The organism is Methylolobus aquaticus, from assembly GCF_054172105.1.
In genome coordinates this window covers 115,344-229,680 of the sequence record NZ_JBSYXP010000006.1, presented here as the reverse complement: position 1 = coordinate 229,680, position 114,337 = coordinate 115,344, and the positions used below count along the sequence as shown (strand labels likewise).

The following is a 114,337-nucleotide window of genomic DNA, read 5'->3' as shown; positions in this document are numbered from 1 at the left end:
AAAAGGAATTGCGGCTGGGACGGCAGGACGGCCTGCTGGCCGGTGGGTACCGCTGGACGGTTCAGGTAGCGCCGCTACCGGTGGATACGGAGCAGATCAGCGCCATGAACTTTGCCTTCATGCCGTACTGGGTCGAGGTCACGGTGACTTGGGGTGAGGAGGATTCTCGTTCGGTCAAGCTCAACACCGTGCGGCTCATGGCGAACGACACTTCGACGCCCGGCCAGGGTCCGCGCGGGCCAGGACGCGCGGGCGGGCCGGGTGGTGCCGGAGGACAGGGCGCCGGTGGCGGTCCAGGCGGCGGCTCAGGGGGCGGTGGGCAAGGCGAGGAGGGAGCAGAATGAGATCGAATGGCTTCACGCTGCTCGAAGTGCTGATTGCGACCACCTTGTTGTCGATCATGATGGTGCTGCTGATGGGCAGTTTGCGACTCGGCGCCAGGAGTTGGGACCGGGGTGAGGAACAGATCGATCAGACCAGCCAGATGCTGGTCGTTAGCTCCTTTTTCCGTCGCCACCTGACGAATGCGATCCCGTGGCGGATGATGGAGCAGCAGCGGCCGGAGCCGATGTTCAGCGGCTCGCGTGATGCCATCGAGTACATAGGGCTGTTGCCCGCGCAGATCAAGTCGGGTCTGTATCGCTTCCGGTTCTTCGTGGATCGACGGCGCGACCGAACCGGACTCAAATTGTCGGTCCGGTCGGTGGATACGTCCGGTGAGGCGGAGCCGATCGAGGATCTGGAGGTGTTGCGGGACGTCGAGGAGGTGCGCTTTGCGTTCCTGGCTCCGCGGGCGCCGGGAGATCCACCGGTCTGGGTCGAGGAGTGGACCGACGAGATGATGCCCACGGCGATATCTATCCGCGTACGGGTCCGCGGCCAGGAAGCCTGGCCGGCTATCGTCATCGCGCCTCGCATCGAGCCACTCGCGTGATGTGCCCTAGGCGCCGCCGACAGGGTGGCATCGCCATGATGATGGTCCTGTGGGTGCTTTCGGTGCTGACGATCATGGCTGGAGGCTTCGCCGTGTCGACGCGACGCGCCCTGGATCAGTCCCAGTCGGCGCTCGCGGCGTCGGAGGGGCAGGCGCTGGCAGATGGGGCCATCAACTACGCGATGTACATGCTGAGTCATCCCGATCCCAAACAGCGCTGGGAAGGCGACGGAAGACCCTATACGGTGCGCTTTCCCACCGGTGAGGTGCGGGTGCGGGTCAGCGACGAAAGTGGCAGGCTGGACCTCAATGTTATACAGGAGGCGACTTTGCGGTCGTTTCTGACGCGTGCGCTCCGTGACTTGGAGTTGGCGACCCGCCTGACCGATGCGATTCTGGACTGGCGCGATCAGGACGGAATCAAGCGGCTGCACGGGGCCGAAATCGAGGATTATCGGGCCGCGGGTAAGAACCCGCGACCGCAGAATCGACCCTTTGCCGCTCCCGAGGAGTTGGCGGGAGTGTTGGGCATCACGCCAGCTATCGCGAAGCGGCTCGCCCCCTATTTCACGATCTGGTCGGGACAGGACGGATTGAACCCCTACCGGGCGACCGAGGAGATGCTGCGTCTGGTGTTTGCGGACAACGAGAATCAGGTCGTGCAGTTGATGCAGTTGAGGAGTCTGCCGCCGGGTGAGCAGCGCCCGCAACTGAGCCTCACGCCGCCTCCGGACATTAAGTTTACGCAGACTCAGGACGCGGCCTATCGCATCACCGCGGAAGTGGTCAGCGCCGGAGAACAAACGGCTGCGGTCGAGGCCGTCATCCGGCGCGGCGGCAGCCGTGGGGGTGGTCCGTTTGCGTTCGCGGTCTGGCGTCCGATCATGGCCGCCAAGCAGCCTGACGAAGAGAGCCTCGGGATGCGGCCCGAACGTCGGCGGTTGCCGTGAACGTCTGGCTGGAACAGCCCGAACTGATTGGACGCCAGCATCTCCGAAGGCCGGCAGGTGATGCGGTTCAGCGACATGGCGGGCCCAGCGCGAATGCGGGCTTGGCTTCTTACCCGGTGGTGAATTCATGAGCTTCCTGACCCAACCGATCAAACTGGATGTCGCCGCTTTCTTCCAGTGGTGGGGTGACGAACTGGCTGCGTTGATTCCGACTTGGCTGAAGAAGCTGTTCGGAGGGTCCCGGCCTATTCTGATCCTCAAAAGAGCGCCCGCAGGGCTGCATGCATCACTATGGACCGCAGGCCAGATCGAGGATTTGGGGTGTTTTCCGCTGACGGAAGAGGGAAATGCACGTCGGCAGGAATTGATGCGTCAGCGCAGTGACGTGCAAAACGCCGCAGTGCTGCTGGACCTAACCCCCGAGGATTCTCTGGTGCGGCGTTTTCGGCTTCCGGCAGCTACAGCGGAAAACCTTTTCCAGGTTGCCGGTTTCGAATTGGATCGCTTGACGCCTTTCACTGCCGCCCAAGTGTATTATCATGTGCGGGTGATCGAGCGGTTGCCCGACAGCAAACAGATTCTGGTCGAGTTGGTGTTGACACCGCGTAACCGGCTGGATCCTCTGCTGGAGGAATTGAGCGCGAGCGGGTGGTTTCCGGATCGCGTCGAGATTGCTGCGGACCCCGCGCGGCGGGCGCATCAGCTCTTGCCGGAACGGTTTCAGAAGCCGCGTAAACGGCTTCCCAAGATACTGAATTCTGGCCTCGCTGTGCTGCTCCTAAGTCTGGCTTTGCTCATCGGGATACTGCCCATTTGGAGGGATTACCAGCGATCCTCCGAGCTGGAGCAGGAGGTTCGCAAAGTCAGCAAAGTCGCCAAGGAGGTGGAAACGCTGCGCCAGGATGCCGAGAAACTGTCGCGGGAGGCGAGTTTCCTCACGAAACGGAAGCGCTCTGAGCCCGCGATGGTCGATGTGATAAACGAACTGAGCCGGGTCATTCCGAACAACACCTGGTTGTATGGCCTTCAGTATAAAGACCGGCGGCTGGTGATGCAGGGACAGTCCCCGTCGGCGTCGAGCCTGATCGCGGTGATGGAGGCTTCTCCTTACCTCCATAACACCAGCTTCGTATCTCCCGTTACCAAAGACGTATCCAGTGGCTTCGAACGGTTCCAAATTGCCAGTCAGGTTCTCAATGGCCGGTTTGCGGGTTCCAAACCTGAAGAATCGGGTGGTCGAACTCAAGAGTCTGAGTAGGGAGCGGTTGCTGGCGGTTGGTTTGCTGCTGTTCGCAATATTGCTGATATACATGCTGGTATTTTCGCCGCTGCTAGCGCTCCGCAAGGAATATTCCGAGTCGGTCGACGAGTTGGAGTTCCGCCTGGAGCGTTATCGCAAGATCGCGGCCGAGCGACCGCTTTGGAGTCGGCGGGTAGAGGAAATAAAACAACATGGGCGCGTTTCCGAACAATACATTGCGAAGGAAACTCCGGCACTGGCCTCGGCAGACTTGCAGACTTTGATCAAGGAAATCGTGACGACGTCCGGCGGTGAACTGATCAGCACGCAGGTCGTGCCGGAGCAGCAGGAGGAGCAGTTGACGCGCATCGCGGTACGAATTCGCATGAATGGCAGCACAAGGGTATTGCGGGACGTGTTGCATGCCGTCGAGACCTCACAACCCATTCTGTGGGTGGACAACCTGAATCTCCGGCCTATCCGGATGCCGATGCGTCCCGGATCCAAGGTTGCGCCGGATCGCCTGAGCATCGACTTCGAAGTCGTCGGCTATATGCGTGCTGGCTGATCGCCTCTATGAAGTGGCTTGCGAAATACCCCGATTACTCGCTGACCTTCCCGCTCGCAATCGTTTGTCTCGCGCTCGGTGTCGGGCTCGCGGTGGAACTGGTGCTGTTGCAGCGGCCGGACAGGGGGCAACCGGCCCCGGAGGTAGGCTCTTCGATTTCGGAGCCAGATCCCGCAGCCAATGACGACGAGGCGTTCGAACTCCCGTCCGTAGAGGAATTCAGCGACTTTGTCGAGAGGCCGCTGTTCATCGAGGGACGCAAGCCCCCCCCGGAAGACGAGCAGAAGCAGGCGGCGCAGGCGCAGGATACAACGCCGCTCAATCTGAAGCTCATGGGCGTCATGTTCAGCCCCAGCGGCGAGATGGCCATTCTGGCGGAGGCGTCAGGCAAGAATCGCCGGGTCAGAAAGGGAGGTTCGATCAGCGGCTGGCGTCTGGTCGACCTGAAGACGGATCGCGTGACGGTACAACGCGGTGATGAGCGGCAGGACCTTCCGCTCCTTAAGCCAAAACCCAAGACCGCGAGCGCAGCAACGCCCCCCGGACGCCCGCGGGGCCCGGTTCCGGGAGGACCGCTCGGCCGGGGGGCGCAGCCACCGCCGGATGTTCCCGAGCCGGACCCGGAAGATCTCGATGCGTCCGGCGACGGTGGGGACCCAGCGGCGGAAGAGGATATGAATGAGGCCGGCGACGAAATGCCTGAGGGCGAGGAATAGGCCGTAACACGAACATGTTGTCGAAACACACACGAAAGACTGCTGTTGCAACGCTGGCGCTGCTATTGGAGAGCGCGGGCTGCAAGTACCTGGGGCCGAGCATGAGCGAGGGACAGGACTTACCCAGGAACCTGATGATCGAGGGCGTAAAGGCGCCTGTGCCGCGTCCCGTGAAGGAAACCATCGAAGGGACCGACACTCTCAAGCAGGCTGAATACTTTCCAGCGACGGGGCCGGCCGTCGGCCGGCCCGAAGAGCGCGTGCGACGTACTGCGAAGGAGGGGCGATTCACGCTGAATTTTGATGACGCCGATGTCAGCGAGGTGGCCAAGGCGGTGCTAGGCGACATTCTCAAGGCCAACTATGTGATCAGCCCGAAGGTGACGGGTAAGGTCAGTTTGCAGACGGCGCGGCCGCTGGCCGAAGATGAGCTGATTCCAACCCTCGAGATGGTGCTGCGGACCAACGGTGCTGTGCTCATTGGCAGCCGCGGCTTCTATCGAATCGAACCGGACGCGAACGCGGTCATCAATGCGCCCGGGGGCGGTGTCGGCGCGCATGGCGCGATGGTGCCAGCGGGATTCCAACTGCAGATCGTGCCGCTGCGGTACGTCAGCGCGCTGGATATGCAGAAGGTTCTCGAACCGTTGATGCCGCCCAAGGCGATCATCCGTGTCGACAATCTCCGTAACTTGCTGCTGCTGGCCGGAACCTCGGACGAACTGGAGGCGGTCATGGACACGGTCCGCCTGTTCGACGTCGACATCATGCGCGGCATGACAGTGGGATTGTATCCTCTGAAGAACGTCGAGGCTGACGTGGTCTCCGAGGAATTGAGCAAGCTGTTTGGCGATGAAGGCAAAGGCGCGGTCGGGGGCATGCTGCGCATGCTGCCGATACAGCGCCTTAATGCCATCCTCGCCGTATCGCCGCAGCCACAGTATCTGCGCGAAGTGGAAAACTGGGTGGAACGTCTCGATCGCTACAACACGAACAAGGCCGGCGGTGTGCACGTCTACCGTGTGGAAAACGTGGATGCCGTCCAGTTGGCCGAAACGCTGAGCAACATTTTCGGACAGGCTGGCGGCGCGGGCTCACGAGGGTCGGTGGCACCCGGTTTTTCCGGTTCCGAACTCGGCGGCGGGCGCTCCGGCAGTCTGTTCGGCGGGCGTTCCGGAAGCAGCGGCTTCGGCAGCAGTTCCGGCAGCAGCGGCTTCGGCAGCAGTGGCTTTGGCAGCAGCTCCGGCGGCAGCGGCTTCGGCGGCAGTTCAGGCAGCGGCTTAGGTTCCGCGTCAGGGAGCGGGTCAAGCGGTTTCGGCGGCAGTGGTACGAGCGGCTTCGGATCCTCGTCCGGGTCGAGCGGTTTCGGTAGTGCGAGCGGCAGCTCAGGCGGTCTTGGTGGATCGTCAGGGACGGGTGGCGGCGGCTTCGGTTCAGGTTCCGGCAGTTCGACGAGCGGCTTCGGCACGGGATCGGGTGGCGGTGCTGCCGGCACGTCGGGGAGGCGAGCAGGACAGGGCTCCCAGGCAGCGGACCTGGGCACGATGCGGATCGTTGCGGACTCCTCGAACAATTCGCTGATCATCGTGGCGAAGGCGCAGGAATACCGCCAGATCATGGAGGTCATCAAGGAACTGGATCGGATGCCGCGGCAGGTGCTGATCGACGCCACCGTCGCGGAGGTCCGGCTGATCGGGCAACTGCAGTATGGTCTGCAATGGTTCGTCAACGGTGGCTCACAGGGGGCGTCATTATTGCAGAACAGCGGAGGTAACGCGCTGCAACCGCTGCTGACGGCGATGAACGCCGCACAAGCCACTCCCGCGGGCCTGACCTACTACTCGATCGTCAACAATTCGCAGAACATTCGCGTCCTGCTGAAGGCGCTCGCGGAGCAGAGCAAGCTCAACGTGCTGTCGACGCCCTCGCTGATGGTGCTGAACAATCAGGAAGCGCAGATCGTGGTCGGCGACCAGGTGCCGATCCAGACCTCTGCGACGACCAACACCAGCGGTGGATCGAGTCCGCTGATTACCAACAACATCCAGTACCAGCAGACCGGCGTCATCTTGAATGTCAGGCCCCGCGTGAATGCCGGTGGATTGGTGGTACTGGAGGTGAACCAAACAGTCTCGCAACCGTCGACCAATACGATCTCGAACATCGATTCGCCACAGATTTCCAACCGCACGATCAAGAGCACGGTGGCCGTGAAGGATCGGGACACGCTCGCACTCGGCGGGTTGATCCAGGACAACCGTCGCGAAGCCCAGCAGGGAATTCCGTGGCTATATCAGTTGCCAATCATCGGCGCTCTGTTCAGTCAGACGAGCCGCAGTACCGAGCGCACGGAACTCGTCGTGCTGTTGACACCGCATGTCGTCGGCGACGAAACCGACTCACGCAATATCACGAATGAGTTCCGTCGGAAGCTGAAGGGTCTCAACAAGCCCCCCGTCGAGAACGGCAACGCTGACGACGCACCCGACCAAGAGGGCCGGAAAGGACCGCAAGCGCTCAACTGACGCTAGCGCCTGTCGCGCGGTGGCTGTTCGGGAATGGCGCGCGCACAGGCCCAAACCTCTATGGTTTCGACACCGGCCTGACGCAGGGTGCGCGCGATCTCGCCTGCGGTCGCGCCGGTGGTCATGACATCGTCGATGATCGCCACATGCCGGCGCTGAATATCTTTTTTGGCGGAGAACGCACCACGGACATTGCGCGCCCGCTGGCTGGCGGGAAGACCAGCCTGTGAGGCCGTAGGACGGGTACGCGTCACGACCTCCGTCCCGATGTCCACACCCAGGTGGCGACCGACTTCGCGCGCGATTTCGAGACTTGGGTTGAAGCCTCGTTCGCGCAGTCGGCGCGGATGCAGAGGCACCGGTACCAGCAACTCCGGGACCGGCCTCGTCCCCTCTATGCCCGCGGCCAGCAAGCCTCCCAGCAAACGAGCCATGGGGTACTGCCGACGGAACTTCAGCTCGTGGATCAGGTAACGCACCGGGTCCCGATAAACCAACAAAGCAAACGCGCTGTCGAAATCCGGTGGGTGCCGCAGGCAGTGACCGCAGACGGCCTGCTCCGACAGTGTTAGCGGCAGGGCACAGCACACGCAACTCGACCGGATGAACGGCAGCGTCCGCTCGCAGCCGGCGCACAGATCCTGCCCGGTGGTCGCGTGTGCCCCACACAGCAGACAGGTGGGCGGGAACAGCCACTGCTGTATAATCCCTGGCCAGTTGTAAACCAAAAGATGCTCGTTGGGTTGACGAAGGTTCGACCCGGCGCGGCGTCCCGGCACCGAAGAGAGAGAAGTATGCGCCCAGAATCAAACGCCGTGGGGGCCGCCGAGCGGGCCCCAGACCAACTTCGTCATGACTGGTGCATCGACGAGGTCGAACGGCTTCTGGAGCAACCGTTCAGCGATTTGCTCTACCGCGCGCAGCAAACGCATCGTGCCTACTTCGATCCGAACGAAGTGCAGATCAGTAGTCTGCTAAGCATCAAGACGGGGGCTTGCTCCGAAGACTGCGCCTATTGCCCGCAAAGCGTTCATCACGACACCGGTCTGGAGCGCGAGGCCCTGATGCCGCTGCAGGAGGTGCTGAAGGCCGCGGACGAAGCCCGTCGCCAGGGGGCCACGCGCTTTTGTATGGGCGCGGCCTGGCGCGGTCCGAAAGATAGGGATGTCGAGCGTGTTGCGGCGATGATCGAGGGTGTCAAGGCGCTTGGCATGGAAACCTGCGTGACCCTGGGCATGCTGACCGACAGCCAGACCTCGCGCTTGAAGGACGCTGGCCTCGACTACTACAACCACAATCTCGATACCTCCGAAGCGTATTACTCGCAGATCATCACGACGCGGACCTATCAGGACCGGCTTGAGACCTTACGCCGCGTTCGCGAGGCCGGCATCAACGTGTGTTGTGGCGGCATACTCGGCATGGGTGAAAGCGCGCGGGACCGGGCCGGCTTGCTGGTGGAACTGGCCAATTTACCCCAACACCCGGAGAGCGTTCCGATCAATCTGCTGGTTCAGGTCGAGGGCACCCCGCTGGCTGGTACCGAAACGCTGGATCCGTTCATCTTCGTACGCACCATCGCCGCTGCGAGACTCCTGATGCCGGCGTCACGGGTACGCCTGTCCGCCGGGCGAACCGAGATGAGTGACGAGTTGCAAGCTTTGTGTTTTCTTGCCGGTGCCAACTCGATCTTCTACGGGGAGCGGCTGTTGACGACGGAAAACCCGCAAGTCGAACGTGATCGCGCGCTGTTTGCCCGACTCGGGCTGCGCATGTCCGGCGTGGGGGCTTGACGTCGCTGCATCCCGAGTGGGCCCGAGTGCTGGACCGGCAGCGCTCGGCGGGTCTGTGCCGCGATCGCTACGCGGTGGAGGGCTCGCAGGGCGCGGTGGTCCGCTGCGACGGACAACGGCTGATCAACTTCAGTTCGAACGATTACCTCGCTCTGGCGAGCCATCCTGAGGTCGTGGACGCCTTGATCCGGGGTGTCGAGCGGTACGGTGTCGGCGCTGGAGCCTCACACCTGATCTGCGGGCACGCTGAGGCGCATGAGCTTCTCGAACAGGAACTCGCCGCGTTCGTCGGTCGTGAGCGCGCCCTTTTGTTTTCCACCGGCTACATGGCCAATCTCGGTGTGATCGCGGCGCTGGCCGGTCGCAGCGCGGACGTGTTCGAGGATCGCGAAAACCACGCGTCGCTGCTCGACGGCGGCCTGTTGTCGCAGGGGCGGCTGCGCCGCTATCCGCACGCGAACATCGGTGTACTCTCGGAGTTGCTGGCACAGAGCCGGGCCGGCGTGAAACTCGTCGTCAGCGATGGTGTCTTCAGCATGGGTGGGGACATTGCGCCCCTGCCGGAGTTGGTCGCGGCGTGTACGCCAGCCGGCGCTTTTCTCGTCATCGATGATGCGCATGGTTTGGGCGTGCTCGGACCGCAGGGCGCGGGCACGCTCGCACACTGCGGTGCGACGGTGGACGCCGTGCCGGTGTTGGTCGGAACGCTTGGCAAGGCGCTCGGTACCTTCGGCGCGTTCGTGGCCGGCGGCGAGGAACTGATCGAATACTTGCTGCAGACTGCACGCACCTATCGGTACACGACTGCGTTGCCCCCTGCTCTGGCCGAAGCCACGCGCGCGGCCTTGCGTTTGGCGCGTTCGGAACAGTGGCGCCGTGATCGCCTGGCCGCCTTGATCGCACAGTTCCGCGCCGGTGCCGCTGCGCTGGGGTTACGTGTCGTGGCGTCAACCACGCCGATCCAGGCGGTCCTGATCGGTGGCAACAGTCAGACTATGGTTGCCGGAGAGTTCCTGCGGCGGGAAGGCTTCTGGGTCGGCTCCATACGCCCGCCCACCGTGCCGGTCGGCTCCGCCCGGTTGCGCATCACCTTGTCTGCCGGACATGATGAACAGCAGGTTCACGACCTGCTCGGTGCCCTGGCCCGCCTGCCAGCGGAGTGTCGAGCGTGGTGACCCGTGAGCCCCTGTTTCGGGAGATTCTGGGGTGCGGCGAAGACCTCGTCCTGTTGCATGGCTGGGGTATGAGCAGCCGCTTCATGCAGCCCTTTGCGGAGCGCCTGTCGGAGCGCTTTCGGGTCACCCTGATCGATCTCCCAGGTCATGGTCGAAGCGGACTGCTCGCGGACGACGGCATCGCGTCTGTTGCCACGGCCGTGCTTGCGCGGGGACCGGCGAGGGCGCACTGGGTGGGCTGGTCGCTGGGAGGCCTCATTGCCTTGCAGGTCGCTGTCCTCGCGCCTACGGCGGTGCGCTCGCTGTGCCTGCTGGCCGGTTCGCCGCGTTTCGTTGCGGCGCCCGATTGGCCCGGCGTCGACGAAACGGTACTAAACCGCTTTGCGAGCGATCTGCACCGCGATTACGACCGCACCATCGAGCGCTTTCTCGCACTCCAGTTGCATGGCATGAAGGATGAGCGGCCACTGCTCAAGGCGCTGCGGGAGACCCTCGCAGGGCAGGCGAGGCCAGCCGAGGCAGGACTGGCCGCGGGCCTTGCCATGCTGAGCGCGACTGATCTGCGCCGGGCGGTGAGCGCGTTGCACTGCCCTTTGCTGATGCTGTTGGGACGCCGGGATCGCCTGATTCCAGCCGCCGTTGGTTCGGCCGTTCTGGCGCTCAATCACGGCGCTGCGGTTGCCACGCTGGAGGACGCGGCGCACATTCCTTTCTGGACCCATCCCGACGCCACGCTATCGGCCGTAACCGCCTTTCTCGAACGCGGGGTCAGCACCGGCGGATGAGCAACGTGCGTTACGGCGGCGACCCCGAAAAGCATCAGGTGCGGCGCGCGTTCAGCCGCGCTGCCGCCCGTTATGATGGTCTGGCAAGCTTACAGCGGCGGATAGCGGAACGCTTACTGAGCCATCTCGGAGACCCGGCTCTGCAACCCTTGAGGGTGCTGGACCTCGGGACGGGAACCGGATACTGCTTGCCGCGGCTCGGGCTGCGCTTCCCGCAAGCCCAGCTCATTGCGGTCGACCTTGCCGAGGGCATGCTTCACCAACTGAGGAAGTCGCGGGTGGTTGGCCGAGACCCCTGGCTGGTGAACGGCGATGCGGAACGCCTGCCTCTGGCCGGTGACTCGGTCGATCTGTTACTGTCGAATCTGGCCTTGCAGTGGTGTCCGGATCTACCCCAGGCGCTCGGCGAATGCGCTCGAGTCCTCGTTCCGGGAGGCGTGATGGTTTTCTCGACCTTCTGCACCGGCACGCTCGGTGAACTTCGGCGAGCCTGGGCCGGTGTGGATCACTATAGCCATGTGAACCGCTTTCGGAGTGCCGCCGAGGTGTGCGCCGCGCTGGCTGCCGCGGGTTTGTTGTGCGTTCGGGTCGAGCAGGACTTGAGCGTCGTCACGTACCCGGACGTCTTCGCGCTGATGCAGGAACTCAGGGGGCTCGGCGCCAGCAACAGGACCGCGAATCGGTCCCGAACCCTGACGGGCAAGCAACGTTTGATGGAGATGACCGGCCGCTATCAGGCCCAGTACCCCGGCGCCGAGGGAGGGATTCAGGCAAGCTTCGAGATCCTGACCGCCGTGGCGACCCGGCCGTACTGATGAAACGGACACTCTGTCGTGCGGTCAGCCGTTGCCCTTCGGGAATTCCTCCCTCGCTGTGCACCATCCTGGGAAATGGCCTCTTTTCGATACGCATGCCAATGGCTTGCTGGCGGTTGACTCTTGCGGGCTGTTGCGGGCCACGAGTGACTCATCGGGGCCGCCAACGGCTATTGGCCGTGGTGTGATCCAAAGGGGATCGGTCTTGCGCAGGCATCGGCGTTACGGTATTTTCACTCGGTTTTTGCTCGTGCGGTACGAACGTTCGGCGGTGAATTCACTTACTGTTTGGGGGTCTTTCGGGAAGTCGACCGGATTTACCCTCCGTGTCGCATGATTGCGCGTGAAGTCGACCCTGCGACGGGTGCCATCCGGCTGGTCCTGACACCGAATTCATCGCTAACCCAGCATCAAGCACGTTTGCTGCTGGCGGCGATGGCCATCGCCATGGGCACAATTGCACTGTTCTTTACGGCCCTCGGAGCCTGGATGGTGCTGCCGTTTTCGGGGGGCGAGTGGTTGATGCTGGCTTTGGCACTGTGGTGGGTTCAGCGGAAACTGTCGGTCATCGAGATCATCACGATTCACAACAGCACGGTGCGTGTGGACGTTAAGCGACTGGCGTCGGAGCAGTCCCACTGTTTTGAGAAGACCTGGCTTCGGGTGGAACGGGTGGCTCCTGTCCGCGGCGGGTATCCGAGCCGGCTGTATCTGCGCCGCCAACGCGCCTCGCTCGAGATCGGCGGCTTTCTGATCGAGTCCGAGCGCGAAATGCTTGCTCAGGAATTACGACAGTTCCTGTGACCGAAGAATAAATAAGTATTCGTTTTTGTCTTACGCATTGAGTCCCTAAAGCATTGAAGAGAGAGGCATCTGTGGAGAGAACAAAGCTATTGCTGGGCGCGGCTGCGCTCGGACTGGTTGGCAACGCGCATGCCGAGTATGCGTTGAACTTAACGCGCGGAGTCACGCAACTTAGCCGCGATATCTACGATCTTCACATGTACATCCTGTGGGTCTGCGTAGCGATCGGAGTGATCGTCTATGGCTTGCTGACTTACTCGGTCTTGCATCATCGGAAGTCGAAAGGCGTCGTTCCGGCGACCTTCCATGAAAACACGAAACTGGAAGTGGTCTGGACCGTCATTCCATTCCTGATTCTGTTAGCCATGGCGGTGCCGGCTACCAAGGTGATGATCGAGGCCTACGACACCAGCGCCTCCGACATGACCGTCAAGGTCACCGGCTATCAGTGGAAGTGGCGCTATACCTATCTCGACGACGGCATCGACTTTTTCAGTACCCTCGATGCGAAGAGCAACGAAGCGCGGCAATTGGGGTCGAAGATCAATCCGGAGACGGTCGAGCATTATCTGCTCAACGTGGATCACCCACTGGTCGTGCCCGTCAACAAAAAGATCCGATTTGTGTTTACCGCGGCGGACGTCATTCACTCCTGGTGGGTGCCGGCACTGGGCTGGAAGAAGGACACGATCCCGGGTTTCGTAACCGAGGCGTGGGCGCGCATCGACGAGCCCGGTGTCTACCGGGGTCAGTGCGCTGAGCTGTGCGGTCGCGACCATGGGTTCATGCCCATCGTCGTGGAAGCCAAGACGGAAGCCGACTACCAGGCGTGGCTGGCGACGCAAAAAGCACAAACCACTGCCAAGGTCGATGAGGCCGCTGCTGCGGCGTCGAAAAGCTTCACCCTCCCGGAGCTCATGGCGAAGGGGGAGGCCGTGTACAATGCGAATTGCGCTGCGTGCCATCAGGCCAACGGAGAGGGTATTCCCGGCAACTTCCCGGCCATCAAGGGCAGCCCGGTTGCCCTGGGTCCGATCGACGAGCACCTCTCAATCGTCGCGAAGGGTAAGGGAGCGATGATGCCGGGTTTCAGCAAGACTCTGGACAAAGTCGACATCGCTGCTGTCGTGACGTATCAAAGGAACGGTTTTGGCAACGACAAGGGTGACCTGCTGCAGCCGTCGCAAGTCCCATCTGAAAATTAACAGTTATTCAGCTTCCTAAAGAGGTGAAACGGGTATGTCAGCGGTAACTCATGAGGACCTGCACGACCACCACGACCATGGGCCGGCCAAGGGCTTTTTGCGTTGGGTGTTCACGACCAATCACAAGGACATCGGAACCTTGTATCTGACCACGGCGCTGATCATGTTCTTCGTCGGTGGCGCCATGTCATTGGTCATCCGCGCCGAATTGTTTCAGCCGGGTCTGCAATTCGTCGACCCGGGATTCTTCAACCAGATGACGACGCTGCATGCCCTGATCATGGTGTTCGGGGCGGTCATGCCCGCATTCGCCGGTTTGGCGAACTGGATGATTCCCATCATGATCGGTGCCCCCGACATGGCGCTGCCGCGGCTGAACAACTGGAGTTTCTGGTTGCTTCCGTTCGCCTTCGCGCTGCTCGCGAGCACGCTTTTCATGGATGGTGGTGCGCCGGCCGCCGGTTGGACGCTTTATCCTCCGCTGGTCCTGCAGGGTGGCAACAACCTGCCGTTCGCGATCTTCTCGATCCATCTGCTCGGCATTTCGTCGATCATGGCGGCCATCAACATCATCGTCACGATCTTCAACATGCGCGCTCCCGGCATGACGATGATGAAATTGCCGATGTTCGTCTGGACCTGGCTGATCACGGCCTTCCTGCTGATTCTCGTCATGCCGGTGTTTGCCGGTGCGGTCACGATGTTGCTGACCGACAAGTTTTTCGGTACCAGCTTCTTCAATGCGGCGGGTGGCGGTGACCCGGTACTCTATCAGCACTTGTTCTGGTTCTTCGGGCATCCGGAGGTCTACATTCTGATCCTGCCATCCTTCGGTGTGGTCTCGCAGATCATTCCGACCTTCGCGCGTAAGCCGCTTTTCGGTTACAGCTCCATGGTCTACGCCACCGCGTCGATCGGTTTGCTGTCGTTCGTGGTCTGGGCTCACCATCAGTACACCGTCGGCATGCCGCTGGCCGGGGAGCTCTATTTCACCTATGCGACGATGCTGATCGCCGTGCCCACGGGTGTGAAGGTGTTCAACTGGGTGGCCACAATGTGGAAGGGGGCGATGACGTTCGAAACGCCCATGTTGTTCGCGATCGCTTTCGTCGTGCTGTTCACTTTCGGCGGTTTCACGGGCTTGATGATGTCCATCTCGCCGGCGGACCTCCAGTACCACGATACCTACTTCATCGTCGCGCACTTCCACTATGTGCTCGTACCAGGAGCGGTTTTTGCGCTGATCGCGGCCACCTATTTCTGGTTGCCCAAGTGGACCGGCCACATGTACGACGAGACGCTCGGCAAGTTGCACTTCTGGTTGACGGCGATCTCGGTCAACGTGTTGTTCTTCCCTCAGCATTTCTCCGGTCTCGCCGGCATGCCGCGGCGAATTCCGGACTATGCCGTGCAATTCGCCGAGTTCAACGCAATGTCCAGCATCGGCGCGTTCATCTTCGGATTCTCGCAACTGATCTTCGTCTACGTGATCATCAAGGCCGTTCGCGGCGGCCAACCGGCTACCGATGAGGTCTGGGAAGGCGCCGCAGAACATGGCCTGGAGTGGCAGTTGCCGTCTCCGCCGCCTTACCACTCGTGGGAAGTCGCGCCGCTGGTCAAGTAACGCGGGTCGTCGAGCCAGGTCGCCTGCCGGGAACGGGTGACCTCGTTTGGATGACGATCGGAACACTTGGTTCCGATCGCACTTCCTGCAGTCGCTGGGGAAGGGGAGCGCCTCGGCCCCAGCGGCACTGAACGAGGCCTGAAGGCCCGCCGTTCATGGAATTCCTTGCAAGGCCTTAGTGAAGCATGGATCAACGCAAAAAGAATCTGCTGTTGGCGGGTGCCTTGGCGCTGTTCGCTCTGGCGCTGTTCGGCTACTCGATCGTCAGCATCATTAACCGGGCTTCGCACTCGTGACTCCTGCGAATAGAAGCCGGGACAACATGCGCCTGGTCAGGCGCATCGCCTTCGTCGCCATCGCGATGTTCGGTTTCGGATTCGCCATGGTTCCGTTTTACAACGTGTTCTGCGAATGGACCGGGCTAAACGGTAAAGTGAAGGGGGAAGCAACCGCGACTGGGGAGTACCGCGTCGACACGAGTCGCGAGATTACGCTTGAGTTCATAACGTCGCTGAATGAGGGCATGCCCCTCGCGTTCCGCGCCGAGAAGAGCAAGCTGAAGGTTCATCCCGGACAGTACTACACCGTAAATTTCTACGCAGAAAACCTGACCGATCGTCAGTTGACTGGACAAGCGATCCCGAGTATCGCTCCGGGCTTATTTGCCGAGTACCTGAAGAAAGCGGAGTGTTTCTGTTTTTCGGAGCAGAAGTTCGAACCACACAAGGAGCGCACCATGCCGGTTCGTTTTGTTGTTGATCCGAAACTTCCCAAGGAAGTCAGGGACATGACGCTTTCCTATACATTTTTTGACATTACGGACCGCAAGCCGAATTAGCGACACCATTCGCGGCAATATTCCGAACATCATCGAAGCAGAGGCACAACATGGCATCCCACGATTCGTATTTCCTTCCGCATAAGGCAACCTGGCCGATTGTCGGATCGATTGGCCTGACCACTCTACTGGCCGGGTTCGCGAACTTTCTGAACGGCGCGGCGATCGGCCCCCTGATGATGTGGCTCGGTGCTGCGATCATGATCACGATGCTCGTGGGTTGGTTTGGTACCGTAATCAAGGAAAGCGTCGCCGGTTGGTACAGTCATCAGGTCGAGATCTCATTCCGCTGGGGCATGATCTGGTTCATCATTTCCGAAGTTTTCTTCTTCGCCGCGTTCTTCGGGGCCTTGTACTACACCCGCGTGTTGGCGATCCCGTGGATGGGGGATGATGATTCGATCACCAACGAGTTCCTATGGAAGAGCTTTGAATCCGCGTGGCCAACCAATGGTCCGGGGGCGATCGGCGGTCATTTCGAGCCGATGGGCGCCTGGGGTATCCCCGCACTCAATACACTGATCCTCTTGTCGAGCGGCGTGACCGTGACGTGGGCGCACTGGGGGCTCCTGGCCAACAAACGGAGTCAGTTGATTCAGGGCCTGATTGCGACAGTGGCGCTCGGCTTCCTGTTCGTCGTGCTGCAGGCGTTCGAGTACCACGAAGCCTACACCGAAATGGGTCTGACGCTGGGTTCGGGTATTTACGGTTCGACCTTTTTCATGCTGACGGGGTTTCACGGCCTGCACGTCACCATCGGCGCGATCATGCTCACTGTGGTGTTGCTGCGCAGCGCCCGTGGGCATTTCAGCCCGGAACATCACTTCGCGTTCGAAGCCGCCGCCTGGTACTGGCACTTTGTCGACGTCGTCTGGCTGGGGCTTTTCATCTTCGTCTACTGGTTGTAGAGGCCACTCCGCAGCAGTCGAGAAATGGGCCCGGTCAATTACGGGCCCTAACTCCTTGACTGAACAAAACAATCCAACTTCGCCACCGGATCGGGCGGTGGGTCGTATGTGCCCGACCGCGCGCTGCGCTTGAGTTGCACAAGCAGGCCGTCATAGAAGCCCCGATGCGGGGTCGGTCGCTACGGGAATCGCGGTAAAGGCGTGTCTATCAGCCACTGTCCTGAGGTGTCGTCGTAATGCCAGAGTTGCGGATCAAGGACCTTTTTTTCGACGAGATCTCCCTGGCGGTAGTAGTGCACCTCGACGGTTTGCTCCAGCGTCATGCGCTCTTTGTCGGCTGACTGAGACAGCACGTGGTAGCCGGAAACTTTTACGTCTCCCAGGTTGTCAGCTAAGGGACGACGGTAGGCAGGGGAACCTCGGTAACGGTTCGCCGCATCGAATGCACCCCAGCGTATCGCGGCGGCATAGGCGTGCAATGTTTCATCCCGCTTCATCAGGGCCAGGTCGTGCGCGCACGCACTGAGCAGCAGGGTCGCAGCAAGGGGGAGAAACTTCATCGGCGGTCGTCACACGTCGTATCGGCCCTGCAGACTGTTGGCCTCATTATATAATGTGCTCACTTAGGACGACCGGAGACTAGAACATGAGATATCTCGCCGCATTGATGGCTTTGCTCGCTGTGATTTACTTCTTCCCGGCATTTATGTCGCGCACGGAGTCCATCAACGGCTCAACCCGGGAGACTGCTTATCGCTCGGCCCTGGCGGCAAAAAAACGACTGCCGACTGACGAAAGGTTGATGTTCGATACGGCGCTCGTCCTGCTCGATAAACTCAAGGGCCCCGACGAATTCCCGAAAGCGGTGGATGGCCTCAAGCCCGAGGAAGTCATCGAACTCGCCAAGCGGGAAGTCAACATCAAGATCGCGACGGGCGATCCGGCGTTCAAGAATTACTCTTCATGGGAAGACTGGCTGAGGAAGCAGGCCACGGATCCCGACCTCGAGGGCAAGAAGGCCGGCAAGCCCGAGGCGCCCCCGTTGCGGCAGTCGGAGCGCACTGGCAGGCCGCAATGAGCATCGGATTCGTTGGATGAGTCCCGCCATCCGTGAATCTTGCGCACACGGGTCCCCGAGTACGCCTTCGGAGTCCACTGGTACTCGGTCCGCGGTATCGCACGAGGGGGATGTGCCGAATGAGAGACCCCATCGGAGGCCGGCACCTGCGTCGGGTCATGATCATCACGATTGCATACACCGGGCGCTTGCGAGCGCGGAAAAGCGCTGTGCCGAACGTGGTGTGCGATTTACACCGGTACGGCGCCAGGTTCTTGAGCTGATCTGGCGCAGTCATGAGGCGGTGAAGGCATACGACCTCCTCGAAGATCTCAAGGTTTTCGATCCCGGCGCGAAGCCCACGACGGTTTATCGGGCACTGGATTTCCTGCGGGAGCAGGGGTTGATTCACCGTGTCGAGAGTTTGAATGCCTTCATCGGTTGCACTGACGTCGAACATCAGCATGAATTGTTCTTGCTGATTTGCGACCGGTGCAACTGGGTAGAGGAGCGACAGGCGAAGGGCGTAACGGATGCAGTCGCAGGCGAGATACGCGACGCCAACTTTCTTCCGCGGCATAAGGCCCTGGAAGTCCACGGCCTTTGTGCCCGCTGCGCGGCGAAGGAACCAGACGCGGTTTCGGAGCTGGCGTAACCTCTTCTAACGGTCGTGGCGACGTTGCGAGAACATCGCATGCGCCATTTCGTCAGCCTGCACGATCGCAGGAGCCGGACGCGGAAGTAGCCTTTCTCCCAACGCGTGTTCCTGCACCCCTTGTCGCCGGGCAAGGCGGATGTTATGTTATATTGTAACATCCAAACTGGAACATCATGCCGTGCGTCTCGAAAAGTCACCATTCCTCGCCCTGAGGCTCTGTTCTGCGCTTGGCGTCGCGGCGGCGTCTGCGGAGGAAAGGGATGCGGAACAGGCTCAGGCGCTGGCGCCTATCATGGTCACTGCGCCGTTGCAGCGCTCGGAGGTCCCGCTAGTCGATCCGGTCAACGAAATGTCCGGTGAAGATCTTCGAACCCACGTCACCGGTACGATCGGCACGACGATTCAGCAGCAGATGGGCGTCAACAGCGCCTCCTTCGGTCCCGGGGTCGGTCAGCCGGTCCTGCGCGGCCAGACCGGTCCGCGAGTCAGAGTAATGCAGGATGCTACGGGGGCATCGGACGCTTCTTACCTGAGCCCGGATCACCGTGTGACGGTCGAGCCCCTGCTTGCCGACAAGATCGAAGTGATGCGGGGGCCGGCCACGCTGATGTATAGCGGCAACGCGATCGGCGGTGCAGTCAACGTGATCGACAACCGCGTGCCGAGCATGCTGCCGAAAGATCTGCTCAATGGCGTGTTCGAGCAGCGCTACGATACGGCGCTCGACGAGACGACGACCCTCATGAAGCTCGATGCCGGGAAGGATATCCTCGCGGTCCATTTCGACGGCTACTATCGGGACAGCGCCGATGTATTGATTCCCGGGCGGCCCATCGATGTCCAGGCGGCGGAAGCCGAAGGCATCGTCGCGCCAGGTGAGGCCATCTTTAATCCGATAGGCTACATCCCCAACACCCAAACCCGCTCGTATGGTGGTACCGCGGGTTTTTCGCTGATAGGCGACAAAGGATTTGCCGGTTTCGCCGTGAACTACATGGAGAACGACTATGGCATTCCTGGCGCAGCTCACAGTCACTTAGGGCATGATCACGGTCACGAAGACGAGCACGAGGAAGATCATGAAGAGGGACATGAGGACGAACGTGCCGCTGACGATCATGACCATGAGCACGAGCACGAGCACGAGCACGAGGAAGAATTGGCCTTGGCGCTACCCCTCGATCGGGTAAACATCAAGCAGCGCAGTACCCGCTACGACTTCAAGAGCGAATGGTACGATCCGGCCGAGTTCGCGGAGTTGCTGAAACTGCGGATGACCTACACCGACTATTACCATGTCGAACTCGAAAACGACCTGACCGGCACCGTGTTCACGAACCAGGGCTGGGAGGGCCGGGCCGAGTTGAAGCACAAGCCGCTGGGGCCGATGCAGGGTATCGTCGGGTTCCAGGGCATCAGTTCAGTATTCGAAGCCGTGGGCGAGGAGGCGGTGGTGCCGAAGTCGGACATTCAGAACTTCGGCGGCTTTGTGGTCGAAAACATCGAGACCGCTCTCTTCAGCTATCAGGCAGGCGCGCGCGTAGAACATCAGACCATCATACCGATCAATCAGGGTGGCTCCTCGCATACGCCCGTCAGCTTCTCCGGCTCGGCAGCCTGGAACGCGGACGAGTCGAACCGCGTCGCCCTGGCCCTGAGCCGTGCGCAACGTGCGCCTCAGGTCCAGGAACTCTATTCGGACGGGTTTCACGCGGCGACCCGGAGTTACGAGATTGGCGATCCACGGCTCAGCGAGGAGACGACCTACAACCTGGAGTTGTCTTATCGGCTCAATACAAAGCCCGTCAGGGCCAATGTGAACGTCTTCCAGAACTGGTCGGCAGACTATATCTATGCCCAGCGCTCGGGACAGTTGTTCGACGCCGAGAGTGAGTCTTTCGTAAACACATGCCCGGAGGTTGATACCTGCGTGCCGGTGTTCCAGTTCTCCCAGGCGGATGCGACCTTCATCGGCTACGAGGCCGATGTCGGCATCCCGCTGGCCGACGCGTCTTGGGGCGCGATGGACCTAGTGCTTTTCAGCGATTATGTTCGGGGACAATTCAGCCACGAAGGTGCGGTGCCGCGCCAGCCGCCCCTGCGCTTCGGTTTCCAGCTCGACTACCACAAGGACGAGTGGTCGGCCAACTGGCGGGTGATGCGTGCGGAAGCGCAGGACCGTCCGGGCCAGGGAGAGACGCCCACTCCTGGTTATGTGTTGATGAACATCACGGTCGAGTACAAGATCAGTGCGAGCCCTTATGCGGATGTGCTGTTGTTCGCCAAGGGCAATAATTTGCTGGACCAGGAGGTCCGGAACTCGACTTCCTACCTGCGGAATATTGCGCCCGAACCGGGGATCGGCGGTGCGATCGGGCTCCGGGCGACTTTTTGATCCGTCCCCTGGCGCTTCGGGCTCGCTTCGACTAGCATCCGTGCTCTGTCCTTGCCGCGATAATCCTCCATGCGCTCCGATCGACTCTGTTTAGCGTCTCGTCCCCTGATCATGGGGATCCTGAATGTAACCCCGGACAGTTTCTCTGACGGCGGGCTTTTCCTTGACCCGGAAGTGGCCACGCAAGAAGCCTTGCGTATGGTCGCGGAGGGTGCAGACCTGATCGATGTCGGCGGGGAGTCCACCCGACCTGGGGCCGACCCCGTTGACGCCGAGGAACAGATCCGGCGTGTTGTGCCCACGCTTCAGCGGCTGCGGACTGTGCTGCCGGACGGTTTTTCGATCAGCATCGACACCACGCGCGGCGCAGTGGCAGAGGCGGCGCTGGCGGCTGGAGCCGATCTGGTGAACGATGTTTCGGCGGGGCGTGACGATCCGGCGATGTTCGAGCGGGTGGCCGATCGTGGGGTGCCGATCGTGTTGATGCACATGCAGGGCACGCCGAAGACCATGCAGGATCGACCGTACTACGACAATGTCGTCGACGAGGTGATCGCGTTTTTACTGGAACGCGCCGACTTGGCTATGCGTGCCGGTATCTCCCATGACCGGATATGGCTCGATCCGGGGATCGGCTTCGGTAAGCGGAAGGACGATAATCTGGCGCTGATCGCGCATCTCGATCGGTTGGTCGCGACCGGTTATCCGGTCCTCCTCGGCGCGAGCCGGAAGCGCTTCATGGGGGCTGTCTGCGGCGAGCAGCGCCCGAACGGGCTGACAGCAGCGACGGTGGCCACGACCGCCCTCGGTGTGATGAGTGGAGTGCGCATGTTCCGCGTGCACGACGTACGGCAGAACCGGCAGGCGGCCGATGTGGCCGCCGCGATCAGAACTGTGCGGGAGAGCTCGTGCCCGTAGACGAAGGGAAAAAGGGGAACGCTCAGGCGGCTTGAACCGGGATGGTGTGGCCCACCCGCGCGATCTGGTTGTTTTCGTTCATGTAGAGCAGTGTCGGCTGATAGTTGAGCATCTCGCTCTGACTTAGACCGACGTAGGCACAGATGATGAGGATGTCTCCGACGGCGGCGCGACGCGCGGCGGCGCCGTTGACGGAGATCACACCCGATCCGTCCTTGGCCCGAATCGCGTAGGTCGTGAAGCGGTCGCCGTTGTTGACGTTGTAGATCTGAATCTGTTCGTACTCCCGTATTCCTGATCGATCGAGCAACTCGCCGTCGATCGCGCAGGATCCTTCGTACTCCAATTCCGAGTGCGTTACACGAGCCCTGTGTAACTTTGCTTTGAGCATCGTTGTCTGCATTCGAATGACTCGCTGGTGCGCAGGACCGAAAATTATCCCCTATCGGCCGCCGGCCTTACAAGTTGGGATGCTACGGTGGCGGGAAATGAGCTATTGCTGGCAGACTGACGCCGCCAAGTCGACCCGACGATTATCGATCAGTCGCGTCCTGCCCAGCCAAGCGGCGGCCAGTATGACGAGGGAACGATCCGTGGGGGTCGGAAGGGAGAGGTCGGTGGACCGGCGGACACTGACATAGTCGACCCTAAAGCCCGAGCGGCTCAGGCGTGCCGCGCACTCTGCCTCGATTCGAGAGAAATCCCCGACGCCGCGCAGCAGGGCGGCCGAGCCGTCCGTCAGCGCGCGGGACAATTCGGTCGCTTGCAGGCGCTCATCGGGCGTCAGATAAGCATTGCGGGAGCTGAGAGCCAGGCCGGAGGGTTCCCTTACGGTCGCCCCGCCGATCACGGTCACCGGTATCGCCAGATCGGCCACCATGCGCCGGATGATTACCAGTTGCTGATAATCTTTCTCGCCCAGAATCAAAACGTCCGGCTGCACCCAGTTCAGCAGCTTGCATACGATCGTGGTGACACCCCTGAAGTGTCCGGGACGGTGGCGGCCGCACAGGTCGTCGGACAGTCCAGGGACTTCCACGAACGCATGTCGCTCGGCGCCGTCCGGGTAGATGTCGGTCGTGCGCGGCGCGATCAGCAGATCAGCGGCCGCCGCGATCAATTTGCCCTGGTCCGCGTCGAGGGTTCGCGGATAGGCTTCGAAGTCTTCGCCCGGCCCGAACTGCAAGGGATTCACATAAATGCTGACCACCACCCGGTCGGCCTGCCGTCGCGCCAGTTCGACCAGTGCCAGATGGCCCTCATGCAGATTGCCCATCGTCGGTACGAACGCGATCCTTAGACCGGTTCGGCGCCAGTTGGTGACATGTTCGCGTAGCTCGGATGGACCTTCCGCTACGATCATGGACGGTCGACCCTTTCTGGTGGGGCGGGGAACGCGCCGCCGCGAACGGCATCCCGGTAGCGGACCAGTGCCTGCTGGATGCTGCTCGCCCCGTCGAGGAAATTTCGGGAAAAGCCAGGCTGTTTCGGTGTAAGGCCCAGCATGTCATGCAGTACGAGCACTTGCCCATCGCAGGCTGCGCCCGCGCCGATGCCGATGGTCGGCACCGGTACTCGCGCTGTCACTTCTGCGGCCAGTTCGGGCGGGATGCATTCCAGGACCAGCAACGTCGCACCGGCTGCGACCAGCGCCTCTGCATCCGTCAGCAACTGCTGTGCGGATGCTGCATCGCGGCCTTGCACCCGATAGCCTCCCAGTTTGTGGATGGCCTGCGGCAGGAGGCCCAAATGCCCGCAGACGGGCACGTGGCGCTCGCTGAGAAAGCGGGTGATCTGGATTTGTGGTCCGGCCCCCTCGATCTTTACGGCGTGAGCCCCGGCACGCATCAGGCGCGCCGCGTTCTCGGCCGCTTCGGCAGGTGTCGCGCAGGACATGAACGGCAAATCCGCGAGTACGAAGCCGCGGCGCACGGCGCCCGCCACGCAGCGCGTGTGGTAGACGACATCATCGATCGTGACCGAAAGCGTGGTCGCCGAGCCTTGAATCACCATGCCGAGCGAGTCGCCGACCAGAAGCATGTCGATCTCGGCCGCGTCGACGGCCTGCGCAAACGTCGCGTCGTAGGCGGTCAGACAGGTGATCTTCTCGCGGCGCGCCTTCATCGCGATCAATCCCGGCAATGTCACGCGCGAATCAGGCACGGGTCTCCTCGATGCGGATCAATGGGGACTCCCGCCGCGAACAGGTCAGGATCAAGTCGCTGAGGGGCTGCCCGTCGGGAAGCGTCAGGCTGGGCGCGATTTCGAGCAGGGGTACCAGCACGAACTCGCGCTCACCCAGTCCCGGATGAGGGACCCGCAGCGTTGGCGTGGCGACTGTCTCGTTGCCGTAGAGCAGCAGATCGAGGTCCAGTGTGCGCGGTCCCCATTGCTCACCGATGCGGGTGCGCCCATGCGCGTTCTCTACCTCATGCAGCACCGCCAGCAAGGACTCCGGTGCCAGCCGAGTCTCCACGGCAATAACGGCATTGACATAGTCAGGCTGGTCTTGCGGCCCCATCGGCGCACTGCGGTAGAGGCTCGAAAAGGCCACTTCCCTCAGTTGAGGGTTCTGGCTCAATTCCTGCCTTGCTCTCAGCAGTTGAGATATGGGATCGTTCAGATTCGCCCCGAGGCCGATATAGGCGACGACGGGGCGGTGCTCCGCTCCAGCAGTCATGGGTTCAGGCAACGGCCTTGCGTGGCCGATGACGTCGCCGCCTTGGCTTGCTCCGACCGTTACCGCGGTCCGCCTCGCGCAGCATGGCTTTCTTCTCGGGTTCGTCCGCGTCCTGAAAGCGTGTCCACCAATCCGCGAGCGCTGCCTCGGCTTCGCCCGATTCCGCGCGCAGGACCAGGAAATCGTAAGCCGCCCGGAAGCGTGGATGGGTCAAGAGACGGAACGGTCGTCCACCCTGCAGCCGGGCGAATCGAGGCTGTAAGGCCCAGATGTCCCGCATGGGTTGTGACACGCTGCGGGGAATCGCGATTTGGTGGATCTGCTTCGTGACGATGTCGGCTCCGGCCTCCTGATAGGCAACGATGTCGTTGGCACCGTCGCGGATCTGGTTTTCGGCGTGCTCACGCACCGGTTCCCATAGCAATGCTGCGAACAGGAAATGGGGGGCTACGTCCTTTCCTTCCTGGACGCGACGGTCGGTTCGATCCAGCGCCTGGGCGACGAAGGTCAGAGGGAAACCCTGCTCCTCACGCGACAGGCTGAACTCCGTGTCGGGGAACAGGGCGCCGAAAAGACGGTAGTGCCGCAGCGCCTCGAAGGTCTGAACGGCATAGCCGCCGAGGAACAGCTTCATAACTTCGTCGTACAGGCGAGGGGCCGGTATTTGGCGGAGCAGAGGTGCCATCTGGGGGATGGGACCGGCGCAACTCGGGTGAAGCGTAAAGCCCAGCCGAACGGCAAAACGGATGGCACGGAGCATACGCACCGGGTCTTCACGATAGCGGGCCTCGGGTTCCCCGATCAACTTCAGGGTCGATGCTTTATGGTCTTCCATCCCCCCCAGGTAATCGACAACCGAGAAGTCGGCAATGTTGTAGTACAGCGCGTTGACCGTGAAGTCCCGCCGGAAGGCGTCTTCCTCGATGGTTCCATAGACGTTGTCGCGCAGAATGCGCCCGTTCTCGAGCACGCGGTCTCCGGTCTCGTCGTCCTGGGCGAGTCCGCGAAACGTTGCGACCTCGACAATCTGGCTTCCGAAATGGACGTGCGCGAGCCGAAAGCGTCGGCCGATCAGGCGACAGTTGCGGAACGTTGCGCGGATTTCCTCCGGGCGGGCGTTCGTGACGACATCGAAGTCCTTGGGCTCCCGCCCGAGCAGCAGATCCCGGACGCAGCCGCCGACCAGATACGCTTGGTACCCCTCCTTTTTCAGGCGATAGAGAACCTTGAGCGCGGGATCACTGATCAGGGCCCGTGAGATGCAATGTTCGGAACGAGCGTAGATCCGCGGACCGGGGGGATCGGCCGGCGGTCTGGGAGCCAGTGGCTTGAACAGTCCCTTGAAGAAGTCGAAGATAGCGATCTTAGTATGCCACGTCAGATTGAGTCATCGCGAAATGGTACCTTAGGCGCGGGGTAGGCTCAATCGGCATCCTGTGTAGCAGGGTGGGCATACCGCATCACTGTATTGTCGATGCTTTTTGCCGTATACTCCGCGCCTCTAGCTTGTCCCCATCGTCTAGAGGCCCAGGACACCGCCCTCTCACGGCGGCGACGGGGGTTCGAATCCCCCTGGGGACGCCATACACTTCCTGCCGACGGACCAGACCCGATTACCATTGGCGCGAGCCCGTCGAGCGACCGTTCGGATTCGTCCTATTCCCCTTCCGTTGGACCCGGCACACTCGGTGCAGCACCCCGAAACGTCACGCGCAGGCAATCGTGACCACCGCATGGGCGCGCGATCACCAGTCATTGCGAACCCTGACGGCCCGGACCGTTGTCCCGTGGGTCAGTGCAGCAGTCCGCCCCCCGGGGTTTCAAGACGCCGGCCGGCTTCTTCTGCGATTAATACGGTCTTCTTTATAAGGATTGCCCACGTGGCCTTCTCATCTTGTGCGCGATGAAAAGAGTGCTGGTTACCGGGGGAGCAGGCTTTCTCGGCTCACATCTTTGCGCGGCGCTGTTGGCCAGGGGGGATGACGTCCTCTGCGCGGACAACCTGTTCACCGGGAGAAAAAACCACATCGAGCCGCTGTTTCGGAATCCGTATTTCGAGTTCCTGCGGCACGACATCACCTTCCCGCTCTATGTCGAGGTCGATCAGATTTTCAATCTGGCCTGCCCGGCATCGCCGATCCACTACCAGTTCGACCCGGTGCAGACCACCAAGACCAGCGTGCATGGCGCGATCAACATGCTGGGTCTTGCGAAGCGGGTCAAGGCCCGAATCCTTCAAGCCTCCACCAGTGAAGTGTACGGTGACCCGGAGATTCACCCTCAGCCGGAAGGCTATTGGGGCCGGGTGAACCCCACCGGGTTGCGGGCGTGTTATGACGAGGGCAAGCGCTGTGCCGAGACCCTGTTCTTCGACTATTACCGCCAGCATCAGGTCGACATCAAGGTCGTCCGCATCTTCAATACGTACGGGCCGCACATGCACCCGAACGATGGCCGCGTCGTCAGCAACTTCATCGTGCAGGCGCTGAGCGGAGCGCCGATCACCTTGTATGGCGACGGGATGCAGACGCGCAGCTTTTGCTATGTTGACGACCTGATCGATGGTTTCCTCCGGATGATGGAGAGCCAGCCAGACTTCATCGGACCAGTGAACCTGGGAAACCCGGCTGAGTTCAGCATGCGTGAGTTGGCCGAGAAGGTGCTCGCGTTGACGGGTAGCCGCTCCAAGCTGGAGTTTCGTCAACTCCCGCCTGATGATCCGCGTCAGCGACAGCCGGATATCGCCCTCGCCCAAGAAAAGCTCGGCTGGGCGCCGACCGTCAGCCTCGACGACGGGCTCCGAGAAACGATTGCCTATTTCAGGAGATTGCTGGCCTCATGAAGCTCAGCGTAGTCATTCCCTGCTACAACGAACGCAACACGCTGCGGACCGTGATCGACGCCGTTCGGGCCGCCCCCTACGAAAACAAGGAAATCATCGTCGTCGATGACTGCTCCACCGACGGCACGCGTGACATCCTCCGTGAGCAGATTGCGCCGCTGGTGGATCATGTCCTGTATCACGAGACCAATCGCGGCAAGGGGGCCGCGCTGCGCACCGGTATTCAGGCCGCCACCGGGGACATCGTGATCATTCAGGATGCGGATCTCGAATATGACCCGAACGAATACCCGCAGCTGGTCGAACCGATCCTGCGGGACCGGGCCGACGTGGTTTTCGGGTCCCGCTTCATGGGCGGCATGCCGCACCGGGTACTGTATTTCTGGCATCGCGTGGGGAACGGCTTCCTCACCCTGGTCTCGAACATGCTGACGAACCTGAACCTGACGGACATGGAGACCTGCTACAAGGTCTTCCGCCGGGAAATCATCCAGGGCATTCCGATAGAGGAGGAGCGTTTCGGTTTCGAACCCGAGATTACCGCCAAGGTTGCCAAGACTCGCTGCCGGATCTATGAGGTCGGCATTTCCTACTACGGCCGAACGTATGCCGAGGGCAAGAAGATCGGCTGGAAGGACGGTGTCAGGGCGTTGTACTGCATCGTCAAATACAACGTGTTTCGATGAAGCTGGTCCGCTATTTCTTTGTCGGCGGGGCAGCCGCGCTCGTCGACTTCAGTCTGTTCGCGCTGCTGGCTCGCGTGGCCGGATTGCCATGGTTTCCTGTCGCCCTGTTCAGCTTCACCGTGGCGACGCTGGTGAACTATGTTCTGTCGGTCCGCCATGTCTTCGAAAGCGGCATTCGCTTTTCCCGGCGACACGAGTTGATGTTGGTGTACCTGGTCAGCGCCGTCGGGCTGGCCATCAACCAGGGCGCACTGTGGTTCGGCATCGAAGCAGCCCATCTCGACATGTTGGTCGCCAAACTGGGTGCAACCGGCGCCGTTTTTTTCTGGAATTACGGAGCGCGCCGGTACTTCATCTTCAGCGAGCGCGTCTCGCAGGTTGCGTTCGATGATCCGGATCTGGACTGTTCTTCCACGGGTACGGGCCGTGACGCGTGACTCCGTATGCTGGCGGGGCCCCGGCTTGGATGCTGGTCAGCCTCGACCGCTCGGTGTGAGCGGCCAGGGCGGTCGCCTGCAATCCAATGGCCCCTAAGGCGCACCCTGTCCGGGCGCTGTAGCGCTATCCTGGAGCGCAGGCAATCGCCGTTCAACCCGGCCGGCAAGCGCGGAAAGCGTGTGAGTTTGGTCCGCCGAAACGACCCAGTGCGGATTTGATGCTTCTGCTCCAGACGGTCGATGAACCCGTCGATCTGGTGTTGACACCGTTCCTTCCTTTGCCGCTTGTGAAGGGGCACGCGGGCCCGTTCCGAATTTGCGTTACCCGCCTTCGAGTTCTCCCCCTGGTGAGCCCGTCTTCAGAGCCCTGAACGGGGTCTGCCGGGGGGGCTAGTTCCCCTCAAGTTGGCTGCACCGCTCCACTACCCAAGCGGCGCTGGAGCGAACACTGAATCGGGATCAGGGAATTTTCGGTACTGCCCGGGGTCGTACAGCGGTAACATGCGGAACCTGCGCGTGGCAACGGCGCTGCCCGGGCATCACCGAGCCGTACCCTAGGAGAATCGATGGCCTTTTTGCCCTTTTATCTGCCGCGGTCCAATCCGCTGAACATCGTCATCATTGGCGGCGGCTATGCCGGAATGGCCGCGCTGGTGTCATTACACCGATTTGCGCCCACGGCGCGAGTCACTGTTGTCGACCCCGGCTTGGAGCACCTTAAGGTCACGCATCTACACGAAACCTTTCGGCGACCACTGGCGCCTTTGCGAATTCCCTTCGCAACTCTGGCGCGACGTTTTGGGTGTCGACACATCCAGGCCGATGTCGAAGCTTCCGAGTCCAATCTCTTGGAGTGGTGGGGCAATCGCGGTCTAGTATTAGGCGAGGAATACTTGGGTTTCGATGCGTTACTGGTGACCTGTGGTATCAGCTCGTCGCGAAGAGAGCCTCCCGCAGATGTTTTCGACCTCGGCAGCTTTGCCACGAAAGAGGGTTCAGCTATCGCGGAGGGAGTGGCGTCGAAGGGTCCTGGATGGCTGACGGTAGTCGGCGGCGGGGCCACGGGTATCCAGTTCCTGTTCGAGCTCGCGAGCTATGTGCATCAGCGTCAGTTCCCTTTGAGGCTGCGACTGGTCGACGGCGAAGACGCGGTGTTGAAACAGTTCGCGCCCCCCCTCGGGCAATATGTGCAGGCGCGCATGGCTGATCTGGGAATCGAGTATCTGCCGGAGACCTTTTTTCAGAGCCAGGAAGGTGGCGAGGTCACTTTGCAGAAGGTGGCCAGTTCGGAATTGTTTTCGCTTCCTTCGACGGCTTCATTTCTATTCTTGGGAAAAAATCCTCCGCACCGCCTTACCACCAATATCTTCGGTCAGGTGATTGTAGGCAACGCCACCCTGGAGGGCGTCTTTGCCGCAGGCGATTGCGCTCGTTATCGAGGTCCTGGGTCGAATACCTACACCGCCCAGGCAGCGGTTCGAAAAGGCAAGCTTGCTGCGCGGAACATCCTACGTTCCACCGGGCGCTTGAGAGTCCTGGAGCCCTATCTGCATCGCGACATGGGTTATGTAATCAGCCTGGGTCCGGATGACGCGGTAGGATGGCTTGCGATGGAACGTAATATCGTCGCCGGTTATCCAGCGTTGGTAGTCAAGGAGTTGGTCGAGGCTCAATACGACTTGTTGATGGCAGGCATCGACACTTACATCTTGTAATCGGCGTGGTGAGCGTAACTCCCGGCAGCCCCCGTTTGAGCACGGCTGATACTTAGGTCAAATCACATTTGTCATCGCGCAAAATTATTAATAGTCAAGGGTCTTCAGAAAGCCTGCGTTCAATGTGCGAGGAGGGGTTGGTATGTTTGGTTTTGATAATGCGCCGCTTGTCTCGAAAGCCAGTATCGTGATCGCGCGCTCTCCCGAAGAAGTCTTTCGATTTATCGGGGACGACTTCTTCAAGAACTACTGCCGCTGGTCACCGGAAGTTCAGGAACTGAAACAACTCAGTCCCGGTGCCGTGGGGGTAGGCACGAAGGCGAGGCAGGTGCGAGTCGATCAGGGACACCGGACGGAGTCCATCTTCGGCGTGACAGTATTCCAGCCATACACCAGGGTTTGCTTTGAAGGCATTTCGAATCCCTATAGGTGCGACTACGAGCTCAGAAAGAATGAGGCTGACGGTTCGACGCGCGTCACCTTCGTCTTTGAGCTGCCAAAGCTGGAAATGTACATGCGGCCGTTCGAGAAATTGATCCGTGTCGTTCTTCAGGATGGCGCCGAACGGACGGTGCGCAACCTGAAGAGACTCATTGAAGCCGAGAGCACAGCCTGTGTCGAGTGATACTTGTAGCCAAACTACGGTCCCTTTTTCAAAACACTGATCAAATATTCTTGAGGACAAAAGCCATGAGTTTTGTTGCTGAAAAAGATCCAGGACTTATTCCGCAAGTCTTGTCCGTGATTCTTGACTCCTGCGTCAATGGCGTAACGCTGGCCGATCCCGATATCGAGGATATGCCCATTGTATACGCCAATAAAGCCTTTGAGAGAATGACTGGATACAGTCAGGCAGACATTATTGGGAAAAACTGTCGATTCCTGCAAGGTGAAGATCGAGACCAGGAGGCGCGCAAGCAACTCCGGCAAGCCATCGACAACAGCCAGCCATTGGAGGTCACCATCAGGAATTATCGTAAAGATGGTACGTTATTCTATAACCATTTGATGATCAGTCCGCTGTTCGACGCCAACGGTAAGGTGATTTATTATCTTGGGGTTCAGTATGACGTTACAAATCAAGTCAAAGCAGCGGAGGAAATCAAGCGGCTGAGCGAGAGTCTCGAAGGTCTGTCGCGCAGGACAGCCGCGGATGTCAAGTCCTGAGGCGGCGCTCCGGCCACCGTTACGAATAACAGAGTTGAGGACCTTATGACAACGGTTAGCACCAGCGTTTGCGTCGACTTTACGCCGCAGCAGATGTACGAGCTTGTCAACGATGTGCAGTCCTATCCGCAGTATCTTCCGCTGTGTAGCGATGTCAAGGTACAGTTTCGGTCGCCAACGAATCTACGCGCGACGTTGACGTTGGCCAAAGGTAAGATCAAGTTCTCGTTCACTACCGCGAACAGCATGGTCGAGGGCAAGCGTATCCAGATGAATCTCGTTGACGGGCCTTTCAAATTTTTCCGGGGATCATGGGTATTCGAGCCCACTTCCAAGGGCGGGTGTGAGACGACCTACCAATGTGACTTTGAGTTTTCCAACGGCCTTTTGGGGCTCGCGTTCGGTGGTTTCTTCAAGGACGTCATGGAATCTTTGGTGGATGCCTTCTGTCGGCAGGCTGCCGTGAGATATCCGGCGCGATCCGCCGCGGTAGCCTCGGCAGCCGTTGCGTCCGCGGAAGGCGCCTCGAATTGAAGCGGCACGCATGCCCTTGCGGGGCGTCTTGAGAATGAGTCGTGCCACATAGCCCTGTTTTTCGCTTTCTCGGTGCGTTTGTTCAAGGGGCGGAAAGCCTGCGGCGGCCCTGCCGTGGGTCCCGCGATCGGGTCCCAGCCCTATGCCCATAGGCAAACCACCACCGAAACGACTCGAGCGCCCTGGGTGGATGCGGGGCGCGGACACCTCATTGCGGCGCCGCACGAGTCCGCCGCGGGCGACGGCCGCGATGACGCCGAAAAGGGCAAGATGGCGTTTGGTCGTGTGGATCTTCTTGCTGGGCATTGCCGCCATAGCTTGGCAGGGTCGGGATGAAGGCCGGCCGACTACCCCGACGGCCGTCGCGAAGGAACAGCCCGAGACACTGCCACAGCCTACGGACCTCCGGGCAGCGGACACGTCCGCCACGGAGTCGGGTCCGATGAGTACGACGGAATTTCGCGATCTGCATACCGGAGATGGGAGTCCGGCCCGGGGGGATGTCGATGCGGCACCACGCCAGGAATCGCGCGGTGGGCAGCCCGTCGAGCGCAAGGAAACCGTCGAACAGACTACGCAGTTGATCCTGGACGCTGACGACAGCGGTAGCTATTACGTCAAGGGGACAATCAATGGCGAAAGTGTGCTGTTTCTGCTCGATACAGGTGCGACTTGGATTTCGATACCCGAACGTCTGCGCTGGCGGCTGGATCTGCAGCGCGGGCGATATGTCAAGGTCGCTACGGCCGGCGGCGTCGTCGGTAATTACGAGACTCGGGTGGGGTCATTGGATGTGGGGCCGTTTCATTTCCAGGACGTTGCGGCGGCGTTGAATCCCTACGCACCGAACGATGTTGTGTTGCTGGGCATGAGTGCGCTCAAGGATGTCCGGTTCACCCAGACAGGGGGACAACTCATTCTAAGCCGGCAGCACGCGGACGAGGCGAAGGTCGTGGCGCCACGGCTCTCGCCTGAGACGCCGGAACTGGTGATTCGGCGCTCGGTTCGCGACTGCATGGGGCCCTCGAATGTTCTCAATAGCGAAGCGCTCAAGTGCATCGAGGGTCGGTGATCGCGCCCGCGTCAGCGCGGAACGGCTATGGTCGCGCTCGAGCTGGGCGGAACCGGATTTGTTGTGTTGTCCCCAGTCGGCTGGTGCCGAAAAGGCTTCGGAGCAATAATGGCGCATTGAGGCGTGCGTGAGTGATGCGGGAATGTGGCTGCAGAAGACGATCCGGTTAAGGCCGCGGGCGCGCGGCTTCCACCTTGTTACGGAAGAGTTGTGGGAGGCTCTGCCTGAAGTCAGGCAGATCGAAATCGGGATTGCGAGCTACTTCATCCAACATACCTCGGCTTCGCTGTCGATCAACGAAAATGCGGACCCAACGGTGCGACACGATTTGGAGGAATACCTCAGTCGCGTCGTTCCCGATGGTGCTTCCTTCTTTCGCCACACCTTGGAAGGCGCGGACGATATGCCAGCGCATATCAAGTGCGGTTTGATCGGCACGAGCGTGATGGTGCCGATTGGCTCGGGCCGACTTCTGCTCGGCACATGGCAGGGCATTTACTTGGGAGAGCATCGGGACGACGGCGGCGCACGAACAGTGGTAGCAACAGTACATGGGCAGCCCCAGCGGGCGCGTTGAAGGAAGAGGGTGCATATGGCCGCTATTTTGAGAAGCTTGTCGACAGCCGTTGGACTGTCCTTGTTCGCCGTGTTCTCCGTGGTCGCCGCTGAGGGAGGGGCGTGGGATGCGCCGACCGAGGCACTGTCTGCCCCGGTTGAAATCACCGTCTACCGGAGTCCGAGCTGCGGCTGCTGCGGCAAATGGATCGAGCATGTCAAACGCCACGGATTCGTGGTCAAGGATATCAAGGATGACGACATGGACGCGGTGAAGCAGCGCCTGGGTTTACCGGAGAAGCTGAAATCCTGCCACACCGCAGTCGTAGGCGCTTATCTGATCGAAGGTCATGTGCCGGCGGGGGACATTAAGCGACTACTGAAGAGCAAGCCGAAACTGGATGGTCTGGCCGTTCCCGGCATGCCCGTGGGGACACCGGGTATGGAGATGGGTGCCCGTAAAGACCCGCTCAGTGTCCTGGGCTTTACAAAGGACGGCCGCACAACCGTATTTTCAGAATACCGCTCGTATTGATCTCGCTAGACCACTTTCCTTGGGGTTGCGGTTCGCGGAACCCGCTCCATCGTAAATGCTTTCGGGACCTGGGCGCGTTTTGGCCAGGTAGCGTCACGGCGCCCGCGTTGCTTGATGCGCGGGATCTCAGCATCCCAACACCTATGGCGACTTGAAGCCTCGGAATTTCCGCGTCGTCGTAATGATGCATACTCCTTCGCCAATCCAAACTGACATTGCCCAAAAATTGATGAAGCAACTAACGGTTTCCGAGTGCGGCGCGGCCCCCGTCGGCACGCCCGGTGCGCCGGTGTTTGCCCTGTCCGCACCGGCCCATACTGCTCGATGCCGACTGGCGCTGCTGGTTGCGATGGTCCTCGTTGGCCCGTCCTGCGCGACCCGGCCCTCAACAGTTCGCAATGTCACGATCGTCGAGCAGCCGACCGGCGACTCCTCCGAGGCTACGGCAGCGGCTGCGGTGCGTCGGCGTTCGGCCGACGAGTTCGAGCGGCACACCTTCACGGTGGCCGAGAACCAGTCGGTCGTCGGCACCCTGCTGAGCATGCCGATCGGCCCCAACGAGACCCTCTCCGACGTCGCGCGCCACTTCGGCCTGGGTTACGAGGAAATGGCCCAGGCCAATCCGGATATCGACCCGTGGGTTCCGGCCGCGAACAGCGAGGTATTGATCCCGCAACTGTTCGTGCTACCTCGGGCAGCGCGGCGCGGCATCGTGATCAATCTCGCCGCGATGCGCCTGTTCCGGTTCAAATCGAGCGACGGGGCGACCCAAGTCACGACCTATCCCGTGGGCATCGGACGTGAAGGCAAGTCGACCCCCACTGGTACCATGGCGATCGCGCGGAAGACCAAGAATCCCGCCTGGTATCCGACGAAGAACATCCTTGCCGATCATGCGAAGCGTGGCGATCCACTGCCCGCGATGGTGCCGCCGGGGCCGGACAATCCGCTTGGTGCCTATGCGATGTACCTCACCCGGCCGAGTTACCTGATCCATGGGACGAACAAGCCCTTCAGCGTCGGACTGCGGGCCAGTAATGGCTGCATTCGCATGTATCCCGAGAACATCGAGCCGCTGTTCGGTGCCTCGGCCCTCCGGGATCCGGTGCAGATTGTCAACCAACCCTACCTGTATGGATGGCGTGGCGACGTGCTTTATCTTCAGGCCTACCCGCCGCACGAGGAACTGAACCCAGGGCCGCTAAGGGCCGCTGTCGAGGCCGACCTCCGCGCCGTACAAGACAGTAAGAGCCATCCGCTCGACTGGGACCGCGTCAAGCAGGTGCTGCGGGAGGCGCGCGGTATACCCATTCCGATTTCGCAGGGATCGCCGGCGCCTGAAGCGTTCATCGCATCCGCGGTGCGTGTCGCGCATCCTCAGGTGCTTTACGGCAAGCCGGAGCTGCCGAGTCAGGAGGGCGAGGGTTGGCATGTGTTGGCTACCGACACCGCCAGCGAGATTACCGCCCGCCGCGTCACGGCCGTCCTGATGCATCAAGGGCCGCCGATACCGGCCAAGCCGGTTGAGGTGGGAGAACGCTATCAGGTCATCGCGGGTCCCTTCCCGGATTCCAAGGCAGCGAAACTCGCGGCCCATCGCATCCGGGCCGACCTCGAACTGGAACCACGCATCCTGGCCCCGGACGAACAGGTCGCCGGCCAAGCGCTTCCGGCGGCGATGAAGAGCGCTCCCGCGCCTCAGTCCGCGGGCAATAGCGCGGAGCGTTCGGTTCCGAAGTCTGACGGAAATGCTGGCGCTGCGATGAAGGAAGAGCCGGCATGGCGCGAGTCCATCGATAACGGTCCCAGTAAGAGCGATGCGGCAGCCGAAGACGGCTCATACGGTACGAGCGGTCTTTCCGCACCATCGGCAGTCGCGACTCCGACCGAGGAAGCGCGTCCAGTCGGTGAGCCAACGGCGCCCGTCACCGATGAGCCCATCTGGACCGAGGCCCCGCCTGCCGACCGGGCCGCCCCGGCGGCAGCAGAGGAACCCGTCGATCCCGTGGGATCGTCGCCGCCGCCGGCGGCACCGGAGACAGGTTACACGACGGATGACGCCCGCCAGTCCACACCGGGACCGGATCCTTACGATGCCCGGACGTGGCCGGAGGCGGAGCCGACGACCACGGATAGCGACGCTTCTTCCGAACAGGAAGATGAGAAAGAGAAAAGACGAAAAGAGGCGGAAGCCGAGCGTGATCCGCTGAATCTGGTTCCGCTGGAGTATCCTCCAGTGATCTACGCCCCCGGCAACAGCGCCGACCCGATCCACTTCATCGAGCCGGGCAATCCCTGACGAAGTCCCGAGCGGTGCCGCAAAGCAGGCGGACCCATAAGATGGCGCTGCGCGCCCTCCGAACTCTGGATCGCTAACGACTCCTGGAATCCGCGGACACGGGATCGGATGATCCCGGCGCACTCTTTGCACCGACGTGGAGGGTCTGCACCGTTTTCCGCGACGCTGGGCTTCGTGTCGTCCCATTCGCGCCCGCATCCGCCCGTCATCTGGCGAATCGCGGGCACCTCCTCGAGTCGGAACGAAATCACTACGACATTAAGCCCTATCGTCAGCTTACGGGCCATTGGCAGGATGCATGTCATGCCCGCTCGGCCGCAATCGATATCCCGTATACCGGTACCGCATCGCTGCCCATGGGCATCGGGAGCATCGCGAACTTCGACGCGATTACGATTAGATCGCCTCTTACGCTTGCCTGAGGTTCCACCATGCGTGGTGCACGGGCCGCCAAATAACTGCCCCGTAATGATTAGGCCACCTCTCTAGATTGAATGGCATGTAATGGTGGTATTCCCTAAGGATTAAACCTCTAAAGCGCTACCTATTTTGTGTCAGGACGAGCAAGGTGGTCCGTCGTATTTTCCTATTTGGCTATAGGAAATCGTACGCATTGCTCAGAAAACGCGCCTTATCGCCTAATGTAATCGCAAACGGAGGTGCGAGTTGTCGTGCTGCGCGGTGACTCATGTAATGGGATTGCATGTGAAACGTTATTATCGCGTCATTAGGTTTTGAAGGAATATCGAGAGCGGCGATGAGCTGTCATGCTGGCAAGCTGGAAACCAATAATAATTGGACTTTGAGTTTTCAGTGAAAGCCATGTTGTCGATGGGCCGGACTTTCTAATGAAGTGACCTTTTGCGAGGTGGTGCCGCACAGTGCGCACCCTTGTATCAGTGCCTTCTTTGAGTGGGGAGAGAATACGGTGAAAAGTATATTAGTTCGACGCGTGGCGAGTGCCATGGCGCTGGGGCCGGTCGGGCTCGGCGCCGTCCTTGCTATTTCGGTTGGGGAGGCGCAGGCCGCGGATGTCAGGGCACTGGAGGAACTTGGAAAAAGAGTGTTTTTTGATCCTATCTCGCGACCAAGAGGAAGGCAGGCCTGTGCCAGCTGTCATGATCCAAGTACCGGCTGGACGGGCCCAAATTCCCGAGTTAACTCGTCTATCGTGGCAAACCCCGGGGCCGCGTTTCACGTTTTTGCGAGTTTTCGTGGTCGTTTTAAACGGTTCGATGCGATCGGCAGTCTTAAACCTCCGAGTTCAGCTTATGCGGCCGGTGGAACCGACCTAGTCGACTACGACGGCACGACGCGGCTTGAATTCAAAGGTGTCCCCGTATTCCAAAAGGACTGTGGTGGACCAGCGTTCGTTCCTGAAGGGTGCGGGGGCGTGTTTTGGAACGGCCGAGCAGAGGGTGCAGGTGTGGATGGGAATACTGAACCGCTCTACAAGTATGATGCGGACGAACAAGGTAGGCAGCGCGGCGGGACCGCCACCATCACGCCGGATGATGTGTTCATCAGTGGTACGGAGGACCCTGATATAAAACGCTTTCTAGGTCCGGTCGCTGAACAGGCCCTGAATCCCTTCCTGAATCCGAAGGAGCAAAATACCGATCAGAAAGCGGTTTGTGAGCACGTGCAGAGGGCTAGGTATGCCGAACTATTTGAGATTGCTTGGGGCGAGCCTATTTCATGCACCGAGGCTGTCGTTCATTCCTACACAGACAAAAACAACCCCGCCAAGACGGTGGATGTGACTGCTCTTGTTCGAAGCTATAAGCGTATCGGTGTCGCGCTCGCCGCCTACCAGGCATCGAAAGAGGTCAACCAGTTTAGCTCCCGTAGGGACAAAGCCCTGAGGAGTGATCCGGATCATCAGTTTCCGGTGCGCGACTTTAACGACATGGAGAATTGGGGACACGATCTCTTTTACAGAACGTTCTTTCCACCTGTTGGGCCATTTCCAGTGGGGACTCCATCGCCATGCGAACCCACGAGAGTCACTGTAGAACCCAAAGCGGGGAATTGTGTAGCTTGTCATGACTCTCATAACGAGGCAGGCGTTTCGTCCGATCCAACAGGGGTGGCGGTGGATCAATTTTACGCAGACCCCTTCTACCACAACATCGGGGCCCCCTTGAATCGAGAGATTCCGAACAATCCGGGCGCTGATCAGGGGCTCTTCGCACACACGCTTATCGAAAGAGACCTTGGGCACGTTCGAACACCTCCCCTGCGGAATGTCGATAAGCGGCCAAGCACAGTGTTTGTGAAGGCTTACGGGCACAACGGTTGGTGGAAGAGTCTGGAGAGCATCGTGCATTTTTACAACACGAGCTTGGTTTACCGGGAGGTGTGTCCGGACATAGACAACAACGACCGATGTGACGATGACCCAGCCTCAACTGACAATCCAAACAGTACGGCTGCCATATGGGAAGGTGGCGCCATTAAGCGTTGTCCGCCTGGTCCAAGGAATCAGCCGATGACGGAAAGAGAGGCAAAGGCGGCTAACTGCTGGCCCGAGCCGGAGGAGAAAAATGGGGTGGCGATCGGCGCGGTGGTCGGCGATCTGCATCTGAATTCCTGCGACGAAAAGGCGATCGTTTCGTATCTGAAGACCCTGTCGGATACGATACCGGTCCGTAAGCCCGGGATCTATCAGCCGGGTCGCCGCTAAATTACACGCGGGGGGGGCGGAAGACTCACAGTAACGCTGCTTTACTCAACGTAGGGCGCCTTCGGCTCAGCTCTGATCTAGCCGAAGGCGTTCAACGTGTCAGTTCCTTAATTTTTCCTTCATCGGTGACTGTTGACCGCAGGTGGCAAAGAGCTTACCGAACCTCGTCAGTGATGCTCCTTAAACCTTCAAAACGAGCGTGAGATACCTGGGGTGAGGGAGTCCCAGGGAATCTATTGGTTTACCGATAGCTCAGCTCAAAACGGAATATCATCATCGAAGTCATCACCACCCATCGGGGGTGGTGCAGTCGCCGGGGCGCTCGCACGCCTCGGGGCTTGCTGGCGGGGCGCCGCGGCACCGTAGCGGTCATCGCCACCACCCCACGAGCCGCCTGAATCTTCTCCGACACCCATCCCGCCGCCTCCGCCGGCACGGTCCAGCATCTGCATTTCGTTAGCGACGATTTCGGTCGTGTAGCGATCCTGGCCGGTCGTCTTGTCCTGCCATTTGCGCGTACGCAAGCTGCCTTCGATGTAGACCTTGGCGCCCTTGCGAAGGTATTGGCTGGCGATCTCCGCGAGCTTCCCGAAGATCGCTACGGAGTGCCATTCGGTGCGTTCCTGCTGCTGCCCGGAATCCTTGTCTCGCCAGGTCTCGCTGGTGGCGATACGCAAGTTGGTGACCGCCGACCCGCTCGGCATGTAACGGGTTTCAGGGTCTGCACCCAGGTTGCCGATCAGTATGACTTTGTTGACACCGCGACTGGCCATCAGCGTTCTCTCCTCAGCTGGTATGCGTTTCAAGGGTCCCTGGACGCTGCGTTGGCCATCGGTGGCCTTGATGCTTGGCGGCGCTCGGGGACGGAAAAAGGAACTTTCGGGGGCGCCGTCAGGCCTCGGGCGCCGGCACAGGTAAGAGGTCGATCAGCATGTCGCGATCGAGGCGGTCGCGCTCGACCTTCAGATAGGCGACGCCGTCATCGCTCAACACGACGGCTTCGGTGACGCCGGGCACGCCGAGCAGCTTCCGACTCAGTTGTGAGGCTTCACCGTTCGGCATGTTGCCGACGCGGACGAGGAGACTGCTGACCTGCTTCGGCGGTTTCATCGTCAAGGCCAGCAACGCCCACAGCAGCGCAATCAGCGCACACGCCAGGAATACATATACAGCGCCGAAGCGTCCGTAGATCAGTCCGCCGCCGATGCCACCGACGAATGATCCGAGGAACTGCGCGGTGGAATAGACGCCCATCGCGGTGCCCTTCATTGCCGCAGGGGCGGCCTTGGACACCATCGACGGAAGGGTGGCTTCAAGCAGGTTGAAGGCGGTGAAGAACAACGCCAGCACGGCGCCGATCACGAGCGCCTGATCGTTCGTCAGGAACAAGGCCAATTCCGCCGCGCCGAGCAGTGCCACGAAACTGACGAACACGGGTTTCATCAGCCGCTTCTTTTCCGCTAGGATGATGAACGGCACCATCGCGAACAACGAGATGCCGAACACGGGCAGATAGATCTTCCAGTGCTCGCTGGTTTCCAACTGGGCGTGATCGCGCAGGATCAGCGGCAGCGCAATGAAGGTCGCGGTCAGGATCAGATGCAGCGCGAAGATACCGAAATCGAGGCGTACCAGTTCAGGGTCGAACAGAACCCGGCCGAAGTAATCGGACTGCGCCTGTGTGTCGCGGTGGAAGCGCGACACCGTCGGTGTCGGCACCGCGGTGTACAGCAACAGCAGGCTCAGGCCGGCGAGTCCCGCAATGATCCAGAACAAACCCGGTACGCCGACCCAGCCCGAGAGCACGGGTCCCGTCACCATCGATAGCGCGAACGACAAACCGATACTGATGCCGATCAGCGCCATGGCCTTGGTGCGGTGCTCTTCCCGGGTCAGGTCCGCGGCCAGCGCCATCACGACGCCCGCCACCGCTCCCGCGCCCTGCAGCGCTCGGCCGGCAACGATGCCATAGATCGAGTCGCTGAGCGCGGCCAGTACGCTGCCGGCCGCGAACAGTAGCAGGCCAATGGTAATCAGCGGCTTACGTCCGTACCGATCGGACCAGCGGCCAAAGGGGATTTGCAGGATGGCCTGCGTGAGTCCGTAGGCGCTGATCGCGAGGCCGATCAGAAAGGGACTCGAATCGGGCAGATCCCGCGCATAGATCGAGAAGACCGGAAGAATCATGAACAGGCCGAGCATGCGACACATGTAGATGCCGGCCAGCGAGATGCTGGCGCGCATTTCGGTCGGCGTCATCGGGGAATCGAGTTCGAGCTGGGCCTTCACGCGCGGGAATTTTGCTTCGCAGTCAGTTGTCTGCGTATAGTATCAGGTTATCCTCCGAGCTTGAATTTGACATGGACACGATTCAGATCCGCGGCGCACGCACTCACAATCTGAAGAACATCGATCTGGATCTTCCACGCAACAAGCTGATCGTCATCACGGGTTTATCCGGTTCCGGCAAATCCTCGCTCGCCTTCGACACGATCTACGCCGAAGGACAGCGGCGCTACGTGGAATCCCTGTCCGCCTATGCCCGGCAGTTTCTGTCGATCATGGAGAAGCCCGACGTCGATCACATCGAAGGGCTGTCGCCGGCGATCTCCATCGAGCAGAAGTCGACCTCGCATAATCCCCGGTCCACGGTCGGCACGATCACCGAGATCTACGACTACCTCCGCCTGCTGTTCGCGCGCGTCGGCACGCCCCGGTGTCCCGAGCACGGCATCTCGCTCGAAGCCCAGACGATCAGCCAGATGGTTGATCACCTGCTGTCGCAGCCGGAGGACAGCCGCTGGATGCTACTGGCGCCGGTGGTGACCGGACGTAAGGGTGAGCATGCGCAGGTGTTGGAAGGCTTGCGGGGTCAGGGTTTCATCCGGGCCCGCATCGACGGCGAAGTCTTCGAACTGGACGATCCGCCGAAGCTGGATTTGAAGCGCAAGCATACGATCGAAGTCATCGTCGATCGCTTCAAGGTCCGCGCCGGTCTGACCCAGCGCCTCGCCGAATCCTTCGAAACCGCGCTGCGGCTGGCCGACGGCATCGCGCTGGCGGTTGCGCTCGATGAGCCCGTCACTGAACTCGTCTACTCGGACAAATACGCCTGCCCGCACTGCGGCTATTCCCTGAGTGAACTGGAACCGCGGATCTTCTCGTTCAACAACCCGAACGGCGCCTGCTCGCACTGCGACGGGCTCGGCGTCATGCAGTTCTTCGATCCGCAGCGCGTCGTGCATGACGAGCAACTCAGCCTGGCCGGCGGCGCGGTGCGCGGTTGGGACCGGCGCAATGCCTATTACTACCAGATGCTGCGTTCGCTCGGGGAGCATTACGGCTTCGATCCGGAGCAGCCTTTCGGCAGTCTTCCCGACGCCATCAAGGACGTCGTGCTGCATGGCAGCGGCGGCGAGGTGATCGCCTTCCATGTGCCGGGCGCGCGCGGCCAGACCCTGACTCATCGGCATCCCTTCGAAGGTATCCTGCCGAATATGGAACGCCGTTACCGTGAAACAGACTCGGTGCTGGTGCGCGAAGAACTGGCAAAATACCTTTCGAGCCGCCCGTGTCCGGAATGCGAGGGCACCCGGTTGAATCGGGCGGCACGCCATGTCTTCATTGGCGATACGACGCTGCCCGCCGTGACCGAGTGGCCGATTCGCCGGACCAGCGCGTTCTTCGACGACCTGACGCTGACCGGGCGACGGGGGGACGTCGCGGCGAAGATCGTCAAGGAAATTCGTGCGCGGCTGCAGTTTCTGGTCAACGTGGGGCTGGACTACCTGAGTCTGAACCGTAGCGCCGAGACCCTGTCCGGTGGCGAAGCCCAGCGGATTCGCCTCGCGAGTCAGGTGGGAGCCGGCCTGGTCGGTGTGATGTATGTGCTGGATGAGCCGTCGATCGGTCTCCACCAGCGCGACAATGCGCGTTTGCTCGACACGCTGGTCCGCCTGCGGGACATCGGCAACACCGTGATCGTCGTCGAACACGACGAGGATGCGATCCGCCTCGCAGATCACGTCGTCGACATCGGTCCGGGCGCCGGCGCGCACGGGGGGCGCATCGTCGCCTCCGGCACCCCGCACGAGATCATGGCGAACCCCGATTCGCTGACCGGCCAGTACATGTCCGGCGCTCTGCGTATCGAACTGCCCGAGCGGCGTGCCGCGGCGCAGACCGACCAACGGCTGCGTATCCGGAATGCCCGCGGCAATAACCTGCATGGCATCGACGTGGAGATTCCGGCCGGCTTGCTGGTCTGCGTCACCGGGGTGTCCGGTTCCGGCAAGTCGACGCTGATTAACGACACGCTCTATCGTTGGGTGGCGCGGGAGCTGAACGGCGCCGCAGTGTCACCGGCGCCTTGCGATGGCATCGACGGCCTCGAGTTGTTCGACAAGGTCGTGGACATCGATCAGAGCCCGATCGGCCGCACGCCGCGGTCGAATCCGGCGACTTATACCGGTCTGTTCACACCGATCCGGGAACTGTTTGCCTCGACGCCGGAGTCGCGGGCACGAGGTTATTCGCCGGGCCGTTTCAGCTTCAACGTCAAGGGCGGCCGTTGTGAGTCCTGCGCTGGCGATGGTCTGATCAAGGTCGAAATGCATTTCCTGCCCGATGTCTACGTCCATTGCGACGTCTGCAAAGGCCAGCGCTATAACCGCGAGACGCTGGACATCCGCTATCGGGGCAAGACCATCCATGAAGTGCTGACGATGACGGTGGAAGAGGCCAATCACTTCTTCTCGGCGATCCCAACCGTGTCGCGGAAGCTGCAGACGCTCGTCGACGTCGGCCTGTCCTATGTGACCCTCGGGCAGAACGCGGTTACGCTGTCCGGGGGGGAAGCCCAGCGCGTCAAGCTGGCGCGTGAGCTGTCGAAGCGCGACACAGGGAAGACGCTGTATATCCTGGACGAGCCGACCACCGGTCTGCATTTCCACGACATTCAACAACTCCTGCGGGTGTTGCACCAGTTGCGCAATCACGGGAACACCGTGGTAGTGATCGAGCACAATCTCGATGTCATCAAGACCGCCGACTGGATCATCGATCTCGGGCCCGAGGGGGGCGACGGGGGAGGGCGCGTCGTTGCGGCGGGCACGCCCGAGGACATCGCGAATGATCCTTCGTCCCATACCGGGCGCTTTCTGTTGCCGGTGCTGATGCGCGAGCGCGCCTCCCCGGTAAACGGGGCCTCTGCCCCCCACCCGGTCATGGCCGGCGCCGATGCCGATTGATTGGTCGCCGGCGTTCCGTCCGGCGCGCTGGCTGCAGGGAGCACACCGCCAGACGATTTGGCCAGCGCTGTTCCGGCGCATCCCACCATTTGATCGGCAGCGCGAACGGCTGGTAACGCCGGATGGCGATTTTCTGCACCTGGACTGGTTCGGCACCGGGACAGGGCCCCTGATCCTACTGTTGCATGGCCTGTCGGGCTCGTCCGAATCAGGCTATTTACGAGGCCTGCAACTCCGGCTCGCGCAGTGCGGGTTTCGCACGGTCGCTATGAATTTTCGGGGGTGTAGCGGTGTCATGAACGACACCGCCCGCTGCTATCACTCGGGTGAAACCACCGATCTCGACTTCGTAATCGGCATTCTCCGCTCGCGGGAGCGGGACACGCCCATTGGTGCGGTCGGTTTCTCTCTGGGCGGTAACGTGTTGCTCAAATGGTTGGGGGAGCGGGGCGATCAAGCGGCAATGTTCGGCGCAGTCGCCGTCTCGGTTCCCCTGCGACTGGACCTCTGCGCGACGCGCATGGATCAAGGTGCCTCCCGGTTGTACCGCGACCGCCTGCTGCGCGAATTGAAGGACTACTTGTCGGTGAAACGCGCTCACCTGAAACGCATCGGGCGCGCGGATGAGGCCCGGAGCATCGAGGCGCTTGGCGACTGGCGCGCCATCCGCTCTTTCTGGGAATACGACCAGCAGGTCGTGGCCGGTCTCTACGGTTTCCGTGATGCCGCGGACTACTACGAACGCTCAAGCGCGCGGCAGTACCTGCGTGGGGTTCGTGTTCCGACCCTGGTCATCCAGGCGCTGGATGACCCCTTCATGACCCCGGCCGTGTTGCCGGAAGCGGACGAACTCTCCGCCTCCGTACTGATCGAAGTGACGCGGGCGGGCGGGCACGTGGGCTTCGTCGAAGGATACGGACCGGCCCAAGCCGGGTATTGGCTTGACGGCCGCATCCCGGACTTTTTCGACGAGCAGCTCGCCTCGCTCAGACATGCGGCGGCGAGACCCGACCGTTAAACTATGCGCCCTGCGCTCCGCCCTCGAGGCGCTCCCATTCTCGTAAGACCATGAGCCGATACGACCCCGAACACGATTTGACGTTGAGTGAAGTTGGCAGGCGACTGTGGAACCCCATCATTCGTCTTGTGGTGTCCGCCTGCCAGCGGTTTTACTTTCGCGCGGTCGAGTCAGTGGGCCAGCACAAGCGCGATATCCTCATCGCGCGCGTCGAAAACGCGCGTGACAGCCTGGAAGAGGCGAAAGACCAGTTCCAGAGCGCGCTCGACAAATTCTCGGCGTTGACCCATTTCGACGGCGGCGAGTTGGACGACGTTTATCGCCAGTTGAAGATCGAGTTCGATTACAGCGCCGCCAAGGCCTTGGCCGTGAAGGATCGCATCGATGCGGTGCAGGACGTAGCGGAAGCGCTGTTTCAGGAGTGGGAGAGCGAGCTGGATCAGTACAGCAATCGCAGCCTGCGCGCTGCCAGCCGCCAGAAGCTCAAACAAACCCAACAACATTACGGTCAGCTGATCACCGCAATGCGCCGCGCCGAAAGCAAGATCGGACCCGTGCTGGGCGTGTTCCAGGATCAGGTCCTTTATCTGAAACACAACCTGAATGCGCAGGCCATCGTGTATCTGGAGGATGAATTAGTCGGCATGACCAACAATGTTGCCGGCTTGATCGGTGCGATGGAACGGTCGATCGGCCGCGCGAATGACTTCGTGCGCACGCTCAATGGGCCGCGCGCGCTGTCGGTCGACGGGTGATCGCCGTCAGTGTCGGACCGGGCGGAGGGGCGCCGACGCAGGGTGCTCAGGGCAGGTGGACGGGGGTCGTGAAGACCCAGTCGCTGTCCTTCGCTCCGGCATGGCAGCCAAAACACTCCTGCGCGAAATTCGCATCCGTGCCGTAGGGCCGCTGTTCCGTTCCCAGCCAGCGCCCGAACCCCCAGCCGCCGGTTGTGGCGTACCGAGCCGAGTCCTTCACCATGAACTCGGTGTGAACGAGTGCGTCGGGCACGATCGCGGTGGCGAATTTCGGGTGGCTGCGTTCCTTCCACACGATCTTGGCAAGGACGGCGCCTTCAGGCCAAGGTTTGGTCTGTCCCTCGCGCGCTGCAGCGATGGCGACATCGTTTCCGAGGATGGCGCGCAGAGTCCCGTTCTCGGTGCGATGCGATACGCCGATCAAGCGCCAGTCCTGGTAGCCCTCCGGGCGCTGGAGCCCGTTCGGCGCGGGCTTCAGCTCAGCGGCGGCTGTCAGACTCGTCAGGGTGGCCAACACGGCGGCCGCAATCAGCTGGGCGTAGCATCTCATCGCGTGGATCCTTCGTAAGTTATGGGCTGCCAGGCGGCGACGCGCTAGCAGAAAGGCGGGGCAGCAGCAAAACGCGCGAGTGTCTCTTGACGTACCCGGTGTGGAAAGGCCTATCCGAGGCGCCAGATCGTCATTCCTGATCGGGCGAAGCGGCGGCGCCGAGTGCCAGCGCGTGGGCGAGGGTCTCGATCATGCGTTCGGCCGCGTCTCGGACGGTAGCCCCGCAACTGATCACGCCATCGCGATGTCCCGCCATGGCGACGACGGGAAAGCTCTCGCGTTTCGCAGCGGCCGCAATCGCATAGGCCATTTCGGGTGTGCCGTAGGCGACTTCCGGGGGCACGGTCGTCAGTTTCAACTCGGACCGGAGTTGCCATATTTCCGGCGAATGGACGTGAATCACACAGCTAACCCGCGGGTCGGCGCTATAGAGGGCAGCGTGGGTCAGGGCTTCAGATGACGGGGGCAGGGGGCCCGTTGCGGAAATCCAGTTCCGGCTCAGGTTGTAACTGGTCACGCAGCTGTAATGTTGTGAATCGAGGACTGGCAGCCCACCGGTTTGGGTGCCGCTGATCAGGAAGGCCGAAGCGGATTCGGCACCCGTGGCGGGCGAGAGACGCTGGCTGACGTTGCCATAGGCGAGTCCGCCATACCGCAGGGGATCGCGTGCGGTAAGGCCGAGTCGGTGCAGCACCGTGCGCCAGGCGTTGAGCGTTACGATCAAGCCGGGCTCTACCGGCGGCGTCACGACGAAATCCAGGGCGAATTTCGTGACGCCTTCGGTTTCCGCCGAGTCCGCGCCCGGTGTGCAGCCGCTCATGAATGCATGGCTCGGGCCGGTCGTCTTCGCCATGCGACATAGGCCGTCAATGCGAGCACTAGGATGATCCAGCCAGCGGCCCCGTAGCCGATGACCTGATCATAGGGACTGACAAGAAACGACAGCGGTTTGTGGGGGTCCGGGTTCGTGTAACGCCGGGCTAGCTTGATCACCAGCACCCAGCCGGCGTGAATGCCGATGCAGAGCATCAGGCCATCGCGGCGAATCCACCGCACGACGGCCAGGAAAAGGCCCGCGCAAAACAGAGCCAGCAGTGCATCGAGGCGCGTCTCGGTCATCAGGTAATCAAGGCCGTCGGAAAGGATTGAGAAGCCGGAGTACCACTTGACCTCGTCGCCAGCGGGGCGCAGGTCGTTCTTGACGAAATGCAGGATTGCGTAATACGCGGCCGTTACTCCCGCCGCGCCGAGCCAGCCGCCGAGTCGAACCAATGCGGCCAACATGACTCCGCGGAAAATGAGTTCTTCCATCGTTGCCACGAGCAACCCGCTGGCGAGTGCCGCAGGCACCGCTGAAGTAAAGTCAGCGAGGGTAGGTCTGATCGCCGGGTTTGGTTTGAATATCTGGAGTTGGATCATGACCGTTACGTGGACCGATAAAATCGCGATGCCGATTCCGAGACCCCACAGCAACTGCTTCCAGCCTAGCCTGGAGTTGCCGGGCAGGCCGATGTCGGCCCGCTGCAGTCCCAGCGCCCGCCCCAAAGGGATCAGGCTCAGTAGCAACACGATTTGGGCGCCCCGTGACACGACCAGGCTGAAGTTCAGTGCTCCCAGCGTCATGAGATGGACGCCATAGGCCACCAAAGCGGCCACGGTGACCACGATCGAGAGGTAGATCAGTGGGGCAAGCAGCAGCGCTGCAAAGCGGGAGATTGGCATGCGTGAGAGCGGTTGTTCCGTGTGTTTGGAGAGGGGCGGCGAGGGGCGGGGAAGCCCGGGCGCAGCCGATGGAGAAAGCCCGGGCTCGGCAAGCGCCAAGACAAACGAGTATAATTCAGGACCATAGACCTTGCGAATGTGGCGAAACTGGTAGACGCGCTGGATTTAGGTTCCAGTGGGGTAACCCTTGAGAGTTCGAGTCTCTCCATTCGCACCAGCATTTCCCTTGCGCGCGCTCTGTGGTCGTCTCTCCTGTCGGGACGCTGCGGCAGCCGCTCTCGCTGGACCCGCCGTCAGTCATACCGGGTCAGTTCTGGCGACACCCCCTGCAACATTTTCGTGAATTGTTTTTGAGCCGAGGATTAAGTCGATGCAAATTTCCGTCGAAAGGATTGATGAGTTGAATCGGAAGCTGACTGTTCAGGTCCCGGAAGCGACCATCCGCGAACGGGTGAATTCCCGGCTTCAGTCGCTGGCCAGGGAAGCCAAGTTCGACGGGTTTCGCCCCGGGAAAGTCCCTGCGACCCTGATCAAAAAGCGCTTTGGCGCGAAGGTGCGCGAGGAGGTCCTCGGCGATCTGATCGAGTCCACCTTTGCGCAGGCGGTGCGCGACGAAAAACTGCGCCCGGCCGGCATGCCCCACATCAGCACCAAGGCGGCGGACGAGGGCAGTGGTCTCGAGTATGAGGCGGCGTTCGAGGTCTTCCCCGAGTTCGTCCTGATGCCGGTGGAGACGCTCGACGTGAAGCGCTACACCTCGTCAATTGCCGAGCAGGATGTCGACAGCATGATTGAGCGCCTCAGGGATCAGCGCCGGAGTTGGCGCGCGGTGGAGCGTCCCGCCGCCACCGGTGACCGGGTCACGGTGCATTTCTCCGGGAACGTCGATGGGGAAAGCCTGTCGGAGGAGAGAATTCAGAATTTCCCGGTCGTGCTCGGTGGCAACCAGACGATTCCCGGTTTCGAGGGCCAATTGGAGGGTGCCGTCGCCGGCGCATCGCTCGTCTTCGATCTGGAGTTCCCGACCGACTACCACAACAGCAAATGGGCGGGAAAGTCGGGCCATTTCGATGTCGAGGTAGCCAGCGTTGAGGAAACTGTTCTGCCCGATCTGGACGCCGAGTTTGCCAAGTCGCTGGGCATCGAGGATGGCGATCTGGAAGCCTTGCGGCGGGACGTTCGCGAGAACATGGAGCGGGAGATGCAGCGCGGTCTCAAGTCCCGGACCAAGACGGCGCTGATGGATATGCTTTACCAGCGGAATCCGATCGTGCTGCCCAGCACGCTGGTCGAATCGGAGATCAAGGACCTGATATCGCCGCAAGTCGAGCGCGCGGGGAAGACCGGACAGTCGGTCGATGAGGCGGCACTGCGCGAGAAGTATGAACCGCTGGCTCGGCGCCGCGTGGCTCTGGCCCTGATCCTGAATCAGTTGATCGAAGTGAATCAGCTCAAGGCCAATCCGAAAAAAGTGCGTGAAACGGTCGAGGAGATGGCGGCGAGCTACGAGCAACCGGATCAGGTGATTCACTGGTATTATTCAAATGCCGACCACTTGCGTGAGATCGAAAATCTCGTGCTGGAAGATGAAGTCGTTGCGTGGGTTCTGGAACGGGCCCGCGTCACCGATGAGACCATCGGCTTCCAGGAGTTGATGCAGCCCGCCGTGTCCGGCCAGTGAATCTCTTAATCGACTTTGCAGCAGGCGAATGAAGGCATGATGCGCGACTTTCCGAACGAACACGCAACGCGGGCAAGCGGGCTGGTCCCGATCGTGATCGAACAGTCTGCCCGGGGCGAGCGGGCCTTCGACATCTACTCGCGACTCCTCAAGGAAAGGGTGATATTCTTGGTCGGGCCTGTCGAAGATTACAGCGCCAACCTGATCATCGCCCAGTTATTGTTCCTGGAGTCCGAAAACCCGGACAAGGATGTACACCTTTATATCAACTCACCGGGCGGACTGGTGACTGCCGGTTTGGCGATCTACGACACGATGCAGTTCATCAAGCCAGATGTGAGCACGTTATGCGTTGGTCAAGCCGCGAGCATGGGTGCACTGCTGCTGGCCGGTGGGGCTGCAGGCAAGCGCTACGCGCTACCGCATTCGCGCGTAATGATCCATCAGCCGCTGGGTGGATTTCAGGGTCAGGCCAGTGATATCGACATTCATGCGCGCGAGATCCTCGCGACGCGGGATCGCTTGAATCGTATTCTTGCAAACCATACCGGTCAGCCGATGGAGAAAATCCAGGTCGATACGGATCGCGACAACTTCATGAGTGGTGACGAGGCAGTGGAGTACGGTCTCATTGACCGCGTGCTGTCCAACCGTTGACGGAGTGCGGTGCGGCCGATGATGTTGTCGGGCCTATCGTTCGACAGGGGTGTGCGTGAGCGCCCTTCTGCTCTTAATCAACCACCTTCGCGGTCCGAGAAACGAGGAGTGATCGATGAGTGATGAGAAGCATGGCAAAGACGGAGGCGGACGGCTGCTGTACTGTTCGTTTTGCGGCAAGAGCCAGCACGAAGTCCGCAAACTGATCGCCGGGCCTGCTGTCTTCGTCTGCGATGAATGCGTGGAACTGTGCAACGACATCATCCGGGAAGAACTCCAGGAAAATGTTGCCGCCAGCGTCGACAAACTGCCCAAGCCCAAGGAAATCAAGGCGGTCCTCGACGAATACGTGATCGGGCAGGAGAAGGCCAAGCGGATCCTTGCCGTTGCGGTCTACAACCACTACAAGCGATTGCGGATCCATTCGAATTCGAAGAAGAGTGACGTCGAACTGGCCAAGAGCAATATCTTGCTGATCGGCCCGACCGGTTCCGGCAAGACCTTGCTCGCCGAGACCCTCGCGCGCTTGCTGGATGTCCCTTTTACGATCGCCGATGCCACGACCCTTACAGAGGCGGGCTATGTCGGCGAGGACGTTGAAAACATCATCCAGAAGATCCTGCAGAAATGCGATTACGATGTCGAAAAGGCCGAGCAGGGGATCGTTTATATTGACGAGATCGACAAGATTTCGCGGAAGTCCGACAACCCGTCGATCACGCGCGACGTATCCGGCGAGGGGGTCCAGCAGGCGCTGTTGAAATTGATCGAGGGCACCGTTGCCTCGGTGCCGCCGCAGGGCGGGCGCAAGCACCCTCAGCAGGAATTCCTTCAGGTCAACACGGCCAACATCCTTTTCATCTGTGGCGGGGCGTTTGCCGGACTCGACAAGATCATCCGCGCGCGATCGGAGCGGGGTGGAATCGGCTTCTCGGCCGATGTAAAGAGCAAGGACGACCAGCGGAATGTGGGCGAAATCCTGTCGGATGTCGAGGCTGAGGATCTGATCCGGTATGGTTTGATCCCCGAGTTCGTGGGTCGCCTGCCCGTGGTTGCGACCCTCGAGGAACTCGATGAGTCGGCCTTGGTGCGGATTCTGACCGAACCGAAAAACTCGCTGCTGCGCCAGTATCGCAAGCTGTTCGAAATGGAAGGGTGCGAACTGGAGATCCGGGATGACGCTCTGAGCGCCATCGCCCGCAAGGCTATGGAGAGGAAGACGGGCGCCCGTGGCTTACGGACCATCCTCGAGCATGTTCTGCTCGACACGATGTACGAGTTGCCCTCGGCCCAGCACATCGCCAAAGTCGCGATCGATGAGAAAGTCATCAAGGGCGAGTCAGAGCCGTATACCATTTATAAAAGCACCGAGCGGCAGTGTGCCGGCGCGGATTGAACTTTAGGGCGCTTTTTCTGCCCATCGTCCTCTTTCAGCCCGGCGGGTGTCGGGCTGCTCCTCTCCAAGCGGAAATTTAAACGGTCTCTTCCGCTTGTTTGTGCGGGCCCTCGTCCCCATGTCCATGCAGAGCAACTAAAACCAGACATCGGCACGCCTATCCATGGAAAATTCCAATCCCCAGTTGCCCGGTTCATCCGCCATCGTCGTTCCGGTTCTCCCGCTACGCGATGTCGTCGTCTACCCCCACATGGTCATTCCGCTCTTCGTGGGGCGCGAGAAGTCGATCGTCGCACTCGATGTCGCGATGAAGGACAACAAGCAGATTCTGCTGGTCGCACAGAAAGATGCGGAGATCGACGATCCCGCGTTCGAGGACCTGTACGCGGTGGGCACCCTGTCGAACATCTTGCAACTCTTGAAGTTGCCCGATGGCACGGTGAAGGTCCTGGTCGAGGGCGAGCAACGAAGCCGCGTCGAGCGCTACGTCGCACAGGATCGCCACTACGTGGCCGAGGTATCGCGGATGGCTGAGGAAGTCAGCCTGACGGAACAGGAAGTCGACGTGCTGATGCGGACCGCTGTTACCACGTTCGATCAATACGTCAAGCTGAACAAGCGGATACCCCCCGAAGTCGTCAACTCACTTTCCGGGATCGACGACGCGAGTCGGCTGTCGGACACGATCGCGGCCCACATGACGATCAAGATCGAGGAGAAGCAGAGCATCCTCGAGACGATGGATATCGTGATCCGGCTGGAGAAGTTGATCACCCTCATGGAGGGTGAGAACGACATGCTGGAGCTTGAGCGAAGAGTCCGCGGACGCGTCAAGCAGCAGATGGAGAAGAACCAGCGCGAGTACTATCTGAACGAGCAGATGAAGGCCATTCAGAAAGAACTTGGTGAAATGGAGGACGCGCCGAACGAGTTCGAGGAACTGGCGAGGAAGATTCAGAAATCCGGAATGTCACCGGCCGCGCGCCAGAAGGCAGAGGCGGAGTTGAACAAGCTCAAGCTGATGTCGCCGATGTCGGCGGAGGCGACGGTCGTGCGGAACTATATCGACTGGATGGTCGGTATGCCGTGGAAGAAGCGGACGAAGGTCAGCAATGACCTGGCCAAGGCCGAGGAAGTTCTGGAACGCGAGCACTATGGCCTGGATAAGGTCAAGGAGCGTATCGTCGAGTACTTGGCGGTGCAACAGCGCGTCAAGAAGATGAAGGGTCCCATTCTCTGTCTGGTCGGGCCGCCTGGCGTGGGAAAGACCTCCTTGGGCCAATCGATTGCACGCGCGACGAATCGGAAATACGTGCGTATGGCCTTGGGCGGCGTTCGGGACGAGGCTGAGATCCGCGGCCATCGGCGGACCTATATCGGGTCGATGCCCGGCAAGATCCTGCAAAATTTGTCCAAGGTGAAGACCTGCAATCCGGTCTTCATGCTTGATGAGATCGACAAGATGTCGATGGATTTCCGTGGTGATCCGGCCTCTGCTTTGCTCGAGGTACTGGATCCGGAGCAGAATCACACCTTCGGCGATCACTACCTCGAGGTCGATTTCGACCTCTCGGAGGTGATGTTCATCGCGACAGCCAACACCCTGAACATCCCGGCACCCTTGTTGGACCGCATGGAGGTCATCCGGATCGCCGGCTATACCGAGGCCGAAAAGATCAACATCGCAATTCGTTATCTGGTGCCCAAGCAGTTGAAGAACAACGGTTTGAAGGCTCAGGAGATTCAAATCAGCGAAAGCGCGATACGCGATATCGTCCGGTTTTACACCCGTGAGGCAGGGGTACGTAATCTCGAGCGCGAGATAGCGAAAATCTGTCGTAAGGTCGTAAAGAATCTGGTTTTGAAGCCGAGCACGAAGCGCGTCACGGTGACGCACCGCAATTTGTCGGATTTCCTTGGGGTCTCGCGCTTTCGGTACGGACGAGCCGAGGAGCAGGATCAGGTGGGGCAGGTCACGGGCCTTGCCTGGACTGAGGTCGGCGGCGAACTGTTGACCATCGAGGCCGTGGTGATCCCGGGCACGGGAAAGCAGACCTACACTGGCAAACTCGGGGAGGTCATGCAGGAGTCGATTCAGACGGCCATTACCGTGGCTCGGTCGCGCACGGATCATCTGGGTATAGAAGCGAGCTTCTACCAGAAGCATGACATGCATGTGCACGTTCCGGAAGGGGCCACCCCGAAGGATGGGCCGAGTGCGGGCATCGGCATGTGCACTGCGTTGATCTCGGCTCTGACGAAGATCCCGGTTCGATCGGATGTGGCGATGACCGGGGAGATCACACTGCGGGGCGAGGTTCTGCCGATCGGTGGCCTGAAGGAAAAGCTGCTGGCTGCTCACCGCGGAGGCATCACAACGGTCGTAATCCCGCAGGAAAACGAAAAGGATCTGGTCGACATACCCAAGAACATCAAGCAAGACCTGAAGATCGTTACCGTCAAATGGATTGATGAGGTATTGCGTACGGCGCTGCAGCACATGCCGGAGCCGCTCCAGTCTGAAGGGGTGTCAGCCGAGGTTGACGCGGGTGCGAAGCAGAATGGCAGCGCAGGGATGGTCACCGCGCACTGATCGCAACCCACCTCGAAGGCAACTCGCAAGCGCCTGGAACGCGCGCGGGACAAGGACTTCTTGCTTGACACGCGTTTTTTGCAGTTGCTAAAGTCTGCGTCGGGCTGGCGATGCTTGGCTGTAAACGCGCAAAAGGAACAAAGACTCATGACCAAGACACTGGACGGGGGACGTAACTAGATGAATAAAGCGGAATTGATTCAGGCGGTCGCGGATGCCACCGACCTGAATAAAGCGGAGGCCGGTCGCGCGGTCGATGCGGTTATCGACGCTATCACCGCAGCGCTGAAGCAGGAGGACACGGTCTCCCTGGTCGGTTTTGGTACGTTTGCCGTAAAGTCGCGCGCAGAGCGGCAGGGCCGGAATCCTCAAACGGGTGACACGATCACGATCCAGGCAGCAAAGATTCCTTCTTTCAAGCCTGGAAAAGCACTGAAAGATGCTGTAAGCTAGGCATTCTTTGGGTGCTTAGCTCAGCTGGGAGAGCATCGCCCTTACAAGGCGAGGGTCGTAGGTTCGATCCCTACAGCACCCACCACCCAGCCAGTTTTGGAGCGGTAGTTCAGTTGGTCAGAATACCGGCCTGTCACGCCGGGGGTCGCGGGTTCGAGCCCCGTCCGCTCCGCCAATAGTTGAATAAACCCCGAACATTCGTTTCGGGGTTTTTCTTATCCAGATTCCGATTCGAATCCGCAGGTTTGCCCCATGCTGCAGGCAATACGTGACCGTGCCCATGGAATTTTTTCCTGGGTGTTGCTCATCATCATTGGTGTTCCTTTCGCCCTCTGGGGGATTCAAAACTACCTGGACACCGGGCAGGAAAGCCCGTTGGCTGTAGTCGGAAAGCGCAAGCTGTATGAGCGGGACGTAAATCGAGCCTACGAACAGAGTCTCCAGAGCATGCCAAGTCTGGCGCAGTTCGACGAGAAGGAGATCAAGCGGCAGTCGCTGGAGCGGCTCATTCGTGAGGAGTTGATCGCCGAAGCCACCGATGCGCACCAGTTGCGGGTCAGCGATGACGGCGTCCGTGATTTTCTGCAGGCGTTGCCCTATTTTCAGACCGATGGTGCGTTCGACAGGGAGAAGTATCGTCAGCTTCTGGCATCGCAGAATCTTTCTCCCGCCGAGTATGCCGAGCAAGTGCGACGCGCAATGGCAATGGAGCAATACCAGCGCGGTATCACGGACAGTGCGCTGGTGCCTGAGGTTCAGGTCGAGTCCCTTTATCGGCTCCGGAACCAGCAGCGCTCCATTAATTATGTCGTGATCCCATCTCTGAAATCAGAGCAGCCGGTGACCGAGTCGGATATAAGTGCTTATTACGAAACGCATCGGGCGGATTTCCGTGAACCGGAAACCGTTAGCATAGATTATCTGTTGCTGACCTTGGACGAACTGGCCGGTAGCGTAAATCCCAACGAGTCAGAACTCCGCAGCTTCTACGAGGAGCAGAAGGGCGCCTTTACGACCGAGGAGCGGCGGCGTGTGAGCCACATACTGATCGCTGCCGAGGAAGGCAATGCGGATGCTGACAAGGCGGCTCTGGCGAAGATTCAGGCGATACGAGAACGGCTGGCAAACGGAGAAGCCTTTGCGAAGCTGGCGAAGGAGCAATCGGAGGACACCGTATCTGCGGCCAAGGGTGGAGACCTGGGCGTTCTGGCCAAAGGAACCATCGACCCCGCCCTGGAGAAAGCGGTGAAGGTATTGGGGCAGGGGCAGGTCTCGGATCCGGTGCGCACCCCTTTCGGTTACCACTTGATCCAGACGACGGAACTGGAGCCCGGAAGCACCAAAAGCTTCGAACAGGCCAAGCCGGAACTCGTCAAAATGTTTCAGCGAAACGCAGCCGACAACCGGTTTTACGAGCTCGGCCAGAAGCTGACTGAGCTTTCGTTCGAACACCCGGATACCCTGGAGCCGGCCGCCAAGATGCTCGGGAAGTCCGTGCAAAGCAGCACGCCCTTCACGCGTGACACGGGCGAGGGATTCGCCGCCAAACCTGCGGTCCGGGACGCTGCTTTCAGCGAAGACGTTCTGAACGGTAAGAACAGCGATCTGATCGAGCTGAGCCCCGAAGAGGTCGCAGTCATCCGGGTTCGCGAACATCGCCCGGCGGCAGACCGTGCCTTGGACGCCGTTCGGGCCCAGGTCATCGAGCGCATTCGGCATGAGCGCTCTGTCGCCCTGACGCAGCAGCGTGCGATGGACACGGTAAAGGCGCTGGATGGCGGTGCGACACTGGCGGATCAAGCCAAGGCCTTGCGCGTGCAGGTGCAGTCACCCGCTCCATTCCGTCGTGACTCCGACGCCCTCCCGGAGCCTTTGGTCACCGCAGTGTTCGGCGCAGGCCGACCCAAGGAAGCGCAGCACATCAACGGGTTGGTAGCGATCGACGATGGTTCGCAAGCCGTCTATCAGTTGAAGTCCGTGGTTGACGATAAACCGGGAGAGGGAGATCAGGAACTCGCGCGTCTGAGAGAGTATCTGAACAACTATGTAGGCCAGCGGCAGTTTACCGCCTGGGTCGATCAGTTGCGGCGAGAGTCTGACGTCGAAATCAAACGCTCGGAACAGCCTTGAACCGCAAAGATACAGTGGTCGCCCGTCGCGACCCGACGCTGCGTCTGCCGGTGCCACATACCCCCGCTGCATACGGGAGCTCTTCTGGGTAGCCTCGTCGAACAAACGGTCCCATCAAGGGTCAGCGGCTAGGGCTCGGGGCTCAGCCGCAACTGTGCTGCAGGGGCGTCGGTGACCGCGCATCCGCTCGGTCTGGATTCCGCTTCATGGTCTCCGCTGTTGGCTGAAGCTGAACCCGCGTTTTCGTGGGTAAGTTCGTGCTCAGCGCTGTGGTGCAGTTCCGATAGCGCCCGACCTGGGTGATCCCGAACATTGGATTATCGGCGTGGGCTAGGGCATTGTGCGCTAGATTTTCCGCGAGACTAAGACGTTAGTCGGACGTCCGATGCAGAAATGCGCTCGCATGATACTCGGCATTTACGCGGTCGGAGACCGATCTTGCGGTCCGTCGCCTGATATCCCGTACGCGCTTTGTAGAATCGTCGATGAGTGGCGGAGAGGGCGGGATTCGAACCCGCGTGCCGGATCTCTCCGACCATCCGATTTCGAGTCGGCGCCGTTATGACCGCTTCGGTACCTCTCCTGTATCGAGCTTCGTATCATAACGGAATTCGCGCGAAAGTTGAATCGGTGTGGCGGTCCAAGGGCCCCCGGGTGTGGTCGAGGGGGCTGATCGGGCGGCTGGCAGCGCTGGCTCCTTGTCCGTCGGACGGAGCGCTCGGGTAAGGAGCCCTCGTGGGCCAGTGACCCCCTTGCCGGACAGCAGGGCCCACCGGTGCTGCGTTTCGGCGAAGCCCGCATTAAACTGCGCGCAGTCATGATCCGACTCGTCGCTTGCTGCCCCAGTAATAAGATGACTTTTTGCGCTGTACGCCTTTGCGCTTGCAGCATCGCGTCCCCGTCCCCGTCCGCGTGCCCTTGATCAATTGACCGACCCGAGGATCGTCGCTGCGATGACCCTGCCGAACGTCTTGAAGGCCCTCATCATCGATTTGGATGGTGTGCTCTTCGTTGACCAAGAGCCCGTTGAGGGGGCTGCGGAGGCGCTTGCGCGCCTTAAGACGGCAGGCCTGAACTGCCGTTTCGCGACCAACACCAGTACGCTCAGCTCGCAGGCGCTCCATCGCAAGCTGCTCGACATGGGCCTGCCGGTCGAACGGCATGAGATCCTCAGTGCCCCGGCGGCAGTGCATCGGTATTTGCGGGAACGCCCGGGGTCAAGCTGCTGTCTCTTGCTGGCCGAAGATATTCGGGCAGACTTTAACGACATTCCTCAGGTGGGACTCGATCAGGCCGACTTTGTGGTGCTCGGCGACATTGGAGACGCGCTGACACGGGGGGTGCTGGACGGAGTCTTCAATCGACTGATGAATGGCGGTCAGTTACTCGCGGTGCACAAGAATCGGTTCTGGCAAACGCGCACCGGACTACGTATGGATATCGGTGGGTTCGTTGCGGCGCTGGAGTATGCGACAGGGCGTGCAGCGCTGGTCATGGGTAAGCCATCGGCGGATTTTTTCCGCATTGCGCTCGCAGACCTTGGGGCAGATTCGAGCGAGGTGATCATGGTTGGCGACGACATTGACGCCGACATCGGAGGCGCACAGCGGCTTGGCATCCGCGGAGTACTCACCCGAACGGGAAAATTTCGACAGACCTATGTAGATGCCAGCGAAATCCATCCCGATGCGATCATCGCCTCATTCCGAGAACTCCCAGCCCTTCTCGGACTTGTTTAGGCATTGCGCTCCCGCTAAGCAGATGACAATACAAGTGTCTTCGGAGGTGTCGCGTGACCCCATGACATGGCGGGCGGGCGTGATGATGATTCGTCAGCGCGACGCTGCGATCCGGCCGAGTGAGACGAAGGAGTCGATTTGGATTCGATAGAGGAGGGGGTATTGACGACGCTCCCCGGCGTTACCATTGCAGCTTGGCTCATGACGGGCCTGATCCGACAGTATGCGCTGAGGCGGCTCATCGATGTGCCGAACGACAGGAGCTCTCACCGTGTGCCAACCCCGCGGGGTGGTGGTTTGGCCGTGGTCCTGGCCTTTTTCGCCGGGTGTTTCGCAGCGGTTATGAGCGGCGCCATGTCGCCCGCCTTCCTGGGCCTGCTGGGCAGCGGGCTGATTGTTGCCGGTGCCGGCTTTTGGGATGACCACGGACACGTTCCCGCCGGCGTGAGGCTCGCGGCGCACACCGCGGCCGGGACCGTCGCGATCGGGCTGATCGGAGGATTTCCTGAACTGCCCCTGGGTTCGTGGACGCTGTCTCTGGGTTGGTTCGGCACGGGCTTCGCGCTGTTGTGGCTGCTCTGGTCCCTGAACCTGTTCAATTTCATGGATGGCATCGATGCGATTGCCGGAACCGAGGCGATCTTCGTGGCCGGCGGTGCTCTGGCCCTAATGGCCATGCAGCCCGAGGGACTCGGTGCGACCAGCGCCGCACTGGCTGTGTTGACGGCCGCCAGCGCGGGCTTTCTGTGGTGGAACTGGCCGCCCGCAAAGATCTTCCTGGGTGATGTCGGGAGCGGCTTCATCGGCTATTCCCTGGCGCTGATCGCGCTGGCCGACATGAGGAGCCCAGGCGGCGGGCTCGGATTACCGGTATGGGTAATCTTGAACGGCCTGTTCGTTGTCGACGCCACCTATACCCTCGCGCGGCGGTTCATAACCGGTCAGCGGTGGTACTCGCCGCATCGTCTCCACGCCTATCAGAAGGCCGCGACGATATTGGGTGGGCATCGGCCCGTGGTAATCTACGCGCTCTGCATCAACACCTTGTGGCTTTTACCTTGCGCGTTCGCCGCGCAGCGCTGGCCAAACTGGGCGGTCCCGTTACTCGGCATCGCCCTCCTGCCGCTGCTCACTTTGGTCGTGCGGCTTAAGGCTGGCGATCCGTAACCCTTCCTGCCGTCCCGTCCCGATGAACATGTTGTCGAAGCTCCGGGCCAGAGCGGCCATCTTCATTCACGACCTGACGATGGTCGTGATGGCCTGGTTGGGGGCCTACTGGCTCCGCTTCAATCTCGGTGAGATCCCGCAGGCCTACTGGGATGCGGCCTTCAAATGGTTGCCGGTAGTCGTTGTCGTACAGGGCATCTCGTTGCGGATCTTCGGGCTTTACCGTGGCGTTTGGCGCTTCGCATCGGTGCCGGACCTGCTGCGCATCGTGAAGGCCGTCGCAACGGGAGCCCTGGTCATCGCCAGCGTTACTTTCGTGACGAACCGGCTCGAGGGCGTGCCGCGCTCCGTGCTGCCCCTCTACGTCGTGTTGCTGACCTTGATGCTCAGCTCCCCACGATTGCTGTATCGAATTTGGAAGGATCGATCGGCGTCATTACGCGACGGTCAGCGGGCGCTGGTCGTCGGAGCCGGCAACGCGGGCGAGGCACTCGTGCGCGACCTGCGGCGGGATCGCGGGAGCCCGTACGTCCCGATCGCCTTCGTCGACGACGACGCGAGTAAGCGCGGGCGTGAGATTCATGGCCTCCGGGTACGCGCTGGCTGCGACCACATACCGAATCTGGTCGTCCGTCTCGACATCGACGTGATCCTGATTGCCGTCCCGTCGGCGAGCGACCGCGAAATGCGCCGGATCGTGGAGATCTGCGAAGGGACGAAGCTGCCGTTCATGACGCTGCCGTCGGTTCAGGATATCTTGACGGAGCAGCTGGGTTCGGCGCTGCGCGATGTGTCTATCGAAGATCTTCTGGGACGCGCCCCGGTCCGTCTCGAACGCTCCAACGTGGAGGCGCATCTGGCGGGCAAGCGCGTGTTCGTCACCGGTGGCGGTGGGTCGATCGGCAGCGAATTGTGCAAGCAAATCGCACGCTTTCCGGTGGCCGAGTTGACGATATTCGAACGGTGCGAGTTCAACCTCTACCGAATTTCACAGGAACTGGGGCGGCGTTTCCCGAACCTTCGACTCCGCGCGCTGCTGGGCGATGTCGCAGATCGGCGCGCGGTCGAACGTGCCATTGCCGAAGCGCATCCGGACATCCTGTTCCACGCGGCCGCCTACAAGCATGTCCCGCTGCTGGAGTATCAGCTGCGTCAGGCCGTCCTGAACAACGTGCTCGGTACGAGAACTGTGGCCGAGGTTGCCGTGGCAAGTCGGGTCGCAGAGTTCGTGCTGATCTCCACCGACAAGGCCGTTAAACCCACGAACGTCATGGGTGCCACGAAGCGGGCTGCGGAAATGATGGTTCAGGAATTGAACCAGCGCGCCACGACGCGCTTCGTGACCGTCCGTTTCGGAAATGTACTCGATTCGGCCGGGAGCGTAGTGCCCTTGTTTCGCGAACAGATCCAGTCGGGCGGGCCGGTCACGGTCACGCACCCTGATGTGACCCGGTATTTCATGACCATACCGGAAGCCTGCCAGCTGATCATGCAGGCCTCGGCCGTTGGACAGGGCGGCGAGGTATTTGTGCTGGATATGGGTGAGCCGATCGCTATCAGCTATCTGGCCGAGCAAATGATACGCCTGAGCGGCAAACGTCTCGGCGACGATATCGAAATCGTCTACACGGGACTGCGTCCGGGGGAGAAGCTGCATGAGGAACTGTTCCTCGAGCAGGAGCAATTGCTCGAGACCGCGCACAGCAAGCTCAGGTTGGCGCAACCCTACGTGCCTGACGGAGACGCCCTGCGTGCGGGTATCGAGGCGCTGATCGAGTGTTGCCGCGACGGAGCGGACGCCGAGATTCTTAAGGCGCTTCGATGGCTGGTGCCCGAGTTCGTAGGCGCTCCCGGCCGGGCCGGCGCCATCGAGCCGCCCCGCGACGGAGCCGATCGGGTCGAGCATATGGATGGGGACGCGCGGTCGGCGCACGTCTCGTCTCGGCCGGCTAGCGGGTGACTCCAGACATCGCGGCGTGTCGATGCCGGCGCAACCGGTCGAAGGGGTCGGTTGCGGGATTCGAGATCAGTTGGTATTGGCTTCCGGGCTGGGCAGCGGCGTTTCCGGGAGTAACGGCGCAGCCGGCAGTTCCTCTGGCATGGCTCCGGGAACCCGGTGTCCCTTGTCATCCATGCACTGTGCGTAGGCGATGTCGTAAAGCTGCTGTTGCGGTCGCACACCGGCGGACAAAGGCGTTGCGGCGAGCGCCGGCGGGCTCGCGGGTGGCGCGGGCGAGGTAGCTGCGATGAAGGCTTGGTCGGGGGGCGTACCCCTGGCTTCGAGCGCAGCGAAACGGCGACATACCGTGTCATCCCGAGCAAACTGCTGAAAGGTTTTTGTTCCGCCTTTCAGTACCAGTACGGTCGGACCTTCCGGTATCGAGGCGCAGGCGGAAAGGAGTAGGGGGGCGAGCAGTGTCGGAACAATGGACGGTCTTTTCATGCTGCGGTCTGTTCCACGGTGTCGGGTGCCGAGCGTGTAGGGTCAACCGGGGCGCTGCCAGCGGTTCTCGCGTGGCGGGGCGGGCGCCGTATCGCATTGATCGCCGTGTTGGGCTGGGGACGCCTCGGTGATCGCGCTGTCTGGCGTTGCGAGTTCGGTATTGCCGTGTTCCGGGGCAATGGACGCATGCGACGCCGTGGTGCCCATTCTCCGATTCAGGGACTTAAGCTGCTCTTCGATTCGCAACAAGAGTTCGATCTCCTGATCCAACCGGGCCTTGATGCCGAAGACCGAAAAGGGGAGAAGAAACCACAATAGGGCCGTGATGCCGAAGAACGCGCCGGCAAGCAGCATCATCGGAGCCCCCAGTCCGCCGAAAAAGTTATCCATAAGTCCTTGCCAGAAAAAATGAAAATGTCGGGTCGGCGCGTGTTGTCGTACCGGGAGCGGTGAGTAACGCGCAGCTTTCGGCCAGGCCTGCACGGCGTTGCCAGGGGCCCGGGTCAGCACTCATTATGCACCCGGAAGGGTGCCAGCACCTCCGAAGCTCGAATTGCCCCCCAGTGGACACACTGATGCGCGGCCCCGGCTTCGCGCGGCGACGGTGCCGCTGCAGTTCGCTACCCCTAATCCGAGTCGTGACGATGCGGGTGCCGCTGCAGTTCGCTACCCCTAATCCGAGTCGTGACGATGCGGGTGCTGCGCAGTTGCCGTTCAGTAGCCAACCAGCGATCGGGCGTTCCGCCTGCCAGGCGCTAGCGTGGCAGTGCTTCGATCAGTTGACGTGCTCGTGCGTCTTCTTCCGCTAAATGTTCCAGTCTCGACCGATAGGGCGCCAGCGTTGCGTGACGCCCGCTCTCCATCGCCATTTGTGCCAGCAGGTAGAGCGCCTCACGGTCGTTCGGATGAGCGCGCAGGTGGGTTGTCAGAAAGTCGAAAGCGGGCTTTTTGTTGCGTGAGGAGTAAAGGCCGACCGCGTAGCCATAGGTATACCGGTTGTCATCGGGGGCCAACTCCGCTGCGCGCCTGATTTCGGCGAGTCCGGCGGGCGTGCGCCCGACGCGGACCAGGTGCAGTCCGTGGGCATAGTGAAGACCGGCGTCATTAGGAACTGCACTGAGCCCTTGCGACAGCGTTTCTCTCACCTTGTCTTCCTGACCGAGCGCCCGGTAGAGATCGGCCAGATTGGCATAGGCCGGCGCAAAACCCGGCTGTATGGCCAACGCCGCTTGATACTGCTCAACCGCCTGTGTGCTGTGACCCAAGGCCGCCTCGACACCGCCTGCGATCATGCGCCACTCCGGTCGGCTGGCATAGATCCCGGCTGCCGTTCGGAGTTCCTGCAGGGGCGGCTCGAGTTGGCGGCTCTGTTCCGAGGTCAAGCCCGTTCCAGCCAGAAGGCGTGCCGCTTCGATGCGCAGCGCCCTTTGGCTGTCGGCCAGCAGATGACCCGCCAGGTTCCAACGCTGCGAGAGGGGCATCACTTGCGTCGCGCGCAAGGCACCGAGGCGCTCAGGAACGAACTCCGAGTACAGGCTCCGGCGCAGGGCGTCCGGAATGGCTGACAGCATGGCGCCAGCATCCTCCAGGAGACTGCCCTTGGCGATGGGCGGCGTGGTCGGGTCGTTCAGCGCCGCGCGGAGCAGTGCCTCGGCCCCGGGCGCGGTGGTGCGGACTGCCTGCAGGGCTGTCCCGAAGTGCTGAAAGCCTGCGGCATCCCGTCCCAGCCAGCGCTTGACCTGATCTGCGGCCCAGAGCGCCGGCTTGTCGCGATGGCACTGCTGGCAGGCATTGGGAACGCCCAAGTGCTCTGTCAGGTCCGGTCGCGGGACGCGAAAGCTGTGGTCCCGCCGCGGGTCCACAACCATGTAGGTGCGTTGCGGCATGTGACAATCGACGCAGCCAACGGCGGGTTGGAGTGCCCGATCATGGTGATGATGCGTTGGGGCCTCGTAGCGCGCGGACTCATGGCACTGCAGGCAGACCGTGTTGCGATCACCGCGAAGGCTGGTGGAGTGCGGATCGTGACAATCGCTGCATACCACGCCGCGAGCAAACATTTTGCTCTGCTGGAAGGAGTTGTACTCGTAAACCTCGTCCTTGATCTGGCCATCGACAAAATACAAGTCATCCGACAGGAGCGCGGCGAGGTAGTGCTGATCGTAGCCTTCCTCCGGCAGGAACTCATTTGTCAGCGCAGTGCGGCGGGAGTGGCATACCGCGCAGGCCTTGATTGTTGAACTCTCCGCGAAACGCAACGCGCGACCGTTGATGATCGCGGCATGGCGAGTCGGGTCGGCTGTGTGTTCGAAGTGGACGACCAGCCCGCGGCCGGGATCCTCCGTCCGCCACCGGTTCCAGAAACGCTGCCGCTTCTCTGCCCAGGCCAGATGGGCCGATCCGGGCCCGTGACAGGCCTCACAGGCCACGTTGACTTCGGACCACCGGGTGTCGAAACGGTCGTGCTGCGAATCGTAGTTGTGCCGGACATTCGTCGAATGGCAGTCCGAACACATGAAGTTCCAGTTCTGGTAAGGCCCCGTCCAGTGCAAAGGGTCGCGGTAGTCGATGTCCTCGCCTGGATATAGGTGAAACCAGCGTTGGCCACCCTCGGGCGCGTTGCGGCTGTCCCAGGCGATGGAGAACGCCTGCAGTCGCTGACCCGGGAGTTGCAACAGATACTGCTGCAGCGGCGCCCGACCAAACACATACCTGACCGGGTATTCCGCTGTGCTGCCATCCGGGCCGTCGGTCCGAATGAGATACTGGCCGTTGTGCCGAAGAAAGTTGGTGCGGCGCCCGTACCGCTCGTATTCGGCGTCGCCGAAGTCGCCCAACACGCTTTGCGGATCCGGTGGCAACATCGCAGCGGCGTGGTGCGATTGCTGCCAGCGTTCGTATTCCGGGCGGTGGCATGCAGCACAGGAGTCGGCACCGACATACCCTGCCACACTGAGCGCAGCGGGCTCGGCCCCCGTCTTCGTGCCACGCTCCAGGCCGAAATGGTGGAATGCCAGCGCGCCAATCAGCAACAGGAGGCCCAGCGCCAACAGGCTGGTCCAAGGTCCGAACCTGGGCTTGGCGACGAGGGACACCTCGTCGGCGGTGTGGCTCGGCCTCCCCCCGACTAGTGGGCCGGAGGCGCGGGGCATGCGTATGGAGCGGCTGCGTCGCCTGATTCGGCTCATCGCGGGATAATCATCCTACCCGTGATCCGATGGCCACCGGCGGTTGACGGCGGCGCGCCGGTCCGGGAAGTGAGCCGGGGTGGGCAAGGGCGCGGATCCAATGCGTTTTCAGGGTCATGGCCGCGCCGCAGGATCGGCGCAGGGGAAGGGGTATATGGAGATAATCGGGAACGTGAGCGTATCACTACGTCTGCGCCGGCGGAAGGCCGCGGGAGACGAATGAAGACCCGAGCGCGAGCCCGATTTCTCCGCATGACTTGGTTCGTGCCGGAAGGCCGCTGCGTCCGTTCGGCCAAGCAAGGTTCCGGTAGGCGATCAGTCCGAGCCCCGGCGACGCAGGCTCCGCGGTTCCTGAACGGCGGCCTCGCGATCGCGCTCCATCGAACGGGTGATGATGGCTTCAGCTTCGTCGGCATCGCCCCAGCCGACCACACTGACCCACTTGCCCGGCTCGAGATCCTTGTAGTGCTCGAAAAAATGCTGGATCTGACGGATCAGGTTGTCGGGCAGATCGGTATAGGTCTGAACGTGTTCGTAGCGCCTTGTCAGCCGTGGCACAGGCACGGCAATGATCTTCTCGTCGCCCCCGGCCTCGTCCTGCATCTTCAGCACCCCTACCGGCTTCACGGCAATGATGGCGCCGGGCAAGATCTCGCGCTGATTGGCGACGAGTACATCGCAGGGATCGCCGTCGTCGGACAGCGTGTGGGGAATAAAGCCGTAATTGCCTGGGTACCGCATCGATGTGTATAGAAAGCGGTCAACAAAAAGTGTTCCGGCGGCCTTGTCGAGCTCGTATTTGATCGGTTGTCCTCCGATGGGCACCTCGATTACGACGTTCACTTCCTTGGGCGGGTTGCGGCCGATGGAGACGGCATCGATGCGCATGGGCACTCCTCTAGCAAATAGCGCTATGATGGCATATCCGCTGTCGGCATTGAGTGTCAGCTGCGTTGCCATGACGGGTGGCTGACTGGAAGGTCGGCGGGAGTGATCCCACCGTGTGACAGCGTCAGCGACCGATCGGAGGATTTCCCATGATCGACCTCGACACTCTATTGGGCGAAGAAGGGCCAACACTGCTTCACCATGTCTGTACCGGCATCCCCAAGGACCGTCTGCACCTCCCGGGGCCGGATTTCATCGACCGAGTCGTCGCAGCTTCTGACCGGAAGCCGGGAGTCCTGCGCAGTCTCGCGGCGCTATACGGACAGGGTCGCCTCGCCGGAACCGGATACCTGTCCGTCCTGCCCGTCGACCAGGGTGTTGAACACTCCGGTGGCGCCTCCTTTGCACCCAACCCGGACTATTTCGATCCCGGAAAGATCGTCGAGCTGGCGCTCGAGGGCGGTTGCAATGCCGTCGCATCGACGCTCGGTGTGCTGGGCAGTGTCGCGCGCCGTTATGCCCACAGGATTCCGATGATCCTCAAGCTCAATCACAACGAGTTCCTGTCGTATCCGAACAGCTATGATCAGACCCTCTTTGCCAGTGTCGAACAGGCCTTCGATATGGGCGCCGTGGCCGTGGGTGCCACCGTGTACTTTGGTTCGCCGGAGTCCCGTCGCCAGATCCGGGAGATATCCCAAGCCTTTCAGCGGGCTCACGCGCTCGGGATGGTGACCATCCTGTGGGCCTACCTGCGCAACAGCGCGTTCAAGCGCGACGGAGTCGACTACCACGTAGCCGCCGATCTGACGGGCCAGGGCAATCATCTGGGCGTCACGATCGAGGCCGACATCATCAAACAGAAAATGGCGGAAACTAATGGTGGCTTTAATGCCCTGAAGTTTTCCAAGACGCACCCCAAGGTCTACAGCGACCTGACGAGTGAGCATCCAATCGACCGCGTGCGCTACCAGATTGCGAACTGTTACATGGGGCGTATCGGCATGATCAACTCGGGTGGTGAGTCGAAAGGTGCGGGCGATCTCGCGGCGGCGGTGCGCACGGCGGTGATCAACAAACGCGCCGGTGGCATGGGCCTGATCTCTGGACGGAAGGCCTTCCAGAAGCCGATGCGAGAGGGGGTGGCATTGTTGAACGCGATTCAGGACGTCTACCTGTCGCCGGAAGTCACGATCGCGTGATGTTCGGTGGAAGCGGAAGCGCGGTTTCGCGCGAGCGAATCGTGGAGTCTCATCAGCTTGTCTGGAGTGGAAGTATGAGGAACCGCCTTGTCCTTGGTCTGAATTTGCTGCTCGCGCTGGATCTGGTCGCCTGCGCCGCCGTTCCTCTGGACCCGCGCGCGCAGCGCATTCGAATCGTCACTGCCGATCCGGCCGGATGCGAGTACCTCGGAGAAGTGACCGGGAATCAGGGCAATTCGTTCACCGGGGGTTTCACAAGCAACGCGAATCTGGAAACAGGAGCGCGCAACGATATGAAAAACCAGGCGTTGCAGATGGGTGCGAACACGATCCAACTGCTGACAACCCGATCGGGACAGACGGGAACCCTGGCCGTTTCGCAAGGCTCGGGTGGCGGTAGCTCGGAGCAGACCAATGTCACTTACGTCGGTGCAGCTTATCGTTGCGGGGAGAAGTAAGGTGAAGCCGGGGCGGGGGGTGCGGTGCTGGCAGCACCTGCGGGTGGCGGCCCTGGCCGGTGCGGGCCTGTGCTTGCTGGAGGGCTGCGCAACGACAACCTATGCTCACCCCTACTATGTCATGGGGCCAGGTGTCTACGGTGCCTCGTATTACGGGGTCTACGGCTACCGGAACTACTACTACGGCGGGGTGTACCGACCCTGGCGAGGTGGCGGCTGGTATCGGGGCGGTGGCGGGTGGTACCACGGCGGTTGGCGCCGTTAGGGTTGGACGGCAGGGGAATGACGATGAACGATCGGCGGCTGTGGAGCTGCATGCTGGTGTTCTGTTTCCGGGTGGTTTCGGCAACGGACGCTGCCGATCCCCAGGCGGCGACTCTGTGGCGAGAGCTGGAACCGGCTTGGGACGTCGTGGCCCAGAAGGTCGTCAAGCTGGTCGGTGAAGAGCGGCAACATCGCATGATCGATCTGGCCTATGCCTCCGTGGGAGCGAATGTCTGTGGTATCGCCCTGAAACGTAGCGCCTTCGAGCAGGCATTCGAGGTGTTTGAGGACGACGCTTACCGCACGATGCCGGAGCCGCAGCGCAAGCAATACGAACAGCACCTGCTGGTTCATTACGGTAACTTCGTCGGCTTGCTGACGGCCGAAGCACTGTTGAGCCGCGAGACCTTCTGTCGCACGGCTGCGGAACTCAGGACCACGCATGGCGGTGCAGCCGCGTACTGGGGTGATGAGCACTCCGGCCGTTGAATCCGTTGCTCGGCCGCCTGCGGAAGCGGTATCTCATGGCAACCGGGCAAAACCTGCTTTCCAGCTACCCTCGGTCATGCGCTGTGAGTTGATTTCGTGGGCGCGGGTTGCCCGTTTGGCTGGAAGCCTGGCAAGCCGCATTCGGGCTTCCGGCTTTCAACCCGATCGCATCGTGGCCATCGCGCGCGGGGGCTATGTGCCGGCACGTCTATTGTGCGATCGGTTGAACCTTTACGAACTGGACAGCATCCGCATCGCACACTATCGGGCCGGAGCAAGTAGATTGCCCAAGGTCCGTCTGGTAACCCCCTTGGTCGCGGATATCAGCGAACTCGATGTGTTGCTGGTCGATGATGTCGCCGACACCGGCGATACCCTCCGTCTGGCTGTGGCCTATCTGCAGGACTTGGGCGTGAGGTCAGTCAAGGTCGCGGTATTGCAGCACAAGCGTCAGTCTCCCTTTATTCCTGACTTCTGCGCCGAAGAAGTCAAAACCTGGCGTTGGCTGATCTACCCCTGGGCCGTCATGGAGGACCTGGGAGGCTTTCTTGCAGCGATGAGCCCGGCACCCCGGACGGCCGACGAGGTGGTGGAGCGCTTCCGGGACGACCACGGATTGAAGCTGCCGGCGAGGCTGGCTGAGGAGGTTCTGGCAGCCTTTTTGGCCGGCGGTCCGTCACGGGTTTGAACAAGGGATGCACTTGACCTGATTCGACCTGACCCTTGTTGGCAAAACACGGGGACGCTCGGTATTCGTTTGCCGAGGCTAGCGACCCGCTCCAGCACTCGCTCGCGCGCGACGACGTGCCCCTCCATCCGCATCCGCCGCTCATTCCCGATACGGGGCCAACGCGGATGGCGCGATTGCGCGAATCGCCGGTATTCCGTAGTCTCAGCGATGCACAGAAATCTCGAGTTCACCTGTGCCCATTCTCCCAGCGCCTGCCGGCGCTGATATAAGTCAATAATAAATAAGAGAATAATAGGAGGAGGTTATGTCCAACACGGCAACCGTGGAGAAGTTCTTTCGCAGTTACCTAAAACGTGACTTCGTGGGAATGCAGTCCTGTCTGGATGAGGATGTGCATTTCAGCGATTACGCCTTTGACGACATTCATGGCGCGCAGGTCCAGGCGATGTGGCAATGGTTCTGCACGCGTACGCCGCCGATCACGATGCTGGGCTATAAGGTGCTCCGCGAAGATGGGGACCGGGTCATTGCGCGATACCGGATCCGTTATCTCTTCCAGCCGGAAGACAAGGTCGAACCACGGACGATGGATTACCTGATCGGCAGCACGTTCACGCTGGCCGGAGGGCGGATCGTCGAGCAAAGGGACTGGTTCTACGAGTTATCGGAGTTCGAGTTTGCCAAGCGCTTGGTCGGGTTGCCCAAGGCGCTGCTGGCCTACACGCCGTTCCTGCGAAAGGCGATCCGCAAAAAAATGGCCGATAAGCTGGCGGACTTCATGGCGACACCTCCGGCGATGGCATGAGCCGACGGCAGCACGATGCATGGAGACGATCGACGTCCCCGGCCGAACGAGATTGATGGCGAATTCTAGCAGGGAGAATGACACACCAAGAGCCAAGGAAGGCCTGCGGACGTCGCCGGTCCGCCAGGGTATCGCCGAATCCTTCGCGCGTCCCACGGATGCGGCGGTGATGGTCGGTGCGAGAAGCTAGCCGCTAACCTGGCGAGTTGGGGGCTGGCTCGATCGCTTTGCGCGGCGCGTTCCGAGGTGCGCCGAGCAGACCGGTTGCCGATGGGCCGTCCGCGTGGGCGCACCTCCGAACCGTAGCGTGGCCCCGCCGCGTCGGCGGTACCCGTCGGAATGCGATGGGGCTTTGCAAAGGGTGTGTGCCGGAGGTGCTGGAAGCTTATCCCGCGACAGAGATCGATTCCCCCCAATCGATCTCTGTGCCTTCGGCACACCGTGCGATTGTACCCGATCTCTCCGCCTCAACTAAACGGGAGGTCTTCCCGTTTTTCAGGCGTCATCAAACGCGGTGCAGGATCAGTTCCAGGACCATCTTGCTCCCGAAGTAACCCAACATCAGCGACGCAAAGCCGCCCAACGTCCAGCGAATTGCGGTGCGTCCGCGCCAGCCGTGGATCAGGCGTCCCCACATCAGTATTGCGAAGACGATCCACGCCGCGATCGAGAGCACGGTCTTGTGAGCCAGATGCTGGGCGAACAGGTCGTCGAGGAAAAGAAAGCCTGACAGCAGCGACAGCGTCAGCAGCAGCAATCCAGCGCCAATCAGTTGGAACAACATCGCCTCCATGGTCTGCAGAGGAGGGAGCGACCGATGCAAACGGCTCAAGTGGCGCCGCCGCAGTCCCCAGTCCTGAAGGGACAGCAGGATGGCCTGTATTGCGGCGATATTCAGGAAGCTGTAGGCGAAAATCGATACGACGATGTGGATGCGCATCGGCCAGGCATAGTCCTTCGGCGGTGGCCCCTCCTCGGGAAAGCTCAGTTGCAGGGCCAGCACGGCCGCGGCCAGCGGAAACACCACGATGCCGAGTTTGTCCACCGGCTTGGCCAGGGACGCTATCAGCAGTATCAGCACGATCAGCAGCGTGACCAGCGACAGGGCATTCAGGAAGCCTAGATTCAAGGCGCCGCCCGCGCTGAGGTCGCGGGCGGCGGCAAGGCTGTGCAAGACGGCGGCAACCCACCCCAGTGCGAGCGTCATGAGGCGCCCTTGATCGCTGCCGCCCAGCGCCGAGTAATCCTGTCGCATGGACCGGAAGATCAGAACGCAGGCCCCCAAATAAGCCAGTATTGCCGCAACGCTGAACGCGTTTGAAGTCATCGAGTTCATGCCCCTCCTTTCGGCTAGTCTGGCATAATGCCCGATCGAGTTGAAGCCTGCAGCGACAGGCCGCGGAACGGATCATCGAGGAATACACCCGTGTTTGACACTTTAACCGAACGGCTCAGCGAGTCACTCCGAAAAATCAAGGGTCAGGGGCGCCTGACCGAGGCCAACGTCGAGGCCACATTGCGCGAGGTGCGCACTGCACTGCTCGAGGCTGACGTGGCGCTGCCGGTCGTGCGGGAGTTCATCGAGCAGGTCAAGACGCGAGCTCTCGGCCAGGAAGTGCAGAAAGCGCTTTCGCCCGGCCAGGTGATGATCAAGATCGTCAACGACGAACTTGTCGCGGTGATGGGCAAGGCCAATCAGAAGCTGAGCCTCGCGACACAGCCACCGGCAACGATCCTGATGGCCGGCCTGCAGGGCGCGGGCAAGACGACCACGGTCGCGAAACTGGCACGCTGGATCAAGGAAAACGAGCGGAAGTCGGTGCTGGTGACCAGCGCCGACGTCTACCGGCCGGCTGCCATCGAGCAGTTGCAGACACTGGCCGCAGAGGTCGGGGTCGAGTTCTTCCCCAGCGACCCGAGCCAGGATCCGGTCGATATCGCCAATGCCGCGCTGGCGCACGGCCGCAAGAAATACTTCGATGTGGTCATCGTCGATACGGCCGGCCGGCTACATATCGACGCAGATATGATGGACGAGATCAAACGTCTGCACGCGGCCATCAAGCCGATCGAAACCCTCTTCGTCGTCGACAGTATGACTGGTCAGGATGCGGCTAACACGGCCAAGGCCTTCAACGACGCACTGCCGCTGACCGGTGTGATCCTGACCAAGACGGATGGCGATGCGCGCGGCGGTGCGGCGTTGTCGATTCGCCACATCACCGGCAAGCCGATCAAGTTCCTCGGTATCGGCGAAAAGACCGCAGCTCTGGAAGTCTTTCACCCCGATCGGCTGGCCTCGCGCATCCTTGGCATGGGTGACGTGCTGACGCTGATCGAAGAGGTCGAGCGAAAAATGGATCGCGAGAAGGCCGAGAAGCTCGCGAAGAAGATCCACAAAGGCAAGGGTTTCGATCTGAACGACTATCGCGACCAGTTGCTGCAGATCAAGAGCATGGGTGGTGTCACCGCGATGCTCGACAAGCTCCCGGGAGTGGCCGGCATGCCGAAAGAAGCCAAGGACAAGGTCAACGACAAGGAGATGGTGCAGCAGCTCGCCATCATCAATTCGATGACGCCCCAGGAAAGGCAGTCCCCGGACATCATCAACCCATCGCGGAAGCGCCGCATCTCGATGGGCTCCGGTACCGACGTGGCCGACCTGAACCGGCTGCTGAAGCAGCACGATCAGATGCAGAAGGTCATGAAGAAGTTCAAGAAGGGTAATATTGCCAATCTGTTGCGCGGCCTCAAGGGACAGATGGGCGGCCACCGTCCACCCTTCTGACCCTCATGTCACCGGCGACGACGAGACCGCTTCCCGCATCGCCGGGTCAAAGTCTGGACGCGAATAGCGGAGCAGCTCGGCCCGGGCAATCTGCTGGAATCGGGCGTTGAACGATTTCGCCAACAGCGCCATGCCGAAATAGCCGTAGGGTAGGCGCGGTCCGCGGCCGCAGAAGTCCAGCCGGTGATAGGCCTTCGCGCCATGTCGATGATGGTCCGAATGGCGGGCCAGGCCGACGAAGACATGCCGGGAAAACCACGACTCGGTGACCCAGGCATCGAAGGGTTCAGGCAAACCGGCGCGGCGTTCCAGGCCCCAATGCTGGAAATAGTTCACTGCCTCGAGCAGGCGTACGGCGGCCAGGGCCTGCAGCAGGAAAATGATGGCTGCCGCTGGTCCAGCGTAGGTCAGGATCAGGACGATCAGGGTGATTTCCGCGGTGGCGCCGAGGAAAACCTCGTGGCGCCATAGCTTTCCCGACAGGCGCAAACCCGGGTGCAAGCCAAGGCGGGTGTTTTCCAGGGCCCACGCGCTGCGGAACTGTTCAAGCTTGGTGCGGCGCCAATAGGCGGCATAGGTCTCGCCAAAACGCGCTGTCGCCGGGTCTGCGGCGGTACCCACATGTCGGTGGTGGCGGCGCAGATGTTCCACGGCGAAGTGCTCGTAGCACACCGTCAGCAGCAGGCACCGGCCGAGCAGGCGCGGGAAGGTTCCGCGCCGGTGGATCAGTTCATGAGCGACAGCGATGCATGAGCAGCACGAATTCGTGCCGACCAGAATACGTATTGCGAGCAGGTTGGCCACGCCGAGGATGACGTTCTCGGTGCCCGTCCAAGTCAGCTGCGATGCCGCTACGACCATGAGGACGATATTGGCGAACTGCAGGATCGCCAGCAGATACAACAGACCGTCGAAGGGCCAGGCGGGCAGGTCACGCGCCGGTGCCCGCCGGTCCGGCGGGCTCAGGAAATCGACTGCGATGAACAGCCACACCGGCAGCGTCCACAATAGGGCGTTACCCACCGTATGGGGGCCGGTCAAGAGGAACCACAGGGTGCACACGGGTAGTACCACTGCCAGGCCATGCTCGGCGACCGATCCGAAAAGCCGGAGTGAGACAGCAGATGAAGGTCCGGCGGTCGATGCGATCTTGGTCATAGTGCAAAAGGCGGTGGTCGCCGCCATTGTAACGTCTTATCGAGGCCGCTTCATGGCCGAAATAATCGCCCCGCCCGTCTCGCGTCCCGGTGCCGCGCAGCGATGAGCGGCGGTACGCTGTATATAGGTCTTTCGGTCACGTACCACGACCCGGCGCTGGCCTTGTTGGGGCCTGATGGCGACGTACTGTACGCCGAGGCGACCGAGCGCTGCCTGCAGTACAAGCGAGCGCTGAATGCCGAGCCGGACAATCTTTCCTACTTGCCGGAAGTCCTGAGTGGTCTTGCGATCGAACCGGAGCGCATCTGCCTGGCACTGAATTGGCGCCGCCGCCGGCCGCTGTACGAGCAGGCCGTCGCTGCGCTGGGAATACTCCGCGCCGACGGCCTGCTGCGGACCGGCATCAAGCCCCTTCGTTCCCCGCTGCCGAATTACAAGCTGCATCACATGATGGCCTGCCAGCGCAATGCGATCACGAAGGCCGGACTGAATGCGGTCCGCCTGCTGCGGGAACGCTGGCCAAAGGTCCCCGTGCGGATCGTCGATTTCGACCATCACCACACGCACGCCGCCAGTGCCTGTTTCGCGAGCCCCTTCGAGGAGGCTGCTTGTGCGGTGGTCGATTCCTATGGTGAGCGCGGCGCACTGGCCTTCTTCCGTTATCGCGGCGGGCGGTTGGAGCGCATCCACGAAGCGCGCGGGCTGGGCAGTCTGGGTTTGTTCTACATGAAGCTGACCGAGTGGTGCGGCTTCGACTGGCTGCACGGAGAAGAGTGGAAGGTCATGGGTCTGGCAGCCTATGGGCAACTCGATCCGGACTTCCATCGGCTGCTCGGCAACAGCATCCGCATCGACGGGCTGAATGTGCGGCATGACTCGGCGGCTTTGGGTGCAGCGCTGGCGCGGTTGAACGGACGGTCCGTGTCGGAGCTGCGGAGCAAAGCCGCGGATTTGGCCCACACGGGGCAGCAGGTGTTCGCCGAACGGATGTCGGAACTGCTGACGAACCTGCATCGGCGGCTCCCGAGCGACAGTCTGGCGCTGGCTGGCGGTTGTGCGCTGAACTCGTCCTTCAACGGTCAGATCCTCGAACGCACGCCGTTTCGCCGGCTGTACGTGCCGCCTGCGCCCGCGGACGACGGCACGGCGCTGGGTGCGGCCTACCTGGCCCGCGCTTCGGATGGGTTGGTCGGCAGACCGCGGGGAGCAGCGCTGTCACCGTATCTGGGCGCGCGCATGTCTGGTGAGACCCTCGAGCGCTTAGCGCGACATGCGGCAGGGCTGCGAGTGCAACGCTTCCGGGAGACGATCGCATGGGAGACAGCGCGGCGTATCGCGGATGGTCGCTTGGTCGGCTGGGTGCAGGGTAGGGCGGAGTTCGGGCCGCGAGCGCTGGGCAATCGGTCGATTCTGGCAGACCCTCGCGCTGCCGGCATGAAAGACTGGATCAATGGTCGCGTGAAATTCCGCGAGGAATACCGGCCCTTCGCACCATCGATTCTCGATGAACACGGTCCGGAGTATTTTCTCGACTACCAGCCGTCTCCGTATATGGAACGCACCTTGCGATTTCGGCCCGAGGCGCGGGACCGCGTCCCGGCGGTCGTCCACGTGGACGGCACCGGTCGGTTGCAGAGCGTTACCGGAGACTCGAATCCGCGGTTTCACGCGCTGCTGGAGGCTTTCCGCGCATTGACCGGTATTCCGCTGTTGCTCAACACCAGTTTCAACGTGATGGGTAAGCCGATCGTCCATTCGGTCGAGGACGCCGTGTCGGTGTTCATGACGACTGGCCTGGATGTACTCGTGATTGAGGACTTTATGTTCGAAAAGCCGTAACGCGATGACGCGTGCAGCGAGGGGTAGTTGCCCGGGGTGGGTAAACTCGCGGCGGCAGTACGCCAGAGTGGTCTCGGCGGGGTCGCCGGCGAGTCATCAAGCGGTCAGGAGTATTGACCCGGTCGGTGCGGGTCTCGGAAGGCGTCGGGCTGAGCGAACGGTTGGGTTCCCGAAGCGGGTGAGGAGGGTAAGTGGACTTCGTCTGCGGGTGGCTCAAAAGTGGGGCTTAGCATCCCCGCCCACGCCCTTGCGGCGTGGGCGGGGCGTATCCGGTGGCCGATTACTTCGCGGCAGCCTGGATCTTTTCGAGGTCGGCGACGGCATCCTTCAACACGGCGGCACCTTCCGCAGGATCGCCAGCAGCGCATGCATCCTTGGCGGCCTTGATCTTCTTGATGGTGTCTTGCAGCGGCTTGCCGGCTGCATCACCCGTGATTTCCTTGTAATGCTGGATGGCCTGCTTGATGCTGGTCACGCAACCCTCGCCATTACCGGCGCTGGCAGCAGCGAGCGCTTCCTGGGTCGTCTTGACGGTCAGCGCCATGTGCTCCTTGACGCCTTCGGCGTTCTCGGCAGCCGACGCTACACCAACGGTGAGACCGAAAAAGCCGGTCACGAGGGCGATACCCAACTTCTTGGTGATTTCGTTCTTCATGGATCTAAGATCTCCTCAACTTACTGGTTGTTAGCACCACATTGCCTGTGGTTTTATCTTGAGGCACCAAAGCACCCCGCGCCGACCCTGGCGGTGTCCGTCATCCAATGATGCAATGATGACGAACGCCTAGCCCATGTGCCGTCGCGACCGACCGGGATCGGATGATCCTCTTCGCGGTCGTCAAGCTGCGGTAATACTATTCGAATGTCGCGGCGCTTACCACGCTTTTGTTCAGGCCCGCAAGAAAGGGCCGCGGCCCTGAACGCGCGGCCCCGCTTCGCCTTCCGTCAGGTACCAGGGTGCCCCGGAAGCGGCCGGCGGTCGTGGCCGCAGCGAGGCATTACTCCCAGGACAGCGCGCCTCCGGTCTGGTACTCCGTGACCCGAGTTTCAAAGAAGTTCTTTTCCTTCTTCAGGTCGAGCATCTCGCTCATCCAGGGAAAGGGATTGGACGCACCCGGATACTGCTCCGGCAAACCGATCTGGCTGCACCGCCGATTCGCGATGAACTCGAGGTAGTCCTTGAACATCGGCGCATTCAGGCCGAGCACGCCGCGCGGCATCGTGTCATGGGCATATTGCACCTCGATGTCGACCGCCTCGCGGATCATGTCGATGATCTGCTGCTTGAACGAGTCGGTCCACAGATGTGGATTCTCGATCTTGATCTGGTTGATCACGTCGATGCCGAAGTTCATGTGCATGGACTCGTCGCGCAGGATGTACTGAAACTGTTCGGCCGTGCCGGTCATCTTGTTCCGCCGGCCCATCGACAGCACCTGCACGAAGCCCACGTAAAAGAAGATACCCTCGAAGATCACGTAGAACGCGATCAGATCCCGCAGCAGACGTTGGTCGGCTTCCGGGGCACCTGTCGAGAACGTCGGATCGCCCAGGGATTGGGTGAAGGGCAGGGCCCACTCGGCCTTGCGCGCGACCGCTGGCAACTCGCGGTACATGTTGAAGACCTCGCCCTCGTCCATGCCCAGCGATTCGACGACGTACTGGTAGGCGTGGGTGTGCAGCGCTTCCTCGAAAGCCTGCCGCAGCAGGTACTGCCGGCATTCCGGATTCGTGATATGGCGATACAGGGCGAGTACGAGATTGTTCGCGACCAGCGAGTCGGCCGTCGAGAAAAAGCCCATATTGCGCTTGATGATCGTACGTTCGTCCTCGGTCAGGCCATCCGCGCTCTTCCATAGCGCGATGTCCGCATTCATGTTGATCTCCTGCGGCATCCAATGGTTGGCGCAAGCATCGAGATACTTCTGCCAGGCCCACTTGTATTTGAACGGGACGAGTTGGTTCAGATCGGCGCGACAGTTGATGATTTGCTTGTCGTCGACCTGTATCCGCTTGGCCCCCATCTCGATCGCTTCGAGTCCGGTAGCGCCGGTTGCCCGTGAGACCATTGGCGGGCGGGTCTCAGAAGCGGGATGAGGAACGGGCGCGACAGCGGCTGGTGCCGGGATCTCCTTGATCTGCGCCGGCGGCTCGACCGCCGTCTCGAAGTCCAGGCTCAGTGGCTTCTCGGGTCTTGTCTGGAGTCCCGGCAGGTTGGCCAGCGGATTGTCCCAGTTGAGTTCCATCGTCTTGCTACCTTGAAACAGCGGTGAAAAAAATTTTGGTGATTGTGGTCTGTGGTCGGTGCCGAGTATGAGGGGGGAGCGTCAGGCTGCCTCGGCGCGCTTGGGGTTACGTATCGTGATCGTCGGTTCGCCGTTGGTCGGCGGTGCGGTCAGGCCCTGCTGGAGGACTTGTTCGATATGTTCCCGCATACCCCATCGTGCGCGATAGATGCAGTCGTCGATCGAGAAGCCGACGCCGGCGAAGCCGTCGAGGTCGGGGGAATGGAATCCATAGCGTTCGGGGTTTTCGGTGGTTTCGATGATCAGGGAGTAGGGTAGGTCGATCATTGCATGTCCTCCTTCGTTCTCGTTCTTCTTTTGGGGCTTGGCGCTGCCAATTACGTTGCCTTTATCCTTCTTCGTGCGGGCCAGGTTAGCTGCAGGCAGTGGCGCTCTTCACTGCAAAAATACCTTATTTTGGTGCGGGGTCTCGCCCCCGCGGGCGAGGTCCTGCTGCGAACGTCCATCCATGGCGTTCGCCCTGCGGGCCCGCCTACGGCGGTCCAAATTCGCTCCCGGCGAATTTGTCATTGCTCGTCCAAAGAAAAGTCACCAAAAGAAAGGCCGCCCGGCGACTTGCCGCTGCGCGGTTCCCTGCGGGTCTCGGCACAGACGGGCGCGGCAGACGGGCTGTCCTAGCCCGGCTGCCGCATGACCGCGTCCCTGCGGTCACCCTTCGGGCTGTTTCCGTCCGCGCCTGCGATGCTCGGCTGCGTCGAACGGTATTGACTATTTATCTCCACAGGGCTATTGGCAATGGTTGCCCTAACTTGCCTGCAAGTTGATCCATTTCCGTTAGCAATGACTCGTAATCTGATCTAGCTTGCATAAGTGCCCATCGCGCGCGCAAATCTCTTATGTCTTGTTCCTGTGCCCTTGCAGCCAAGACTGCCAGTCGTTGGTTGAACGATGCATTGAGTTGAAGTTCAATGAATTCACTGGTGACAGAACTTAAGCCCAAACTAACTGCTACGACCGCAATAAAAATTACTAATGATCGGTTCAAACGAAATTTAGCGCGCTGCATAAGAGTCGTGGGGAGAGCTCTCATCAGGATTGCCATATAGATTCCAGTAACAGCGGACATCAATATAGCCATTGCATTGAATGAAAACTTCTCGCGCAAACCAAGAGCAGCACTCCTGTATATTGAGTTGACAAATCCTGCGTACACATGCTCTCCCGCCCACATCAACGTATGTGCGGACCACTTCAGCAACGGCTCGATTAGGAATAATACGATTAGGGAGCTAAGAATCCCGATGAAGATCTGCTTCCTAAGCTCGGTATCACGCAACATCTTGAGCCCTTCGCTGGACCATTACGGGTGCCTTTTTGGGTCAAAACGGATTGTTCGAACTCATCTCGTTTACCGATGTCCCCTGAAACACGGCTTTAGAATGTGATGACCATCAGGATAGAGGGGTCAAGACGCACAGGTTTCCCGACAGCGACCGGAGAAGCGCTGGCGGCTGTGCGTCCCACCCGTTCTTGTGACCTGCTGGTCTATTTGTCGGGCTGAAGCCCGACCTACGACCCGACCTGCGGCCCCGACCGACATTCGGCTTACTGGCAGGCCTCGCAGGTCGGATCGTCGATCAGACAGGCCTTGCCTTCGGTCGCCGCCTGGCGGGGCAGGGCGTCATCGAGCGGGTCGGTCTTGACGGCGTTCAGCTTCCCGTCGAAGGCGGTGCTCTTTTCGACGTGCGTGGCGCCCAGCGAACGCAGGTAATAGGTCGTCTTGAGCCCGCGAACCCACGCGAGCTTATACAGCGTGTCGAGTTTCTTGCCGGAAGGCTCCGACATGTAGAGGTTCAGCGACTGCGCCTGATCGATCCATTTCTGGCGGCGGGCGCCGGCCTCGACCAGCCAGCGGGCATCGATCTCGAAGGCGGTGGCGTACAACTGCTTCAGGTCCTCCGGGATGCGTTCGACATTCTGGACGCTGCCGTCGAAGTACTTGAGGTCATTGATCATGACCGAATCCCACAGATCGAGTCGCTTCAGATCCTGGACGAGGTAGGGATTGACGACGGTGAACTCGCCTGACAGGTTCGATTTGACGAACAGGTTTTGGTAGGTGGGTTCGATCGACTGGGATACGCCGCAGATGTTCGAGATGGTCGCGGTCGGTGCGATGGCCATGACGTTCGAGTTGCGCATGCCGACGGTCATTACGCGTTCGCGCAGGTCGTCCCAATCCAGCGTGAACGAGCGGTCGAGTTGGAGATAGCCGCCGCGCGCCTGCTCCAGCAGGTCGATCGCGTCATGCGGGAGAATTCCGCGGCTCCACAGCGAGCCCTGGAACGTGGAGTAGCGACCGCGTTCCTCGGCCAGATCGGTGGAAGCCTTGATCGCGTAGTAGCTGACCAGCTCCATGCTGCGATCGGCGAAGGCGATGGCTGCCTCGGACATGTACGGTATCCGCAACTGGTACAGCGCGTCCTGGAAGCCCATCACGCCCAGTCCTACCGGACGGTGCCGCAGGTTGGAGCGGCGCGCCTGCGGTACGCTGTAGTAGTTTATGTCGATGACGTTGTCGAGCATCCGCAATGCTGTGCCGACGGTGCGCTCGAGCTTGGCCACGTCGAGTTGCCCATCGGCGCCGATGTGTGCCGACAGGTTCAGCGAACCCAGGTTGCAGACGGCGATCTCGGAGTCGTTCGTATGCAGCGTGATCTCGGTGCACAGGTTCGAGGAGTGCACTGCACCCACATGCTGGTTCGTGTAACGGATATTGCAGGGATCCTTGAAGGCGATCCACGGATGGCCGGTCTCGAACAGCATCGAGAGCATCTTGCGCCACAGCTGCAGCGCCGGCAGGCGCTTGAAGACCTGCAACTCGCCGCGATCGGCCTTTTCTTCATAGGCGCGATAGCGCTCTTCGAAGGCGGTGCCGGTCAGGTCATGCAGATCGGGCGTGTCATTCGGCGAAAACAGGGTCCAGTCGCCTTCCTCGGCGACCCGCTTCATGAACAGGTCGGGAACCCAGTTCGCGGTGTTCATATCGTGCGTCCGGCGGCGGTCGTCGCCGGTGTTCTTGCGCAGTTCCAGGAACTCCTCGATGTCGAGGTGCCAGGTTTCGAGATAGGCGCAAACCGCGCCCTTGCGCTTGCCGCCCTGGTTCACGGCCACGGCCGTGTCGTTGGCGACCTTCAGAAAGGGCACCACGCCCTGGGATTTGCCATTCGTACCCTTGATATGGGCGCCCATCGCGCGGACCTGCGTCCAGTCGTTGCCGAGGCCGCCGGCGAACTTGGACAGCATCGCGTTGTCCTTGATGGCACCGTAGATGCCATCCAAGTCGTCGGGGACGGTCGTCAGATAACACGAGGACAACTGCGGGCGCAGGGTGCCCGAATTGAACAGGGTTGGGGTGCTCGACATGAAGTCGAACGAGGAGAGGAGGTCGTAGAACTCGATCGCGCGGGTTTCGCGGTCAACCTCGTTGATCGCCAGCCCCATCGCGACCCGCATGAAAAAGGCTTGCGGGAGCTCAATTCGCACGCCATTGCTGTGGATGAAGTAGCGGTCGTAAAGGGTCTGCAGACCCAGATAGCTGAACTGCAAGTCCCGTTCCGGCTTCAGGGCCTGTGCCAGACGCGGCAGGTCGTACCGGGTCAGTTCGGAGGACAGCAGTTCGAGTTCGGCGCCGCGCTTGATGTAGCGGGCGAAATAGTCGGGATAAAGTTCGCTGATCTCCTGTTGGGTGGCTTCGAGATGTCGACCCTCGATGAAGCTCAGGGCCTCACGACGAGCGATATCGAGCAGGAGGCGCGCCGCGACATAGGAGTAATCGGGTTCCTGTTCGATCCGGGCCCGCGCACTCATGACCAGCGTGGGGACGACGTCGTTCTCCGGCACGCCATCGAACAGGTTACGGTGCGCGTCGGCGAGGATCCAGTCGGCGTCGACCCCGCTCAGGCCACGGCAGGCCTCGCGCACCAGTCGATCCATCCGCGCGCGGTCGAGCGGGCGGGTCGTGCCGTCCGGGAAGGTGACGCTCAGCGCGGTGTCCTCGTCCGGGCGGGTCTCCTCCTTCGCCGCTTCGGCCCGCAGCCGCGCGCGCTCTTCGCGGTAGAGGACATAGGCGCGCGCGACCTTGTGGTGGCCGCTGCGCATCAAGCCGAGTTCCACCTGATCCTGCACATCCTCGATGTGCAGCGTCCCGCCGGATGGCAGACGGCGCAGCAGCGCCTTGACGACCTGATCGGTCAGTTCGTCGACCGCGTCGTGGATACGACGGCTGGCTGCCGCGCTGCCGCCTTCGACCGCCAGGAAAGCCTTCGTGATCGCCACCGTGATCTTGCTGGCGTCAAAGGACGTGACCTTGCCGTTGCGCCGGATGACCTTCAATTCCCCCGGTGCGACGCTGCGCAGTTCCACGGGAACGGTTGTCGGCGGGGTGGGCGGAAGGGGGCGGGCGGTTTGGGTGGCGAGAGCGGATTCGGATTCCATGCAGCGCTCCTGTGCGGTATCGGGATGGTGATCGGATCGAACGGCTGACACTATACGATGTGGTTTTCTCTAGCGTCAAGCACAAGATAGTGTGTTTTTTCTGTGCAGATCCTGTGGATAAGCTGTGTTCTGAAGCCGTACCTCCGCGCGCGTTGGTGCCATCGCAGGCCGGGCGGGACAGGGTTCTTCGGGGCTTGGGGCGCGGTGCTGCAGATCCGCGTCGTCGCGTTCGCCTTATCCTGGGCAGGGCTTTGTTGTAGACTCAGCCGCCTGATTAAGGAGGGCCCGGGAGAACATGCAATCCGTCCGCGAATGGCTGAGTGACTGGGTGCGGCGCGTACTGCCCAATTCGCAGGCGGTTTCGTTCGCGCTGTTGCTCACCCTGGGCTTCGTCGTGGTCGTCGGTCTGGCCGACATGTTGATGCCGGTCTTTGCGGCCGGTGTGATTGCCTATCTGCTGGAAGGGATCGTCGCGATTGGCGTGCGCGAACGGCTGCCGCGGCTGATTGCCGTCATCGTCGTCTATATCTTCTTTCTTGCTTTTGTCTTCTTCACCTTCTTCGCGCTGTTGCCGCTCCTATACCAGCAGACGGCACAGTTGATCGAACAGCTGCCGGCGTGGGTCGGTCGTGGACAGGTGCTCGTGTTGCAGCTGCCGGAGTTGTATCCGGAGTTCATCACGACCGAGCAGACCTACGAGTTCATGAATACGATCCGGCGCGAGTTGCTCGCGTATGGCCAGTCGATGCTGACCTATTCGTACTCGTCCCTGGTCAGTGCGCTGACGGTGCTGGTGTACGCGATTCTCGTGCCGATGCTGGTGTTCTTCTTCATGAAGGACAAGGATCGGATCATCGGCTGGTTCAATCAGTATCTGCCGCGTGAACGCAATCTGTCGATGCGGGTCTGGCGTGAAGTCGACATGCAGATCGGTAACTACGTCCGGGGTAAGTTCATCGAGATCCTGATCCTGCTGGGGACGAGTTACTTGACCTTCACGTTGATGAACCTGAACTATGCGCTGTTGTTGGCGGTGCTCATGGGAATCTCGGTGATCATCCCTTATGTAGGCGCCACTCTGGTCACGATCCCGGTAGTGATGGTGGCCTTCTTCGAGTGGGGTGTCACCGATGAGTTCTGGTATCTGCTGCTCGCCTACGCAATCATCCAGGCCGTCGACGGGGTGGTGCTCGTGCCGCTGCTGTTTTCCGAGGTCGTGAATCTGCATCCGGTGGCGATCATCGTCGCCATCCTGTTCTTCGGCGGGCTGTGGGGCTTCTGGGGCGTGTTCTTTGCGATTCCGCTGGCGACGCTGGTCAAGGCCGTGCTGACCGCGTGGCCGCGCTTGGGTGAAACCGGACAAGACCTCGTCGCGTTACCGCCCGATCCTCCCGAAGTGCCCGTGTTGTCGCCGCTGTCGCGGAACGACTCGTAAATCCGACCCCGCCGCAGGACTGCGGGGATTACCATCGGTAAGGGTGTATGGCGGTGAAGCCGTGCACCTTGGCCTTGGGATGGAAGGTGGGCGGTGTCCAGTGGGCATCGGCCTGATCCGCCAGATGCTTTGCCAGCCACAGCGCCTGGCTGCGGATTGGCATGACATACGCGTAGATCCGGCCGTCCTCGAACTCCGCGACATCACCCAGCGCGAAGATCGCCGGGTCCTGGGTGGCCAGATTGCCGCCGACGCGAATTCCCCGGTTCACCGGAAGTTCAGCGTCGCGCGCCAGGTTTGTCCTGGGACTGAAGCCGCAGGCGACGACGATGCCGTCGTAGTCGGCAGGGTCCGGTCCCGTTGCCCCCAAGACCCGTGCGCGGCCACGGTCGGTAACGAAACCCTGGACGGCGGTGTCGACACGCAGCTCGACACCGGATTCCTGCAACACCGCCGCCAAGCGGACCGAGTCCTCGTCCTCCAACTGGCGCTCCATCAGACGGGGCAGGGCATGGAACAAGGTTACCCGGTCGCCTGCCTTGGCGAGATCGGAAGACAACTCGCAGCCGATCAGGCCGCCGCCGATGATGGCCCAGTTCGGAGTCCGCCCGGTATCGAGTACGGTCGCGCGGAGTCGCCGCAGGGCCAACAAGTCATCCAGGCTGTTCAGGACCCGAAACAGCGGGCGATGCGGCCGGAATGGACCGGGAATCAGCGGGTCAGAGCCCACGGCCAGTACTAGCCGGTCGTAAGGCTGCGCCGATTCGGTGCCGTCCAGCCGATACCGGATCTGCCGCAGTGTGCGCTCGATCGCGACGGCCTCGGCGCCTGCGATAACCGCAATGCCGGTCTCGACGAGCGCGTCGAAGCTGCGCAGCACGATCTTCTGCTCGATGTCCGACCGGGAAAATCCGTGCGAAAGCAACGGGCGCGAATAGTACCCATGGGTCTCGTGGGTCAGCACCGTGACGGTCGCGCTCGGGCAGGTCTTGCGCACCTCTTCCGCCAGCGTGACGCCGGCGATGCCCGATCCGATGATGACGATGTGCACGTTTCCGCTCCTATCGAGTGTCGCCGCCCGAGGCTTGGGCCAGGGTTTTGGTGGTCATGGGTACGTTGCGACGCAGGAGTCTCCGCATCCGGCGTCAAAGCTCACGGGTGGCGCGGAACTCGATCTCCGGCCAGCGTTCCTTCGTCAGTTCGAGGTTGACGCGGCTGGTCGCCAGATAGACGAGGTGCCCGCTGCCGTCTTCGGCAAGATTATCGTGCGCCTTGCGTTTGAAGTCCTCGAGCTTTTTTGCATCGGTGCATTCGATCCACCGTGCGGTCGTCACCTGCACGTTGTCGTAGATGCAGTCGACGCCGTATTCGCTTTTGAGCCGGTAGGCCGTCACATCGAACTGCAGCACGCCGACGGCGCCCAGGATCAGGTCGTTGTTGCGCAGCGGCTTGAAGAGCTGCGTCGCGCCTTCTTCCGACAATTGCTGCAGGCCCTTTTGCAGCGCCTTGGACTTCAACGGATCCTTCAGTACGACGCGCCGGAACAGTTCCGGCGCGAAGTAGGGAACGCCTTCGAACTTCAACTCCTCGCCCTGTGTAAAGGTGTCGCCCACCTGCACCGTCCCGTGGTTGTGCAGGCCGATGATGTCCCCGGCGTAGGCTTCCTCGACGTTCTTTCTCGAATCGGCCTGAAAGGTGATCGCATTGGCCACCTGGATCGAACGTTTCAAGCGGACATGATGCATCTTCATGCCCTTCTGGTAACGGCCCGAACAGATGCGCAAAAAGGCGATCCGGTCGCGGTGCGCAGGGTCCATGTTCGCCTGGATCTTGAACACGAAACCCGAGAAAGCTTCTTCCGAAGCTTCGACCTTGCGCTCACGCGCCTGCCGACCCTGCGGTTCCGGGGCATAGTCGGCAAAGGTATCGAGCAGTTCGAGAATCCCGAAGTTGTTGATCGCCGAACCGAAAAACACCGGTGTTTGCCGCCCGGCCAGATAGGCGTCCAGGTCGAAGCGGTGGCTCGCTCCCTGCAGCAGTTCGATTTCCTCGCGGACCTCGTCGATCTGGTCGCCCAGCACTTCATCGAGACGCGGGTTGTCGAGTCCCTGGATCACCTCGCCCTCGACGATGCGGTCGCCATGCGACGGGCTGAAAAGGTGAATCGTGTCGCGGTACAGATGGAACACTCCCTTGAAGCGCTTGCCCATGCCGATGGGCCAGGTCATCGGGGCGCACTGGATGTTCAGCACCGCTTCGACTTCGTCCAGCAATTCGATCGGTTCGCGGCCTTCGCGGTCGAGCTTGTTGATGAAGGTCAGGATCGGCGTGTCGCGGAGCCGGCAAACCTCCATCAGCTTGATCGTGCGATCCTCGACGCCTTTGGCACTGTCGATGACCATCAGCGCCGAGTCAACCGCGGTCAGGGTGCGGTAGGTGTCCTCGGAGAAGTCCTCGTGGCCCGGTGTGTCGAGCAGGTTGAAGATCTTGTCGCGGTGCTCGAACTGCATGACCGAGGTGGTCACCGAGATGCCGCGCTGCTTTTCCATCTCCATCCAGTCGGACGTGGCATGCCGCGACGCCTTGCGGCCCTTGACGGTACCGGCCAACTGGATTGCACCGCCGAACAGCAGCAGTTTCTCGGTCAGCGTAGTTTTGCCGGCGTCGGGATGCGAGATGATCGCGAAGGTGCGGCGTCGGGCGGTTTCTGAGGGTAGTTGGGACATCGGGTTTTCGCGGCAGGTTCTGCGCGTATCGCCATCGCGACGATCGTTCGGGCCGCGCACGGCCAGAAAAGTGGGCGTCGGAAACAAAGAAGCCCGGCGGTGCCGGGCGGTCTGGCCTCGTCTGGGGCCGACTCGGATACGCTGCAATCGGATGCGGAAAGATACGACACCGACTGTTCGCCTGTCCAGCCGCTGCGGGTCACGTTAGAACGTGTCCGGCGCACCGTCTATTCAGCACCCTCCCGGACTAGCAGATCGTGGCCAGTGGGAGGAGCCCAGATATTGCGGCCAGCCGCTGCAGAGTGCCAGTATGCACCCGTCGCGCCTGGCTCCGATGGACTGACGTCGCTACTTGGGGTCGGCCCCGACATCCAGCGTTGGCCGCGCGGTGCCGGAAGGCTAAATGCGTTTGATCAATCCGATCAGAAACAGCAGCGCGATCGCACCAACCGTCGCCATCATGATGGACCCGGCCAAGCCGCCAGCGGCGGCGATCCCGAAGAAGCCAAAGAGATGACCGCCGACGACGGATCCGACGATCCCTATGACAATATTGCCCAACAGGCCATAGCCGTGCCCCTTTACGATTTGGCCGGCGAGCCACCCGGCGATGGCGCCGATGGCGAGGAAGATGAGCAGGTTGGTGTAGTTCATGGCGGCTTCTCTATGGGTCGATGAACGCCAAAGTTTAGGGCCACCTACCCTCGGCCGGCTAGCGGCCCGCAAGCTGCCCTGTGACACTGCGGTATTCGCTACGGCATCGGCATACATTCTGGGTTTGCCGTCGATCAGCTACGCGTGGACTCAGTGGAACTGCCCTTGGCAGGCAGCGTCCTGCTTCCGTAAGGGATAGCTATGGGCTTGGCTCAGACGCTGAGCACGTCGGCTTGCGGAACGCCGGTGACAGGGTAGATGTTTTCTGACCGCAAGCATCGGCGACGCTCGCGGCGACAGGTTCGACCCGCAGTGCCGGCAAGAGGCAGCTCGCGGACTCAGTCGCTCGCGTGTCCGAGATGGCGTGACCTCGAATCATCGGCATCTGCGAGGATCCGAAACCCCGGTTGTGTTCGGGTCTCGGGCGCCGCCGACCGATCCGTAATGACCAGTGATGCGCCGGGTTCGAGCAGGTCGTAGACGCGTTGCGAGAACTGGGCCGGCACGCGCACGCGGTCCGCGAGGTCCGGTCGTAAGGACAGCTTGCCGGTTTCCGACGGTAGGCCTACCGCCATCCAGCGGCGTTTCGCGCGATTCGGGGCGAAAGGGCTCGGTTCGTGCGTCGTGCCTTCCAGCGCCACGAAAATGCCGGCCCCGAGCGGTTGCCCGGGATCGGTGATGTCGATGGCAGTCTCACCGATCAGTACCCCGTTGCGATATACGTACAGGCGCTGATCGGCCCCGCTGACGACCATGCTGACCGGTCCCTTCGGGGCTTTGTCCGGTTCCCACATGCTGGTTCGCCGCGTGGTCACACGTCCGGGAATGCGCTGGTCGGCTTGAGGATCCACCGGCGCGATGACACCCGGATGCACGATCGCCTCAGGGGCCGAATGGGCATCGGCGATGATCACATGCGTGCCGGTATGCGTGACGCTGTAGAGTTCACGGGAGAATTCCAGCGGCAGGCGGACGCAGCCATGGGAAGCCGGGTAGCCCGGGAGTTTGCCGGCATGCAGCGCCACGCCGTCCCAGGTCAGGCGTTCCATGTAGGGCATCGGGGCGCCCGCGTAGGTGCTGGACACATGGTGCTTGTCCTTTTCCAGCACGCTGAAGACCCCCGTGGGCGTTTCATGGCCCGGCTTGCCGGTACTCACGGTAGAAGAGCCGATGCGCACACCGTTGCGGTACACATACGCCCGCTGCTCCGGAATGCTCACGATCACTACGACCGGCCCGCTGGGCGAGCGCTCAGGATGCCAATAGAACTCGCCGGGTTTCAGTTCGGCGGCATCAGGCACATCGGGTATGAGCGCGGTAGCCCTGTGCGCTGTGGCCGCCGCCGACGGTACCGGGGGATGGTAGGAGGCACAACCGGCCGTTGTCAGCAGGCATGTAGCGAACGTCGCGAGTGCGAGTCGGGACAAGGCCATGATCCGGGCGTCAAACATCGGGTTGGGGTATGTCGGCGTTTGGGCGTAGAAATTGGGATCGCGAAGAGGGTGTGCGGGATGTTTCGTCGGCGACATGATGGGGCCGGGCGCATTGGCGGCGCAACGATGAACCAATCTCCTCTTACCGCGCAAGCGCGCGGCCCCGCGGTCTTTTTTGCGGCGCGATGCATCACCGGTTGCGACGCAGTCGCGCTGGCCTCTGCGTCAGTCAACTGCCTGGGAAATCGTAAGAACGCTTGGGCGGCAACGCCTCGATGGCGTCGTCAGGGTTACCGGGGTGGTGTGGGGGTGCGCACTGCCACGCGGTGCGGCGCGTTCGCAGCGTACGTATCCGGCCGGGGTGTGATCGTGCTTTTCACCTTCGCCATGCACCTGCGGCGAGCGAACGCGTGCGTTACGTTGATAATAATGGTGGGCCGTGCTGGATTCGAACCAGCGACCACTGCATTAAAAGTGCAATGCTCTACCGACTGAGCTAACGGCCCCAAAGCACGCTATGGTAGCGTTGCAGCGTTCTCGAATCAAGTTTCGGGCCAGCGGGATCGGCCATTCCGGTGCGCGTTCACAAGCCCGAACTCAGCAGCACCAGAGTCTTTATTCGGCTTTTTCATGACGCTATTCACCAAGCCCGGGATTCTCGCACAGGGCGATCTTCGGGGAGCATTGTTCCGGCTGCCTCGGACCCTTTACGCGAGGGCACTACCGTTGGGCGTCCTGCTGCTCTGTCTGAGCGGGTGCGTGTGGCTGCGTCTCCTCGAGGTGAAAGGGCAGGTCAGCGATTTCGACCAGAATGTCCGGGTCGAGATCACCGACCGGCTCGCGCTCCGGTTCCGTCACCCGGTGATGTATGCGGAGGATTTCCGCTATCTGACGGAACTGGAGCCGACCCGCATCGAGCCGAACCCGCCGGGGATGCGCTGGACCGTCGATTTCCACAAGCTGGATACGCACGGGAAGGTCGAACTGCCCAGGAAGACCTTGAGCTTCTGGATGGACTTCAACGCCGAACAGAAGCTTTCCGGTTTTGCGTTTGCGCCGCTCTTTCTGGCCATGGCTCCGCCGGAGTTTCTCGAAGCGTCGATCCGTTCGTTGGGGAAGGGCAGCGTGGATACCGGCCATCGGCAACTCCGCGTGGACCCGCGCGATCTGCCGACGATTCATGCCCGTCTCCCAACGCGGAGCGTCATCCAGGGCATCTTCGGGAAACCTTACTCGAAGACAAAGGATGGGGAGGGTACGCGGGTCGTCTACCGCTTCCTGGCCGATGTGCGGCCGCTGACCCCCAAGGCGGAAGCAAGGCGACTGGCCGAGGTCCACCTGTTATTTCAGGGTGCGGACGAGAGCCTGGCCCAGATGCAGGGTCGATTCGTCGGGCTCAAGCTGCGTATCGACTACCGTAAATTGCAGGGCAGTCAGAGGGTCGCTGCGGATTAGGGCCGCCGCGCCGCGGTGGAACCGTCGTCGGTCCCGCTCGCGGCGCAGCGTCGCCCGGTTCGCTGTCGAGGATGACTCAGTCCAGCGACAGACCTTTCAGGTAGTCGCGAAACTGTTCGGACACTTCGTGGTGCTTCAGACCCTGCTCGACCGAAGCGATCAGGTAGCCGAGCTTCGAGCCGCAATCATAGCGTCGACCATGAAATTCGTGGGCCAGCACCGGCTCGTCGTGCAACAGCATCGCGATGGCGTCGGTCAGCTGGATCTCGCCGCCGGCGCCCCGTGGCACATAGGCCAGCTTGTCGAAGATGGCAGGGGTCAGGATGTAACGCCCGACGACCGCCAGATTCGACGGCGCTTCGGCCGGCTTGGGCTTTTCGACGATCTGATCGACTTTGCCGAGATTCGTCTCGACGGAGTGGGCCTTGACGATGCCGTAGCTTCCGGTCTCGGACGGATCGACCTGTTCGACGCCCAGGATCGAGCACTGCCACTCGTCGAAGACATGAACCATCTGGGACAGGCAGCCGTTGTGGTTGTCGTCGATCATGTCGTCGGCCAGGATGACCGCGAACGGCTCATCACCGACCACCGCCTTGGCGCAGTTGACCGCGTGGCCCAGGCCCAGGGCCTCTGCCTGCCGGATGTACACGCAGGTCACGTGCGGTGGCACGATCTCCTGCACGATCTTCAGCGTTTCAGTCTTGCCGCGCGCCGCCAGTTCGGTCTCAAGTTCATAGGCTTTGTCGAAATGATCCGTGATCGAGCCCTTGCTGCGCCCGGTCACGAAGATCATGACGTCGATCCCGGCCGCCACGGCCTCCTCGACCGCATACTGGATCAGCGGCTTGTCGACGATCGGAAGCATCTCCTTGGGGCTGGCCTTGGTTGCCGGCAGGAAGCGTGTGCCCATGCCCGCAACCGGAAAGACCGCTTTTCTAATCGCCTTTTTCATTGTTCAGCTCCGGAACGGTTGATTTAGGATGGCAGCTTGCCCTGGTCGCGCAGGTACTGGATGACCGCCGCCGCGCAGTTTTCGAGGCTATCGGTTCCGGTATTGACGCTGATCTCAGGATTTTCGGGGGCTTCGTAAGGTGAGGTGATCCCGGTGAAATCGGCGATCTGTCCGTCGCGAGCCTTCTTGTACAGGCCCTTGACGTCGCGATCTTCGCAGACCGTGATCGGCGCGTTGCAGTAGATCTCGATGAAATCGCCGGGCGCGACCAGCGAGCGCACCAGCGCGCGGTCGCTGCGGAACGGCGAAATGAAGGCGGTCAAGGCGATCATGCCGGCTTCGACGAACAATTTGCTCAGCTCGCCGACGCGGCGGATATTCTCCTGCCGGTGTTCGGAACCGAAGCCGAGGTCGGAGCAAAGTCCATGGCGGATATTGTCGCCGTCGAACACGAAGGTGCGGCAGCCGAGTTCGAAGAGCATTTCCTCGACGCGGTGCGCCAGGGTCGACTTTCCCGCGCCCGAGAGACCGGTAAACCAAAGAATGAAGCTCTTGTGCCCGTTGAGTTTCTCGCGATCCTCCCGTTTGACGACCGCGTTATGCCAGACGATGTTCTTGTCCATTTGCCTCCCGTTGAATGATGGATGGTCGGCCGGAAGCGGCCACGCCACTGGCTACCGGACCACATCTTATCCGAAATTGGTATCTAACGGACGCGCCGCCGTGTGCCTTGCACCACGCGACGGCGGGGTGCCCCAGGTCACGGTGCCGGGATGCAGTCGCTATGTCTCCGCTTCAGGGACGGCGTCGGCGAGTGCTGCGGCGTCGCGCCGTGCCTCTTGCTGCCACTGCGCAATCTCTGCCGCGGAGGCGCGACGCGAGGGCGAGAAAATCTGCGTGCAGGCGAGCGTCAGGATGGGCAACACGATGAAGCTGCCGGTCAGTGCCTGAAGTAGCAACCGGTCGCGGTCTACCTCGGGATTGCCGCTGAGCGCCACGTCCACGGTCACCTTGAGCTGAAACACGACGATTCCGGTCCAGAACAGCGGCGCGAAGAGTCCCTGACCGGGCAGATTTCGTGTCACGCGTTCCGGACGATGTGGCGGCGTGCCCTGGCGAAACAGATACACATCAATGCGCTGGTTGACCCAGAGTGTCACGAGGGCAACGGCAAACCAGCCCGCATAGTTGACCAGAGGCACGCCGAAATGAATACCGGGTTCAGGATAATGGTAGATCTCGCCGAGAGCCCAGAAGCGTCCCTGCAAGGCAATCGGATCGATCACCAAGTCCGTAACGACCATCAGCACCGCGCCCAGCACCAGGGTTGCCGGCCCATTCCGAGTCTCCCGGGAAGTGATGCGCTGCACGTCCCAGCCCTGGTTCCAGAGCGGCGAGAGCAAGAACTGGGCGAACGAGAAGCTCACGTAACTCAGAAAGGAAAAGGACAAACTGTCGAAGAACGGTACGCCGCAGATGACGAGATCCCGCGTGAGTGCGGGGGCGTGATAGCTGTACCAGCCGAAGGGTATCCCATGGTTGATACTGCTCCATTCGGCGAGGAAAGCCACGAGATAACCCGAGACCATCCAGAGGAACGTGCGCTTCCAGCCCTGTTCGAGGTAGGAAAGCGCCAGGAAAGCCAGCATGAAGACGGTCACATAGGGCCGAAAGCTGAGCGACCACAGCAGGTTTTCGAACATCCTACAGATCCGTTTCCCTGGCGGCGGCCGGCCGGTAACGCGGCGTTTTGAGGCTGGCGCGGTCTCAGAACATGCCAAGCTGGAGTTTGGCGACTTCGGACATCATCTCACGCGACCAGGGTGGGTCGAACACCACTTCGACGCCCACCTCGGCCACGCCCGGGAGGTTCTTGACGCCGGCCTCGATGTCCTGTTGCAGGATGGGACCCATGCCGCAGCCCGGTGCGGTCAGTGTCATGATGATCTCGACGCGGTGTTGCCCCTCAGCAATCGGGATTACCCGGCAGCTGTAGATCAGTCCCAGGTCGGCCACATTGACCGGGATCTCGGGGTCGTAGATCGTCTTGAGCACTTCCCAGACATTCTGCTCGACCGTCTCGGCATCGAGCCCGTGGGCGATCTGGCCGGCGATGGCCGGTTCCTTGCCCAGCGCATCGGCATCGACCGCAGCGATACGCACCATGTAACCGCGCTCGGTCGTCACCGTGAAATTGCCGCCGAGCTGTTGATACAGCGTCACGATATGCCCTTTCGGCAGGACGCCGGGTGTCCCGTCGGGTATCTGAACCATATTCACGTCCCGCTGCAGAACGATGCTTTCGTTACCGTACATGCACTTGACCTGTGGTATCAACGTTTGGAATCGGTATGCCGGACGCGTGACTGGTTCCCGCAGCCGCTAACAATTCGATCAGTTTCGGGCAGAGCTGGCCGGCCTCCGGCAGGTCCGCGCGGCCGCCGCCGGGGAAGGCCCGCAGGTGCACCGGCGATCGGAATGGACCGGGCAGAAACGTGTGGATGTGCACCTTTCCCGCGGCGGCGGTTTCCTCCGCAAGAATGGTCGCGAGACCTTCCATCGCCATCTTGCTGATGCCGTAGGCACCCCAGTAGGCCTTGCCGGCCCGCGCTGCGGTGTCGGACACGAATACGATCGAGGCATCTCCGCTCCTGGTTAACAGCGGCAGCAGGGCGCGGGTCAGTTGCAGCGGAGCGGAACAGTTCACCTTGAAGGCACGCTCGACTTCGCGTGCGCCGAGGTCGACGATGGGGCCCAGCACCCCGGCATCGTTGGCTGCGTGCAGAATCCCGTGCAGTCCCCCGAGTTCAGCTTCGACGCGCTCGGCAAGTTCGGCAAAATCGGCTTCGCTCGCGCCCTCCAGATCTAGTGGGTACAGCAGGACGGTGGCGCTCTCATCGTCGGCCAGGATGTCGTCGTACAAACGTTCCAGACCCCGGAGATTCTTGTCGGCCAGAACGACGGTGGCCCCCGCGGCGACGCAGGCAGATGCGGCCGCGCGCCCCAGGGTGCCGGCGGCACCGGAAATCAGGAGAGTGCGTTCTTCCAGCAAGCGGTTCATGAAAGTTAGGCGATGAGCCGCGGCTGCAGCCAGCCGAGAAGCTCAGTTGGGGTTAATAGGGTTCCATCGGCACCCCATGCGTCGGGGCGGTCATCCGCGGCCAAATAGCCGTAGGTAGCGGCGAGGGTCATCATATCGGCGCGCTGTCCGGCCTCGATGTCGGAGCGGGCGTCACCGACGTAGACACAGGCCGCAGCCGGCTGGCCGATACGCCGGCAGCCTTCGTTCAACGGCAGCGGGTCCGGTTTGCGCCGTGCCGTGGTGTCGCCGCTGATGATGGCGCGAGCCCGTTCGTTCAGTCCGAAGGCAGCAACCAGCGGATCTGTGAACCGCGTGAGTTTGTTTGTCACGATACCCCAGGGGATGCGGCGACAATCGAGTTCATCGAGCACTGCAGGAATACCCTCGAACGGACGCGTCTGCCGGGCAAGATTGTTGCCATAGAAGCTAAGGGCCGAGGCGAGCGCCGCATCAAGGATTGCTGGTTCTTCGATGGGGACCACCGTCCGCAGCATCGCGGCGACGCCACGCGAGATCAGGGGTTGCAGGCGCGTGCTTGGCTGTTCCGGCAGGCTGACTTCGGACAGTGCCTGATTGACTGCAGCGATCAGGTCGGGGGCGGTGTCGAGCAACGTGCCGTCGAGGTCGAACAACACGCCTTGCACCGGCGAAGTCGGGCGGTTCGCCATTCAGTCCAGAGGCCTTTCGAACGCTGCGAGATAGTTCACGTCCAGGTCGTCGCTCAATTCGAACCTGTCCCATAGCGGGTGATAACTGATGCCGCGCAGGTCGAGCAGCGACAGGCCGGCCGCGCGGGCGTAGCCGCAGAGTTCCGACGGACGTATGAAGGTGTCGAACTGATGCGTGCCGCGAGGAATCATCCGCAACAAGTACTCGGCTGCGACGATCGCCAGCAGATAGGACTTGAGCTTCTTGTTCAGCGTCGAAAAAAAGACCTTGCCGCCGGGCCGCACGAGTTGCGCGCAGCTGCGCACGATCGAGGCGGGGTCGGGCACATGCTCCAGCATTTCCATGCAGGTGACGACATCGAAGGCCCCTGGCTGTTCGCGTGCCAGTGCTTCGACGCTGATGCAGCGGTAATCCACGGCAAGCTCTCTGGCCTGAGCGTGCTGACGAGCGGCGTCTAGCACTTGTTCGCTGAGGTCGATACCGAGCGCTGCGGCGCCGGCATCGGCGAGTCCCTCGGTCAGGATGCCGCCGCCGCAACCAACGTCCACCGCGACGCTACCCGCCAGGGTGGCGTGCTCCCGAATAAAGTTGATACGGAGCGGATTGACTGCATGTAGTGTTTTCAGTTCACCGCGCGGATTCCACCAGTCATGCGCCTTGCCGCCGAACTTGGCGATCTCGGCTTCGTGCACATTGATTCCTGCCGTCATCATGTTTCGATCTCCTTGTCTGCGGCCCGAAGCTTGTGGCGCCAGCTTTCGCTTCTGTCGCAAATCTCCGCGGTGTCGAGCGTCGTCAACTCCCGGTCGTTCAGCAAGTGCCGGCCGGCAACCCAGACGTCGCTGATGTGGTGCCGGCTGGCCGCGTAGATCAGATCCGACACCGGGTCGAACAGCGGCAGCGTTTCGATTTCGCCGAGTTTGACCGCGGCACAGTCAGCGTATTTGCCGACGCTAAGCGAGCCGATCTGATCCCCCAGCCCCAGGGCTTGGGCGCCATTCAGTGTAGCCATGCGCAGTGCGGTGTGGGCCGGTAACGCGGCAGCGTCGTTCGCGACGGCCTTGGCCAGCAAGGCAGCGGTACGGGTCTCGCCGAGCACGTCCAGGTCGTTGTTGCTGGCGGCCCCATCCGTGCCGATGGCGACATTGACTCCCGCCTTTAGCAAGCGCTGAACCGGGCAGAAGCCGCTGGCCAGTTTGAGGTTCGATTCGGGACAATGCACGACGCTGGCGCCGCTTTCGGCCAGTGCGGCGATCTCCTCGTCGGTCAGCTGGGTCATATGCACCGCCACAAGCTGTGGACCCAGGATATCCAGTTGCTGCAGTCGCTTGAACGGCCGCATGCCGTAGGCGCGTCGCCCCTCGCTGACTTCGTCGGCCGTTTCGTGCAAATGGACGGTTACGGGACAGTCCAGTTCGGCGGCCAGCGTCTGCATGCGCTGGAACACCGGATCCGAAACCGAGTAGGGCGCATGCGGTGCGAAACCGGTCGTTACCAGAGGCTGATGACGCATCTCGTCATGTAGGGCAAGACCCTTGGCGAAATACTCGTCAGCTGTCTGTGCCCAGTTGGTCGGAAAATCGACCAGGATCATGCCTATCGCCGCACGCATGCCGATACGGATACATTGCCGGGCAGCCACCTCGGGATAGAAATACATGTCATTGAAGCACGTGACGCCGCCTCGGAGCATCTCGGCGATGGCCAGATCCACGCCGTCGCGCACGAAGCTCTCGCTCACCCAACGTTGTTCCAGGGGCCAGATGTGGTCCTGCAGCCACTCCCGCAATGGCCGGTCGTCGGCGATGCCGCGCATCAGTGTCATCGCGGCATGGGTATGGGCATTGACGAGGCCGGGAATCAGCGCGTGCTGAGCCAGTGTCTTGCGATGTGCAGCGTCATAGCGGCGGTGGGCTTCCTCGGCCGGCAGCAGATCCAGGATCCGCCCGCCGTCCACGATCAGAGCGTGATCCTCGTAGACCGCGCCCTCGGGCTCCACGGGTATGATCCAGCGTGCTTCGATTAACCAGTCGACCTGCATGAGCTATAAACCGAGCTTTACGCTAGACAATACCATGTCTGGCGGGCCCTTGCACGGGCGCCGGCCGCAGCGGAATCCGCCCCGGCTAACCGCGTTACACTGTGGGCTTGATTTCGTATCCAACCCTGCCGCGACTCGTCATGGACTCTTTCCGCAAACTCAGCAATCGCATCGCGGCCGTTCAGACCCCCGTGATTCCGCAGATCGCGGCACTTATCCGCGAGTACCCTGATTGCATCTCGCTGGGGCAAGGGGTGGCGTGGTACGGTCCGCCTCCCGAGGCCCAGGCCGCGTTGCAGGGGTTCTTTGCCGAGCCCGTTCATCATCGTTACGGCCCGGTCGACGGCATTCCGGCCCTCAAAGCGGCGATTGCACAAAAGCTTTCGACGGAGAACGGCTGCCGGGGTGAGCTTGCCGGCCGCATCATCGTGACCGCCGGCGCCAACATGGGTTTCCTGAATGCCGTGCTGGCGATCGCCGATCCGGGCGACGAGATCATCCTGCCATCACCGTATTACTTCAATCAGGAGATGGCAGTCCGCATCGCCGGCTGCCGGCCGGTGTTGGTCCCGACCGATGACGACTATGGACTGCGTCTCGACCTGCTGAGGGCGGCGATCGGCGAGCGGACTCGGGCGATCGTGACGGTCTCGCCGAACAATCCCACCGGCGCCATCTATCCGGAAGCGGCGCTGCGTGCGGTGAACGCCTTGTGCGCGAAGTACGGTCTCTACCACATCAGCGACGAGGCCTACGAATACTTTCTGTTCGACGATGCTCGGCACTTTTCGCCCCTCGCCATCCCCGAAGCGGAGGCACACACGATTGCCCTGTATTCATTATCCAAGGCTTATGGTTTTGCGAGTTGGCGTATCGGCTACATGGTCATTCCCGGCCATCTGCACCAGGCAATCGCAAAAATCCAGGATACCAACCTGATCTGCCCCCCACTGGTTTCTCAGCATGCGGCGGTCGGTGCCTTGGCGGCCGGTGCACGTTATTGCAAGGATAAGTTGGCGGTCACTCGGCGCGTGCGTGAAGGGGTCTTCGCCGCGTTGGGGCAGATCGGCGATCTTTGTGTATTCCCGCGCACGCGGGGCGCGTTTTATGTCCTCTTGCGGGTCACGACACCGCTGGATTCCCTGAGGGTCGCCGAGCGCCTGATCCGGGAGTATGGCGTTGCTGTGATCCCGGGCCTCGCATTCGGCTGCACGGAGGCTTGCGCGTTGCGCGTGGCCTACGGAGCGCTGGATGAGACAACCGCCGCGGAAGGCATGCGCCGGCTGACGCGCGGTTTGCGCGCCATCTGTCGAAACTGACCATTTCGCCGAATGGAGGGTACTGGCCAAAGCCGCTGGGATCCTCGAAACGGCGGGGATTTCCTGGCGGTGGGGTTGAAACGGGCGCTTTGACCGATTTCCCGCCCTTCGGGTAAGGTGAACCGACGCAGAAGCGCGCGGCGACGCGCTCCGATTCTTCCAGACATCCCCACCTTCCTCAGAGAGCGAGCAATGCTGGCAACAAAGCGGTACGAGTACCTTCCGATAGAAAGCATCGAGTTTCACCATACCCTGACGAACCACCGCGAGTTCGATCGCGCCAAGGTGGCGCACCTCGAAAAGGATATCGTCGCCAACGGACTCTTGGAGCCGCTCGTGGTCTGGGAACGCAACAGCGGCGAATACTATCTGGTGGGTGGATTTCACCGGATGGAGGCGATCCAGGGTATCCGGCGAGAACATCCCGGGTACTTCGACCGGATTGACGTCCGCGTGGTCAGCGGCGATCCGGACGAGATCAAGGCGCTGAATCTGAAGCTGAACTCGGACCGGGTCGACACGCGTATCACGGACTATTTCCAGACGGTGATCTACTTGAACAATGCCAATTGGTCCAAGGCGAGGATGGCGGAGTTCTTCGACAAGAGCGTGAGCTGGATCGAGGACATCATCCGCTATGCGCCGCTGGTGACCCCACCGATGCGGGAGAAACTCGCGAGCGGTGACCTGTCGTGGAACCGGGCCCGCGAAATTCTGCAGAAGGCGCTCAAGGCGCCTGCCGGAAACGAGAGGGCCATCATCGATTCCGAACTGGCGAGTCCCTTGCGGGTGGTTGCTAAGCCCTTGCCGCTGGGCAGTACCTTGAAGCGGGTATCGAGTTTGCTCGAGACGGAGCCCAAAAAGACCTTCAAGGTGACCACTCAGGACATCCATGCGTTGCTGGTGACATTGCAAGGGCGGCGTGTCGACGCGGAGCACATCGAGCGTGCGCGCAAGGCCTTTCCGATGCTTTGGGCGGATTGACGGGCCCGCGCGCGGCTCGGTTGATCACGGCCAGGCTGATTGCTGAGACGCTCAAGGCAATGCACTGGACGCTGCGACGTTTCGCGATGCGGCGCCCGCGTCGGTAGCGGGTCGCAGGCATGGTTCGCGGAGGGAATCCAGTGGGAGTGCCGGTAAAAAAATCCTAGAAATACAGTCAGGAATTCATGTTATGCTGCGTCGAGCGACACAGGCGGATTTAGCGTTTTCGCACTCGCCAACACATAATTTTCAATCACACTCGACGTCGCAAGAGTGGGCCTAACGCGGAATATCGATGAAGTTTCAAAAAGTTGTTTGGATAGCAGTGTTGTCCGCACTGCTGACGGGTGTGGGCCACACGGCCGGCGGTCCGATGAATGAGGACCTGACGCCCTTGGCGGCGCCCGCTCAGAAGGTCATTGAGGCTGGGAAGCGCGGTGAAGCGGAAGCCTTTCTGACCGAAGCCAAGGATCTCCTGGCCAAGGCCAAGGAAATGCCTGCTTCTGCCGCCCAGCAGAGAATTGTCGGCAAACTCAAGATCGCCGTCGCGGAAGGCAAGGACGGAAAATTGACCGAAGGCGTCCAGGCCGTAGAAGAAGCCATGACCGACATGAAGAAGTCCGGTCCGCCCAAGTTCGGTGGCGGCACCTGATCGCCACGCCGCACTGAGCCAGGTCCCTTGCGAACCGGGCAGTGGGCTAACCTCGTCCGCGCCTGCGTCGGGGTTAACGTCGCGACGAAGCCAGGTTAAGGCTGGCTGAGGGCAAGGCCGAGTTCCACGAAACGGGTTCTGATCGAATCGACACGCGGGACTGACGGGCATCACTGTCTACTAGACTTCAGCCCGTCCCCCCGATGTTGGTTTTCCGGGGAGGCGCAAGTGATCTCGGCGACCATATGGGTACCGAGTCGGGGCGCGAAGGAACGAAGGAACGCTTGTCTCCGTCTTTCGCGTTCAGCCCTAGGCCTTGCTAACCATCCGCAGCCCCCGGTGGCAGCTCCTGCGCACCGGGGACGGCGTGTCAGCCCGTCTTATCCCAAGGCGCCCATGCGCTGACAGCGTCTATCGTGTCTCTCTGTTCTCGGCTCGGACTAGCGTGACGCTCAGGAAGCCAAGGAACCTTGCAGGCGAATGCTGCAAGGTTCAGGTGCCAGCGGATCCACGTCGAAAGCGAGTGTCTCCGGTTTGTGCAGCAGACCGTCACCACCGGATGCATTTGGATTCAACTGCCGCTTTTCTACGAAATCGATCATGCGCGCGACGTTGTAAATCGCCAGTACGCGGTCCTGATGCTGCATCGGGTAAACGAGATAACCCACGTTGTTTTCGCGTAGCCTGGGATTGCGGGCAATCAGGTCATCGATGGCGTCGGTGTCACCATCGGCGTAGGCGCGCCAGATCGAGTCGGCATGCGTTGCGCTCAGCATCCGCAACAGCGGTGCCAAGCTGCCGTGCAGTTGAGAGTCTTGAAGCTTCGTGACCTGCTCCTCCGAACAGGAGAAACTCTCGGCCACCAGATAGTGCCGATTCCGTTCGCCGTCGTTAGCGAACAGCGAGATCTTCGACAAGGCTTCGTCCTCCACCGCACTAAGGAATGACTCCGGCGCTCGGATGTGCTTGTAGACCGTGACGACCCAGGGCAGGGCGCGGCCGGTTCGCTCATAGCGCTCCTTGACGCTGTCGATCACCGTCGATCGCACCAGTTCCCCCTCGCGCCCTTCCGGCTTCACGATGAAGGCGTCCACGGCAATCATGTGGGTATGAAATCCCGCGTCGTGGAATTTCTCGATGATCCGCGCGTAGCGGGGGCGATAAGGGATGCCGGTGCCGTCATACAAGAGGTTGATGCCATCGATGCGCGCCTGATTGGCGACCAGGTCGCGCAGCCGGTTGGCGAATGGCTCGATGTAGACATAGTCGTCACTGTGGTGATTGGCGGCCGTCAACACCTGATAGAGGTCGCTCTTCTTCCGAAACTCGTCGAGTGAAGCGATCACGAAATTCTCGCCGCACTGGGCCTGCGCGATCTGCTCGACGGCGGTTTTTCCTGACCCTGCTCCGCCCATGCACATGAACAGCGTCGGGTTTGCCGTTGGCGTCTTGCCGGCGAAGATGGCTTCCTTTTCCTTGTGCAGGATGCGCATCGTCCGTAACAGCCGCTCATGGGCGATTTCGACGCCCCGCTGCAGCCGGGGGTCGTCGGCGGCCGAACTGAGCAGCTTGCGTTTCAAGGCGGAATTGGTCGCGATGTCGAAAATGGTCGCCTGCTCGCCGCCGCATTGTTTGAGCAACTCCAGTACCTCGGTATGACTCTGGGCGCGCAGCCCGGTCATCATGTTGACGTCGAGGCAGAAGAGGGGGGCTGAGCCATTGCCGGGCAGGGTAATGCCGTCGATTTCCATCTTGTCCGCAGCACGCAGGTTTTCGGTGCCGGGCAGATAGCCAACGATACGCGCCGGGTCGCAGCACGGATAGTCGGCGAAGTGGGTTTCTGACGAGAACAGCTCGTCATTCACACAGTCCACGGGAACCAAGCCACCATTGACCAGTACCAGGCAGTCCAGGCCTTCCGCCGTGCGATGGAACAGGAACGGGATACCGGTGACAAAGCGCTTGTGCTCGGGCCATTTGCCGTAACCATTGGGCTGATTCGGCAGGCGGCGGTTCCGGCTGGGGTCGAGTGCGTGCTCGAAGGCGGCGATTAAATCCTCGCGCCGGCTCTTGTGATCATGGAGCGCCACGGCATCGCAGGCCTCGAGCCGACGGAAGTCGATGCCCTGTTCGTACACGGCCCGGAAGGCCGGCAGGCGGCCGAGGGCGGTGATGAAAAAGTCCAGGGTAATCCGGTTGCCGTAGGTGAAGGGGCGCACCTGTCGCATGTTCTCGTAGAAGTCGGCCAGCCGCTCTGCGATATTGCGGGTCTCGATCACGAAGCCGTTGTTGTCGAACAGGGCGGTCTCGGCATGCTGTTCGTCATCGTAGACAAGGCGCGCAATGGTTTTGCGGAACAGTTTCCGCTTGGCCGACTCGGTCATGGTCCCAGGACGATGGCTTGCGGTCGCCTGCTCCTTCCAGTGGTGGAAGAGTTCACGGTGAATGCGCGAGAAGAGCGCGGTCAGGTAGGTCACCCTCTTGGTCTGGTCATGGGAGACCGTCGCTTCGGCCTCCTGCTGCAGGGCGGGTAGCAGATGGGTTCCCTGCGCGATGGCCAGAGCGGTTCGGAGTTTTCGCAACTGCTCGTCGCCGGCGATCGCGGGATGCTTGGAATAGGTCATGCTCGGAGTGATGCGGGTTGGTAGGGGGATGTGGGTAACCGTGCGTCCGCGTCCGACCTGCGGGTATTCGGCTGGCGAAAACCTTCCTGATCCGACCTTGGGAGTCGTGAGGCTCTCGCGGCCAGTCACGCGAGAGACGTTCTTGATTGTACGCGAACGGAGCCGAGAATTTGGTTCAACAACATGAAGCGACGGGGGTTTCGAGGTTGCCTCCCGCCCCGGGAACATACGTGAGTGCTGTTCCCGAGCGATCGAATATCGCCCGTTGATTCCATCCCCCGCGCCTGGCGGTTAACATGGCGCCGCGCCAGCCCGAACGCGACGACGGAAGCGCCACTTTTTCCGCCATGCGACTGTCGAAAGTTCGCTGTCAAGCGTGTTTGTTCGCAACAGACCTGTTCGTCTCACTCCATGAAAATTGCCATTCTGAACCGCCAGGGGACCGGGAGCGGCGGTGCGACTCGCGCAGCTCGCCGATTGATTGCGGGGTTGCGCGCGCGCGGGCACGATGTCGTGATGGTGTCCCTGACCCCGGATCATGATCCTGCGGGTATCGGTATCGAAGCGAAATATCCCGACGGTGAGGCAGACCGGCGGGTCGTGCGTGCCAACGAGCACCTGCGCAATGGCTACATCACGCCGCGTCGCAGCAGCCTTTCAAACACGTTGTTTTCGAGCGAAGTCGCCGGATTTAACCTGGCGGGTACCGGTCTCTTCGACGACGTCGATGTCATCAACATCCATTGGGTTCCGGGTTTCCTTGCGCCCCACAACCTGACTGAGGTCATCGGCACGCGTAAGCCCGTGGTGCTTACTCTGCATGACATGGCAGCCTTCACGGGTGGGTGCCATTACTCCGCCGGCTGCGACGGCTACCGGGAGTCTTGTGCACCGTGTGCTCAGGTCGATCCGGACGTGCTCCGGATGGCCGCCTGGGCCTTGGCCGAAAAGCGTCGCGTGCTGAGGGTTCCGAATGTCGCCGCGGTGTCGCCCAGTCGCTGGCTCGCCGAATGCGCGGAGGCGAGCCGGGTCTTTTCGCCGGGTACCGTTCGGGTGATACCCAATGGTCTCGAGACCGACCTCTTTCGTCCTACACCCAAAGCGGTCGCCAAACGGGGTCTAGGTATTGCGCCGGAGGTCCGAACGCTGCTGTTCGGTGCGGAAAACGGACAGGAACGACGGAAAGGTTTCGACCTGCTACTGGATGCCGTAGGCCGGATGCGCGCGGACCCTGGCATGGCAGGTCTGCTGCAGGCGGGGCGGCTGCGTATCCTCGCCTTCGGGCAGGCGAGCGCGCAACTTCAACAGATCGGCCTTCCGGTGCAGGATCTCGGCATGGTGCGCTACGACGCGCATCTGGCCTTGATATACAGCGCCGCCGATCTCCTGGCGCTGCCGTCGCGAGAGGACAATCTCCCCAACATCCTGCTCGAAGCCATGGCCTGCGGGACGCCCGGGGTGGCCTTCGCCGTGGGTGGTATCGCCGACGTGATTGAAAATGGCCGGAATGGCCTTTCGGTGCCTCCTCTGGACACGGGAGGCATGGCTTCAGCCATCGCGAACTTGCTCCAAGACTCTGCCTCAGCCGCGGCCCTGGGGGAGGCTGCCCGTCGCTCCGTTGCGGAGCGATACACCCTGGATGCTCAGGCCGCGCAGTATGAAGCCTTGTTTGGGGACTGTCTCGCCGAGTTGCCCACGCCCGCCCGATCGCGGATGTTCAGGCTATCTGGGGACGTGCTGGCCGCGCCGTGCACCTTGCATCCGGATGTAGACGCCGGTCCGATCGGACTGTTCATCGAGCAACAGGCGCGTGTCGATGCTTTGAACGCGGAGGTTTCCGGCAAGACTTACGAACTCGACCGGGCTGGCGAGGTTCTGCGCGAGGCCTTGTCCGAGGCGCACGCCTCGAGTTCGTGGCGCTACACCCGATGGTTGCGCGGCGGGCAGGAGCCGGGGCTGTTCGCGGAAGCCTCCTGCGAAACTCTGGCGGTCACGCTGTTGAACCTGCTGCGCTCCAAGTCCTGGGAAATGACTGGCGTGCTGCGGGTCGGCATCCGTCTATTGCGGTCAGCCCTGTGCAGGTTGCAGCGGAAACCGAAGGCGGCGCCGCAACCTAAAGAACCGGCCCTGGGCTCGAGCGCTGCGGATGGAACGGATGCCCCGATCCGCCTCAGCTTTTCGGCGCAAGAGGGGGTAGCGGTCGCTGCCAGCGAAACGGAGGAGTTCAACCCGATCTGTCTGCATCTGTTCCATGTCGATCTTTGGGATGAGTTTCGCAGCGCATTAGCCCCTATCGTAGGGCCGGCAACGCCGCTGTACGTTTCGCTGCCCGAGTCGAACGCGGAGTTCGGAGAACGCCTCGTCCAACTGTTCGGCCCTCAGGCGTGCCGTTGTTTCACCGTGGAGAACCGCGGGCTCGATGTGCTCCCTTTTCTGCAGCAGTTCCGATTCCTGCGGGAGAACGGCTTGCGCCCGCGCACACTGACCAAGCTTCACACGAAAAAGAGCACGCATATTCCGGAGGCGACGGCCCGGCGCTGGCGTCTCGAACTTTATGAGCGGCTGCTGGCGGAGCATCCGGGTGTTGTTGATGCGTTTCGAAAGAACGCGGGACTCGGGATGGTGTGTTCCGAACAATGGTGGCTCGCGGAAGGCATGCAGGATGCGAACTGGCAGGCGGAAAGCCGAGTCATTGCGGAGGCGTGTGATCTCTTCGACGTCCCCGCCGCGTCACACTATCTCAGCGGAAGCATGTACACGGTGTCCTACGCCTATCTGGAACGACTCCTGGCCCCGCTCGATCTTGACGCCTACTTCGCCAGCTTTCCCGTGGGCTACCATCCCTGCGACACGCCAGCCCATGCGTTCGAACGGGTCGTCTGCTACGGCCTTCGGAAGTACGGTTGTCGGGTCGGCTTGCTGTAGCGAGGCTTCACAAGAAGCGGGCCGGCGGCGTTCCATCCGGGTAAGGGCTTCAGCCTGAGTTGGGCGCGCGGTGCTGACGCCGCATCAGTGTTCCGGAATCTTCATCCCATATCCGGGTTAGCACTGCCAGGGAGTTGACGGTGCGGGTCGCAAACCCGGAGACGGGTGGCTCCTCTTGCTCATGCAAGAGATAGCGATCCGGTACGCCGGCGCGATAACCCGCCTCCATGTCGGATTCCTTGTCGCCGACGATCGCCGAGCAGGCCAGAGCGACGTTGTGGTCTCGAGCTGCCTTGAGGAGCATGCCCGGGTTGGGTTTGCGATCGAAGGAGTCTTTGCGGTAGATGCCCAACCCCTGCTGTCCATGGAATGGGCAGTGGTAGACGCCCGTGAGCGGCGCGCCTTCCTGCTCGAACCTGCCGCGCATCCAGGCGGTCAGCCGATGGAAATCTCTCTCGCTGTAGAGACCGCGCCCGATTCCGGCCTGATTGGTGACGACGATCAGTCGATAGTGGCGAGCGACGGCAAGACGGCAGAAATCGAAAATTCCGTCCTTGAATACGAAATCCGAGATGCGCCACAGGTAGCCGGTATCGTGATTGATCACGCCGTCCCGGTCCAAGAACAGAGCCCGCCGGGTTACCCGGCCGTCGCCGTCGATCATTGAGCGCCCGGCTTTACCGACGGCCATTCATGCCGGCCAGGGTCAAGTGCTTCCCTCGGCCGATGCTTCGGGTCGAGCGTCGTCCGAGTATGGCAGGCAGAGGCTGACTTCCATCAGGACCCATCACGGAACATCTGCTGCTCAATGAGTCCGCAGATGATGTGGCCGAGGGCAATATGTCCTTCCTGTATCTTCGGAGTGCTCGGCGAGGGTACGGAGAGGAGATGGTCACACAACTCGTGCATCGGTCCATTCCCCGAACCGGTCAGGCCGACGCAGATCAAGGCCTGGGAGCGGGCTTGTCGCAAGGCCTGCAGAACATTGGGCGACTTGCCGGAAGTCGAGATACCCCAGAACACGTCTCCGGGGTTGCCCAGTGCCTCGATTTGTCGCGCGAATAAACGTTCGAAGCCGTAGTCGTTGCCGACCGCGGTGAGGACCGAGGTATCAGTGCTCAGCGCGATGGCCGCCAAACCACGCCGATCGAGGGCGAAGCGGCTGACGAACTCGCAGGCGAGATGTTGCGCATCGGCTGCGCTCCCACCATTGCCGGCCATCAGAATCTTGCCACCGGAGCGTAACGCGTTCAGACAGATGTCGACGACGTGCTCGATACGGTCGAGCAAGTCGTTGTCACCGGCCATCAGCGCCATGATGGTTGCCGTTTCACGCAGGTTTTCAATAATTGCTCGTCGCATGCCATCACACCAGGAGATTTTCGTTTTCGCGTTCCAATGCGAGCCTGCCATCCGAACCGTTCGTGGCCGGGGCGTTCGGAGCACATCTCTGCGGGTGCCGCGATCGTCCGGGTAGCCTACTGTGTCACGCGGCGGGTTCGCCCGGCGCCCGCTATTCTAACCGCTTCGTGATGCAATCCCTGCTTGAAACCCGCGGGCTTGGCCCGGCTGTCGTAAACGAGCCGAAGCGGTCCGAAGGGCAGGGCGACAGAGGTGCCGGCGCATGTTGCGGTGCGCGAAGTGTTCGCTGCCGCGCGGCATCAATGCCTGGCCAACGGGCAAAAAAAAGCGACCGTTTTGCGGTCGCCAAGGAGGAGGAGAACCGAGCTGAAATACGGATGCTCTGACTGGAGGTCCGTACTGCCGCTCAACAGTTCTGCCGAGGTTGTATAAATGATATAGGCAACCTGCCTCCTTGATGATCAGACTTTCTTATGCACGCGATTAGTGCATCATAATGTTTGTGTCTGGTCCCGGGAACTCGCGTCGAACCGCAGCAGCCGAGTTCAGCGCCACAGTCCGAGGCGGCCCCCGCAACGTACGGATTTGCCGGACCGGGCGTCCGAATCCCACGCCACGTTTTTTCCGCCGAACAGCGCCACAACTGTCGAGCCCATGTTGAAGCGCCCCATTTCCGCGCCCTTCTCGAGTGTCATGGCCTCCGTGTAACGCCATCGTTCGATCTCGCGCGGACTCCGGTGCGGGGTGATCTCGCCCTGCCACACGGTTTCGATGCTGCCGACGAAAATTGCGCCCACCAGCACCAGCGCCATCGGCCCGTTGTCGGTATCAAACACGGCCACGACACGCTCGTTGCGGGCGAACAGGACGGGGACGAGTTCGGTCGTCGCTGCGTTGACGCTGAACAACTGCCCGGGCACATAGATCATCTGGCGGAGGCGGCCGGTCGCTGGCATGTGCAGCCGGTGGTAGTCCCGGGGTGACAAATAAATGGTGACGAAGGACCCGTCGCGAAACAACTCCGCTAAGCCATCCTCCTCTCCGCCCAGCAGCGTGGCCACATCGTAACGGTGTCCCTTCGCCTGAAATATCCGGCCTTCCTCGATGCGTCCGATTTGGCTGATCATGCCATCGGCGGGGGAGGTAAGGCCGCCGGGAGTGGCATCCTGGGGACGGGCTCCGTATTTCAGCGCGCGCGTGAAGAAGGCATTAAAGCTCCGAAAATCGCTGGGGGAGGCGACTTCCGCTTCGTTCAAGTCCACGCGAAAGGCTTGGCTGAAAACACGGATCAATGTCCGAGTCCAAAGCGGATTTTCCCAGCGTGCCAAGCGGTACATGGCGGCAGACAGCGCATGCTGCGGCAACAGGTATTGCAACAAGACAAACAGTCGCTTCATCACGCGATATCAGACCGGAGAATGATCAGGGGTGTGCAGGGTCGTGCTCGTAGGACCGTGGGTTCACGCGTAGCCCTGGTCCCGGAGAACGGACTGTGCAGCGGGAATGGCGGCGCCGTGCGCGGCCTTGACACCCATCTCCGACAGCACGCCTTCGATGGCGCCGAGGCAGAACAGCACGTTGCGCGGCGAGGCGCCGTACCCCATCAGTCCGATGCGCCAGACTTTACCTGCCAATGCGCCGAGGCCGGCTCCGATTTCCAGCGAGTAGCGGCGCAGCAGGGTTTCGCGCACCGCTGCCTCATCGATGCCCTCGGGCACGAACACCGAGTTCAACTGTGGCAAGCGCGAGCCTTCCGGTACCAGGAAGCGCAGTCCCATGCTTTCAAGACCTTCGCGCAGCGCCAGATGCATCGCCTTGTGCCGAGCCCAGGCCGCCTCCAGCCCTTCCTCGTGCAGCAGTACCAATGCTTCGTGCAGGCCATAGAGTGCATTGATTGGCGCCGTGTGGTGGTAGGCGCGCTTCGTGCCCCCACCCCAGTAGCTCATGACGAGGTTGAGGTCCAGGAACCAGCTCTGGACCTTGGTCTTGCGGTTGCGGATAGTCTCGACCGCGCGCGCGCTGAAACTGACCGGGGAAAGCCCCGGGGTACATGACAGACATTTCTGGGAGCCGGAATAGATGGCATCCACGGACCAGTCATCCACCCGCAGCGGAATACCACCCAGCGACGTGACCGCGTCGACGATGACCAGACAACCGTGCTCGTGTCCCAGCCGGGTCAGTGTCGCTACGTCGGAGGCGGCGCCGGTCGAGGTCTCGGCGTGAACGAAGGCGAGAATCTTGGCTTCCGGGTTAGCCTTCAGCGCTTGTTCCACCTTCTCCGGGTCCACGGGCTGGCCCCAGGCATCCTCTACGATTACCGCCTTCGCGCCGCATCGTTCCACGTTTTCCTTCATCCGCCCACCGAACACGCCGTTTTGGCAGACGATGGCAGTATCGCCGGGTTCGAGCAGGTTCACGAAGCACGTTTCCATGCCGGCCGAGCCTGGCGCCGAGACCGAGAGCGTCAGTTCGTTCGCGGTCTGGAACGCATACTGCAGCAAGCCCTTCATCTCATCCATCATGCCGACGAAAGCCGGGTCCAGATGGCCGATAGTGGGCCGGGACATGGCTTCGAGTATGCGTGGATTGACGTCGGAAGGGCCCGGGCCCATCAGTGTGCGAGCGGGAGGGTGAAACGATTTGAAGTCCATCTGTCAGTGCAGCCCTTGTATGTGGGTGAAACGATGTCGAGTATCGAGAACAAGCGTCAGGTCGGCGCGGCCCGGCAACTCGGCGAGCATCGCGCGGGTCAGGCGCTCATAGTGCATCACGAAACGGCGCAGGGCCCGCCGGCCCATCATCTGGCGCGCGGCGTCAGCGCCCAGGTTCGCCGCCAGCTTCCGTTCTTGCAGGCCCCGCCAACGCAGCACAGAGGCCATGCCGGGTACCTTGAGCATGATGAGCCGGTCCAGCAGTTGGAACAGCGGGGCGTATGCGCCGATCAGCTGGGCATTCACATACCGCCGCCAGCGTCCATCGGGATCTTCGTCGGACTCGAGAACATTCATCGGTGCCGCAAGGGCGCCTTCGTCCTGCGCCCGGGCGCCGATGCACCAACCCTCAAGGATCACGACATCGGCCGGTCCCTCGAAACGTGTCCATTCAGAACGTGGCCGACGGTCGTCCGATACCTTGTCGAATGACGGAATCAACGTTACCTGCGCCGGATCGGCACCCAATAGACCATGGATAGTCGACAGCGCGAGCCCGACATCGTGGGTTCCGGGCACTCCTCGCGTGACCAGCAGCGGGTGTACCGACCGCGCCAGCTCCGAGCGCTCGTCCCGCGTCATGTAAAAATCGTCGATCGACAGTCGGGCCGCGCGCAAACCATGCCCGTACGACAGAGTCAGCGTCAGCAACTCGGCCAGCGTCGATTTGCCCGATCCCTGAGCCCCGTTCACGCCGATGATCAGCGCCCCATGGCCCTTTTGTACCTTGATCCAGGCCGCCAGGCGCATAGTCAGTGCACGCAGGTGGTCGCCGCAGTCCGGCGCGATCCCTAGGTCGCGCAACCGACTGTCCAGCTTCGAACGAACAGCGTGTTCAAGATCGGGCCGGGCGTCGTCGTTCTCAGTGGATTCGAGCCACACTGGGACCGGAATCAGGCTGGACATGTTTTGCCGCCGGGCCGTGGTCGTGCTCAGGAACATGGGTAAGCTGCGGCCGAGGTCGCCCTGCAGTGACTTCCACGATGCGTCACAGCACACCTGAGACCGAAAAATTGCCGGACAGAATGCCATAGCGTGGGATCCGTCTCAAGCAGGCCGCTCGTGCCATCGCGCGGCGACTTGCGCGCGCGCCGGTCCGCACGTGTGGGTTAGGCGGTACGGGCTCAACGGACGAAGCCCGGCAGTGCGAAGGAGCCGAAGGACCGGCATGGCTGGTCAGAATCCCTTGCGTCCGGCGATAATGTGCGTTCGCGAGCACCGAGGAACGGTGTTCCTTTTTAGCATTTGAGAGTCGCCAACCCATGTCGAAAATTCTGCCACTGATCGCGCTGGCGTTCCTGCTGAATGGCTGTGAAGCCAAGCAACAGGCGCTGGGACTGCGTGCTGCCGTGCTTGCGAAGCTGCAGGCCGACCCCGATCTGAAGGACTACAAGCTGGATCCGGAGCCCATCGCCGACTGCGTCGTGCAAGCCGTTTCCGATGGGGCCCCAAGCATCCCGGGCGATCCGCGTCGGGACACGTACTTCGCCGCCTACACGAAATTCTTCAACGCCAACACGCCGGGCGAGGCGGATGCGATCATCAAGGAATACAAGGATTTCTTCGGCTCGGAGAAGGCGGCGAATGAAGCCGCGCTCGCCATCACCGACCACATCATGTCGTGCATGGGGCAGGCCATCGACGAGCGAGGCGAGTAGCTGCCCGGCCTCATGACCGCGCCGCCTGAAGCCCGGAAGCGATGCGATATAATCGGTGGTCATGCGATCCCGGTCACGGTCGCAGGTAACGACCGATGTCCCTGAGCACGCAGCCCCTTACGAAGACTCACCCGGCATGCCTATTTCTCCTGTTGTTGAAACTCAAGAAAGCTCGGGAATCCCAGCGGCAATCCACGCCGTAGGAACTCGGGCTCGCCTCGCGTCGCCGCTGATCGGGCGAGCGGAAACGGCAGCGAAAAACGCCGCTTTGTTGGCGATTGCCGCTGAGCTCGAAGGTCGCTCCGCCCATCTGATGGACGAGAACCGCAAGGACCTCGAGGCGGGGGCTCAGAGCGGCCTCGAGCCGGCCATGCTCGAGCGTCTCGACATCACGCTGCCGCGTATTCGAGTGATGGCGGAGAGCCTCCGTCAGGTGGCGGCGTTGCCGGATCCTGTCGGGGGCATTCGCGATTTGACGTATCGGCCGTCCGGCATCCAGGTGGGGCGCATGCGGGTACCGCTTGGCGTGATCGGAATTATCTACGAATCGCGTCCGAACGTAACGGCGGACGCGGCAGCCCTGTGCATCAAGTCCGGCAACGCCTGTATCCTGCGCGGGGGTAGCGAGGCCCTGAATTCGAATAAGGCCATCGCCGAGTGCATCCGCTTCGGGCTGGAGCAGGCCGGCCTTCCAGCGGATACGGTTCAGTTGATCGACACAGCCGATCGCGCCGCAGTCGGCGCGATGTTACAACTCAGCGACTGCATCGACGTCATCGTACCCAGGGGCGGCCGGAGTTTGATCGAGCGCATCACGACCGAGTCCCGGATCCCCGTCATCAAACATTTGGACGGTATCTGCCACGTCTACGTCGACGCGGATGCCGATCTAGAGCAAGCGCTCCGCATCGCCGTCAATGCCAAAACACATCGGTACGGTGTCTGCAACGCGATGGAGACGCTATTGGTCGACGAAGCGGTCGCGTCCGAACTGTTGCCGCGGCTCGCTGCGCTCTACCGCGAACACGGCGTCGAGTTGCGGGGATGTCCGAAGACGCGCGACTGGATTGCCGATTGCGGTGTCGCGACGGAGGCTGACTGGGATACCGAATATCTCGCGCCCATTCTGGCCATCCGGGTCGTCGGTGGACTGGACGAGGCGATGCAGCACATCGCGCAGCACGGTTCCGGTCACACGGATGCCATTGTCACTCGCGACCTCGGACGGGCCCGGAGATTCCTCCGGGAGGTGGATTCCAGTTCGGTCATGGTGAATGCGTCGACCCGCTTTGCGGACGGCTTCGAGTATGGCTTGGGCGCAGAGATCGGAATCAGTACGGACAAACTCCATGCGCGCGGTCCGGTGGGCCTGGAGGGCCTGACCACCGAAAAGTTCATCGTCCTGGGCGACGGCCATATTCGTGGCTGATCGCTGCGGTTCATGATCGGCATTTTCGGGGGAACGTTCGACCCCATCCACTACGGGCACCTCCGCACCGCGCTGGAGGTCTGCGAGGCACTCGAACTGGATGAGGTGCGCTTCGTACCCTGCGGGTCCCCGGCGCACAGGTCTCAGCCGGGAGCGTCCGCCGCACAGCGCCTGGCAATGCTGCAGCTCGCTCTTGACGGCGCAGACTCCCGCTTTCGGATTGACGATCGAGAATTGCAACGGGTCGGCCCCTCGTACATGGTGGACACGCTGGCCTCGATCCGAAGCGAATTCTCCGAGTGCGCTCTCTGTTTAGTCGTCGGTATCGACGCTTTTCAAGGCATGCCCGCATGGCACCGCTGGCGTGACATCTTCAAACTGGCGCATGTGGTCGTCATGGAGCGGCCTTTCGAACCGTCCTATGCCGATGCCTTGGAACGAGTCCTGTCCCAACGTCTGGTGGCGGACCGAACAGTGCTCGCCAAACAACCTGCCGGCTGCATTTACTTCCAGGATGTGTCTCAACTGGCCATCTCGGCGTCGCGCATTCGGGATCTGGTGAGACACCGGAAGAGCATTCAATACCTGATGCCCGAAGCCGTGCGCGCATTCATTGCCGATAGCGCGTTGTACGGGCCATAAACACGGCCTCGTGTCATTCGGCATCCGTTTCCGCCTTGAACCGCTCGGGTCTGCTGCGATCGAGTGGCCGTTTCTGGAATCAAGCCCCTCGTAGCCCATTAATTCTTGACACCGTTTGATCCGCAGTTATGATTAGCACTCCTCCAGGGTGAGTGCTAACAACGAGCGAGCGACCGCTTGGTATCCGCAGCGACGACACCGTATCCGTTTCGAGCGAAAGGGTTGGGCCCCGCGGCATCTCCTCGTCCGGTTGACGGCGTGCGCCGACTCGCACTCCCCAGAAGAGATGCGTGAAGATGCGACGCCTGAATGATCGCAGGTCGGGAGAGCGAGTGTATGAACCTGGCCCATTCCCCGCGGAAACGGTCGTCCTGGGCAGCCTGTCCGGGAAGCCGG

Annotated in this window: 102 protein-coding genes and 6 tRNA genes (1 of these 108 running past the window's edge); 65 read left to right on the top strand and 43 right to left on the bottom strand. The window is 61.4% G+C overall.

Going from position 1 to position 114,337, the window contains the following annotated elements:
* The 7 genes from ACW73L_RS10145 to gspD all read left to right on the top strand — a co-directional run.
* Window positions 1-344 carry the 3' portion of a type IV pilus modification PilV family protein gene (locus tag ACW73L_RS10145; protein ID WP_498921793.1) on the top strand. It extends 277 nt beyond the left edge of the window, so 344 of the gene's 621 nt are visible here — the last part of the coding sequence; the start codon falls outside the window, past its left edge; the stop codon is at window positions 342-344.
* The gene (locus ACW73L_RS10140) at window positions 341-934 is read left to right on the top strand and encodes a prepilin-type N-terminal cleavage/methylation domain-containing protein (protein WP_498921792.1); all 594 of its coding nucleotides are present in this window, start codon (window positions 341-343) and stop codon (window positions 932-934) included. Before ACW73L_RS10145 ends, ACW73L_RS10140 begins: the two co-directional genes overlap by 4 nt.
* Window positions 935-969: 35 nt before the next feature.
* The gene (locus ACW73L_RS10135) at window positions 970-1,884 is read left to right on the top strand and encodes a type II secretion system minor pseudopilin (RefSeq protein ID WP_498921791.1); all 915 of its coding nucleotides are present in this window, start codon (window positions 970-972) and stop codon (window positions 1,882-1,884) included.
* Window positions 1,885-2,011: 127 nt separating this feature from the next.
* Entirely contained in the window at window positions 2,012-3,142 is a 1,131-nt protein-coding gene (locus ACW73L_RS10130; protein ID WP_498921790.1) for a PilN domain-containing protein, read from the top strand.
* A complete protein-coding gene (gene gspM, locus ACW73L_RS10125) occupies window positions 3,117-3,692 on the top strand; it encodes a type II secretion system protein GspM (protein WP_498921789.1) in 576 nt (191 codons plus the stop codon). Before ACW73L_RS10130 ends, gspM begins: the two co-directional genes overlap by 26 nt.
* An 8-nt stretch (window positions 3,693-3,700) precedes the next feature.
* The gene (locus ACW73L_RS10120; RefSeq protein ID WP_498921788.1) at window positions 3,701-4,408 is read left to right on the top strand and encodes a type II secretion system protein N; all 708 of its coding nucleotides are present in this window, start codon (window positions 3,701-3,703) and stop codon (window positions 4,406-4,408) included.
* Between the two features lie 14 nt (window positions 4,409-4,422).
* The gene (gene gspD / locus ACW73L_RS10115; RefSeq protein WP_498921787.1) at window positions 4,423-6,933 is read left to right on the top strand and encodes a type II secretion system secretin GspD; all 2,511 of its coding nucleotides are present in this window, start codon (window positions 4,423-4,425) and stop codon (window positions 6,931-6,933) included.
* A gap of 2 nt (window positions 6,934-6,935) precedes the next feature.
* On the opposite strand, the gene ACW73L_RS10110 is transcribed toward gspD, so the two are convergent.
* Entirely contained in the window at window positions 6,936-7,661 is a 726-nt protein-coding gene (locus tag ACW73L_RS10110) for a ComFC family protein (protein ID WP_498921786.1), read from the bottom strand.
* A gap of 66 nt (window positions 7,662-7,727) precedes the next feature.
* Between ACW73L_RS10110 and bioB the strand changes: the two genes are divergently transcribed.
* The 9 genes from bioB (at window position 7,728) to ACW73L_RS10065 (ending at window position 16,880) form a co-directional block, all read left to right on the top strand.
* A complete protein-coding gene (bioB, locus tag ACW73L_RS10105; protein WP_498921785.1) occupies window positions 7,728-8,726 on the top strand; it encodes a biotin synthase BioB in 999 nt (332 codons plus the stop codon).
* A gap of 5 nt (window positions 8,727-8,731) precedes the next feature.
* Window positions 8,732-9,901, top strand: coding sequence for an 8-amino-7-oxononanoate synthase (gene bioF / locus ACW73L_RS10100; protein ID WP_498921907.1), 1,170 nt, complete (start codon window positions 8,732-8,734; stop codon window positions 9,899-9,901).
* Window positions 9,898-10,686: a pimeloyl-ACP methyl ester esterase BioH gene (gene bioH, locus ACW73L_RS10095; protein ID WP_498921784.1), complete on the top strand. Its 789-nt coding sequence runs from the start codon at window positions 9,898-9,900 to the stop codon at window positions 10,684-10,686. Before bioF ends, bioH begins: the two co-directional genes overlap by 4 nt.
* Window positions 10,683-11,501 (top strand): malonyl-ACP O-methyltransferase BioC, encoded by an 819-nt coding sequence (gene bioC / locus ACW73L_RS10090; RefSeq protein WP_498921783.1) that lies wholly within the window; start codon window positions 10,683-10,685, stop codon window positions 11,499-11,501. The genes bioH and bioC overlap by 4 nt, the downstream gene beginning before the upstream one ends.
* A gap of 333 nt (window positions 11,502-11,834) precedes the next feature.
* Window positions 11,835-12,305 (top strand): DUF2244 domain-containing protein, encoded by a 471-nt coding sequence (locus ACW73L_RS10085; RefSeq protein WP_498921782.1) that lies wholly within the window; start codon window positions 11,835-11,837, stop codon window positions 12,303-12,305.
* A 71-nt stretch (window positions 12,306-12,376) separates the two neighbouring features.
* Window positions 12,377-13,510 (top strand): cytochrome c oxidase subunit II, encoded by a 1,134-nt coding sequence (coxB, locus tag ACW73L_RS10080; RefSeq protein ID WP_498921781.1) that lies wholly within the window; start codon window positions 12,377-12,379, stop codon window positions 13,508-13,510.
* A gap of 34 nt (window positions 13,511-13,544) precedes the next feature.
* Entirely contained in the window at window positions 13,545-15,134 is a 1,590-nt protein-coding gene (ctaD, locus tag ACW73L_RS10075; protein ID WP_498921780.1) for a cytochrome c oxidase subunit I, read from the top strand.
* Between the two features lie 292 nt (window positions 15,135-15,426).
* Window positions 15,427-15,972, top strand: coding sequence for a cytochrome c oxidase assembly protein (locus tag ACW73L_RS10070; RefSeq protein ID WP_498921779.1), 546 nt, complete (start codon window positions 15,427-15,429; stop codon window positions 15,970-15,972).
* A gap of 50 nt (window positions 15,973-16,022) precedes the next feature.
* A complete protein-coding gene (locus ACW73L_RS10065; RefSeq protein ID WP_498921778.1) occupies window positions 16,023-16,880 on the top strand; it encodes a cytochrome c oxidase subunit 3 in 858 nt (285 codons plus the stop codon).
* 179 nt (window positions 16,881-17,059) lie between these two features.
* Here the strand turns inward: ACW73L_RS10065 and ACW73L_RS10060 are convergent, their stop codons facing one another.
* Window positions 17,060-17,440: a hypothetical protein gene (locus tag ACW73L_RS10060; protein ID WP_498921777.1), complete on the bottom strand. Its 381-nt coding sequence runs from the start codon at window positions 17,438-17,440 to the stop codon at window positions 17,060-17,062.
* Window positions 17,441-17,526: 86 nt separating this feature from the next.
* Here ACW73L_RS10060 and ACW73L_RS10055 point away from each other — a divergent pair, with 86 nt between their 5' ends.
* The 4 genes from ACW73L_RS10055 (at window position 17,527) to folP (ending at window position 21,908) form a co-directional block, all read left to right on the top strand.
* The gene (locus ACW73L_RS10055) at window positions 17,527-17,958 is read left to right on the top strand and encodes a hypothetical protein (RefSeq protein WP_498921776.1); all 432 of its coding nucleotides are present in this window, start codon (window positions 17,527-17,529) and stop codon (window positions 17,956-17,958) included.
* 223 nt (window positions 17,959-18,181) lie between these two features.
* A complete protein-coding gene (locus ACW73L_RS10050) occupies window positions 18,182-18,592 on the top strand; it encodes a transcriptional repressor (RefSeq protein ID WP_498921775.1) in 411 nt (136 codons plus the stop codon).
* A 181-nt stretch (window positions 18,593-18,773) separates the two neighbouring features.
* The gene (locus ACW73L_RS10045) at window positions 18,774-20,990 is read left to right on the top strand and encodes a TonB-dependent receptor (RefSeq protein ID WP_498921774.1); all 2,217 of its coding nucleotides are present in this window, start codon (window positions 18,774-18,776) and stop codon (window positions 20,988-20,990) included.
* A gap of 69 nt (window positions 20,991-21,059) precedes the next feature.
* On the top strand, window positions 21,060-21,908 hold the full coding sequence (gene folP, locus ACW73L_RS10040) for a dihydropteroate synthase (RefSeq protein WP_498921773.1): 849 nt from the start codon (window positions 21,060-21,062) through the stop codon (window positions 21,906-21,908).
* A 22-nt stretch (window positions 21,909-21,930) separates the two neighbouring features.
* Here the strand turns inward: folP and panD are convergent, their stop codons facing one another.
* The 5 genes from panD to pcnB all read right to left on the bottom strand — a co-directional run bounded on the left by panD (window position 21,931) and on the right by pcnB (window position 25,834).
* Window positions 21,931-22,311: an aspartate 1-decarboxylase gene (panD, locus tag ACW73L_RS10035; RefSeq protein ID WP_498921772.1), complete on the bottom strand. Its 381-nt coding sequence runs from the start codon at window positions 22,309-22,311 to the stop codon at window positions 21,931-21,933.
* A 90-nt stretch (window positions 22,312-22,401) separates the two neighbouring features.
* Window positions 22,402-23,271 (bottom strand): pantoate--beta-alanine ligase, encoded by an 870-nt coding sequence (panC, locus tag ACW73L_RS10030; RefSeq protein WP_498921771.1) that lies wholly within the window; start codon window positions 23,269-23,271, stop codon window positions 22,402-22,404.
* Window positions 23,268-24,071 carry a 3-methyl-2-oxobutanoate hydroxymethyltransferase gene (gene panB, locus ACW73L_RS10025; protein WP_498921770.1) on the bottom strand — a complete coding sequence of 268 codons (804 nt, stop codon included), beginning with the start codon at window positions 24,069-24,071 and terminating at the stop codon, window positions 23,268-23,270. Before panB ends, panC begins: the two co-directional genes overlap by 4 nt.
* Window positions 24,064-24,588, bottom strand: coding sequence for a 2-amino-4-hydroxy-6-hydroxymethyldihydropteridine diphosphokinase (gene folK / locus ACW73L_RS10020; RefSeq protein WP_498921769.1), 525 nt, complete (start codon window positions 24,586-24,588; stop codon window positions 24,064-24,066). Before folK ends, panB begins: the two co-directional genes overlap by 8 nt.
* A gap of 4 nt (window positions 24,589-24,592) precedes the next feature.
* Entirely contained in the window at window positions 24,593-25,834 is a 1,242-nt protein-coding gene (pcnB, locus tag ACW73L_RS10015) for a polynucleotide adenylyltransferase PcnB (protein WP_498921906.1), read from the bottom strand.
* A gap of 262 nt (window positions 25,835-26,096) precedes the next feature.
* On the opposite strand from pcnB, the gene ACW73L_RS10010 reads away from it, so the two are divergent.
* The 13 genes from ACW73L_RS10010 (at window position 26,097) to ACW73L_RS09950 (ending at window position 39,116) form a co-directional block, all read left to right on the top strand.
* Window positions 26,097-26,172 (top strand) — tRNA-Glu (locus tag ACW73L_RS10010).
* Between the two features lie 319 nt (window positions 26,173-26,491).
* On the top strand, window positions 26,492-27,430 hold the full coding sequence (locus ACW73L_RS10005) for a UDP-glucuronic acid decarboxylase family protein (protein WP_498921768.1): 939 nt from the start codon (window positions 26,492-26,494) through the stop codon (window positions 27,428-27,430).
* Window positions 27,427-28,116, top strand: coding sequence for a glycosyltransferase family 2 protein (locus ACW73L_RS10000; RefSeq protein WP_498921767.1), 690 nt, complete (start codon window positions 27,427-27,429; stop codon window positions 28,114-28,116). Before ACW73L_RS10005 ends, ACW73L_RS10000 begins: the two co-directional genes overlap by 4 nt.
* Window positions 28,113-28,553, top strand: a complete 441-nt coding sequence (locus tag ACW73L_RS09995) for a GtrA family protein (RefSeq protein WP_498921766.1) — start codon at window positions 28,113-28,115, stop codon at window positions 28,551-28,553. The genes ACW73L_RS10000 and ACW73L_RS09995 overlap by 4 nt, the downstream gene beginning before the upstream one ends.
* A 566-nt stretch (window positions 28,554-29,119) precedes the next feature.
* Window positions 29,120-30,268: an NAD(P)/FAD-dependent oxidoreductase gene (locus tag ACW73L_RS09990; RefSeq protein WP_498921765.1), complete on the top strand. Its 1,149-nt coding sequence runs from the start codon at window positions 29,120-29,122 to the stop codon at window positions 30,266-30,268.
* A 142-nt stretch (window positions 30,269-30,410) separates the two neighbouring features.
* Entirely contained in the window at window positions 30,411-30,893 is a 483-nt protein-coding gene (locus tag ACW73L_RS09985) for an SRPBCC family protein (protein ID WP_498921764.1), read from the top strand.
* Window positions 30,894-30,958: 65 nt separating this feature from the next.
* Window positions 30,959-31,435 carry a PAS domain-containing protein gene (locus ACW73L_RS09980; RefSeq protein ID WP_498921763.1) on the top strand — a complete coding sequence of 159 codons (477 nt, stop codon included), beginning with the start codon at window positions 30,959-30,961 and terminating at the stop codon, window positions 31,433-31,435.
* 45 nt (window positions 31,436-31,480) lie between these two features.
* On the top strand, window positions 31,481-31,969 hold the full coding sequence (locus ACW73L_RS09975; RefSeq protein ID WP_498921762.1) for a type II toxin-antitoxin system RatA family toxin: 489 nt from the start codon (window positions 31,481-31,483) through the stop codon (window positions 31,967-31,969).
* Window positions 31,970-32,411: 442 nt separating this feature from the next.
* Window positions 32,412-33,041 (top strand): retropepsin-like aspartic protease family protein, encoded by a 630-nt coding sequence (locus tag ACW73L_RS09970; RefSeq protein ID WP_498921761.1) that lies wholly within the window; start codon window positions 32,412-32,414, stop codon window positions 33,039-33,041.
* A gap of 142 nt (window positions 33,042-33,183) precedes the next feature.
* On the top strand, window positions 33,184-33,618 hold the full coding sequence (locus ACW73L_RS09965; RefSeq protein WP_498921760.1) for a secondary thiamine-phosphate synthase enzyme YjbQ: 435 nt from the start codon (window positions 33,184-33,186) through the stop codon (window positions 33,616-33,618).
* A 69-nt stretch (window positions 33,619-33,687) separates the two neighbouring features.
* A complete protein-coding gene (locus tag ACW73L_RS09960; RefSeq protein WP_498921905.1) occupies window positions 33,688-34,131 on the top strand; it encodes a DUF411 domain-containing protein in 444 nt (147 codons plus the stop codon).
* Window positions 34,132-34,360: 229 nt separating this feature from the next.
* Window positions 34,361-36,430 carry a L,D-transpeptidase family protein gene (locus tag ACW73L_RS09955; RefSeq protein ID WP_498921759.1) on the top strand — a complete coding sequence of 690 codons (2,070 nt, stop codon included), beginning with the start codon at window positions 34,361-34,363 and terminating at the stop codon, window positions 36,428-36,430.
* Between the two features lie 928 nt (window positions 36,431-37,358).
* On the top strand, window positions 37,359-39,116 hold the full coding sequence (locus ACW73L_RS09950; RefSeq protein ID WP_498921758.1) for a cytochrome-c peroxidase: 1,758 nt from the start codon (window positions 37,359-37,361) through the stop codon (window positions 39,114-39,116).
* A 257-nt stretch (window positions 39,117-39,373) separates the two neighbouring features.
* Here ACW73L_RS09950 and ssb read toward each other — a convergent pair whose 3' ends face one another.
* A complete protein-coding gene (gene ssb / locus ACW73L_RS09945; RefSeq protein ID WP_498921757.1) occupies window positions 39,374-39,889 on the bottom strand; it encodes a single-stranded DNA-binding protein in 516 nt (171 codons plus the stop codon).
* Window positions 39,890-40,007: 118 nt separating this feature from the next.
* On the bottom strand, window positions 40,008-41,375 hold the full coding sequence (locus tag ACW73L_RS09940) for an MFS transporter (protein WP_498921756.1): 1,368 nt from the start codon (window positions 41,373-41,375) through the stop codon (window positions 40,008-40,010).
* Between the two features lie 101 nt (window positions 41,376-41,476).
* Here ACW73L_RS09940 and uvrA point away from each other — a divergent pair, with 101 nt between their 5' ends.
* From uvrA to ACW73L_RS09925, 3 genes are read left to right on the top strand one after another with little or no spacing between them, the layout of a single operon-like run.
* Window positions 41,477-44,365, top strand: a complete 2,889-nt coding sequence (uvrA, locus tag ACW73L_RS09935) for an excinuclease ABC subunit UvrA (protein ID WP_498921755.1) — start codon at window positions 41,477-41,479, stop codon at window positions 44,363-44,365.
* Complete coding sequence (locus tag ACW73L_RS09930) at window positions 44,355-45,383, top strand: hydrolase (protein ID WP_498921754.1); 1,029 nt, start codon at window positions 44,355-44,357, stop codon at window positions 45,381-45,383. Before uvrA ends, ACW73L_RS09930 begins: the two co-directional genes overlap by 11 nt.
* 50 nt (window positions 45,384-45,433) lie before the next feature.
* Window positions 45,434-46,138 carry a DUF2959 domain-containing protein gene (locus tag ACW73L_RS09925; RefSeq protein WP_498921753.1) on the top strand — a complete coding sequence of 235 codons (705 nt, stop codon included), beginning with the start codon at window positions 45,434-45,436 and terminating at the stop codon, window positions 46,136-46,138.
* 46 nt (window positions 46,139-46,184) lie between these two features.
* On the opposite strand, the gene ACW73L_RS09920 is transcribed toward ACW73L_RS09925, so the two are convergent.
* The 3 genes from ACW73L_RS09920 to ACW73L_RS09910 form a co-directional block, all read right to left on the bottom strand.
* Window positions 46,185-46,688, bottom strand: coding sequence for a cytochrome P460 family protein (locus ACW73L_RS09920; RefSeq protein ID WP_498921752.1), 504 nt, complete (start codon window positions 46,686-46,688; stop codon window positions 46,185-46,187).
* A 130-nt stretch (window positions 46,689-46,818) separates the two neighbouring features.
* Window positions 46,819-47,508 carry a class II aldolase/adducin family protein gene (locus tag ACW73L_RS09915; RefSeq protein ID WP_498921751.1) on the bottom strand — a complete coding sequence of 230 codons (690 nt, stop codon included), beginning with the start codon at window positions 47,506-47,508 and terminating at the stop codon, window positions 46,819-46,821.
* Window positions 47,505-48,410 carry a CPBP family intramembrane glutamic endopeptidase gene (locus ACW73L_RS09910; RefSeq protein WP_498921750.1) on the bottom strand — a complete coding sequence of 302 codons (906 nt, stop codon included), beginning with the start codon at window positions 48,408-48,410 and terminating at the stop codon, window positions 47,505-47,507. The genes ACW73L_RS09915 and ACW73L_RS09910 overlap by 4 nt, the downstream gene beginning before the upstream one ends.
* Window positions 48,411-48,542: 132 nt before the next feature.
* Between ACW73L_RS09910 and ACW73L_RS09905 the strand changes: the two genes are divergently transcribed.
* The 9 genes from ACW73L_RS09905 to ACW73L_RS09865 all read left to right on the top strand — a co-directional run bounded on the left by ACW73L_RS09905 (window position 48,543) and on the right by ACW73L_RS09865 (window position 57,320).
* A tRNA-Leu gene (locus tag ACW73L_RS09905) sits at window positions 48,543-48,627 on the top strand.
* Between the two features lie 153 nt (window positions 48,628-48,780).
* Window positions 48,781-50,091 (top strand): trigger factor, encoded by a 1,311-nt coding sequence (gene tig, locus ACW73L_RS09900; protein ID WP_498921749.1) that lies wholly within the window; start codon window positions 48,781-48,783, stop codon window positions 50,089-50,091.
* Window positions 50,092-50,127: 36 nt separating this feature from the next.
* Window positions 50,128-50,748, top strand: a complete 621-nt coding sequence (gene clpP, locus ACW73L_RS09895; protein ID WP_328591503.1) for an ATP-dependent Clp endopeptidase proteolytic subunit ClpP — start codon at window positions 50,128-50,130, stop codon at window positions 50,746-50,748.
* Between the two features lie 115 nt (window positions 50,749-50,863).
* Window positions 50,864-52,144, top strand: a complete 1,281-nt coding sequence (clpX, locus tag ACW73L_RS09890) for an ATP-dependent Clp protease ATP-binding subunit ClpX (RefSeq protein ID WP_139556459.1) — start codon at window positions 50,864-50,866, stop codon at window positions 52,142-52,144.
* A 163-nt stretch (window positions 52,145-52,307) separates the two neighbouring features.
* On the top strand, window positions 52,308-54,737 hold the full coding sequence (gene lon, locus ACW73L_RS09885; RefSeq protein ID WP_498921748.1) for an endopeptidase La: 2,430 nt from the start codon (window positions 52,308-52,310) through the stop codon (window positions 54,735-54,737).
* A 180-nt stretch (window positions 54,738-54,917) separates the two neighbouring features.
* Window positions 54,918-55,190 (top strand): HU family DNA-binding protein, encoded by a 273-nt coding sequence (locus ACW73L_RS09880; protein WP_498921747.1) that lies wholly within the window; start codon window positions 54,918-54,920, stop codon window positions 55,188-55,190.
* Window positions 55,191-55,199: 9 nt separating this feature from the next.
* A tRNA-Val gene (locus ACW73L_RS09875) sits at window positions 55,200-55,275 on the top strand.
* Window positions 55,276-55,288: 13 nt separating this feature from the next.
* Window positions 55,289-55,365 (top strand) — tRNA-Asp (locus ACW73L_RS09870).
* 77 nt (window positions 55,366-55,442) lie between these two features.
* The gene (locus ACW73L_RS09865) at window positions 55,443-57,320 is read left to right on the top strand and encodes a SurA N-terminal domain-containing protein (protein WP_498921746.1); all 1,878 of its coding nucleotides are present in this window, start codon (window positions 55,443-55,445) and stop codon (window positions 57,318-57,320) included.
* Between the two features lie 490 nt (window positions 57,321-57,810).
* On the opposite strand, the gene ACW73L_RS09860 is transcribed toward ACW73L_RS09865, so the two are convergent.
* Window positions 57,811-57,903 (bottom strand) — tRNA-Ser (locus ACW73L_RS09860).
* Between the two features lie 370 nt (window positions 57,904-58,273).
* Here ACW73L_RS09860 and ACW73L_RS09855 point away from each other — a divergent pair.
* The 3 genes from ACW73L_RS09855 (at window position 58,274) to ACW73L_RS09845 (ending at window position 62,186) form a co-directional block, all read left to right on the top strand.
* The gene (locus ACW73L_RS09855; protein WP_498921745.1) at window positions 58,274-59,059 is read left to right on the top strand and encodes a TIGR01458 family HAD-type hydrolase; all 786 of its coding nucleotides are present in this window, start codon (window positions 58,274-58,276) and stop codon (window positions 59,057-59,059) included.
* A gap of 138 nt (window positions 59,060-59,197) precedes the next feature.
* Complete coding sequence (locus ACW73L_RS09850; RefSeq protein WP_498921744.1) at window positions 59,198-60,226, top strand: MraY family glycosyltransferase; 1,029 nt, start codon at window positions 59,198-59,200, stop codon at window positions 60,224-60,226.
* A gap of 22 nt (window positions 60,227-60,248) precedes the next feature.
* Window positions 60,249-62,186, top strand: coding sequence for a polysaccharide biosynthesis protein (locus ACW73L_RS09845; RefSeq protein ID WP_498921743.1), 1,938 nt, complete (start codon window positions 60,249-60,251; stop codon window positions 62,184-62,186).
* Between the two features lie 66 nt (window positions 62,187-62,252).
* Here ACW73L_RS09845 and ACW73L_RS09840 read toward each other — a convergent pair whose 3' ends face one another.
* The 4 genes from ACW73L_RS09840 to ppa form a co-directional block, all read right to left on the bottom strand.
* Window positions 62,253-62,669, bottom strand: coding sequence for a hypothetical protein (locus tag ACW73L_RS09840; RefSeq protein ID WP_498921742.1), 417 nt, complete (start codon window positions 62,667-62,669; stop codon window positions 62,253-62,255).
* 42 nt (window positions 62,670-62,711) lie between these two features.
* Entirely contained in the window at window positions 62,712-63,059 is a 348-nt protein-coding gene (locus ACW73L_RS09835) for a hypothetical protein (protein WP_498921741.1), read from the bottom strand.
* Window positions 63,060-63,424: 365 nt separating this feature from the next.
* A complete protein-coding gene (locus ACW73L_RS09830; protein WP_498921740.1) occupies window positions 63,425-65,764 on the bottom strand; it encodes a cytochrome c3 family protein in 2,340 nt (779 codons plus the stop codon).
* 408 nt (window positions 65,765-66,172) lie between these two features.
* Window positions 66,173-66,745: an inorganic diphosphatase gene (gene ppa, locus ACW73L_RS09825; protein WP_498921739.1), complete on the bottom strand. Its 573-nt coding sequence runs from the start codon at window positions 66,743-66,745 to the stop codon at window positions 66,173-66,175.
* 149 nt (window positions 66,746-66,894) lie between these two features.
* Between ppa and ACW73L_RS09820 the strand changes: the two genes are divergently transcribed.
* The 6 genes from ACW73L_RS09820 (at window position 66,895) to ACW73L_RS09795 (ending at window position 70,654) form a co-directional block, all read left to right on the top strand.
* Window positions 66,895-67,947, top strand: coding sequence for a class I fructose-bisphosphate aldolase (locus ACW73L_RS09820; RefSeq protein WP_498921738.1), 1,053 nt, complete (start codon window positions 66,895-66,897; stop codon window positions 67,945-67,947).
* Window positions 67,948-68,021: 74 nt separating this feature from the next.
* A complete protein-coding gene (locus tag ACW73L_RS09815) occupies window positions 68,022-68,405 on the top strand; it encodes a DUF4156 domain-containing protein (protein ID WP_139556935.1) in 384 nt (127 codons plus the stop codon).
* 1 nt (window position 68,406) lies between these two features.
* Complete coding sequence (locus ACW73L_RS09810; RefSeq protein WP_498921737.1) at window positions 68,407-68,670, top strand: hypothetical protein; 264 nt, start codon at window positions 68,407-68,409, stop codon at window positions 68,668-68,670.
* A gap of 23 nt (window positions 68,671-68,693) precedes the next feature.
* Complete coding sequence (locus ACW73L_RS09805) at window positions 68,694-69,158, top strand: hypothetical protein (protein WP_498921736.1); 465 nt, start codon at window positions 68,694-68,696, stop codon at window positions 69,156-69,158.
* A gap of 76 nt (window positions 69,159-69,234) precedes the next feature.
* Entirely contained in the window at window positions 69,235-69,846 is a 612-nt protein-coding gene (locus ACW73L_RS09800) for a phosphoribosyltransferase (RefSeq protein ID WP_498921735.1), read from the top strand.
* A 307-nt stretch (window positions 69,847-70,153) separates the two neighbouring features.
* Complete coding sequence (locus ACW73L_RS09795) at window positions 70,154-70,654, top strand: nuclear transport factor 2 family protein (RefSeq protein WP_498921734.1); 501 nt, start codon at window positions 70,154-70,156, stop codon at window positions 70,652-70,654.
* Between the two features lie 505 nt (window positions 70,655-71,159).
* On the opposite strand, the gene ACW73L_RS09790 is transcribed toward ACW73L_RS09795, so the two are convergent.
* Window positions 71,160-71,981, bottom strand: a complete 822-nt coding sequence (locus ACW73L_RS09790; protein WP_498921733.1) for a cytochrome C assembly family protein — start codon at window positions 71,979-71,981, stop codon at window positions 71,160-71,162.
* A 99-nt stretch (window positions 71,982-72,080) separates the two neighbouring features.
* On the opposite strand from ACW73L_RS09790, the gene ffh reads away from it, so the two are divergent.
* Window positions 72,081-73,442 (top strand): signal recognition particle protein, encoded by a 1,362-nt coding sequence (gene ffh / locus ACW73L_RS09785; protein WP_498921732.1) that lies wholly within the window; start codon window positions 72,081-72,083, stop codon window positions 73,440-73,442.
* A 3-nt stretch (window positions 73,443-73,445) separates the two neighbouring features.
* Here ffh and ACW73L_RS09780 read toward each other — a convergent pair whose 3' ends face one another.
* Window positions 73,446-74,600, bottom strand: coding sequence for a fatty acid desaturase (locus ACW73L_RS09780; protein WP_498921731.1), 1,155 nt, complete (start codon window positions 74,598-74,600; stop codon window positions 73,446-73,448).
* A gap of 102 nt (window positions 74,601-74,702) precedes the next feature.
* On the opposite strand from ACW73L_RS09780, the gene ACW73L_RS09775 reads away from it, so the two are divergent.
* Window positions 74,703-76,439 (top strand): carbamoyltransferase family protein, encoded by a 1,737-nt coding sequence (locus ACW73L_RS09775; RefSeq protein ID WP_498921730.1) that lies wholly within the window; start codon window positions 74,703-74,705, stop codon window positions 76,437-76,439.
* A gap of 280 nt (window positions 76,440-76,719) precedes the next feature.
* Here the strand turns inward: ACW73L_RS09775 and ACW73L_RS09770 are convergent, their stop codons facing one another.
* The 5 genes from ACW73L_RS09770 to ACW73L_RS09750 form a co-directional block, all read right to left on the bottom strand.
* A complete protein-coding gene (locus tag ACW73L_RS09770) occupies window positions 76,720-77,094 on the bottom strand; it encodes a hypothetical protein (protein WP_139556944.1) in 375 nt (124 codons plus the stop codon).
* A gap of 343 nt (window positions 77,095-77,437) precedes the next feature.
* Entirely contained in the window at window positions 77,438-78,685 is a 1,248-nt protein-coding gene (locus ACW73L_RS09765) for a ribonucleotide-diphosphate reductase subunit beta (protein WP_498921729.1), read from the bottom strand.
* Window positions 78,686-78,766: 81 nt separating this feature from the next.
* Window positions 78,767-79,012: a type II toxin-antitoxin system HicB family antitoxin gene (locus ACW73L_RS09760; RefSeq protein ID WP_498921728.1), complete on the bottom strand. Its 246-nt coding sequence runs from the start codon at window positions 79,010-79,012 to the stop codon at window positions 78,767-78,769.
* A 445-nt stretch (window positions 79,013-79,457) separates the two neighbouring features.
* Window positions 79,458-80,024, bottom strand: a complete 567-nt coding sequence (locus ACW73L_RS09755) for a hypothetical protein (protein ID WP_498921727.1) — start codon at window positions 80,022-80,024, stop codon at window positions 79,458-79,460.
* Window positions 80,025-80,290: 266 nt separating this feature from the next.
* On the bottom strand, window positions 80,291-83,182 hold the full coding sequence (locus ACW73L_RS09750; protein WP_498921726.1) for a ribonucleoside-diphosphate reductase subunit alpha: 2,892 nt from the start codon (window positions 83,180-83,182) through the stop codon (window positions 80,291-80,293).
* Window positions 83,183-83,477: 295 nt separating this feature from the next.
* Here ACW73L_RS09750 and ACW73L_RS09745 point away from each other — a divergent pair, with 295 nt between their 5' ends.
* The gene (locus ACW73L_RS09745) at window positions 83,478-84,617 is read left to right on the top strand and encodes an AI-2E family transporter (protein WP_498921725.1); all 1,140 of its coding nucleotides are present in this window, start codon (window positions 83,478-83,480) and stop codon (window positions 84,615-84,617) included.
* A 28-nt stretch (window positions 84,618-84,645) separates the two neighbouring features.
* Here ACW73L_RS09745 and ACW73L_RS09740 read toward each other — a convergent pair whose 3' ends face one another.
* From ACW73L_RS09740 to ACW73L_RS09720, 5 genes are all read right to left on the bottom strand, one after another.
* Window positions 84,646-85,668, bottom strand: a complete 1,023-nt coding sequence (locus ACW73L_RS09740) for an NAD(P)/FAD-dependent oxidoreductase (protein ID WP_498921724.1) — start codon at window positions 85,666-85,668, stop codon at window positions 84,646-84,648.
* A gap of 94 nt (window positions 85,669-85,762) precedes the next feature.
* Window positions 85,763-87,343 carry a peptide chain release factor 3 gene (locus tag ACW73L_RS09735; RefSeq protein ID WP_498921723.1) on the bottom strand — a complete coding sequence of 527 codons (1,581 nt, stop codon included), beginning with the start codon at window positions 87,341-87,343 and terminating at the stop codon, window positions 85,763-85,765.
* Between the two features lie 399 nt (window positions 87,344-87,742).
* A complete protein-coding gene (locus ACW73L_RS09730) occupies window positions 87,743-87,997 on the bottom strand; it encodes a GlsB/YeaQ/YmgE family stress response membrane protein (protein WP_498921722.1) in 255 nt (84 codons plus the stop codon).
* A gap of 338 nt (window positions 87,998-88,335) precedes the next feature.
* Complete coding sequence (locus ACW73L_RS09725) at window positions 88,336-89,448, bottom strand: L,D-transpeptidase (RefSeq protein WP_498921721.1); 1,113 nt, start codon at window positions 89,446-89,448, stop codon at window positions 88,336-88,338.
* Window positions 89,449-89,860: 412 nt separating this feature from the next.
* A tRNA-Lys gene (locus ACW73L_RS09720) sits at window positions 89,861-89,936 on the bottom strand.
* Window positions 89,937-90,060: 124 nt separating this feature from the next.
* On the opposite strand from ACW73L_RS09720, the gene ACW73L_RS09715 reads away from it, so the two are divergent.
* On the top strand, window positions 90,061-90,885 hold the full coding sequence (locus ACW73L_RS09715) for a hypothetical protein (protein WP_498921720.1): 825 nt from the start codon (window positions 90,061-90,063) through the stop codon (window positions 90,883-90,885).
* 76 nt (window positions 90,886-90,961) lie between these two features.
* On the opposite strand, the gene galU is transcribed toward ACW73L_RS09715, so the two are convergent.
* The 8 genes from galU to ACW73L_RS09675 form a co-directional block, all read right to left on the bottom strand.
* Window positions 90,962-91,840: a UTP--glucose-1-phosphate uridylyltransferase GalU gene (galU, locus tag ACW73L_RS09710; protein ID WP_139556953.1), complete on the bottom strand. Its 879-nt coding sequence runs from the start codon at window positions 91,838-91,840 to the stop codon at window positions 90,962-90,964.
* Between the two features lie 23 nt (window positions 91,841-91,863).
* Window positions 91,864-92,463, bottom strand: a complete 600-nt coding sequence (cysC, locus tag ACW73L_RS09705) for an adenylyl-sulfate kinase (protein WP_139556954.1) — start codon at window positions 92,461-92,463, stop codon at window positions 91,864-91,866.
* Window positions 92,464-92,622: 159 nt separating this feature from the next.
* Window positions 92,623-93,543 (bottom strand): carotenoid biosynthesis protein, encoded by a 921-nt coding sequence (locus tag ACW73L_RS09700; RefSeq protein WP_498921719.1) that lies wholly within the window; start codon window positions 93,541-93,543, stop codon window positions 92,623-92,625.
* Between the two features lie 64 nt (window positions 93,544-93,607).
* A complete protein-coding gene (gene sufT, locus ACW73L_RS09695) occupies window positions 93,608-94,156 on the bottom strand; it encodes a putative Fe-S cluster assembly protein SufT (protein ID WP_498921718.1) in 549 nt (182 codons plus the stop codon).
* Window positions 94,146-94,901: an SDR family NAD(P)-dependent oxidoreductase gene (locus ACW73L_RS09690; protein WP_498921717.1), complete on the bottom strand. Its 756-nt coding sequence runs from the start codon at window positions 94,899-94,901 to the stop codon at window positions 94,146-94,148. Before ACW73L_RS09690 ends, sufT begins: the two co-directional genes overlap by 11 nt.
* 5 nt (window positions 94,902-94,906) lie before the next feature.
* Window positions 94,907-95,590 carry an HAD family hydrolase gene (locus tag ACW73L_RS09685; protein ID WP_498921716.1) on the bottom strand — a complete coding sequence of 228 codons (684 nt, stop codon included), beginning with the start codon at window positions 95,588-95,590 and terminating at the stop codon, window positions 94,907-94,909.
* Complete coding sequence (ubiG, locus tag ACW73L_RS09680; RefSeq protein WP_498921715.1) at window positions 95,591-96,301, bottom strand: bifunctional 2-polyprenyl-6-hydroxyphenol methylase/3-demethylubiquinol 3-O-methyltransferase UbiG; 711 nt, start codon at window positions 96,299-96,301, stop codon at window positions 95,591-95,593.
* Window positions 96,301-97,632: a TRZ/ATZ family hydrolase gene (locus tag ACW73L_RS09675; protein WP_498921714.1), complete on the bottom strand. Its 1,332-nt coding sequence runs from the start codon at window positions 97,630-97,632 to the stop codon at window positions 96,301-96,303. The genes ubiG and ACW73L_RS09675 overlap by 1 nt, the downstream gene beginning before the upstream one ends.
* 140 nt (window positions 97,633-97,772) lie before the next feature.
* Between ACW73L_RS09675 and ACW73L_RS09670 the strand changes: the two genes are divergently transcribed.
* From ACW73L_RS09670 to ACW73L_RS09660, 3 genes are all read left to right on the top strand, one after another.
* The gene (locus ACW73L_RS09670) at window positions 97,773-98,951 is read left to right on the top strand and encodes a pyridoxal phosphate-dependent aminotransferase (RefSeq protein ID WP_498921713.1); all 1,179 of its coding nucleotides are present in this window, start codon (window positions 97,773-97,775) and stop codon (window positions 98,949-98,951) included.
* Window positions 98,952-99,143: 192 nt separating this feature from the next.
* Complete coding sequence (locus ACW73L_RS09665) at window positions 99,144-99,935, top strand: ParB/RepB/Spo0J family partition protein (RefSeq protein WP_498921712.1); 792 nt, start codon at window positions 99,144-99,146, stop codon at window positions 99,933-99,935.
* Between the two features lie 373 nt (window positions 99,936-100,308).
* Complete coding sequence (locus ACW73L_RS09660) at window positions 100,309-100,587, top strand: hypothetical protein (protein ID WP_498921711.1); 279 nt, start codon at window positions 100,309-100,311, stop codon at window positions 100,585-100,587.
* A gap of 452 nt (window positions 100,588-101,039) precedes the next feature.
* Here the strand turns inward: ACW73L_RS09660 and ACW73L_RS09655 are convergent, their stop codons facing one another.
* Window positions 101,040-103,211, bottom strand: a complete 2,172-nt coding sequence (locus tag ACW73L_RS09655) for a zeta toxin family protein (protein ID WP_498921710.1) — start codon at window positions 103,209-103,211, stop codon at window positions 101,040-101,042.
* A 411-nt stretch (window positions 103,212-103,622) separates the two neighbouring features.
* Here ACW73L_RS09655 and ACW73L_RS09650 point away from each other — a divergent pair, with 411 nt between their 5' ends.
* Window positions 103,623-106,136 carry a glycosyltransferase gene (locus ACW73L_RS09650; protein ID WP_498921709.1) on the top strand — a complete coding sequence of 838 codons (2,514 nt, stop codon included), beginning with the start codon at window positions 103,623-103,625 and terminating at the stop codon, window positions 106,134-106,136.
* 49 nt (window positions 106,137-106,185) lie between these two features.
* On the opposite strand, the gene ACW73L_RS09645 is transcribed toward ACW73L_RS09650, so the two are convergent.
* The 5 genes from ACW73L_RS09645 to ACW73L_RS09625 all read right to left on the bottom strand — a co-directional run bounded on the left by ACW73L_RS09645 (window position 106,186) and on the right by ACW73L_RS09625 (window position 111,154).
* Window positions 106,186-106,827 (bottom strand): D-glycero-alpha-D-manno-heptose-1,7-bisphosphate 7-phosphatase, encoded by a 642-nt coding sequence (locus tag ACW73L_RS09645; RefSeq protein ID WP_498921708.1) that lies wholly within the window; start codon window positions 106,825-106,827, stop codon window positions 106,186-106,188.
* Between the two features lie 86 nt (window positions 106,828-106,913).
* The gene (locus ACW73L_RS09640; protein ID WP_498921707.1) at window positions 106,914-107,498 is read right to left on the bottom strand and encodes a D-sedoheptulose 7-phosphate isomerase; all 585 of its coding nucleotides are present in this window, start codon (window positions 107,496-107,498) and stop codon (window positions 106,914-106,916) included.
* A gap of 545 nt (window positions 107,499-108,043) precedes the next feature.
* Window positions 108,044-108,895 (bottom strand): archaetidylserine decarboxylase, encoded by an 852-nt coding sequence (gene asd, locus ACW73L_RS09635; protein WP_498921705.1) that lies wholly within the window; start codon window positions 108,893-108,895, stop codon window positions 108,044-108,046.
* Window positions 108,896-108,958: 63 nt separating this feature from the next.
* Window positions 108,959-110,068, bottom strand: coding sequence for a pyridoxal-phosphate-dependent aminotransferase family protein (locus ACW73L_RS09630; RefSeq protein ID WP_498921704.1), 1,110 nt, complete (start codon window positions 110,066-110,068; stop codon window positions 108,959-108,961).
* 87 nt (window positions 110,069-110,155) lie between these two features.
* Window positions 110,156-111,154 carry a hypothetical protein gene (locus ACW73L_RS09625; RefSeq protein ID WP_498921702.1) on the bottom strand — a complete coding sequence of 333 codons (999 nt, stop codon included), beginning with the start codon at window positions 111,152-111,154 and terminating at the stop codon, window positions 110,156-110,158.
* 320 nt (window positions 111,155-111,474) lie between these two features.
* Between ACW73L_RS09625 and ACW73L_RS09620 the strand changes: the two genes are divergently transcribed.
* The 3 genes from ACW73L_RS09620 (at window position 111,475) to nadD (ending at window position 113,941) form a co-directional block, all read left to right on the top strand.
* Complete coding sequence (locus ACW73L_RS09620) at window positions 111,475-111,870, top strand: hypothetical protein (RefSeq protein WP_139556968.1); 396 nt, start codon at window positions 111,475-111,477, stop codon at window positions 111,868-111,870.
* Between the two features lie 136 nt (window positions 111,871-112,006).
* Entirely contained in the window at window positions 112,007-113,299 is a 1,293-nt protein-coding gene (locus ACW73L_RS09615; protein ID WP_498921701.1) for a glutamate-5-semialdehyde dehydrogenase, read from the top strand.
* Between the two features lie 12 nt (window positions 113,300-113,311).
* Window positions 113,312-113,941, top strand: a complete 630-nt coding sequence (gene nadD / locus ACW73L_RS09610; RefSeq protein WP_498921700.1) for a nicotinate-nucleotide adenylyltransferase — start codon at window positions 113,312-113,314, stop codon at window positions 113,939-113,941.
* Window positions 113,942-114,337 lie beyond the last annotated feature (396 nt).

What these genes read in the sequence shown, in the direction of transcription:
- ACW73L_RS10140 (WP_498921792.1), top strand. Translation starts at nt 341, where the DNA reads ATGAGATCGAATGGCTTCACGCTGCTCGAAGTGCTGATTGCGACCACC.
- ACW73L_RS10135 (WP_498921791.1), top strand. Translation starts at nt 970, where the DNA reads ATGATGATGGTCCTGTGGGTGCTTTCGGTGCTGACGATCATGGCTGGA.
- ACW73L_RS10130 (WP_498921790.1), top strand. Translation starts at nt 2,012, where the DNA reads ATGAGCTTCCTGACCCAACCGATCAAACTGGATGTCGCCGCTTTCTTC.
- ACW73L_RS10120 (WP_498921788.1), top strand. Translation starts at nt 3,701, where the DNA reads ATGAAGTGGCTTGCGAAATACCCCGATTACTCGCTGACCTTCCCGCTC.
- gspD (WP_498921787.1), top strand. Translation starts at nt 4,423, where the DNA reads ATGTTGTCGAAACACACACGAAAGACTGCTGTTGCAACGCTGGCGCTG.
- bioB (WP_498921785.1), top strand. Translation starts at nt 7,728, where the DNA reads ATGCGCCCAGAATCAAACGCCGTGGGGGCCGCCGAGCGGGCCCCAGAC.
- bioC (WP_498921783.1), top strand. Translation starts at nt 10,683, where the DNA reads ATGAGCAACGTGCGTTACGGCGGCGACCCCGAAAAGCATCAGGTGCGG.
- ACW73L_RS10085 (WP_498921782.1), top strand. Translation starts at nt 11,835, where the DNA reads ATGATTGCGCGTGAAGTCGACCCTGCGACGGGTGCCATCCGGCTGGTC.
- ctaD (WP_498921780.1), top strand. Translation starts at nt 13,545, where the DNA reads ATGTCAGCGGTAACTCATGAGGACCTGCACGACCACCACGACCATGGG.
- ACW73L_RS10065 (WP_498921778.1), top strand. Translation starts at nt 16,023, where the DNA reads ATGGCATCCCACGATTCGTATTTCCTTCCGCATAAGGCAACCTGGCCG.
- ACW73L_RS10060 (WP_498921777.1), bottom strand. Translation starts at nt 17,440, where the DNA reads ATGAAGTTTCTCCCCCTTGCTGCGACCCTGCTGCTCAGTGCGTGCGCG.
- ACW73L_RS10055 (WP_498921776.1), top strand. Translation starts at nt 17,527, where the DNA reads ATGAGATATCTCGCCGCATTGATGGCTTTGCTCGCTGTGATTTACTTC.
- folP (WP_498921773.1), top strand. Translation starts at nt 21,060, where the DNA reads ATGCGCTCCGATCGACTCTGTTTAGCGTCTCGTCCCCTGATCATGGGG.
- panD (WP_498921772.1), bottom strand. Translation starts at nt 22,311, where the DNA reads ATGCAGACAACGATGCTCAAAGCAAAGTTACACAGGGCTCGTGTAACG.
- panC (WP_498921771.1), bottom strand. Translation starts at nt 23,271, where the DNA reads ATGATCGTAGCGGAAGGTCCATCCGAGCTACGCGAACATGTCACCAAC.
- folK (WP_498921769.1), bottom strand. Translation starts at nt 24,588, where the DNA reads ATGACTGCTGGAGCGGAGCACCGCCCCGTCGTCGCCTATATCGGCCTC.
- ACW73L_RS10005 (WP_498921768.1), top strand. Translation starts at nt 26,492, where the DNA reads ATGAAAAGAGTGCTGGTTACCGGGGGAGCAGGCTTTCTCGGCTCACAT.
- ACW73L_RS10000 (WP_498921767.1), top strand. Translation starts at nt 27,427, where the DNA reads ATGAAGCTCAGCGTAGTCATTCCCTGCTACAACGAACGCAACACGCTG.
- ACW73L_RS09995 (WP_498921766.1), top strand. Translation starts at nt 28,113, where the DNA reads ATGAAGCTGGTCCGCTATTTCTTTGTCGGCGGGGCAGCCGCGCTCGTC.
- ACW73L_RS09990 (WP_498921765.1), top strand. Translation starts at nt 29,120, where the DNA reads ATGGCCTTTTTGCCCTTTTATCTGCCGCGGTCCAATCCGCTGAACATC.
- ACW73L_RS09985 (WP_498921764.1), top strand. Translation starts at nt 30,411, where the DNA reads ATGTTTGGTTTTGATAATGCGCCGCTTGTCTCGAAAGCCAGTATCGTG.
- ACW73L_RS09980 (WP_498921763.1), top strand. Translation starts at nt 30,959, where the DNA reads ATGAGTTTTGTTGCTGAAAAAGATCCAGGACTTATTCCGCAAGTCTTG.
- ACW73L_RS09975 (WP_498921762.1), top strand. Translation starts at nt 31,481, where the DNA reads ATGACAACGGTTAGCACCAGCGTTTGCGTCGACTTTACGCCGCAGCAG.
- ACW73L_RS09970 (WP_498921761.1), top strand. Translation starts at nt 32,412, where the DNA reads ATGAGTACGACGGAATTTCGCGATCTGCATACCGGAGATGGGAGTCCG.
- ACW73L_RS09965 (WP_498921760.1), top strand. Translation starts at nt 33,184, where the DNA reads ATGTGGCTGCAGAAGACGATCCGGTTAAGGCCGCGGGCGCGCGGCTTC.
- ACW73L_RS09955 (WP_498921759.1), top strand. Translation starts at nt 34,361, where the DNA reads ATGAAGCAACTAACGGTTTCCGAGTGCGGCGCGGCCCCCGTCGGCACG.
- ssb (WP_498921757.1), bottom strand. Translation starts at nt 39,889, where the DNA reads ATGGCCAGTCGCGGTGTCAACAAAGTCATACTGATCGGCAACCTGGGT.
- ACW73L_RS09940 (WP_498921756.1), bottom strand. Translation starts at nt 41,375, where the DNA reads ATGACGCCGACCGAAATGCGCGCCAGCATCTCGCTGGCCGGCATCTAC.
- uvrA (WP_498921755.1), top strand. Translation starts at nt 41,477, where the DNA reads ATGGACACGATTCAGATCCGCGGCGCACGCACTCACAATCTGAAGAAC.
- ACW73L_RS09930 (WP_498921754.1), top strand. Translation starts at nt 44,355, where the DNA reads ATGCCGATTGATTGGTCGCCGGCGTTCCGTCCGGCGCGCTGGCTGCAG.
- ACW73L_RS09925 (WP_498921753.1), top strand. Translation starts at nt 45,434, where the DNA reads ATGAGCCGATACGACCCCGAACACGATTTGACGTTGAGTGAAGTTGGC.
- ACW73L_RS09920 (WP_498921752.1), bottom strand. Translation starts at nt 46,688, where the DNA reads ATGAGATGCTACGCCCAGCTGATTGCGGCCGCCGTGTTGGCCACCCTG.
- ACW73L_RS09915 (WP_498921751.1), bottom strand. Translation starts at nt 47,508, where the DNA reads ATGAGCGGCTGCACACCGGGCGCGGACTCGGCGGAAACCGAAGGCGTC.
- ACW73L_RS09910 (WP_498921750.1), bottom strand. Translation starts at nt 48,410, where the DNA reads ATGCCAATCTCCCGCTTTGCAGCGCTGCTGCTTGCCCCACTGATCTAC.
- tig (WP_498921749.1), top strand. Translation starts at nt 48,781, where the DNA reads ATGCAAATTTCCGTCGAAAGGATTGATGAGTTGAATCGGAAGCTGACT.
- clpP (WP_328591503.1), top strand. Translation starts at nt 50,128, where the DNA reads ATGATGCGCGACTTTCCGAACGAACACGCAACGCGGGCAAGCGGGCTG.
- clpX (WP_139556459.1), top strand. Translation starts at nt 50,864, where the DNA reads ATGAGTGATGAGAAGCATGGCAAAGACGGAGGCGGACGGCTGCTGTAC.
- lon (WP_498921748.1), top strand. Translation starts at nt 52,308, where the DNA reads ATGGAAAATTCCAATCCCCAGTTGCCCGGTTCATCCGCCATCGTCGTT.
- ACW73L_RS09880 (WP_498921747.1), top strand. Translation starts at nt 54,918, where the DNA reads ATGAATAAAGCGGAATTGATTCAGGCGGTCGCGGATGCCACCGACCTG.
- ACW73L_RS09865 (WP_498921746.1), top strand. Translation starts at nt 55,443, where the DNA reads ATGCTGCAGGCAATACGTGACCGTGCCCATGGAATTTTTTCCTGGGTG.
- ACW73L_RS09855 (WP_498921745.1), top strand. Translation starts at nt 58,274, where the DNA reads ATGACCCTGCCGAACGTCTTGAAGGCCCTCATCATCGATTTGGATGGT.
- ACW73L_RS09845 (WP_498921743.1), top strand. Translation starts at nt 60,249, where the DNA reads ATGAACATGTTGTCGAAGCTCCGGGCCAGAGCGGCCATCTTCATTCAC.
- ACW73L_RS09840 (WP_498921742.1), bottom strand. Translation starts at nt 62,669, where the DNA reads ATGAAAAGACCGTCCATTGTTCCGACACTGCTCGCCCCCCTACTCCTT.
- ACW73L_RS09835 (WP_498921741.1), bottom strand. Translation starts at nt 63,059, where the DNA reads ATGGATAACTTTTTCGGCGGACTGGGGGCTCCGATGATGCTGCTTGCC.
- ppa (WP_498921739.1), bottom strand. Translation starts at nt 66,745, where the DNA reads ATGCGCATCGATGCCGTCTCCATCGGCCGCAACCCGCCCAAGGAAGTG.
- ACW73L_RS09820 (WP_498921738.1), top strand. Translation starts at nt 66,895, where the DNA reads ATGATCGACCTCGACACTCTATTGGGCGAAGAAGGGCCAACACTGCTT.
- ACW73L_RS09815 (WP_139556935.1), top strand. Translation starts at nt 68,022, where the DNA reads ATGAGGAACCGCCTTGTCCTTGGTCTGAATTTGCTGCTCGCGCTGGAT.
- ACW73L_RS09805 (WP_498921736.1), top strand. Translation starts at nt 68,694, where the DNA reads ATGAACGATCGGCGGCTGTGGAGCTGCATGCTGGTGTTCTGTTTCCGG.
- ACW73L_RS09800 (WP_498921735.1), top strand. Translation starts at nt 69,235, where the DNA reads ATGCGCTGTGAGTTGATTTCGTGGGCGCGGGTTGCCCGTTTGGCTGGA.
- ACW73L_RS09795 (WP_498921734.1), top strand. Translation starts at nt 70,154, where the DNA reads ATGTCCAACACGGCAACCGTGGAGAAGTTCTTTCGCAGTTACCTAAAA.
- ACW73L_RS09790 (WP_498921733.1), bottom strand. Translation starts at nt 71,981, where the DNA reads ATGACTTCAAACGCGTTCAGCGTTGCGGCAATACTGGCTTATTTGGGG.
- ACW73L_RS09780 (WP_498921731.1), bottom strand. Translation starts at nt 74,600, where the DNA reads ATGACCAAGATCGCATCGACCGCCGGACCTTCATCTGCTGTCTCACTC.
- ACW73L_RS09775 (WP_498921730.1), top strand. Translation starts at nt 74,703, where the DNA reads ATGAGCGGCGGTACGCTGTATATAGGTCTTTCGGTCACGTACCACGAC.
- ACW73L_RS09770 (WP_139556944.1), bottom strand. Translation starts at nt 77,094, where the DNA reads ATGAAGAACGAAATCACCAAGAAGTTGGGTATCGCCCTCGTGACCGGC.
- ACW73L_RS09765 (WP_498921729.1), bottom strand. Translation starts at nt 78,685, where the DNA reads ATGGAACTCAACTGGGACAATCCGCTGGCCAACCTGCCGGGACTCCAG.
- ACW73L_RS09760 (WP_498921728.1), bottom strand. Translation starts at nt 79,012, where the DNA reads ATGATCGACCTACCCTACTCCCTGATCATCGAAACCACCGAAAACCCC.
- ACW73L_RS09755 (WP_498921727.1), bottom strand. Translation starts at nt 80,024, where the DNA reads ATGTTGCGTGATACCGAGCTTAGGAAGCAGATCTTCATCGGGATTCTT.
- ACW73L_RS09750 (WP_498921726.1), bottom strand. Translation starts at nt 83,182, where the DNA reads ATGGAATCCGAATCCGCTCTCGCCACCCAAACCGCCCGCCCCCTTCCG.
- ACW73L_RS09745 (WP_498921725.1), top strand. Translation starts at nt 83,478, where the DNA reads ATGCAATCCGTCCGCGAATGGCTGAGTGACTGGGTGCGGCGCGTACTG.
- ACW73L_RS09735 (WP_498921723.1), bottom strand. Translation starts at nt 87,343, where the DNA reads ATGTCCCAACTACCCTCAGAAACCGCCCGACGCCGCACCTTCGCGATC.
- ACW73L_RS09730 (WP_498921722.1), bottom strand. Translation starts at nt 87,997, where the DNA reads ATGAACTACACCAACCTGCTCATCTTCCTCGCCATCGGCGCCATCGCC.
- ACW73L_RS09725 (WP_498921721.1), bottom strand. Translation starts at nt 89,448, where the DNA reads ATGTTTGACGCCCGGATCATGGCCTTGTCCCGACTCGCACTCGCGACG.
- ACW73L_RS09715 (WP_498921720.1), top strand. Translation starts at nt 90,061, where the DNA reads ATGACGCTATTCACCAAGCCCGGGATTCTCGCACAGGGCGATCTTCGG.
- galU (WP_139556953.1), bottom strand. Translation starts at nt 91,840, where the DNA reads ATGAAAAAGGCGATTAGAAAAGCGGTCTTTCCGGTTGCGGGCATGGGC.
- cysC (WP_139556954.1), bottom strand. Translation starts at nt 92,463, where the DNA reads ATGGACAAGAACATCGTCTGGCATAACGCGGTCGTCAAACGGGAGGAT.
- ACW73L_RS09700 (WP_498921719.1), bottom strand. Translation starts at nt 93,543, where the DNA reads ATGTTCGAAAACCTGCTGTGGTCGCTCAGCTTTCGGCCCTATGTGACC.
- sufT (WP_498921718.1), bottom strand. Translation starts at nt 94,156, where the DNA reads ATGTACGGTAACGAAAGCATCGTTCTGCAGCGGGACGTGAATATGGTT.
- ACW73L_RS09690 (WP_498921717.1), bottom strand. Translation starts at nt 94,901, where the DNA reads ATGAACCGCTTGCTGGAAGAACGCACTCTCCTGATTTCCGGTGCCGCC.
- ACW73L_RS09685 (WP_498921716.1), bottom strand. Translation starts at nt 95,590, where the DNA reads ATGGCGAACCGCCCGACTTCGCCGGTGCAAGGCGTGTTGTTCGACCTC.
- ubiG (WP_498921715.1), bottom strand. Translation starts at nt 96,301, where the DNA reads ATGACGGCAGGAATCAATGTGCACGAAGCCGAGATCGCCAAGTTCGGC.
- ACW73L_RS09675 (WP_498921714.1), bottom strand. Translation starts at nt 97,632, where the DNA reads ATGCAGGTCGACTGGTTAATCGAAGCACGCTGGATCATACCCGTGGAG.
- ACW73L_RS09670 (WP_498921713.1), top strand. Translation starts at nt 97,773, where the DNA reads ATGGACTCTTTCCGCAAACTCAGCAATCGCATCGCGGCCGTTCAGACC.
- ACW73L_RS09665 (WP_498921712.1), top strand. Translation starts at nt 99,144, where the DNA reads ATGCTGGCAACAAAGCGGTACGAGTACCTTCCGATAGAAAGCATCGAG.
- ACW73L_RS09660 (WP_498921711.1), top strand. Translation starts at nt 100,309, where the DNA reads ATGAATGAGGACCTGACGCCCTTGGCGGCGCCCGCTCAGAAGGTCATT.
- ACW73L_RS09655 (WP_498921710.1), bottom strand. Translation starts at nt 103,211, where the DNA reads ATGACCTATTCCAAGCATCCCGCGATCGCCGGCGACGAGCAGTTGCGA.
- ACW73L_RS09650 (WP_498921709.1), top strand. Translation starts at nt 103,623, where the DNA reads ATGAAAATTGCCATTCTGAACCGCCAGGGGACCGGGAGCGGCGGTGCG.
- ACW73L_RS09645 (WP_498921708.1), bottom strand. Translation starts at nt 106,827, where the DNA reads ATGGCCGTCGGTAAAGCCGGGCGCTCAATGATCGACGGCGACGGCCGG.
- ACW73L_RS09640 (WP_498921707.1), bottom strand. Translation starts at nt 107,498, where the DNA reads ATGCGACGAGCAATTATTGAAAACCTGCGTGAAACGGCAACCATCATG.
- asd (WP_498921705.1), bottom strand. Translation starts at nt 108,895, where the DNA reads ATGAAGCGACTGTTTGTCTTGTTGCAATACCTGTTGCCGCAGCATGCG.
- ACW73L_RS09630 (WP_498921704.1), bottom strand. Translation starts at nt 110,068, where the DNA reads ATGTCCCGGCCCACTATCGGCCATCTGGACCCGGCTTTCGTCGGCATG.
- ACW73L_RS09625 (WP_498921702.1), bottom strand. Translation starts at nt 111,154, where the DNA reads ATGTTCCTGAGCACGACCACGGCCCGGCGGCAAAACATGTCCAGCCTG.
- ACW73L_RS09620 (WP_139556968.1), top strand. Translation starts at nt 111,475, where the DNA reads ATGTCGAAAATTCTGCCACTGATCGCGCTGGCGTTCCTGCTGAATGGC.
- ACW73L_RS09615 (WP_498921701.1), top strand. Translation starts at nt 112,007, where the DNA reads ATGCCTATTTCTCCTGTTGTTGAAACTCAAGAAAGCTCGGGAATCCCA.
- nadD (WP_498921700.1), top strand. Translation starts at nt 113,312, where the DNA reads ATGATCGGCATTTTCGGGGGAACGTTCGACCCCATCCACTACGGGCAC.